Origin of the sequence: Sphaerisporangium dianthi (assembly GCF_042654065.1) — a bacterium.
Lineage (GTDB): Bacteria > Actinomycetota > Actinomycetes > Streptosporangiales > Streptosporangiaceae > Sphaerisporangium > Sphaerisporangium dianthi.
The window spans coordinates 225226-337490 of sequence record NZ_JBHSFP010000002.1; the positions used below are offsets into that span (position 1 = coordinate 225226).

Genomic DNA, 112265 nt, shown 5'->3' on the forward strand with positions numbered 1-112265 from the left:
CCCCCGGCGGCCGGGGGCGCCGAAACCGCCGCCTCGCCGTCGCCGTCGCCGAGCAGGGCGTCGCGCAGCGCGCGGAGGTCGGAGGTGCCCATCTCGACGTCGGCGTCCACGTACACGCGGGGATGGCCGGTGGCCGCCTCGCCGCCCAGGCGCAGCGCCTCACGCTTGGAGGGCACCGGCGTCTCGACCACGCGGACCCCGAAGCCGCGCGCCACCGCGGCGGTGTCGTCGTCGCAGCCGTTGGCGACGACCACCACGTCGAACTCGTCCTGGGACGCCTCCGCCAGCAGGCGGGAAAGAAGCCGGCCGATGACCCTGGCCTCGTTGTGAGCCGGGATGATGACGCTCGCGCTTGGCATAGTTCCGAAGTATCCACCCGTACCGGGAGTCCGTGATGACCGAACCGCGAATAGCGGCCACAGCCGACGTCGATCCGAGCGCCAAGATCGGCACCGGCACCGTGATCTGGCACCTCGCCCAGGTGCGCGAGCACGCCACCCTGGGGGAGGGGTGCATCCTCGGCCGGGGCGCGTACGTCGGGCCGGGCGTCCGCGTCGGCGACCGGGTCAAGCTGCAGAACTACTCGCTGGTCTACGAGCCCGCGGTGCTGGAGGACGGGGTCTTCATCGGCCCGGCCGCCGTGCTCACCAACGACGTCTACCCCCGCTCGACCGACGTCGGCGGCGAGCTGAAGCGCGACGGCGACTGGGCCGCGGAGGGCGTGGTCGTGCGCGCGGGCGCGTCGGTCGGCGCGCGCGCGGTGATCCTCGCCGGGCGCACGATCGGCCGGTACGCGCTGATCGCCGCGGGAGCCGTGGTGATCAGGGACGTCCCCGACTTCGCCCTGGTGGCGGGGAACCCGGCCCGCCGCGTCGGCTGGGTGGGCCGCGCCGGAGTCACCCTGCGCGAGGAGTCCCCCGGCCGCTGGCGCTGCCCGTCCACGGGCGAGACCTACACCGAGGCGGGCGGCCTGCTGACCGGGCCGGGCGAGACCTCCACAGGAACCGGAGGCCCGCCGGCCGGGCCGGGCGGGACCTTCTCCGAGGCGGGCGGCGTGCCGGCCGGGCCGGGAGAGCCGTCGTGAAGGTCGTCGACCTGTCGGGGCGGGCGCGGGCCGCGATCCTCGTGGTCGCGGTCCTGCTGGCCGGCGCGGCCGGCACCGCGTACGTCCTGCGGGCCCGCTCGCAGGCGGTCCGCCCCGCGGCCGCCGCCGTGCCGTCGGCGCGCCCGGCCCCCAGCGCGACCGCGCTGCGCGAGGGCGACCTCATGGCGGTGCGCGCGGGCCCCGCGGCCGACAGCGGCCAGGTGTTCGCGGTCGAGCCCGGCGACGCGGGCGAGCAGCGTCCCACGGGCGTGCACTGCAGGCGCTTCTACGCGGCGGCCGGCACGGGGCTGTGCCTGCGCGTCGCGACCAGCCTGGCGACCCGGTCGGAGGTCATCGTGCTCGACCGCGGCCTGCGCGAGGTGCGCAAGGTGCAGCTGTCCGGCATCCCCAGCAGGGCGAGGGTCTCCGCGAGCGGGCGCATGGCCGCCTGGACGTTCTTCATCACCGGCGACTCCTACGTGAGCGTCGGCTTCTCCACCCGCGCCGGCATCCTGGACACCCGCACCGGCACGCTGGTCAAGAACCTGGAGGAGTTCACGCTCGTCAAGGACGGACGCGTCTACAGGGCGGCCGACCTGAACTACTGGGGTGTCACGTTCGCGGCCGACGACAACCGCTTCTACGCCACGGCGTCGAGCGGGGGCAGGACCTACCTGCTGCAGGGCGACTTCGCGGCGCGCCGGATGCGGGTGCTGCGCGAGAACGCCGAGTGCCCTTCGCTCTCCCCGGACGGCACGCGCGTCGCGTACAAGAAGCGCATGGGCGGCTCCAGCGACCCGTGGCGGCTGTACACGCTGGACCTGCGCTCGGGCCGCGAGACGGCGCTCGCGGAGACCGCGAACATCGACGACCAGGCGGCCTGGCTGGACGACGGCACCGTCATGTACGGCAGGCTGCGGGGGGACAGCTCGGACGTGTGGCGGGTTCCGGCCGACGGGTCGGGGCGGCCCCGGCTGCTGCTCAAGGACGCGTCATCGCCGGTCGCCACGTGAGCCCGCCCGTTACGCGTCCCGGGAGGCGCGAGGATCAGGGTGTGACGGGCTCGCGGGTGTCCTCCCAGGTGTTGTCCGCGAAGCGGTTGCCCTTGCCCTTCGCGTCGAAGTAGGTCACCGGCCCCCAGAAGCCGCCCTTGGGGAACAGGCGCCGGGTGAAGACGTTGCCGACGATGCGGATGCCGGACGCCTTGCCGAACTTCCCCTCCCCGCCGTAGATCGCATAGCCTCCGCCGCCCAGCAGGTTGCGCTCGATGAGCACGTCGTGGGCGCGGCTGAAGTCCTGATAGAGCGAGATGGCGGAGGTCTGGGAGATCTGGTTGAGGATGGTGTTGTGGCGGATCGTCAGACTGAGCCCCTTCTGCGGTGACCCGTTGGCCTGCGGGCCGGTCACGTGGTCGCCGGGGTACTCCTTGAAGTCGTGCATGTAGGAGTCCTCGATGAGCCCGTGGTCGGTGCCCACGGAGTTGGAGACGGTGTGGATGTTCGCCCGCCGCACGGTGATGTCGCCGCCCTGGTTCAGGACGCCCCACTGCGCCTTGACGACCCCGTTGCCGGAGATCTCGCAGTTCTCGATGATCGCGCCGGAGGCGCCCGCCGCCTGGATGACCGACCAGTCGCCCTCGCCGACCACCCGCACGTTGCGCACCGTCACGTTGTCGGCCTTGATGTTGAGCTTCCCGTGCACCTCGAGGTTCTCGACGACGGCGCCGGGCTTGAGCACGGTCACCTCGCCGACCTTCTTCAGCGCGCTGCCCGGCCGCACGCCGGTGGTCGCCGCGGAGGGGAAGCCGCCGGTGACGGCGACGGGGGAGACGGAGGGAGAGGCGGAGGAGGAGGGGCGCAGGTCGGGCTGGAGGGTCTGCCCCGGCACCGGCTCTCGCGCGGTGGCCGCCGAGTCGCCGCCGCACGCCGCGGTGGCGGTGCCGGTGAGCGCGAGGGAGACGGTGAGCAGGGTCAACCGGCGCGGCAGCGAAGAGGACACCGAGAAACTCCAGGTGGTAGGTCTGCGGAACGCTCCACAACGGTTCGCCGGGAGCGTGGTCTGCTCTTACCGATCAGATCTAGATGTTCGTGCTCGCCCCGACGCGCGGCGGGCGAGGCCGCCGCAGCGGGCGTGGTGCGTCCGCCCGGCTCGGCGGTGCGGGCCGGCGCTGGTCGGCGCTCCTGTCACGCGTGGTGAACAGGACGGCCACCGAAGACAGCAGCGTGGTCAGCACGATGCCGGCCATGGCGCGGCCTCTCTGCAGGGACTGCCTCTCGGGCCCCATGACGGAGCCGATGGGCTGCCACTTGATCATCACCTTGCCGCTGGCCCCCGAGGAGGTCTGCAGGCGCTGGAGTTTCTGGGTAAGAAACTGGAGCGCCAGGTTGAGCGTGTCAATCGACTCTTTGGGGTTGTCGGAAAGCGCCTGCAGGTTCGCGTACGGCTGGCCGTAGACCGGAAGTTCCTCGTTGCCCCAGTGGGCGACCTCGAAGTGGAAGGCGGCGGTGCCCCCCATGGCCCGCAGGCGTTCCTTGGTGCTCGGATTGTCGAAGTATCGGGCCGTGGCCAGGGCCATGTAGATGTGGTTGTCGGTGAAGTGGTCGTAGACCTCCCCCTTGAAGTGGTCGGTCTTGGTGATGAACGCGACCGTTACCGAACTCTGGTAAAGAGGTGACCGATATCGGACCCAGAACACCGCGCAGCCGGCGACCAGGAAGATCAGCGCCAGGCAGCAGCACCGCGCAACCACTCGCCTTCGCACCGACACATCGTGGCACAGGCGTACGGGATTTTGGGCCAGGCCTGGTAAAGAAAGCACTCAGGGGAAACACTTGAAGGCGATGACAACGTGCCGGGGCGTTCGGGCGTCTTATCTCGGCGGCTCGGCGGGGTGGGAAATGGCAGACATGGCCGGCCGGGCAGGGGTGAAGGGACACTATGGACCTGCTTGATTCGCTGCGCGCGCTGCTGCGGCGATGGCCCGTGACGCTCGCGTTGCTGGCTGTGACCATCATCGCGACGGTCGGCGCGCTCATAGCGATTCCCTGGCAGTACGAGTCCAAGGCCACCGTGGTCTTCCTGTCGTCCAGGAAAGGCTCCCAGCCGGTCGGCGGCAACCCCTGGCTGGCGTTCGACGCCTCTCTCACGATCACCGCCGAGGTCATCTCGCGCGGCATGAGCGACGAACGCACCCTGCAGAGGCTCAAGGACGAGGGCAAGACGGCCGATTTCACCGTGGGGCTCGCCCAGGACTCGCGCGGCCCGCTGCTCGACATCACCGCCACCGCTGCCGACCCCAAGATCGCCCAGGCCACGATGGAGACGCTCGCCACGCTCAGCCAGCAACGGCTGACCGAGATGCAGCAGAAGTCCGCGATCCTGCCGGACGCCACCATCCGGGCCGAGCTGGTCACCTCCAGCGACAAGGCCGAGCTCACCCCTGAGAAGAAGATCCGGCTCCTGGTGATCATCTTCGCGGGCGGCATGCTGGTGACGATCGGCGTCCCGCTGTTCATCGAGTCGCTCGCGCAGAAGCGGCGGCGGCTCACCCAGCCCGACCATGGGGCCACGAGGGTCGGCCAGCCGCCGATGGCGCCCTCACACCCGGGGCAGCGCGTCCCGCTCTCCGCCGGCGCCGCGCAGCTGCCCGGCGGCGGCGCGCCCCGCGGCAGGCCGTCCGCCTGCTCGCCGCGGCCTTTCGACCCGCCAGAACCCCAGCTCTACGACCGGCGCATCACCTCCTCGCCGTCCTCTCCGGGCAAGCACACGCCCTCGTCGCAGGAACCCCGTGACCCCTGGGCGGGGCAGCAGGACATCGAAGAGGGCTACACCGCCCCCCTGCCGGCCATCAAGCCGCAGGACGACCTGTACGTGTGGACCGAGGACAACGACCGTCCGCGCGGCGCCTCCGCGCCGGGTTCGGCCAAGGCCGGCTCGGCCGGCAACGGGTCGCGTCAGGGTTCGGCGGCCAACGGGTCGCGTCAGGGTTCGGGGTCGCGGTCCTCCTCGGGCGCCGACTCCTCTTCGGGGACGGCGCCACGGCAACGGCCGGGCTCCCGCCCGCGTCCCTCCTCGGGCGACGCCGACGACGAGCCGTACGTCGTGTTCGACCCGACCAGGCCGGGGCGGTGACCAGCACCTCCGAGGCCGCCGCACCCGCCCACCACTCCGCGGGCCGGCCGGTACGCAGGACCAGGCAGCCGAAGACCCGCGTCGACCCGGTGACGATCGTCAGCTTCTTCTTGATCGTCCTGTTCGTGATGCCGGCCCGGTACGTGGTCGGCCCGCTCGGCGGCGCGGGCTCCCCGTCGTCGATGGTGGCCGTGCTGCTGCTGGTGTGGTACCTGCTGTCCGCCCTGTCGCCGCGCTGGACGCCCATCCGGGGCAGGCAGCCGGTGCGCCTGGTCATCGTCTTCATGGCGCTGGCCGTGCTGGCGAGCTACATCGCGGCCGCCACCCGCCCGCTGTCCGCCGACGAGGTGAACGCCGCGGACCTCGGCCTGGTGCTGGTCGCCGGATGGGCCGGCATCGCCCTGGTCACCGCCGACGGCATCAGCACCATGGACCGGCTGGAGACCCTGCGCCAGCGCATCGTGCTGGGCGCGTCGTTCCCGGCGTTCGTCGCGATGGTCCAGTTCTTCACCGGCATCGAGGTCACCCAATATCTGGCGCTGCCCGGCCTCGTCGAGAAGGGCTCCGCCGTGCTGTTCGAGCGCGAGGGCTTCTTCCGGCCGGCCGGCACCGCCACCCACCCCATCGAGCTCGGCGTCGTGCTGGCCGCCGTCCTGCCGCTCGCGCTGCATGGAGCGATCTACTGCCGCATCCCCGAGCAGCGGCGCAAGCGGTGGCTGATGGTCGCCCTGATCGCCGGCGCGCTGCCGATGAGCGTCTCGCGCTCGGCGATCCTCGGCCTGTTCGTCGTCATGGTGGTACTGCTGCCCACCTGGCCGTCGGAGTGGCGGCTGCGCGCGATGCTGATCTTCGGCGCCGCCGCCATCGTGATGCGCGTGCTCATCCCGGGCCTCATCGGCACCGTGCTGAACCTGGTGTCGGTCATCGGGTCGGACGAGAACTCCACCACGCGCACCGGCGACTACGACGCGGTCGTCGAGGCGGTGTCACAACGCCCCCTGTTCGGCCAGGGCTTCGCCACCTACCTGCCGCGTGTCTACCGCGTCATCGACAACCAGTATCTGATGTCCGCGCTGGAGACCGGTCTCGTCGGCCTGGCCGCGCTGGTCGTCTTCCTGCTCGCCGGATGGATGCTCGCCCGCCGGGCGCGCCGCGCCGCGGCCGACGCCGAGACCCGCCACCTCGCCCAGTGCCTCGCGGCCTCCGTCGCCGTCGCGATCTTCGGCTTCGGCACGTTCGACGCCTTCAGCTTCCCCATGATCACGAACGTGATGTTCCTCATCGTCGGCTGCTGCGGCGCCCTCTGGCGGCTCCAGACGCAAACGCCCCACCTCTCGCACGAGCCTCTCGCCTAGCCATGGCGCTCTCCGCCCGGTCTCCGGCCTGCCGGAGCTTCGGCGTCTCGGCGCCTCTCGGAGCCGTGGCATGGCGTCACGCGTCCGCGGCGTCCATGGCCTCCCAGCGCAGCAGGTCTCCCGGCTGGCACTCGAGCACCTCGCAGAGCGCGGCGAGCGTCGCGAAGCGCACCGCCTTGGCGCGGCCGTTCTTGAGCACCGCCAGGTTGGCGGGCGTGATCCCGACGCGCTCGGCGAGTTCGCCCACGGACATCTTCCGCTTGGCCAGCATCACGTCGATGTCGACGGCGATCGGCATCAGATGACCTCTTCCAGCTCGGCCCGCATGCGCGCCGCCTCGATGTCGCGCGCGACGGCCTGGGCGAGCAGCATCCGCAGCACGAGCACGATGAGCGCGACGCCCAGGATGGCCACGCCGATCCCGCCCATGATGACGGTGACGCCCGGGTCGTCCCGCTGGCCGGGCGCGTTGACGGCCGTGACCGCGAACCACACGAGGGCGGCCGCCACGATCGCGCCGATCACGATGTCCACGTACCGGAAGGCGGCGTGGGAGAACACGGTTCCGCGTCGCACCATCGTCACCAGCCGCCATACGCAGACCAGGGTGACCTGGACCGTCACCAGGCCCAGAATCGTGATCACGCGCATGGGGGTCAGCGGGAGCGACCCGTCCTCCGGGTCGGTGGCGAGCGCCCACACCATTCCCGCCTGTACGAGCACGGTGCCGGCGAGCAGCGCCGCGAGCACGACGCGCAGCGCGAGCACGGTCAGTTTTCCCATCAACTTTCCTTCCATCGAGCAACGATGGAAATCTATCGAGAATCGATAGCTCGGGCAAGTGGTCGTACCGGCCGGGAGCCGCCGTCCTGCGAGATGGAGGGTGACCACTCCCGCCTTGCGAACGCTCGCCGGCCCGTCCTCGCGGCGGCGGGCCGGTCAGGGCCGGGGGTAGAGGGCGGCGAGGGCGTGGGCGGTTCCGGTCATCCGCCGGCGGAGTTCGGCGGGTTCGAGGACGGCGACCTCGGCGCCGAGCTGGAGGAACTGGCCGTGGGCGTGGGTGAGGGACTCGATGGGCACGGTGGCGGTGATCCAGCCCTGGTCGTCGGGCGGGCCGGCCGTCCGGTCCACGGCGCCGGCCACGGCCGAGCTCGCCACTTCCGTGAGCCGTTCCCGCCCCGCCGGCGACAGGCGGATGACCGCGTGCCCCTGGATCAGCCGTGCCCGGAAGTCGGTGAGGTGCGCGCGCCAGTGGTCGCCGAGGTCGAAGGTGTCCGGACGGACGAAGGACTCGCCGGTCACCTGGAGGCGGAGGATCTGGTTGACCCGATAGGTCCGCATCGCGCCGTCGCACCGGGCGACGAGATACCACTTCCCGGCCTTGAGGACGAGCCCGTACGGCTCCAAGGTCCGTTCGACCTCGGACGGTTCTGCCCAGCGGCGGTAGAGCACGGTGATGACCCGCCTGTTCCACACGGCCCCCGCCACCTCCGGGAGGTGGGGCACCTGGTCGCCGTCGTGGTACCAGCCGGGCGCGTCGAGGTGGAAGTGTTCACGGATGCGCCGGGCGCCCGCCCGCAGGTCGGGCGGAAGCGCGGCCTCGATCTTGCGCTCCGCGGCGGCGGCCAGCGCTCCGAGGCCCAGCTCGGCGGCCGGTCCCGGCATCCCCGCCAGGAACAGCGCCTCGGCCTCCTGGCCGGTCAGCCCGGTCAGGCGGGTGCGGAACCCGTCCAGCAGCCGGTAGCCGCCCTCGTGGCCCGCCTCGCCGTACAGGGGGATGCCGGCGGTGTGGAGGGAGTCCACGTCGCGGTAGATGGTGCGGACGCTGACCTCCAGTTCGCCGGCCAGTTCCCTGGCGGTCATCCGGCCGCGCGACTGGAGCATGAGCAGGATGGAGAGAAGCCGAGAAGCTCGCACATCCACTGACAATACGTGTCAGTGGACGGGCCGTACGGTCCTCTCATGCCGTTCATCGAGAAGAACATGCGGCCGCTCGCCCCCATCGTCGTGGGCGGCCGTCCGTACAAGCGTTACCACGTCGACCGGCCCGAGCAGCCGATCGAGCCGGAGGTCGAGAAGGCGGCCTACGAGTACCTGCCGCGGCTGGTGCCCGCACCCGCGGCCGGCTCTCCGGCGGGCTGGGTGGTCCTCCACAGGGGCGGGGACACCGGCGCATATCTGCTCGCCTACACCTGGGCCTGGGACAACGTGGTCGAGGTGCGCACCGCCGCGGCCGGCCAGCCCGCCGTGGACTGTCCCGACGAGGACCCGACGCACTTCGTCCCCGAGACGCGGCGCTGGGCCGGATGCGTGTGGGAACTGCCCGTCCTGGAGCACGAGCGGTCGTCGTGGGTCCGGCACATGTTCGTCAATGAAACCCCCGACCTCGACGGCTACCTCGCCGACGTGCGTCCGGAAGGAATGGTGGGACTGTGAACGACTTCGATTTCTATGTCGGCACGTGGAACGTCGCCAACCGCAGGCTCGTGAAGCGGAACGCCGGGTGCACCGAGTGGGAGGAGTTCCCCGGACGGTCCGTGGCACACGGCTTCTGGGGCGGGGCCGGCAACTTCGACGAGATCACGTTCCCGGACAAGGACTTCGACGGCGCGACCGTCCGCCTCTACAACCCGGAAAGCGGCGAGTGGTCGCTCCACTGGGCCAACAGCACGCGCGGCTTGGACCCGGTCCCGGTCGTCGGCCGGTTCGTGGACGGAGTCGGCCGGTTCTACTCCGACGACACCGACGACGGCGTGCCGATCCGGGTCCGCTTCACCTGGTCGGACATCACCCCGGAGACCTGCCGGTGGGAGCAGGCCTTCTCCTACGACGGAGAGCAGACCTGGGAGACCAACTGGATCATGCAGTCCACCAAGGTCTCCTGACCCGAGGCCCGGGCGTGCGCGGGAGGCGTCCGGCGCTTGGAGACCGCGCCTCATCGGGCGGGTAGAGGAGCGGTGTTCGTTCTCGTCTGGTAGGTGAAGGAGGTACGAGGACGAGGAGGAAACCATATGAGCGACGCGATGTGGGCCGGTTCGGTGGCGTTTCCGGGATTTGAGCAGGACGAGCTGGAGGGCTACCTGGCCAGGCCGCTCGACGACCGGCCGCGCGGCGGCGTGGTGGTGATCCACCACCTGCCCGGCTACGACGTCGGGACCAAGGAGATCGTCCGCAAGTTCGCGGCGAACGGGTACGCCGCGGTCTGCCCGAACCTGTACTCGCGGGAGGGCGCCGGGGTCAGCCCGGACGACCAGGCCGCGGCCGCGCGGGCCAAGGGCGGCGTGCCGGACGAGCAGCTCGTCGGCGACGTCGCCGGGGCCGCGGCGTACCTCAACTCCCTGGACGGCGCCAACGGCAAGATCGGCGTGATCGGGTACTGCTCAGGCGGCAGGCAGGCCTTCCTCGCCGCCTGCTCCCTCCGGCTCGACGCCGCCGTGGACTGCTACGGCGCGTTCGTGACGGTTGAGCCGCCTGCGGACTTCCCGCTCAAGGCCGGACCGCTGCTGGCGAAGGCCCCCGACCTGTCGTGCCCGCTGCTGGGGCTGTTCGGGGAGGAGGACTCCTACCCGGCGCCGGAGGAGGTCGGCGTGCTCGGCGCCGAGCTGGACAAGCTCGGCAAGGAGCACGAGTTCCACATCTACCCCGGCGCCGGGCACGCGTTCTTCACCACCGACCGTGCCGCCTACCGTCCCGCCGCCGCGGTCGACGGCTGGAAGAAGATCTTCGAGTTCTACGGCCGCCACCTCGGCGCCTGACAGGAGTCCGGCATGTGCACCTACCTCACCGAGAAGGTCGAGCTCGACGGCGCGGGCAAGGGCGCCACGGGCTGGTTCACGCTCAGCCAGGGCGCCGTCTACGTCGACCACCCCTACCACGCCACCCACGAGCACACGGTGAACATCGACTTCACCAACCCGGCGGAGGGCCCGTCGGCACGGGTGGCCGTCGAGCTCACGGAGGAGTCCGCGCTGGCCCTGGTCGAGGCCATCCAGAAGGCCCTGGCCGCCGCTCCTCCCGGCCTCGCCTCCGCCAAGCGCTAGCGTCACCGGGACTCCGGCGGGGCGCGAGCAGCGTCCCGGGGCACGCCCTCGATCGGACGCGTATCGGGACGCGTATCGGGCGCGCCGGAGTCCCGGTCCCACCCGCACCTGGACCGATCACGGCTCCCGGCGCGGCCGTAGGATGTGCGGCCATGAGCGTTCGCGAGCTTCGCCTGGTCATCACCGCCGAGGACTACGAGGAGGCGCTGCGGTTCTACCGCGACGTGCTGGGCCTGCCCGAGCTCGCCGACTTCTCCTCGCCGGACGGCAGGGTCAGGTTGCTGGACGCGGGCCGGGCGACGCTGGAGATCGTCGACTCCCGGCAGGCGGAGTTCATCGACCGGGTGGAGGTCGGGAGCCGGGTCGCCGGGCCGATCCGGGTGGCCTTCGAGGTGACGGACGCGGCCGGCGCCGCCGACGAGCTCGCCGGCGCCGGAGCGGAGATCGTCGCGCCGCCCACGCGTACGCCGTGGAACTCGCTGAACGCCCGGCTGCGGGGGCCGGCCGGCCTGCAGCTCACCCTGTTCGAGGAACTCGGGGACTGATCACCGGCGAGCGGGCGCCGAGGCCGGGTTCGCCGCCCGCCGCCGGTCCCTGCCGCGTGCTTGGCAGGCGGGGGAAGGCCGGGACGACGATCGTCGTACGCTGGCAATACCGTCCTGCTCCAGGTGGCGGGGTGGCGGTGACATGGGAGGACGGCCGGGGGAGACTGGAATGGACGACGTCGATCTGCTCGTCGTGGGCGGAGGCAAGGGGGGCAAGACCCTCGCGATGGACGCCGCGCGCGGCGGCAGGCGGGTCGCGATGGTCGAGCGGGGCATGATCGGCGGCACGTGCATCAACGTGGCGTGCATCCCGACCAAGTCCCTGGTCACCAGCGCCCGTCTGCTCCAGCGGATCCGCCGCGCCGACGAGGTCGGCGTGCGCGTCGACAAGGCCCAGGCCGACCTGCCCCTGCTGCGCGCCCACAAGGAGGGCGTCGTCGGCGGCATGGTGGACCTCAACCACCGCCAGTTCATCGACAGCGGCATGGACTTCATCCTCGGCACGGCGCGGTTCACCGCCGAACGCACCGTCGAGGTGAACTTGGCGGACGGCGGCCGGCGCGTCCTGCGCGGCGCCGACGTCGTGATCGACACCGGCACCGTCCCGCGCGTCCCCGTCGTCCCCGGCCTGGCCGAGGTGTCCCCGCTGACCAGCGAGACCATCATGGAGCTGGCGCGCATCCCCGACCATCTCGTGGTGATCGGCGGCGGGTACGTCGGGCTGGAGTTCGCCCAGATGTTCGCGAGCTTCGGCAGCGACGTCACCGTCCTGGACCAGAACGCCCGGCTGCTGCCCGGCGAGGACCCGGACGTCTCCGAGGTGCTGACCGGGTTCCTCCGCGAGGACGGCGTCGTGATCCACACCGGCGTCCAGGTCGAGCGGTTCTCGGGCGGGCCAGGGGCGGTGACCGTGCGACTGGCCGACGGCCGGGAGATCGTCGGCTCGGACGTGCTGGTGGCCGCGGGGCGCGAGCCGGTCACCCGCGACCTCGGCCTCGCGGCGGCCGGGGTCGAGGTGGACGACCTCGGGTTCGTCAAGGTGGACGACCGGCTCGCCACCAGCGCCCCGCACACCTGGGCGGTGGGGGACGTCGCCGGGAGCCCGCAGTTCACCCACGTCTCCCTGGACGACTACCGCATCCTCAAGGCCAACCTCGCGGGCGGGGACCGCCGTACGACGGGCCGGCTGGTGCCGTGGAACCTGTTCACCGACCCCGAGCTCGCCCGGGTCGGCCTCACCGAGACCAGGGCCCGCGCGGCCGGGATGGACGTCCGGGTGGCGAAGCTGCCGGTCGCCGCCATCCCGCGGGCGCGCACCATGCGCGACACGCGCGGGCTGTGGAAGGCGATCGTGGACCGCCGGAGCGAGCGCATCCTCGGCGTGGCCCTGCTCGGCCCGGAGTCCTCCGAGGTGCTCACCGTGGTGCAGACGGCCATGCTGGCCGGGCTCCCGTACACCGCGCTCCGCGACGCGATCATCGCCCACCCCACCATGGCCGAGGGCCTCAACGCCCTGTTCGCCTCCTGGACCGACTGACGACCGGGCCACCGGCCGGTCGAGCCGGCGCGGGACCGTGGCCGCACCGGCCCGTCAGCCGTCACAGTTGCCGCAGGACCTTGTCCAGGGCTTCGGCGACCTGCTCCTGCTGGCCGGCGGTGAGGTGAGGGTGCATGGGCAGGGACAGGATCTCGCCCGCGGCCCTCTCGGCCACCGGGAAGTCGCCGGGGCCGTGGCCGAGGTGATGGAACGCCGGCTGCAGGTGCACCGGCACCGGGTAGTGGATCTGCGCCTGCACCCCGGCCTCCTGCAGCCCGGCCAGCACCCGGTCACGCTCGGGCACCCGGATCACGTACAGGTGCCACACGTGCGTGTTGCCCCGCGCGGCGCGCGGCGCCCGCACGCCCTCGATGCCGGACAGCAGCGCCTCGTACCGATCGGCCGCCGCGCGCCGCAGCTCGTTCCACCGGGCCAGGCGCTTGAGCTTGGCCCGCAGCACGACGGCCTGCAGGGTGTCCAGCCGGGAGTTGAAGCCGAGCGTCTCGTGCCGGTACTTCACCTCGCTGCCGTGGCTGGTCAGCAGGCGCACCGCGCGCGCCGTCCCCGGCGAGGACGCCAGCACCGCCCCGGCCTCGCCGTACGCGCCGAGGTTCTTGCCGGGGTAGAAGCTGGTCGCGGCCAGGCCGACCGGGGGGCGCCCGGCCTGCTCCGCGCCCTGCGACTGCGCGGCGTCCTCCACGACGGCGAGTCCGCGGCGCGCGGCGAGCTCGTGCACCGCGGCCATGGGGGCCTGCTGGCCGTACAGGTGGACGGGGATGACGGCCACGGCGTCCGGGCCCGCGGCGGCGGACGCGGACGCGGGGTCCAGCAGCAGATGATCGTCGTCGCAGTCGGCGAGTACGGGGCGCAGGCCGGCCCGGACGACGGCCTCGGCGGTGGCGACGAAGGTGTTGGCGGGCAGCACCACGCCGCCGTCCGCGGGCAGGTCCAGCGCGCGAAGCGCCAGCTCGATGGCGTCGGTGCCGTTGCCCACGCCCACGCAGTGCGGCACGCCCGAGAAGACGGCGTACTCCTCCTCGAACGCCGCGACGTCCGGGCCCTGCACGAAGGCGGTGTTCGCGAGGACCCGGTCGAAGCCCTGGAGCACCTCCTCGGCCACCTCGGCGTGGGCGGCGCGCAAATCGACGAACGGGATCATGTCAGGACTCCACAGGAAGGGACGGAGGGACGGTGACGGTCGCGGGACGCAGGAAGCGGGCGGGCACGCCCGCCCACACCTCGCGGGCGGGGATGTCGCGGGTGACGACCGACCCCATGCCGACCAGGGCATAGGAGCCGATCGTGCGGGTCTCGCGGACGAGCGCCCCCGAGCCGACGTAGGCGCCGGTCTCGACGTGGACGGCCCCGGCCAGCCGCACGCCGGCGGCGAGGGTGGCGAAGTCGCCGACCACGTCGTCGTGGGTGAGGGTCACGTGCGGCATCACGCTCACGTGGGCTCCGACCGTGACCGCGGCGGTCAGCACGGTCTGGGCCAGCACGATCGACCCCGGGCCGATCGAGGACGTGCGGGACACGCTGGCGCTCGGGTGGACGAGCGTGGCGTACCGGTCGGGCGGCAGGCCGAGGCGGGCGACGACGCGCGCGCGGGCGGCGTGGTCGCGGGGGCTTCCGACGCAGACCACGACCCGCGCGTCCTCCCGCCCGGCCGCCTCGCCCGACCCGCCGAGGACGGGGACGCCGTCCACCAGGGCGCCGTGCTTGGCGGGGTCGTCGTCGAGGTGGCCGAGCAGCTCCCAGGTGGGGGAGACCGCGTTGACGGCCTCGACGAGCTGCGCGGTCTCGCGGGCGAAACCGCCCGCTCCGACGATCAGCAACGGCGTCACGCGCGCTCCTCGATGTCGCGGGCGACGGGGACCCCGTGCGGAGTGCCCACGGTCTCCTCAGGAAGGACCGTGCTCTCCTCCGGGACGACCGGGACCTGCCTGATGTCGCGGAGCACCCCGCGCCTGAGGTAGCCGTACAGGCCGGCGACCAGGACGCCCACCGTGCCGGCGGCGGCCAGCACGCCGAGGTCGGAGCCGATGACCCGCCCCGCCAGCACGGCGAAGGCGCCGACGGCGAGGGCGGCGAGCACGGCCGGCCACAGGCTCCGCGCGAGGTCCCCCGGCCGGACGCCGGCTCGGCCGAGCATCCACAGGTAGCCGGGCAGCACGACGGCGACGGCGACGGCGACGAGCGCGATCGCCGCGCCACGAAGGCCGTCCTGTTCGACGCCGAACCACATCGCCGGCACCAGGACGACCAGCCACAGGCCCTGGACGGCGAGCACCGCGCGGGACCGTTCAAGGACGACCAGGTAGTCGTAGACCAGCTCGAAGAAGATGCGCAGCCCGGCCAGCACGCCGAGCCCGGCGAGCGCGACGGCGGCGGGCTCCCACTCGGCCCCGTACACGAACCGGATGATCGCCGGGGCCGCGCCGCTGAGCAGCAGGCACATGGGGAGCGTCAGCCCGACGAGCAGCCCGGCGACCGTGACGAACGAGCGGTTGAGCGTGGGCCGGTCGTGCTGGAGCCGCGCGAACGCGGCGGGCGCGACCGCGCGCACCGGCTGGGAGAACACCGCGACCGGCCACCCGGACAGGTTGACCGCGAGGACGTAGAAGCCGAGCGCGGTGGAGCCGAGGACGTGCCCGACGACGATCTGGTCGGCGTAGCCGACCGCGAAGACCAGCAGGGACGCCCCGGCGAGCGGCAGGCCGAACCTGACCAGCCTGCGGGCCACCTCCCGGTCGAAGCCGAACCGCGGCCGCTGGGGCGCGAAGAAGGTCAGCAGGACGCCGCCCGCGAGCGAGCCGCAGACCCGGCCGACCGCGAGGCTCATCGCCCCCCAGCCGAGCAGGGCGAGCGCGAGGGAGATCAGCGCGCCGAGCCAGTTGTCCACCTGGTCGGCGATCATCTTGCGTCCCTGCATGAACTCGCGCTGCATCAGCGCGGCGGAGGTCGACACCAGGCCGTTGGTGACGACGCTGAGAGCCAGCACCCGTACCGGGCCGGTGGCGGCCGGATTGCCCATCACCGCGGCGAAGGCGGGCGCCGCCGCCATGAACGCGCCGCACACCAGCACGCTGAACGCGGCGGACATCGTCGCCACGGTCGGGACGATGGCGCGCGGATCGCCCGGCCAGCGCACGATGGCCAGGCTCACGCCCAGCTCGTTGATGCTCAGCATGGCGAGCAGCGCGACGAGCGCGACCGCGAACGTGCCGAACTCGGCGGGCCCGAGCACCCGGGCCAGCGTGATCCCGATGGCCAGCGTGCCGAGCCGCGCCGCGATCGTGCTCAGAAGACTCCACCCGAGCGCCCTGCCCGCCTTGGCCCGCAGTGACGGCGCGTCGACGTCCGTCACGCCCGGCCTCGCCCGCTCCGCGCGACGGCGTTGAAGTCGTCGCGGGCCTCGGTGCCGCGGAGGCGGGCGTAGCGGCGGCGGAGCTTGTGGCCGAGCACGCCGGCGGCGGTTCCGACCGCGTCCAGGGCGGCCGGCCGTTCGGTGGCGGCCTGCTCGTAGATCTCCAGCTGGACGCGCGCGGCGCGGTCCAGGCTGAAGCGTTCCACGACCAGGCGCCTGCCGTACTCGCCCAGCTCGTGGCGCAGGCCGGGGCCGGCGTGCAGGCGGCGCAGGATGGACTCAAGGCGCGGCGCGCCCTCCTGCCGGCCCGCGCCGAGGCCGAACCAGCCCTGGCCGAGGAAGGTCTTCTCGCTCTCGGGGGTGAGCAGCTCGAAGAAGCCCAGCTCGCCCTGCACGATGAGCGGCTTGGCGAAGGCCAGCGAGCGCAGCGCCGAGCCGCCCATGGCGAGGCAGACGTCCGCGGCCGCGTACGCGGGGCGGGGGTCGAGGAGCTGGCCGGTCACCACGACGGCGCGGCGCCCGGCGGCGGCGTTGGCGGCGGCGGCGCGCGCCTCCACCTCGGCCCTCGCCGGTCCGTCCCCGACGACGACGAGCCGGAGGTCCAGTTCGTCCGCCAGCCGGCCGATGACGTCGATCGCGGTCAGGACGCCTTCGAGCTTCAGCTCGGCGACCAGGCGGCCCACGACGACGACGTCCAGCGGTCCTTCCGGCAGGTCGAAGGCGCGGCGGAACTCCGCCGCCGGGTGCCCGGGGGCGTTGGCCGCCACGTCGACCGGCGGCTCGATGAGGTGCACGTGCCGGCGTCCGGGCGCGGCCCGCTCCTGGATCTCCCGGGTGCCGACCACCAGGGGCAGCGAGGGCGGCAGGAAGGGGGCGACCGACATCGACATGATCGTGCAGACGGCCGCGGCGGGGCTGCGCAGGCTCGCGTAGAACGCCTCGACCCCCGGCGGCCACTCGTACCCGTGGATCACGTCGATCTCGCGCCGGACGGCCAGGTCGCACAGCATGCGCACGGTGGCGGGGGAGGGCCTGCGCCGCCCGGCGTCGAGCGGCAGGTGCTCGAGGCCGGCGTCGGCGAGGTGCGCGACCAGCGCGCCGGGCTCGCCGATCACGCCGACCTCGTGGCCCAGCCGCTGGACGGCGGCGGCGAGCTCGACGGCGTTGAGCTGGCTGCCGCCGACCTCCATGGCGTGCGGGTACACAAGGATGCGCACGGTCAGGCTCCGGCGGCGGCGAGGACGGCCGCGGCGACCTGGTCCTGTTCGGCCTCGGTCATGGCGTGGAACAGCGGCAGGATCAGCGAGTTGCCGGTGAGCCACTCGGTGTGGGGCAGCTCGGCGGCCGGGACGCCGGCGTAGGCCGGTTCGAGGTGGGCGGCCATGATGCCGCGGCGGGCCGAGACGCCCCGTTCGGCGAGGAAGGTCAGAAGCTCGTTCCTGCTCATCGGGAAGTCCGCGGGCAGGGCGATCCAGAACGACTGGTAGTTGGTCGTGCCGTACTCGGTGTCGCCCGCGGTGGTGAGCCCCGGGATGCCGGCCAGCAGTTCCTGGTAGCGGGCCGCCAGCGCCCGGCGGCGGGCGATGAGCTCGGGGAGCCTGCGCAACTGCACGAGGCCGACCGCCGCCTGCAGGTCGGTCATCCGGTAGTTGTACCCGACCTCGGTGTACTCCTCGGGCGCGGTGGAGCCGCTGGCGTGCCGGTCGGCGGCGCTGACGCTCATGCCGTGCTCGCGCAGCCGCCGCGCGCGGGCCGCCCACTCGGGGTCGTCAGTGGTGATCATGCCGCCCTCGCCGGTCGTGAGCAGCTTGCGCGGGTGGAAGGACCAGGCCGCGATGTTCGCGCCGGCGCCGACGGGCCGGTCGCGGTAGGTGGAGCCGGCGGCGCAGGCGGCGTCCTCGATCAGCGCCACGTCGTCGTGGGCCGCGCGGATGTCGTCGACGTCGGCGGGCACACCCCCCTGGTGCACGATGATCACCGCGCGGGTGCGCGCGGTGCGGGCGGCGTCGATGGTCTTGGCGGTGAGGTTGCCGGTCGCCGGGTCGATGTCGGCGAACACGGGGGTGGCCCCGGCGTACCGCACGACGTTGGCCGTCGCGATGAACGACAGCGAGGGCACGACGACCTCGTCGCCGGGGCCGACGCCCGCGAGCACCAGGGCCAGGTGCAGCGCGGTGGTGCACGAGGAGGCGGCCACCCCGTGGCCGGCCTGGACGCTCGCGGCGTACGCGCGCTCGAACTCGGCCACCCTCGGCCCCTGCGCGACCCAGCCGGAGGCGATGACCTCGCCGACGGCGGCTTGCTCCTCCGGGCCGAACCACGGCCGCATCACCGGGATCATCGACCGGCCACCTCCCTCATCTCAAGACCGAGAAGGCCCGCCAGCAGGCGGACCCTTTGGTTCCAGTCGTGCTGTGCGGCGAACGCCCGCCGCCGCCCGGCGAGCGCGGCCGTGCGCGGGGCGCCGAGTTCGGTCGTCACGGCCGTGGCGAAGTCCGCCGGGGTCCGCGCGACCGGGATCAACGGCCCGGCGGAGAGCCAGGCGGTGGCGGGCAGGTCGGTCGAGACCGCCGCCCGGCCCGCCGCGAGGTACTCCAGCGTCTTCAGCGGGAAGCTGGCCCGGTTGAAGGCGCTGTCGGCGTAGGGCGTGAGGCCGACGTCCATGACGCGCAGGTAGGACGGCAGCTCCTCGTACGGCTTGCGCCCCACCCAGTGGACGTTGGGACGCGCGACCAGCCGCGGCCACCGCTCGGGCTCGTAGTCGCCCGACCGGGGGCCGACGAGCACCAGCGGCGCGCCGGTGGCGGCGACGGCCTCCAGCAGGGCGATGTCGATGCGGGCGTTGATGTGCCCGACGAACCCGGCCACCGGGGTCGCGGCCAGCTCTGCGGGCAGGTCCGCCGGCAGCGGAGCATCATCGATGTCCATATATGCCGACACGTCGCATCCGTTGGGCACCAGCGTCGCCGCCCGCCCGCCGCGGCCGAAACGCTCGGCCAGGTCCAGCGAGACGACCGCGACCGCGTCCGCCCGCGACGTCATGCGCCGCTCGGCCGCCGACAGCCGGGCGGCCGACATCCGGATCAGGGAGGCGCCCGCCACCAGGTCGTCGGTGACGTACCGCACCGTGCGGGCCCCCGGCGCGACGTCCAGCAGATCCGTCGTCCCGGCCACGACCACCGCGGTCACCGGGCCCCCCACCCTGCGGGCGGCGGCGCGCACCGCCCGGCGGGCGAGCGCCGCGGTGACGCGCTCGACGCCCGCGCGGTAGGCGGCGGGCGGGGCCACCGGGCTCAGCCGCCACAGGCCCGCGCGCACCTGCCGCAGCACGTGCCCGGCCTGCCCGGTCTCCGGGTCGCGCAGCCCGGAACGGACCGGCCGCGGCGGGTCGACGTACAGCACGTCGGCGTACGCGCCCAGCCTGTCGGCCATGTGCCGGTCGGTACCGCTCACCCCGTCGTACCGGGTGCCCGCGCCATAGACGAGAAGGTCGTTCACCGGGTCTTCTCTGCGCGCCACCAGGCGACCAGGCGGCGCAGGCCCTCTTCGAGGTCCACCTCGGCCTTCCAGCCGAGCCGCTCGGCCGCGGCGCTCACGTCGGCCAGCCGCCGGGTGACGCCGTTGACCGCGCGGGCCGGGCCGAACTCAAGGCCCAGGTCGCTCGCGTCCATGACGGCCATCAGCGCCTCGGCGAGCCCGCGCAGGCTGGTCTCGGTGGAGGCGGCGATGTTGAAGACCTCGTCGGTGGCGTCGCTCGCCGCGGCCAGCAGGTTGGCGCGCGCGATGTCCTCGGTGTAGACGAAGTCCATGGTCGCCAGGCCGTCGCCGAGGATCAGCGGCGGCTCGCCGGCCTCGATGCGCTCCATCCACCGGATCAGCACCTCGGTGTACAGGCCGTGGATGTCCATGCGGGGCCCGTACACGTTGAAGTAGCGCAGGGCCACGTAGTCCAGGCCGCGCATCGCGTGGAAGCTGCGCAGCAGCCCCTCGTTGAAGGTCTTGGCCGCGCCGTACAGGGTGTCGTTGGCGTAGGGGTGGTGGTCCTCGCGCGTCGGGAACTCGGTGGCCAGGCCGTACACCGACGCCGACGAGGAGGCCACCACCTTGCGCACGCCGGCGTCGGCCGCCGCCTCGACGACCTCGTAGGTGCCGTCGACCAGCACCTCGAGGGCCAGGCGCGGCTCCTCGGCGCACTGGGTGATGCGGATCGCGGCCAGGTGGAACACCAGGTCCATGCCCTGGGTCAGCGAGCGCACGAGCGCGGTGTCGCGGATGTCCCCCTCGACGACGCGCAGCCGGCGGGTGTCCCCGGCCGCGGCCTCGGCGGCCGCCAGGTTGGCGCGGCGTCCCCTGACGAAGTTGTCGAGCACGACCACCTCGCCGGCGCCGGCCGCGAGGAGCTGGTCCACGACGGTCGAGCCGATCGTGCCCGCGCCTCCCGTCACCAGGCAGCGGCTGTTCTCAAGTGCCGAGATCATCGAGAGGTTCCCCCAAGGTCGATTCGTCTGCCGTCATTTTGGATGCTTTGTCCCGCGGCTTCCAGGAGTGCGAGCACACGGAGCCCGGCACGGCCGTCGGTGAGCGGGGCCCTGCCCTCGGCGATGGCGGCCGCGAACTCGCTCATCACGCCCCGCAGCGCCTCCCGCTCGGGCAGGGCGGGTACGACGACGTCACCGGTGCGATAGGAGATCAGGGCGGCACGGCGCTCGTCCTCGCCGGCGGACGCCAGGTCCACTCCCCGGTCGTACACCGAAAGGCGCTGGGCGGGGTTGACGTCGTCCCACACGATCGTGCGCCGGGAGCCGCCGATCACGGTGGTGCGGATCTTGGTCGGGCTGAGCCAGTTGACGTGCACGTGGGCGATGGCCCCCGACGACAGCCACAGGGTCAGGTACGCCAGGCACGGCCTGCCCGCCCCGATCGGGTCGGAGGTGTGCGCGGCCACCGCGACCGGCGTCACCCCCTCGGGGAGCACGAAGTCCAGGATGGACAGGTCGTGCGGCGCCAGGTCCCACAGCACGTCCACGTCCGGCTGCACCAGGCCGAGGTTGATGCGCACCGAGTCGACGAACTGCACCTCGCCCAGCTCGCCCGAGGAGATGAGGTCGCGGATGCGGCGCACCACCGGCGTGTAGCAGAAGGTGTGGTCGAGCATGAGAACCCGCTCGCGCTCGTCGGCCAGGGCCACCAGCTTGGCGCCCTCCTCGTAGGTCGGCGTCAGGGGCTTCTCGACCAGCACGTGCTTGCCGGCGTCCAGGGCGGCGCGCACCAGGTCGAAGTGCGTGCGCGCCGGGGTGGCGATGGCCACGGCCTGGACGGCAGGGTCCCTGAGCACCTCCTCGACCGAGGAGGTGGGCCGCACCGTGGTGTAGCGGCCGAGCACCGCCCTGGCGCGCTCCTCGTCCAGGTCGCACAGCCACTCAAGGCGCAGTTCCGGGGTCGCCATGGCGTTCCGGACCAGGTTCGGGCCCCAGTAGCCGGCACCGATCACGGCAAGGCCGATCGACGTCAACGCGGCTCTCCTCAGGTCGGGGGTCAGGTCTGTCGGTGTTCGATGGTGCGGGTCGGGCGGTCGGTGCGGGTCGTTCGCTTCGGTTTCGGCCGGTGCGTGCCGGTCGGTTCGGTCGGTTCAAGTCGGTCGGTTCGAGCGGTCGGTTCGGTTGGTGCGGATCGGTTCGGTTCGGGTCGGGCGGCCGTGTGCGGTCCGATCGCCGGGAGGTCCTGCGGCGATCGAACCGCACACGGGTGACGGGACTAGCTCGACGGGGTGAACAGCACGTCCACCCAGTAGTTGGCGCCGTTGAAGCTGGCCGACGGGAAGCCCGAGTCGGTCCCGTACCGGTAGACGCCGTTGCCGCCCGCCGGGCCGCCGTTGGCCAGCGCGGTCAGCGGCGAGTTGGCGTACGGCCCGGTGTTGAAGTACGCGCCGTCGCCCGCGTAGTGCCCGGCGGGCGCGTGGTAGGAGGCCACGTACACCTGCCCGGCCACGACGTCGACCGGGGCGGCGAACTGCAGCGTCTGCCACCCCGAGGCCGTCTCGTTGACGAACGTGCCGTTGGCCAGCGGGGTGCCGGTGCCGCTCCACAGGTTGCCGACGTGGGTGCCGGTGTTGCCGGCCCCCTTGTAGAACCGGACGCCGGTGACCTGGCCGTCCATCTCGGCGGTGAACTTCACGCCCACCTCGACGGCGTCCGCGTCCGCGTTCGACGGGTTGGCCGGGAAGGCGTTGCTGGCCCAGATGGAGCACGGGCAGGTCGCCGGCCCGCCGGTGGTGAACGACCACGACGTCGTGGTCATGGCGTTGTCGGCGTCGTCCTCGCCGCCGCTGACCGTGACCGTGTACGTCGTGCTCTGCGCCAGCGGGTCGTCCGGCGTGAAGGTGAGCAGCGTGCGCGCCTCGTTGAGCGCCCGCGTGCCGGCCACCGTCTGGTTGGCGGCGTTCTTGACGGTGATCGTGGCGCTGTTCTCCTGGATGGGCTCGCTGAACGTCGCGGTCACCGCCGTGCCGGTGGCCACGCCCGTGCCGCCGTGGTCGGGCGACTTGAGCGTGATGTACGGCGCGGTGGTGTCGGCCAGCCGGGTGAAGATGACGTCCACCCAGTAGTTGGTCGCCCCCCACGACTGGTCGGGATAGGACCGGGCGCCGTACTTGTAGACGCCGTTGCCGCCGCTGGTGGCGCTGGCGAGCGTGCGCAGCGGCGGCGCGGTCACCGCCGAGGCCAGCCCGTTGGCCGTCCCCGAGTAGTGGCCGTTCGGCGCGTGGTAGGAGGCGACGTAGGTGGTGTCCTTGGTCACCGGCCACGGTGTGCCGAAGTACACCTCCTGCCAGCCCTGCGTCGACTCGTCGGTGAACGTCGCCGTGGTCAGCTCGGCGCCGGTCCCCGACCACAGGGTGCCGGTGTGGGCGCCGGTGTTGCCCGCGCCCTTGTAGAACCGGATGCCCTCGATGAAGCCGTCCGTGGCGGCCTGGAACTTCACGCCGACCTCGACCGAGCCGGAGTCGTTGACGCTCGGCACGTCGGGCACGGTGACGTCCGGCCAGACGGTGCACGGGCACTGCCCGGCCGTCCAGGTCTTCGCCGTGGTGAAGGAGAAGCCGTACGGCTGGGTCATGGTGTTGTTCGCGTCGTCCTTGGCGCCGGACACCTCGACGGTGAACCGCTCGCCGGGGGCCAGCGGCGCGGACGGCACGAAGGTGAGCGTCTTGCGGGCGGCGTCCAGGGACACCGTGCCGGCGACGTTCGCCAGAGTGGCGTCCTTCACCGTGAACGTCGGGGTGCCGGTCTGGACGGGCTCGCCGAAGGTGACCTTCGGCTGCACCCCGGTCGGCACGCTGGACGAGCCGGGCACCGGCGCGGCCGTGGTCACCGCCGGCGGGTAGACGTCGTTGACGGTGAACACCACGTCGACGTAGTAGTTGCCGCCGTTGAACGTCTGGTCGGGGAACCCGGCCCCCGCCCGGTAGACGCCGTTGCCCGCCGTCCCGGAGGCGGCCGGCGCCGTCAGCGGCGCGTTGACCAGCGGCTGATAGCGGAAGAAGTTCGCGTCGGCGGCGTAGTGGCCGTTCGGCGCGTAGTAGGAGGCCACGTACTCGGTGCCGGCCGTGACGAACACCGGCGAGCCGAAGTTGAGCTTCTGCCATCCGCTGGACGTCTCGCCGGAGAAGGTGCCGGTGGCCAGCGGGGTGCCGTCGCTCCCCCACAGAGTGCCGGTGTGGGTGCCGGTGTTGCCTGTGCCCTTGTAGAACTTGACCCCGGTCAGGTAGCCGTTCACCGACGGCTTGAACCGCACGCCGAGTTCCAGCGCGCTGCCGTCGTTCTCGGCCGGGTTGGCCGGGGTGACGGAGGAGGTGAACAGGCTGCACGGGCAGTCGACGGAGACGTTGCGCGACGCCTGCGCGCCGACGTTGCCGCTGTCGTCGGCGGCCCGCACCTTGATGGTCGTGGCGCCGACCCCGGTGACCTTCCACGAGTAGGTCCAACTCGTCCGTCCGGTGGCGGGGTGCCAGGTGGCGCCGCCGTCGGTGGAGACCTCGACGGCGCCGACCTGCCCGCCCACGTCCACGGCGGTGCCGCTGACGGTGACGGTGGAGCCGTTGTTCACGGTGACCCCGGCGGCCGGGGCGGTGATGGCCGCGGTCGGCGCGGTGACGTCGGTCGACTTGAGCGCGGTGCTCAGCCCGGCGGTCAGCGACTTGGGCTGCACGCCCATGTCGGCGAACAGGTTCACCGTCGCCTGCTTGATGCTGAGGTTGGAGTAGTCGTTCTCGTCGTAGCCGTCGTGCTCGGGGTCGAGCCCCCACGACCACTGGACCGTCCCGGCGCCGAACACCAGGGCGCCGCTGGGGGCGCGGTAGAGAGTGAGGCGGTGGGTGGCGCTCTTCTGCGCGACGTTGGTGCCGTAGTCGATGAGCACCTGCTCGGCCACGGAGGTGGTGCTCGACATGGGCACCAGGCCCGCGGGCCGAGAGCCGTTGTCGACGTCCTCGTCCCACTCGTAGCCGACGATGCCGCCGATGTTCATGGACCCGGAGAACTGGCCGCCCACGGGGGTGCCGCGCCAGAACCGCATCTTGCCGTCGGCGGCCGGAACGGTCAGCGGGATCGCCTCGCAGCCGTTGTTGGACGTCGTGCAGTTGACGGTGAACAGCGTGCCGGTCAGCGCGTTCTCGGGTTTGCCGCCGTCGGCGGGCGGGCTGAACCGCGGGTCGCGCCAGGTGCCCGTCCAGACGCCGGCGGCCGGGTCGATCTTGGCGTTGGCGTGGGTCTCCTTGTAGGAGACCATCGTGCGGTAGTTGTTCTCCCAGCGGGTCTTCCAGTAGATCTCGTTGCCGCTGAAGAACGCGAGGTTCACGCCGTTGTCGCGGGCGTTCTCGAACGCGGTGCGTTCTTCGCCCGACCAGTACTCGTCGTGGCCCACCGACAGCAGCGACTTGTGGTTGAGCAGCGTCGCGGGGCTGCGCGCGGCGTCCAGCGACGACATGTAGGACACGTTGTAGCCGTTGGCCTCCAGCCAGCGCACCATCGGGTACTCGTTGGCGAAGACGAAGTCACGGCCCCAGGGGGTGGACTCGCGGGTGTTGAACGGGCGGTTGTAGCTGACCTTCACCGCCCGGCCCGGCGCGGCGATGCTGTCGCCGCGGTAGAGGCTGTTGAGCACCTTGTTCGGGTTGTCCTCGGTGGCGGGGATGTCGCCCCAGGAGTTGTACGCCTGCCAGGTGCTGTCGGAGGTGCGGAACAGCAGGTCGGAGGTGCTCGCGTCGTCCCGGACCACGAAGACGATGTGGGTGTCGTCGTTTGTGTCGGTACGGACCACGTGAGCGAAGTAGATGCCGGAGACGGCCGTGGTGGGAACGGTCCAGCTCGCCACGGTGCCCCAGCCGCAGGCCACTTCGCCGGTGGTGGTGTTCTCCGGGCAGCTCGGCTGGAACCGGGAGACGGAGGTGGTGGCCGGCACGGTGATGACCTTGCGCGCGCCCGAACCCCCGTAGTAACCCATGCGGTAGATGTCCACCTGGAGGTTCAGGGCGGTGGACCTGATCTTGAAGTTGACGGTCTGGCCGAGGTTGACGCTCATCTGGTCGCCGTAGCCCTCGACGGTGCCGTGCGGATTGGTGTCCCATTCCGACCGGTCGTTCCCCGTGAGGCTGTTCTCACAGGTGATCTTGTTGCCGCCCGCGTCACAAGGTCCCATCGCCTGCGCCGGCGCGGCGGGGGTCGAGAGGAGTGCGGCGAGAGTCAACGCTGCTGCTGCGATTGCCGACCTGTGTCGGCGCGCGGCACTGCGCGGTTTCATGAAGCTCCCACGTGATCGAAAGGGTCGTTGCCCCGGTGGTGCTCACGCTGCGGAGCGTGGTCCCGACGAAACGACGTCCGGGTGAGTGGACCGGTTTACGCGGTCGTCCCAACTGCCGTCACATGCGTCTCATCCGTAACATGAGCACCCCTGACACGTGATGTGCGCAGGTGGGCGCGGCCTATCGGGCCTTGAGCGCGATGACCGACTTCACCAGTCCGCCGAGCCGCTCGAAGCGGATCTGCGAGGAAGGGAAGTAGTGCCGCATCTCGGTGATGCTGAGCAACTCCACCTCCATCACGATGTTGCGCGCCGCGTCGCGGTCGGAGGTGGGAGTGTGCACCAGCGGCCAGCGGCGCAGCAGGGACGTGCGCACGGCGATGGGCAGGTACTGGAACCCGGGGAACAGGAAGTGCGGCTCCACGGGGAAGTAGCGGTAGGGCGTCTGGACCCAGTGGCGCTCGGCGAGGCGGTGCACGGAGTCGGCGAACATCTGGCGGCGGAGGTGCCCGCCGACGTGCTCGATGACCGCGTTGGAGAAGACCAGGTCGTACTGGGCGGAAAGGACGGCGGCGGGGAGGTCGCAGGCGTCGGCCACGTCGGCCCGCAGCCAGCCGGGCAGGTCGGTGGGGGGCTTCTCGAGGTTCACCACGTGCACGTGGGCCGGGCGCACCGGAGCGCGCATCCAGGCGCTGGCCGTGCCGCCAAGGTCGATAACCGACATGTCGGACAGGTCGGGGAAGGTCTGCGCGAACCAGTTCCAGCGACGGGCCCGCGCCTTGGCGCCGAGCGAGTCGGGGGCGTCGACGAAACGACTCCGCAGAGCGTTCAGACGGCTCATGGTCTCTCCTTGGCGAGGAGTGCGATGGGGGGGTACGGAGCTGGCCGCCATTGAGTCTGCCGGGATCGGCACGTTCCAACGGGACCGCCCAACTATCGCAGAAGCCGTCCGGGCGCACTGCGCACCGCGGTCATTCGATAGCGCACTGAGATCCGGAGATGCCACTCTTGGCCTCGTGGAACGATTGAAGATCGAAGACACCTACCTGCTCACTCCCGCCGTCCACGAGGACGACAGGGGCGCCTTCCTCGAGTGGTACCGCGCCGACCGGCTGTCCGCGCTCACCGGCCACGAACTGAGGCTCGCCCAGGCCAACTGCTCGGTCTCGCGGCGCGGCGTGCTGCGCGGCGTGCACTTCGCGGACGTGCCGCCGGGGCAGGCCAAGTACGTCACCTGCGTCAGCGGCAGCGTCCTGGACGTGGCCGTGGACATCCGGGTCGGCTCGCCCACCTTCGGCGTGTGGCAGGCCGTCGAGCTCGACGACCGCACCAGGCGCGGCGTCTACATCGGCGAGGGGGTGGGGCACGCCTTCATGGCGCTGAGCGAGCAGGCCACCGTGGTCTACATGTGCTCGGAGGTCTACAACCCCGCCCGCGAGCACGGCATCCACCCGCTGGACCCCGAGCTCGGCATCGCCTGGCCCGCCGGCGTCGAGCCGCTGCTGTCGCCCAAGGACGCCGTGGCGCCCACGCTGGCCGAGGCGCGCGAGAAGGGCCTGCTGCCGCTGTACGAGGACTGCCTGGCGTACTACGCCGAGTCGCGGGCGGCGCGCGAGCCCGCGGCGGAGCGCGGCGCACATTGAGTGATCACGAGGCTACGAGCGGTTTTGGCCATGATGAATCCAGCGATAGTGGTAACGAAATCCCGGTTGCCATGCTGATTTAGCGCTATTGCTGGGATAAAAGGCGGATCTGGTTGTCTCATCGTTTCCCAACCGCAACAATGGCCTCGCACTGAAACAATGATCGGAGCCGGCGTCCGCGAGCGCCGGAGGTGGAGGCTCGTCCAGTGAGCGATTCACGGCACGCGGACAGGCGGCGCGCCCGGCGTCGCCGGCCGTCCCCCGATTCGAGAGCCACCGGGTCGCGCCGGTTCCCCGTCACCGGGTGGGTGACGCTGGTGGCCGCCGCCGCGGTGCTCGGGGCGACCGTGACGGTGGTGATCGTCAACCGCCCGCCCGCGGCCGCCCCGCCCGTCGCGAACGCCGCCCCCGTCTCGGCGGAGGTGACGCTGGAGACCAGCCTGTGGAAGTCGCGCAAGGTCGCGAAGGCCACGGCCCAGGTCGAGCACACGCCGCTCGAACTCGGCACCCGCTTCAAGGCCGCCCGCGACGGCGAGGTCGCCGGCATGCGGTTCTACAAGCCCGCCGCCGAGCGCGGCACGCACCGCGGCAGCCTGTGGGACTCCGAGAAGAAGCTGCTGGCCAAGGTGACCTTCACCGGCGAGAGCGGCAGCGGCTGGCAGCAGGCGATGTTCGACAAGCCCGTGCCGATCGTCGCCGGCCGCGTCTACACCGTGTCGTACCACACGAAGAACGGCGGGTACGTCGCCTCGCCCGGCGTGTTCGACGACCCGGTCCGCTCGGGACCGCTGACCGGCCAGGCCGGCGTGTTCGCCCCCGCGGCCAAGTCGTCCTTCCCCTCGCGGGTGCACTCCAAGCGGGTGAGCTACTGGGTCGACGTCATCTTCCGGCACCGGGAGCGCCGCCACTTCCCCCGTCCGACCGGCCGTCCCACCGGCGACCCGACCGCGGTCCCGACGACGGGCGATCCGAGCGTCACGCCGACCCCCGAGGGCTCGGCGACCCCCACCGGCGGCGTCACCGTCAGCCCCACGGCGACCGGCACGGGCTCCCCGAGTCCTTCCTCGCCGGTCACCTCGACCCCCGAGTCGAGCCCGACGCGCAGCCACAACTCCGACCCCTCCGAGTCGCCGTCGGCGAGCGGCACGCCGAAGCCGTCCGCGAGCCCCACGCCGAAGGCCTCCGGCAGCGGCACGCCGAGGCCGTCGCTGAGCGCGAACCCGACCAACCAGCCCACCAAGGTCCCGAGCGCCACCCCCAAGCCGACCCAGACCCCCACCCCGCCGCCCACCGGTGGTTTCCCCGGGGCCGGTGACACGGGCGTGCCCGCCGGTGTGAGCCTCAAAGAGAGCAAGTCGATCACGATCACCAAGGACGGCACGGTGATCGACGGGCTGGAGATCAGCGGCGAGATCAACGTCCAGGCCGACGACGTGACGATCCGCAACACCCGCCTGGCGGCGGCGCCGGGTGAGTGGGGCATCATCCAGCGCAGCGGGCACAGCGGCCTCACCGTCGAGGACACCGAGATCTTCGGCAACGGCAAGCAGCGCACGCAGTTCGGCATCATCAACCAGGGCGGCGACCTGACCGTGCGGCGGGTCGACATCCACACCATCAGCAACGGGATCCTCACCGAGCAGGGCCTGATCGAGGACTCCTACATCCACGATCCGAAGTACTACTCCGGCGACCACACCGACATGATCATGTGTACGAGCGGGCCGCCGTCCGGGGCCACGCTGGTGATCCGCGGCAACACGGTCATCAACACCCTGGAGCAGACCGGCGCCGTCGCGCTCTTCCAGGACTTCGGCGTGGTCCGCAACGTGACGGTGGAGGGCAACTTCCTGGCCGGCGGCGGCTACACCGTCTACGGCGGCGCAGGGGCCAAGGGCACCTCCTCCAACATCAAGGTCGTCGGCAACGTCTTCAGCAAGGACGTCTGGGCCAAGGGCGGCTACAACGGTCCGGTGGCGTACTGGGACAAGAACGGCGCCGGCAACGAGTGGAAGAACAACGTCTGGGAGGACGGCAAGACCGTCCCCGAGGGCGGCTGACCAAGGCGGCCTGACCGCGCGGGGCTGAGCACGCCCCGCCGGGCGGGCGCGGACGAGCCAAAGAGCGAGGCCCTCCACGCGGATGCGTGGAGGGCCTTCTCGTCGTCGGGCCGCGGTGAGCGGGAGGCTCGCCGTGCCAGGCGGGGCGCGCCGGACCGAGGCGGCCGGCGCGCCGCAGGGTCAGCCGACGCGCCAGGTGTCGCCGCCGCCCAGCAGGTCGCTCAGCGAGCCGGCGCCCTGGTCGGAGACCGCCTCGTGCAACTGCCTGCTCATCAGCGTGTCGTACGCGGGACGGTCGACGGACCGGAAGATGCCGATCGGCACGTGCTCGAACGCCGGCTCGTCCAGCCGGGACAGCGCGAAGGCGGCCGAGGGGTCGGGGTCGTGGGCGTCGTGGACCACGATCTCGGACTCGGGCACGCTCGCGCGCTCGGCGACCTCCAGGCGCCCGTCCGGGCGGCGGCGCACGGCCTTGGAGGCCGACACGATCGGCTGCCCGTGCTCGAGGCGCAGGGTGACGTCGTCGCGCACCTCGGGGTCCTTGAGAGCCTCGAACGCGTTGTCGTTGAAGATGTTGCAGTTCTGGTAGATCTCGACCAGGCTCGTGCCCCGGTGCGCCGCCGCCTCGCGCAGCACCGACTGCAGGTGCTTGCGGTCGGAGTCGAGCGTGCGGGCCACGAAACCGGCCTCAGCGCCGAGCGCGAGCGAGATCGGGTTGAACGGCTTGTCCAGCGAGCCCATCGGCGTCGACTTGGTGATCTTGCCGACCTCGGACGTCGGGGAGTACTGCCCCTTGGTCAGACCGTAGATGCGGTTGTTGAACAGCAGGATGTTCATGTTGACGTTGCGGCGCAGCGCGTGGATCAGGTGGTTGCCGCCGATGGACAGCGCGTCGCCGTCCCCGGTGATCACCCACACCGACAGGTCGGGGCGGGAGGCGGCCAGGCCCGTCGCGATCGCCGGCGCCCGGCCGTGGATCGAGTGGAAGCCGTAGGTGTTCAGGTAGTACGGGAACCGGGACGAGCAGCCGATGCCCGACACGAAGACGATGTTCTCGCGCTTGAGCCCGAGCTCGGGCAGGAAGCTCTGGACCGCGGCCAGGATGGCGTAGTCACCGCACCCGGGGCACCAGCGCACCTCCTGGTCGCTCTTGAAGTCCTTCAGGGTCTGCTTCTCGGTGGCCCGCGGGATGAGGGTGAGTCCGGTGCCACCGACGCCCGGCTCTGTGAAGTGCCCGTCCGTCGCGATATCACTCACTGTCGATCACGTCCTGGATCACTCCGGCGAGCTCTTCCGCCTTGAAGGGAAGGCCGCGCACGCGGTTGTAACTGATGACGTCGACCAGGAAGCGCGCCCGCAGCAGCAGGGCGAGCTGGCCGAGGTTGATCTCGGGCAGGAGCACCTTGTCGTAGGAGCGCAGCACCTCGCCGGTGTTGGCGGGCAGCGGGTTCAGGTGACGGAAGTGCGCCTGGGCGATCTTCCCGCCGGACCTCCGCGCCCGCCGCACGGCCGCCGCGATCGGCCCGTACGTCGAGCCCCAGCCGATGACCAGCACCCGGGCGTCGCCGTCGGGGTCGTCGACCTCGAGGAGCGGGATGTCCTGCGCGATGCCGTCGATCTTGCCCTGGCGGAGCCGGACCATCAGGTCGTGGTTGTGCGGGTCGTAGGAGATGTTCCCGGTGCCGTCGGCCTTCTCGATGCCGCCGATGCGGTGCTCCAGCCCCGGGGTGCCCGGGACGGCCCACGGGCGCGCCAGCGTCTGCGGGTCGCGCTTGAACGGCAGGTAGGTCTCGCCGTCCTCGCCGTTGGGCTCCACGGTGAACTCGACCGACAGGTCGGGCAGCTCGTCTTCCTCGGGCAGCCGCCACGGCTCGGAGCCGTTGGCCAGGTAGCCGTCGGACAGCAGCATGACCGGCGTGCGGTACTTCACGGCGATGCGCGCGGCCTCGATCGCCGCGTCGAAGCAGTCGGACGGGGTCGAGGGCGCCACGATGGGCACCGGCGACTCGCCGTTGCGGCCGTACATCGCCATGAGCAGGTCGGTCTGCTCGGTCTTGGTCGGCATGCCCGTCGAAGGGCCGGCCCGCTGGACGTCCACCACGATCAGCGGAAGCTCGGTGGTGACGGCCAGGCCCACGGTCTCGGCCTTGAGCGCCACGCCGGGACCGGAGGTCGTCGTCACGCCGAGCGCGCCGCCGAACGCCGCGCCGAGCGCCGCGCCGACGCCCGCGATCTCGTCCTCCGCCTGGAAGGTGCGGATGCCGAACCGCTTGTGCTTGGACAGCTCGTGCAGGATGTCGGAGGCCGGCGTGATCGGGTAGGAGCCGAGGAACAGCGGCAGCTTCGCCTGCACCGAGGCCGCGATCAGGCCGTAGGCCAGGGCCTGGTTGCCGGAGATGTTGCGGTAGAGGCCCGGGGCCAGCGTCGCCGGCTTGACCTCGTAGGACACCGAGAACGACTCGGTGGTCTCGCCGAAGTTCCACCCGGCCTGGAAGGCCGCGATGTTGGCCTTGGCGATGTCGGGCTTCTTGGCGAACTTGGTCTCGAGGAACTTGACCGTTCCCTCGGTGGGCCGGTTGTACAGCCAGGACAGCAGCCCGAGGGCGAACATGTTCTTGGCCCGCTCGGCGTCCTTCTTGGAGACGTCGTAGCCCTCGAGCGACTTGACGGTCAGCGAGGTCAGCGGGACGGCGTGCACGCGCCACTCACCGAGCGAGCCGTCGTCCACGGGGCTTGAGGAGTAGCCGACCTTCTGCAGGTTGCGCTTGGTGAACTCGTCGGTGTTGACGATGACGTCGGCGCCACGGGGAAGATCGCCGATGTTGGCCTTCAGGGCCGCGGGGTTCATGGCGACCAGGACGTTGGGGGCGTCACCGGGGGTGAGGATGTCGTGGTCGGCGAAGTGCAGCTGGAAGCTCGACACGCCGGGCAGCGTGCCCGCGGGTGCGCGGATCTCGGCGGGGAAGTTGGGCAGGGTGGAAAGGTCGTTTCCGAACTGCGCGGTCTCCGCCGTGAAACGATCACCGGTCAGCTGCATGCCGTCGCCGGAGTCGCCCGCGAAGCGAATGATCACGCGGTCGAGTTGCTGAACCTGCTTGGTCACAGCTCGGTCCTCCTCGACGCGCCTGGGCGCCGTCGCTCGTGGCACGTATTCATTTCCATGCTAGATCCCTTGGGGCTGCGCGGGCTTCTTTACGCATGCGCGTCGATCAGGGGTGTGACCGTGATCCCCTGGCGACGGCAACGATCTCTCTTCGTGGCGCCGGGGCATGCCGGGACATCGGGGGCGATGTCAGGGAGGCCCGGGCCTGTGCGGCCGATGACTAAGATCGACACGGGGGGTGACCACTGCGGGGAGCGTGGTTACGACCGGAGAAGGCTCCTGGTACACAGCCCCGCGGCCAGCCTGCAAAGGTCAACGTGCAAGCGGGAGTAGAGCACGTATCCGGTCACGGTGCCCAACTATATGTCCCTTCACCCGATGACTCCGAGCGCCTCACCCTCAAGGCGTGCTCTTGACGCCCGGCCGACCGGCGTCGCCCGGGGTGCTTCCTGTGCCGTCGCCGGACCGTGCACGAGTGCGCCGCGGCGGCGGATCGGTCCCGGCGTACACCTGTCCCGGCTCCATGCGGCGCGAGCCGTACAACTCCGGGACCGTCACGAAGGCGTACCCCTCCATCGTCAGCCGCGCCAGCAACTCCCGCAACGCCGGCGCGGTCGCCGTGCCGGTCTCGTGCATCAGGACGATCGATCCCGGCCTGATCCCCTTGGCCGCCCGGCGGACGACGTCGCCGGGATCGGGATCCCTGGCGTCCCCCGTGTCCACGTTCCATCCGACGATTGAAAGGTTCAGCGCGCGCGCCGCGGTGACCACCTTGGCGTCGGTGTCGCCGTACGGCGCCCGCATCAGCCGCGGCGCGCGGCCGGTCGCGACGGCGTCCGCGATCTGGGTGCGGTCGAGCTCGTCGGAGATCCGGTTGACGTCCATGGTGGTCAGGTCGCGGTGCGTCCAGGAGTGGTCGGCGACCAGGTGCCCGGCGGCGGCGATGCCGCGCAGCAGGTCCGGCCGCGCCTGGGCGTTGGGGCCCAAGGTGAAGAAGGTGGCGCGCGCGCCGTAGCGGGCCAGGATGGCCAGCAGCCGGCCGGTCTGCGGGCCGGGGCCGTCGTCGAAGGTCAGCGCCACGCACTTGGTGACGGCGCAGTCGGGCCTGCCCGCCGACCCGCTGCCGCCGCTGGTGCCGCCCCCGCCGCCCTCGCCGCCGGCCTCGTCGTCCCCGGGGGCCGGGGTGAACTCCGGCGGGGGCGAGGCCGACAGGGTCGGCGGGGTCGCGGAGTCCACGGCCCTCATCACCCGGCGGCCGAGGCCGGACAGCAGGGGCAGGGCCTCCTGCTTGGGCAGTGCGACCGCGATGCGCCCCATCCGCGCCGGCGCCACCCGGCCGTCGTCGAACTCGGCCACGAGGTCGCCGTGCGGGTTGAAGTTCAGCGAGTCGAACAGCGTCCGGTCGGGCCGCACCGCGCTCGGGCTGATCTCGGGGCCGAGCGTGCCGAGACGGGCGCGGACGACCGTGGCCAGGGTGTCCATCGCCTCGCGGTCCTTGATCAGGTCGGCCGAGTCGTGGACGCGCCGGTCGGTGTCGTCGTACCAGTAGGTGGTCAGCGAGTTGCGCCAGCGGGAGCCGGTGAGCGTCCCGGCGCGCAGCCGCACGCCGAACACCCCGCCGGACGCGGCCGTCACCTGCCAGCCGATGTTCAGCTCGGCCGCCGAGGTGCCGCCCTGGACGTCGCGGGAGTCCTCGCCGAACCGCCGCACGGCCGCCGAGGTCACCTGCGCAAGCCGCCGGCCGAGGGCGGGGGCGGAGGGCGGCACGGGATACCCGGCGAACACGTGCCGGCTGGAGGAGTCGTCGGAGGTGGTGCGCACGGCCAGGCCGGGGATCGAGGCGGGGTCGACGAAGTTGATCGTCGTGGGCTGTGCGGGCAGGGTGGACGGCTGCTCGTGCGAGGGGAGGAAAAGCGTGATCCCGCAACCGGCGATGGTCGCGATCACGGCCGCGACACCTCCGGTCACGAGCAGACGGGACATGACTGCCACACTAGGCACCGCTAAATACCCATTTACTGGATTTTTCCTAGATGAAAGACTGGCCTTTGACCGCAACGGGTAGCGGGCAGGTGACGGAAAGCGATTTCCTGTCCAGTATTGGCGGGCTTGTGGGATCGCTCCGTGGGTCCGCGGTCCCGGAGGCGGGCAAGTAGGAGGCTGTATGAGCGGATATTTCGGTTCTTACACCGTCGTGGCCCTGCTGATAGCGATCGGCGGCGCCGTGTTCGGCGGCGCGCTGCTCGTCAACCGGCTGCTGCGGCCCGACCGTCCCACACCTGAGAAGCTGATGACCTACGAGTGCGGAGTCGACCCCGTCGGCGAGGGCTGGGCGCAGTCGCAGGTCCGGTACTACGTCTTCACCTACCTGTACGTCGTGTTCGCCGTGGACGCCGTCTTCCTCTTTCCCTGGGCGACCGTCTTCGCCGCGCCCGGCTACGGCATGACCACGCTGGTCGAGATGTTCGTCTTCCTCGCCTTCATCGGCATCGGCATCCTCTACGCCTGGCGCAAGCGCGTGCTCGCCTGGACGTGACAGGGGGAGTGCTCGTCCGAACGTGGGGAGTGCCGGCCGGGACGTGAGGGGCGGCACTCGCCTGGAGGTGACGGAAAGGAGACAATGCCCTTATGGCCGCCAGCGACCTTCCGATGCCGACCGTCGGGCCGGTGTCCCGGCTCGCCCCCAAACCGATGCGCTTCATCCTCAACTGGGGCAGGCGCTATTCCCTGTGGGTGTTCAACTTCGGGCTGGCGTGCTGCGCCATCGAGTTCATCGCCACCTCGATGAGCCGCCACGACTTCATCCGGTTCGGCGTGATCCCGTTCGCCAACGGGCCCAGGCAGGCCGACCTCATGATCGTGTCGGGGACCGTCACCGACAAGATGGCCCCGGCCGTCAAGCGCCTCTACGAGCAGATGCCCGACCCCAAGTACGTCATCTCCTTCGGGGCCTGCTCGAACTCCGGCGGCCCCTACTGGGACTCCTACTGCGTGACCAAGGGCGTGGACCAGATCATCCCGGTCGACGTCTACGTCCCCGGCTGCCCGCCCCGCCCTGAAGCCCTCCTGCACGGCATCATGAAGCTCCAGGAGAAGATCGCCGCCGAGTCGCTGGGCGACCGCTACGCCGCGGTCCGCTCGGACGCCGACCGCTCAGACCCAGGCGGCCTGGACGCGGGCGGTTCGAGCGCGGGCCGCCCAGACGCGGGCGGCAGGGCGTGAAGGCCGCGATCGCGGAGCGGTACGGCGAGCGCGCCGAGGTCTCCGACTCCTTCGGCCGGCTCACCGTGGACGTCGGCCCCGCCGACTGGGTCGACCTGCTGACCTTCGCCCGCGACGCCCTCGGGTGCGCGTTCTTCGACTGGCTGACCGGCGTGGACGACCCGCCGCAGGGCTTCTCGGTGGTCGCCCACCTCTTCGACCCGGTCGAGCACACCCACCTGCTGGCCAGGACCCGCGTGCCGCGCGAGGACCCGCGGCTGCCCACCGCCACGGGCGTCTTCCGTGGCGCCGACTGGCACGAGCGCGAGACCTTCGAGATGTTCGGGGTGATCTTCGAGGGGCATCCTCATCTGGTCCCCCTCCTGCTGCCCGACGGCTTCGAGGGACACCCGCTCCGCAAGGACTTCGTCCTCGCCTCGCGGGTCGCCAAGTCGTGGCCGGGCGCCAAGGAGCCGGGCGAGTCCGGCACGGGCTCGCCCAGCCGCCGCAAGATGGCGCCGCCCGGCGTCCCCGCCGACTGGGGCCCGAACGCGACCGCGCCGCCCCCGGTCCGGGGCCCGCGCGCCGTCCGCCCGCCCTCACCTCAGGAGCCCTCGCCGCCGCCCGACCCGCCTGGGGCGGAGCGGTCGGTCGCGGGCGCGGAACGGCGGGAGGACGGCGATGGCTGAGGTGCTCGACGTCGTGCTGCGCCTCGCGGTGATCGTCATCGCCTTCCTGACCCTGCCGCTGATCGTGGGGCAGACCGAGCACAAGGCCATGGCCCACATGCAGTCGCGCCTCGGCCCCATGTACGCCGGCGGCTTCCACGGCTGGGCGCAGCTGATCGCCGACGGGGTGAAGTTCGTCCAGAAGGAGGACATCATCCCCGCGGCGGCCGACCGCCGGGTGTTCGCCATCGCTCCCGCGGTGGCCCTGGTGCCCTACCTCGTGGTGATGGCCGTCATCCCGGTCGGCCCCGGCCTGTTCGGCGCCGATCTCGACGCCGGGCTGTTCTTCGTGCTCGCCGTGATGGGCGTCGGCGTGCTGGGATCGATCATGGCGGGCTGGTCCTCGGCCAACAAGTACTCGGCGCTCGGCGGCATGCGGGCGGCGGCCCAGCTCATGTCGTACGAGCTCCCCCTGGTGCTCGCGGCCTCCTCGGTCGCGATGGCGGCGGGCACGCTGTCGCTGCCGGGCATCGTTGCGGCCTGGCAGTGGTGGTGGCTGCCGTGGCAGGCCATCGGCGCGGTGGTGTTCTTCGTCGCCGGTCTCGCCGAGCTGCGCAGGCCGCCCTTCGACATGCCGATCGCCGACTCCGAGATCATCATGGGTCCGATGACCGAGTACACCGGCATCCGGTTCGCGCTGTTCATGCTGGCGGAGTACGCCGGCATCGTGGTGCTGTCGGCGCTGACCGCGGTGCTGTTCCTCGGAGGCTGGCAGGGGCCGCTGCTGCCCGGCCCGGTCTGGACGCTGATCAAGATCTTCGCGCTGGCGTTCGTGGTGATCTGGGTGCGCGTCAGCTTCCCGCGGTTCAGGGCCGACCAGCTCCAGAAGCTCGCCTGGATCGGCCTGGTGCCGCTGGCCCTGGTGCAGCTCGCGCTCACCGGCGTCGTCAAGGTGCTCATCACCGGCTGAGCGACGCGTCCCCCGGCGTCCGGCTCAGGGCGGCTCGGCGAGGTCACGCCATGGTCCGATGGCCGCCGGACGCGGCGGCCTAGCGTCCGAAGATCGTGCCGCCGTTGATGTGGAGGATCTGGCCGGTGACGTACCCGGCCTCCGGGGAGGCGAGGTACCTGATGGCCGCCGCCACCTCGGCCGGCGTGCCGGCCTTGCCCACCAGGGTCTGGCCGACGCGCGATCGCACGAACTCCGGCGTCGCCCGGCCGCCGAAGAACTCGGTGTCGGCGACGTACCCGGGGGCGACCGCGTTCACCGTGACCCCGTCGGCTCCGAGGCGCTGGGCCAGCTCGAAGGTGTAGGCGTGCAGGGCGGCCTTGGCGCCTCCGTACGACCCCGGGCCGCGGATCGCGGCGATCGAGGACAGGTGGACGACGCGCCCGCCCGGCCGGCGCAGGTACGGCAGCAGGGCCTCGGTGAGCAGGACCGCCGTGAGCACGTTGGCGTCGAAGTTGCGGCGGTAGCCGTCGGCGATGCCGGCCAGCGTGCCGTCGTCGGCGGAGGCGACGTTCCCGCCCGCGTTGGTGACGACCACGTCGACCGGGCCCTGCATGGCGATCGCCTCGGCGGCCTCCTGGGCCTGCCCAGGATCGGACAGGTCGGCGGCCCTCCAGCTCACGAGGTCGGCGTCGTAGGCCGTGTTCAGCTTGGCCGCGGCCTCCTTCAGCACCTCGGCCCGGCGTCCCAGGATGACGACCTGGGCGCCCTCCCCGGCGAAGACGTCCGCCGTCGCCAGCCCGATGCCGGTGCCTCCACCGGAGACCACCACGCGTCGTTGCTCCATGTCGCACCCCTTTCGCCGCGCCATTAGACCATGTTTCGCGCCATGCCGTTCGCGTCCAAGGGCCTGGCGGGGCCTGCCCTCGCCTGGCCGCACAAGGGCGGTGGGGCCAGGTCTCAGTAGTCCTTCAGGGCGATGGCGTTCGCGGCCTTGTGGATCGGTTCGAGGATCTTGGCGATGACGCGGTCCTTGCCCGGCATGTGCGGCATGACGCGCAGCATCGTCATCTGGAACCTGATCAGCCATCTGCTGCCGAGCACCATGTGCTTGACGTTCTGCGGCCCGAGCTTCTGGTTCTCGTCGGTGTAGTGCCGCATCTCCTTCTCGTAGCGGTCGAACCCGGCTTCGTGGCCGCCGCCCGCGGCGGCGAGCTCGCCCGCCAGGACGTACGCGCCGACGAGGGCGAGGCTCGTGCCCTGGCCCGAAGCCGGGGAGGCGCAGTAGCCGGCGTCGCCGAGCAGCACCACGCGGCCCTTGGACCAGCGGTCCATGTGGACCTGGCTGAGCGTGTCGAAGTAGAAGTCGGGCGCGGCGCTCATCTCGGAGAGCAGCCGGGGAACCTCCCAGGCGTCCTCGGCGTAGGCGCCGGCCAGAATGCTCTGCTGCCGCGCGCGGTCGCGGCGGTCGTACTCCTGCGGCGCCCCGGCGAACAGGAACATGGCCTTGGCGCCGGAGTCCTTGGCCGTGCTGTACATCAGCGTCGTGCGGCCGGGGGAGACGTAGGTCAGCTCCTCGCGGTCGAGGCCGAGGTGGTTCGGGACGCTGAAGATCGACACGTAGTAGCCCAGGTCGCGGATGTAGTCCTCCTCGGGGCCGAAGGCGAGGCGGCGGGTGACGGAGTGCAGGCCGTCGGCTCCCACCACCAGGTCGAACGCGCGGGTCTCACCGGTGTCGAAGGTGACCGACACCCCCTCGGCGGTCTCGGCGACGGCGGCGATGGAGGTGTCGAAGAGGTACTCGGCGTCGTCCTTGGTCAGGTCGTACAGGATGCGGTTGAGGTCGCCGCGGAGGATCTCGGCGTCCTCGTCGGACCGGCCGCCGAAGCTGTCGCCGTCCATGCTCGCCACCCGCCGGCCGGCGGCGTCGACGACCGACCCGCGCCGGACGTCGGTGCGCTCGCGGCGGATCTCGTCCAGGACGCCCATGCGCCGGACCACCTCCAGCGCCGCGCCGCGGATGTCGACCTTGTAGCCGCCCTCCCTGACGGCGGGGGCCCGCTCCACGACCGTGGGCGCGAAGCCGTGACGGCGCAGCCAGTACGCCAGCGCGGTGCCGGCGATGCCGGCGCCGGAGATCAGGATCGTGCGGTCGGTCATGGGGGGCTCCTGTTTCGGTCGTTCCCGCTGGTCGCGGGCTCCCGACGGTCGCGGCCGCCGGGTCCTGGGCGGCCCGGCGCGTCGTCTGATCCGAACGATACATATGTACGAGTCATTTGTGCAATACATATGTACGATACGAATGTCTCATACGTGTGTAGACTCTCGGGCATGGGTAATCGAGAAGATCTCCTGGCGGGCGCCAAGCGCTGCCTGTACGAGAAGGGGTACGCCCGCACGACGGCGCGCGACATCGCCGCGGCGTCCGGCGTGGTGAGCCTCGCGGCGATCGGCTACCACTACGGGTCGAAGGAGGCGCTGCTCAACGAGGCCCTGCGCCAGGCACTCGAAGAATGGGGCGACGACCTCGGCCGCACGCTGGCCGCGCAGGTCGACCCCGCCGCGGCCCCTGAGCAGCGGTTCGAGGCGGCCTGGTCGGCGGTGATCCGGTCGTTCGACGAGAGCCGCCCGCTATGGGCCGTCCAGTTCGAGCTGGTCGCGCACATCGACAGGACGCCGGAGCTGGCCGAGGCCTTCGCCGAGGCAGGGCGGCAGGCCCGCCTGGGCCTGGTCGAGCTGATCGGAGATCTCGGCGCCGGCGCGGACGAGAAGACCGCGGAGAAGATCGGCGCCTTCTACCAGGTCCTGCTCAGCGGCCTGGCCGCGCAGTGGCTGGTGGACGCGCGGGCGGTGCCGTCAGGACGCGACCTGGTCGAGGTGCTCAAGCTCCTCACCGGCGGCCTCCACCCGCACCCCGAGGCCACCGCCTGACCGGCGCCGGGCACGGCCACCGCCTGACCTGCGCCCGGCACGACCACCGCCTGACCGGCGCTGGCCACGACCGTGGCCACGGCCTGACCTGCGCCGGGCGCGACCGTCGCGCGGCCCCGGCGCACCGTCCCGGAGCTAGACCGCGGTGGGCAGCGGGCCGCCGTGGTAGGCGATGGCGTCGCCGAACGCCTGGATCAGGTCCAGCTCGCCGCCGCCCGCCGCGTCCAGGTAGGCGCGGTGCAGGTTGAGCACGAGGCGCTCGGCGTCCGCCCAGCCGGCGAACTCGCCGAGGTCGCACCGCCGGGCGGCCTCCAGCGGCGTCAGCCCGTCCCTGCGCCCGCTCTCGGCGGTGACCTGGACCAGCCGGTAGTACCGCTCATGGGCCGCCAGCACGTCCGGCAGCGTCCGCGCGTCCACCAGGGGGCCGTGCCCCGGGACGAGGTGGTCCGGCTGGAAGGCCGCCATCCAGTCGAGCGACCGCAGCGCGCCCTCCACCGAGCCCATGAACACCAGCGGCGTGAGGCCGTGGAAGACCAGGTCGCCGGAGAACAGCACCCGCTCCTCGGGCAGCCAGGCGACCACGTCGCCCGTGGTGTGCGCGGGGTGCCCGGGGTGGCGCAGTTCCACCCGGCGCGGGCCGGTGAACACCGTCAGCTCCGACCGCAGGGTGATGGTCGGAACCCGGCGGGTCACACCGCCCCAGTCGGGCACCGGCGCCCAGATCGGCGGGCACCCGTCGATGATGGGGTCGGCCAGCAGACCTTCGCGCATCGCCTCGTGCCCGGCGATGACGGTGGAGGCGGGCAGCAGGCTGTTGCCGTAGGAATGGTCGCCGTGCTGGTGGGTGTTGACCGCGACGCGGATCGGGGCGTCCCCGGTCGCCTCGCGGACGGCGTCCAGGAGGCGCCGGGTGCGCTGCTCGGTGGCGCAGGTGTCGATCAGGACGACCCCGTCGTCCCCCGTCACCACCCCGGCGTTGTTGAGCCACCACGTCCCGTCCGGCTGGACCCAGGCCAGCACCCCGGGGACGACCTCGTGCAGGGCGGCCGCGTCGGGCGTCGCGTCGACAGGCTGCTGAGAGATGACCCTCACACCTCTTCCGGTAGGCAGACAGGCGGAAACGCGGTCGGACGGCACACGCCGGACAGCGCGGACGCGAATCTACCGCCTCCGCCGGCGGCGCCTCCCGGCGGCCGTCCGCCGCGGCGTCAGTGCACGATGGCGAGCATCACGTCGGAGGCGGTGGGGCGGTTCTCCGGGCGCTTGTCCAGGCACGTGCCGACCACCTGGGCCAGCGAGTCGGGCAGCGCGGACAGGTCGGGCTGCTTGGTGAAGATGCGGTTGAACACCGCGGCGATGTTGTCCTCCCCGAAGGCCGGACGTCCGGTCGCGGCGAACACCATCGTCGCCGCCCAGCTGAAGATGTCGGACTCCGGCCCCACGCGCTCGCCCGACACCTGCTCCGGCGACATGTACGCCGGAGTGCCCAGCACGCCGCTGGAGGTCGCGGTGGCGTTGTCCAGCACGCGGGCGATGCCGAAGTCGACCACGCGAGGCCCGTCCGAGCCGATCAGGATGTTGCTCGGCTTGAAGTCGCGATGGACGATGCCGGCCCGGTGGATCGCGGCGAGGGCGCCGGAGGTGCCCAGCGCGAGCCGCACCAGGCCGTCGTGGCCGCGCGGCCCCCGCTCGCGGACCAGTTGCTCCAGCGACGCGCCCTCGACGTACTCGCTCACGATGAACAGCCGGTCGTCGGCGACGTCGGCGTCGATCACGCGGGCGGTGGAGAACGGCGCGACGCGCCTCGCGGCCTCGACCTCGCGGAGGAAGCGCTGGTGGGCGCCGGACTCCGCGGCCAGCCGCGCGTGCAGGACCTTGATCGCCACCCGGGTGCCGTCGGGCGTCTCACCGAGGTACACCGCACCCTGGCCACCCTGGCCGAGGCTGCCGATCAGCCGGTACGGGCCGATGTGGTCGGGCTCCCCGGCGGGCAGCGGCCCCGGCGACTGCGTGGGAAGCGTCGAGGCGCCGCGCGGGCCGCCAGAGCCCGGCGTGGCCGAGGCGCTCGGCGTCCCGGGAGCGGTGGACGCGCCGGTGTCGAGGGCCGCGGTCCGGGCGTGCGCGGGCGGGTTCGTGGTCACCGGAGGGGCGGGCATCCGCAGGGTGGCCGGGCGCTGGTCCTGCGGGTGCTGCTGCCGCAGGCCCTGCTCCTGGTATCGCGGCAGGCCGTGGGGCTGGGCCTGCGGTTGGGGCTGCGCCAGGCCCTGGCCTTGGGAGTGGTGCTGGGCCTGCGGCTGGGGCTGAGGCCGGGACTGGGGCTGGGCCTGCGGTTGGGAGTGGTGCTGGGGCTGCGGCTGGGGCCGCTGTTGCTGGTACTGCGGCCGGCCTTGAGGCTGCTGCTGCCGGGGATCCTGCGCCGGGTGCCGGTGCGGGGCGGAGCCGGGCTGGTAGGGGTTGTCGGGGCGGCGCTGACCGGGCGGCTGGTTCCGCGGCGGGTACGGGGCGCGAGCGGGGTGCTGGGGGTAGGGCCCGGAGGGCGGGCGGTGGTCCCGCGGCGGCGGGAAGTACGGCGCGGCGCCGGCGCCCCTCGGGGCGAACACCGTGGAGCGGATGACCAGAGAGTGGATGAGCCCGCCGATCCAGTTCGTGAACAGCCCGGCGACGATGAGAAGGGCCGCCCAGCCCGGATATTCCTGGGCGCCGTCGTAGGCGGCGATGAGCACGAACATGACGAAAAGGCCGAGCAGGTACAGCGACGCCACCACCGCGATCACCGGATCACGTTTGCGGTAGGCCGCATAGCCCATGGTGAAGGGCGTCGCGAACCCGCAGGTGAACAAGGGAGCCAGTGCCCACACGACGCTGATCGCGGTGCTGGACTGAGAGGGCCTGGCTGGTTGCATATCGCGAAGATTACGGGGATAGACGGGGTTATGCATGGTTTTACCGGCAGGGTGACAGTGCCGATTCTCGTCATCATCGCCCGCCGGATCGAGGCCGCGGACGGCCGGGAGCCGGTCGGCGCGACCAGAGAGCCGGACGGCGGCCAGGGAGCCGGACGGAGAGCCGGTGGGGGCGGACGGGAGCCGGTCAGGGAAGGTAGATGGTCATCTCCACGAGTTCGGAGGTGAGGCGGGGCGGCAGGTCCACGGCGATGGACATGTCCTCCGCCGAGACGAAGCCGCCGACGTTCGCCCGCACTTCGACGACCCGCGCGGCCAGCTCAGGCGTCATGCCCGGCAGGCCGGCGATCACCGCCGCGGGTACGTGGTTGACGTCGATCAGCCCGCCGTCGTCGTACTGCCGGGGCAGGTCGGGCCGCCCGATGCGCAGCTCGCGGGCCAGCGCCGGGTCGCGCTCCACCATCTCGCGGGCCTGCTGCCGCAGCTCGCGGCGGTACTGGACGAAGGCCACGGCCTGGTCGTTCGGGGTGTCGGTGCGCTCGAAGACCTTCCTGCGGATGATCAGCGAGTGGATCGTGCCGCCGAGCCAGCTGCCGACCGACCCCATGAACGCGAGGGCCTCCAGGGCGTCGGAGCCGTCAGCGGCCAAGCCGACCACGACGGCGACCATGCCGATGGCGTAGATCGCCGCGGAGAGCGCCAGCATCGTGCTGCGCAGCCTCGCCGCCGCGAAGGCCATGGTGAACGGCGTGGCGGCGCCGCACGTCAGCAACGGCGCGATGGCCCACAAGATGCTCGCCGCGCTGGCGCCCGATGGCGCCGGAGGCGGGACGCGAGGAGGGAACGGTGGCTGGGAGAGGTGGTGGCCGTGCGGGCCGGCGGGCCCCGGTCCGCCGTACGGGCCGGGGGGCGCCGGGCGGGTGTAGGGAGCAAGGCCGTGCTGGTCGGGGTGGGGCGGCAGGTACGGGCCGCCGCCCGGCCCCGGATTCGGCGGGGCGTACGGGGGGCGTCCTTGCTCCGGCCGGGCTCGCCGCCCCTGCGCGTGCCCTTGACCGGGTGCCTGCGCGGGGCGGGCACCGCCCTGTTCCTGCCAGGACTGTCCCTCTTCGTGGTGCGGGCGTCCCTGCTCCTGCCACGACCGGCCCTCGTCGGGATACGGTCGTCCCTGTCCCTGCGGGGGCCGCCCTTGACCCGGCTGCTCCGGCAACGGCCTGCCCGTCTGGCGGGGCCGTGGGGCCGTGGGGCCGTTCGGGTCGATCTGGTGGGGTCGTGGCACCGTCGGCCCGCTCTGATCGCCAGGCTGGGGGGAAGAGCCTCCCGGTGGCCCCGATCCTGGGCCCCCGTGGCCGTTGGTGGGGTGCATAACGCGAACAATACGGCCTTCCCTAGGCTCTCGCATCGGCCACAAGGACCACTTGCCACGGTGGATAAGTCCCCCGAAACCGTGATGATTGTGGAAAACCAGGAGATGGCTGGGGCCTGTGCATTCACGGCGGGCCCTATGTGCGCCATGATGTTGAACCGTGGCTCGTATACCAGGAGAAGGGCTGGCGAAGGGTCTGGCCGTCACCTTCCGCCACATGCTGAACAGGGCGGACACGCGGCAGTACCCCGAGGTGCATCCCGATCTGCCCGCGCGCAGTCGCGGGGTCATCGCCCTGGTCGAAGAGAACTGCACGGTCTGCATGCTCTGCGCCAGAGAGTGCCCCGACTGGTGCATCTACATCGACTCCCACAAGGAGACCGCGCCGGCCCCCGAGGGCGGGCGTCCGCGGGCCCACAACGTCCTCGACCGCTTCGCGATCGACTTCTCGCTGTGCATGTACTGCGGCATCTGCATCGAGGTGTGCCCGTTCGACGCGCTGTTCTGGTCGCCCGAGTTCGAGTACGCCGAGTACGACATCCGCAACCTCCTCCACGAGAAGGACAGGCTCGGCGAGTGGGTGGAGACGGTGCCGATCCCGCCCGCGCACGACCCGAACGCCGAACCGCCCAAGGAGGTCGCCGCCGCCTCGCGCGGCGCCACCCGTCCCACCAGGGAACGCGCGGCGCCGCGCCGCGCCGGCGAGGCCGCCCCCGGCGCCGTCCAGCCGCCCGGCGCCGCTTCGCCCGGTGCCGCACCCGAACCCGGCGCCACGGCGGGCCCGGCGGAACCGGAACGGACGTCGCACGCCGCCGTACGGGCCATCCGGCCTCCGGGCGCGCTGCCCAAGAAGCCCGTCCCCCCGCCAGAACCGCCGCCAGGGCGGGAGCGAGAGTCGAAGCCGGAGGCAGGGCCGAAGCAGGGACCGGAGTCGCCAACGGATGCGGGGCCGAAGCAGGGGGCCGAGTCACCGACGGAGTCACGGCCGGAGTCCGGGACGGTGGAGGAGTCGTGACGTTCGCGTCGCCCGGGCTGTGGCCGCCCACAGGGCAGGAGATCGTCTTCCTTCTGCTCGGCGTGGTCGCGGCAGGGGCGGCGCTGCTCGTCGTCACCACGCGCCAGATCGTGCACGCCGCCCTGTGGCTGGTCGTCTCGTTCGGCGCGCTCGCCGGGTGCTATCTGATGCTCACCGCCGAGTTCGTGGCCTGGGTGCAGGTGCTCATCTACGTCGGCGCGGTCGTCGTGCTGCTCCTGTTCGGCATCATGCTGACCCGCGCGCCGATCGGCCCCTCCACGGACCTGGACTCGGGGAACAAGATGGTGGCCGCGGTGGTCGCCGTGGCGACGGCGGGGGTGCTGGTCACCACCGTGATCGACGGCTTCGGCACCGCTTACGCCCCGCTGCGGCCGGGCGAGGGCGGAGCGGAACCGCTCGGGGCCAGCATCTTCCGCACGTGGGTGCTGCCGTTCGAGGCGCTGTCGGTGCTGCTGCTCGCCGCGCTGATCGGCGCGATCGTGCTCTCCCGTACCGACATCGGCGGAAAGGACTGACGTGCACGTCGTCTATCCCGTCGTGCTCGCCGCGCTTCTGTTCTCCATCGGCGTGTACGGCGTGCTGGCCCGGCGCAACACGATCCTCGTTCTCATGTCGGTGGAGCTGATGCTCAACGCCGTCAACCTGAACCTCGTCACCTTCGACGTCTGGCTCAGGGACGCCCTGCACAGCGGGCAGGTGCTCACCCTTTTCGTCATCGTGATCGCCGCCGCCGAGCTGGGCGTCGGGCTGGCGATCGTCCTGGCGGTGTTCCGCAACCGGCGGACGATCGAGATCGACCGCCTCCGCGACCTCGCCGACCCGGAACCGGACCCAGGCCCGCCCCCCGGACCGGGTCCCGGCCCGGACCTCGGACCGGATCCCAGCCTGGACCCCGGGCCGGACCCCGGCCCGGACCTCGGACCGGACCCCGGGCCGGGAGCCGCCCCAGGATCCGGAGCCGTGCGGGCCCGAGGCGGTGCGGCGTGAACGCCCTCCCCGTGCCGGCGGCCCTGGTCGTGCTGCTGCCCTTCATCGGAGCCGTCGCCGGCCTGCTGGGCACCCGCCTGACCCGCCGGGGCGGGCCCCCGGGCACGGTGGACCGGGCGGTGTACCGCAGGGCGGCGTGGTTCGCCGTCGCCCCGACGGCGCTCGCCGCCGTGCTGGCGGTCTGGGTCCTGGTGGTGTACCTCGGCGAGCTGCCGCGCGGTTTCGCCTCCTACGCGCCGCCCGAGGCCGGCGTCCGGCAGCCCGCCGGCGCCGTCGAGAGCACCCTGTCGATCATCGACACCGGCACGGTCCCGATCACCATCGGCCTGCGCGTCGACGAACTCGCCGCGCTCATCGCGGTGCTGGTGGCGTGCGTGGCGCTCGCCGTGCAGGTGTACTCCGCCGGGTACATGCGCGAAGAGCCGCGCTACCCTTCCTACAGCGCGTTCATCAGCCTGTTCACCAGCGCCATGCTGCTCGTCGTCTACGCGGGGGACCTGCTGGTCCTCTACGTGGGCTGGGAGGTCATGGGCCTGTGCTCCTACCTGCTGATCGGCCACTGGTGGGAGGACCGCGCGAACTCGCGGGCGGCCGTGAAGGCGTTCCTCGTCACGCGCATAGGCGACGTCGGCTTCCTGTTCGGCCTGTTCACCCTGGGCATGGCGGCGGGGAGCTTCCGCGTCTCGGTGGTCCTGGACCGGGTGCCGCAGATGTCCACCGGCACGCTGGTCGCCGCGACGCTGCTCCTGCTGTTCGGCGTGGCGGGCAAGAGCGCCCAGGTCCCGCTGCACACCTGGCTGCCGGACGCGATGGCGGGCCCCACGCCGATCAGCGCCCTCATCCACGCCGCCACGATGGTCGCGGCCGGCATCTTCGTCGTCGCGCGGCTGTACCCCGCCTTCCTCGGCGCCCGGCCGTCGCTCGACCTGCTCGCCGTCATGGCCGCCCTCGGGATGCTCGGCGCCGCGCTGGCCGCCCTGGCACAGGACGACCTCAAACGGGTGCTCGCCTACTCGACGATCAGCCAGCTCGCGTACATGGCCGGCGCCCTGGCCGCGGGGTCGGACCAGGCCGCGATCTTCCACCTGGTCACGCACGGCGCGTTCAAGGCGCTGCTGTTCCTCGGCGCGGGCGCGGTGATCCACGCCGTCGGCTCCAACCTGATGAGCGACATGGGCGGGCTGCGGCGGTCCATGACGATCACCTTCCCGGCCATGACCATCGGGTTCGCCGCCCTCATGGGGCTGCCTCCCGCCAGCGGCTTCTTCAGCAAGGACGCCGTGCTCTCGGCCGTCGAGCACGCGGTGGCCGAGGCGGGGCCGCTGACCGACGCCGCCGCGTGGCTGCTGTACGCCTGCGCCCTGCTGACCGTCGCGGTGACCGGCGCGTACGCGACCCGCGCGTGGCTTCGCACCTTCTTCGGCGCGAGCCGCGTGCGCCACGTCCCGCTGCCCGAGCCGGAGCCGGGGGTCGCGCACGTCTGGGACGGCCGCGAGGCGCCGGCGTCGATGCTGTGGCCGATCGGGCTGCTCGCCGTCCCGGCTCTGCTGCTCGGATTCACCGGGGTGGGACTGGTCGAGTGGTCCTCCGCGGTGGTCAGCCTGGTCGTGTCGCTGCTCGGCGCGGGCATCGTCTACGCGTCCTGGCGCGCCGACCCGGCGGCCGACCCGGCCCGCGTGCTCGGGCCGCTGCGAGGTCCGTGCGAGCGGGCCTTCTCCGTCGACGCGGCGTACCACCGGGTGTTCGTCGCCCCGGTCCTGTGGCTGGCGAAGGTCGTCGCGCGCGCGGACGACACGGTCGTGGACGGGGCGGTGCGCGGCTCGGGAACGGCGGCGGTCGGGCTCGCGGGCCTGCTGCGGCGCGGACAGACCGGGAACGCGCAGCTGTACCTGACGGGCGTCCTCGCCGGCGTCCTGATCCTCGTCATCGGAGCGGTGGTGCTGGGATGAGCCCGAGCAGGACGTACCCGGCCCGGCCAGACGCCACAGACGCGGCGGCGGCGGTGGTGCCGGCATGAGCGCGGTCCTGATCGGGATCCTCGCCGTTCCCCTGCTGGGCGCATCGCTCCTCGTGCTGTTCCCCGGTCCCGCGCGGTGGCCCTGGTACGGCGCGGCGGTCTCCGGCGCGACGCTGGCGCTCGCCCTGGTGCCTGCCGTGCGCTTCGACTACGCGCGGGCCGCGCGGCCGCAGTTCGAGGTCGACGTCCCCTGGATCCCCGGCCTGGACCTGCGCTTCCACCTCGGGATCGACGGCATCTCGCTGCCGCTGGTCGTGCTCACCGCGCTGCTGACCTTCCTCTGCTTCGTGTACCTGGTGCGCCACCAGCCGGAACAGGGCCGTCCCCGGTCGCTCACCATCACGCTGCTGGTGCTCGAAGTCGGCATGATCGGGACGTTCCTCGCGCTCGACCTGCTGCTCTTCTTCGTGTTCTTCGAGATCGTGCTCGTCCCGATGTACTTCGTCATCGCCGTGTGGGGCGGCGCCGGACGCCGGGCGGCGGCGCTGAAGTTCATCCTGTACACGCTGCTCGGCTCGGCCGTGCTGCTCCTCGGCCTGCTGCTGGTCTGGGCGCACACCGGCACGCTGGACATGGTCAGGCTCGCCCTGGGGCACGGCGCGGGCATGTCGCGGGCGGTGCAGATCGTGGCGTTCCTCGCCATCGGCCTCGGCCTGGCGGTCAAGGCGCCGATGTGGCCACTGCACACCTGGCTGCCCGCCGCGCACACCGAGGCCCCGACCGTCGGGTCGGTGCTGCTCGCGGGCGTGCTGCTGAAGATGGGCACGTACGGCTTCGCCCGCATCGCCGTGCCCGTGCTGCCCGAGGGGGCCGCCGTCCTCGCCCCGTGGCTCGGCGCGTTCGCCGTCGTGGGCATCGTGTACGGCTCGCTGGCCTGCCTCGCCCAGCGCGACCTCAAACGCATGATCGCCTACTCGTCCGTCGGCCACATGGGGTTCGTGCTGCTCGGCCTGGCGACGCTGACCCCGGTCGGCATGAACGCGGCCCTGTTCGGCAACGTCGCGCACGGCCTGATCACCGGCCTGCTGTTCTTCGTCGCCGGAGGGATCAAGGAGCGGTACGGCACGGCCGACATCTCCCGGCTCGGCGGCGGAATGCTGACCCGTCTGCCGTACGTGGGGTCGCTGCTGACCTTCGCCTGCGTGGCCTCGCTCGGCCTGCCGGGCCTGGCCGGGTTCTGGGGGGAGATGCTCGCGCTGCTCGGGGCCTTCCAGCCCGCGCAGGGGTTGTCCCGTCCGCTGTTCCTGACGTTCATGGCCGTCGGCGGCCTGGGCACCGTGCTCACCGCGGCGTACTTCCTGCGCATGCTCTCCCGCGTGACCCACGGCCGCCCGCCGGAAGGCGAACCGTCACCCGCCGAGCCTTCGGCGGAGGCTCCACACGCCGAAGCCGTGCCGGGCGCGCCACATGCGGAGCCCGTGCCAGGGACGCCACCTGGCGCGCCCGCGCCCGAGCCGGCGTGGAGCGGCGCGGGCACGCGGCAGGCGGTGCCGCGCGACGTCAGCCCGTACGAGCTGGCCGCCTGGACGCCGCTGGTCGTCCTGACCGTGCTGCTGGGGCTGTGGCCCAAGGCGCTGCTGGCCGTCACCGACCCGGCGGTCCAGGCGTTCCTGGGGGCACGATGATCCAGTCCATCGACTACGCGGCCATCGCGCCGCCGCTGATCCTGGCGCTCATGGCCGGGGCGGTGCTGCTGCTCGACGCGTTCCTGCCCCGCACCGGCCGTACGCGCACGGCGCTCGGCCTCCTCACGCTGGCGGGCGTGCTCGGCGCGCTGGTGGCGGTCGTCGCGCAGGCCGTGCGAGGCAAGCGTCTCGGCACCTTCTGCGCGCCGGACCTGGGAGGCCACGAGGGCGGGGCCGCCTGCTCGTTCGTGGTCGACGACATCACCCTCGTCTTCGGCGCCGTCGTGCTCGCCGCCGCGGTCGTCGTCGTACTGCTGTCCATGGCGCAGCTCGCCGACCGCACGATCCCGCCCGGCGAGTGGTACTTCCTCCTGCTGTGCACGTTCACCGGCGCGGTCACGCTGCCGGCGTCCCGCGACCTCATCATGCTGGTCGTCGCGCTGGAGCTGGTGTCGCTGCCGGTCTTCGCGCTGGCCGCGCTCAAGCGGTACGACGCGCGCGGCTCGGAGGCCGCGCTGAAGCTCTTCCTCGTCTCGGTGATCTCCACGGCCGTGATGCTGTTCGGCGTGTCGCTGCTGTACGGCCTGACCGGGGCGGTCCACCTCGAACGCATCGGCGCGCGGCTCCCCGTCTCGCCCTCGGCTTTCCCCCACCTGTTCGACGCCGCCGCCGCGGAGGCCTCCGGCTTGACGGTCGCCGGGCCGGCGGGCACGCCGGGCCAGGCGCCGGCCGGGGTGCTGACCGTGGCGGTCGTGCTGGTGCTCGCCGGGTTCGCGTTCAAGGTCGCGGCGGTGCCCTTCCACTTCTGGGCCGGCGACGTCTACCAGGGCGCGCCGGTGCCCGTGGCCGCGCTGCTGTCGGTGATCTCCAAGGCCGCCGGGTTCGCCGGGCTGATCCTCGTGCTCACCACCGCGCTCGCGGGGCAGGCCGGGCTGTGGGCGCCGATCGTGGCGATCCTCGCCGCGCTCACCATGACCGTCGGAAACCTGCTGGCCCTGCGGCAACGCCACGTCGTGCGGCTGCTGGCGTGGTCGTCGGTCGCCCAGTCCGGGTACATCCTGGCCCCGCTGAGCGTGGCCGGGAAGTCGGCCGTGTCGGCGTCCATCGCCTATATCGCCATCTACGCGGCCATGAACATCGGCGCGTTCGCCGTGGTGATGGCGGTCAGCCGGACGGCGGAGCGCAACGAGCTGGAGGACTACCGCGGCCTGGCCTTCCGCGCCCCGGTGCCGGCGCTCGCGCTCGGGTTCTTCCTGATCTGCCTGGCGGGCCTCCCGCCGGGGCTCGCGGGGATGTTCGCCAAGATCGTGGTGTTCCGCGAGATCGTCCAGGGTGGCGGAGGCTGGCTGGCCGTCGTCATGGCCGTCAACACGGTGATCGGGCTCTACTACTACATCAGCTGGACCGCCAGGCTGTTCCTGCCCGCGGAGGCCGCCGGCCCGGCGCCCGGGGCGCCCGCCCGCGGCGCTCTGTCCCCCGCGGTGACGATCGCGCTCGCGCTCGGCCTCGCGGCCTCGGTGGCCTTCTCGGTCGCCCCCCAGTTGGTGTTCTCCATAGCGGGTTAAGACCGGCCGGCTCATCGCCCGGGGCGGGCGCGCCCGCGCGGCCGTTGGGCGAACGCGGCCGGTGCGCGGCGGCGGCGGCCGGCCGCTGGTCTTCTCGCAGCGTGCCGACGCTTCGCGTACGCCGTTCCCTGGCCATGGATGGGAACGATGGGGCAGGTCGCGAACGTTGCCAGTTATGAGCGCAGCGTTCCGAGAGGGGGAAGCGTGCACAACAACGGCCTGCGTACCGCAGTCCTCATGGGCGCCCTATCCGCTCTCATCCTGATCGCCGGATCATGGCTGGGGGGCGGCCGTGGTGTGCAGGTCGCCGTCCTCCTCGCCCTGTCGGCCAACGCGGTCGCCTACTTCTTCTCCGACCGCATCGCCCTGTCGGCCATGCGGGCCCGCCCGGTCAGCGAGGTCGAGGAGCCCGGCCTCTACCGCATCGTCCGCGAACTGTCGACCGACGCCCGTCAGCCCATGCCGCGCCTCTACCTCTCGCCGACGGTGCACCCGAACGCCTTCGCCACCGGCAGGAACCCGCGGAACGCCTCCATCTGCCTCACCTACGGCACCATGCGGCTGCTGAACGAGCGAGAACTCAGGGGCGTGCTCGCCCACGAACTCTCCCACGTGTACAACCGCGACATCCTGATCTCTTCGGTGGCCGCGGCGCTGGCCACGATCATCACGTACTGCAGCTACATCGCCGTCTTCTTCGGCGGCTCGGCGGACGACGACGACGGGCCGGGCTTCATCGGCGCGCTGCTCATGATGATCCTCGGCCCGGTCGCCGCCGGCATGATCCAGATGGCGATCTCCCGGTCCAGGGAGTTCCAGGCCGACGAGTCCGGCGCCATGCTCACCGGCGACCCGCTGGGGCTGGCCTCGGCGCTGCGCAAGATCGAGCTGGGCGGGCGCGAGCTGCCCCTCCCTGAGGAGAGCCGGCTGACCTCCGCGTCCCACCTCATGATCGCCAACCCGTTCCGCGGAGCCGGGGTGGGCAGACTGTTCTCCACCCACCCTTCCACCGCCGCCCGGGTCGCCCGCCTGGAACGCATGGCCGGCTACCGCCGCTGACCCGCGGCCGCCCCCTACCGGAAACCCCCCGGACGGGCGACCGCCGTCACCGCGCGGAACCTCTAGGCGGGCGACCGCCGTACCGCACGGGACCTCGATACGGGCGATCACCCTCACCCTGCGGAAACGCCATGCGGGCGGTCGCGGTCACGCGCGGGCGATCACCGTCACATTCCGGGGATCGCCAGGCGAGCGATGTGGCCGCGCACCCAGTACGAAGCGATCTGCCGGACCTCGCCCGTGCGCACGTCCACCGCGTAGGTGGTCACGCCGACCCGGGCAGGCGCGTCCGCGTCCGCAGGCGCCCCCGTGGCGTCCGCGTCCTCAGGCGCCCCCGTGGAGGGTGCGTCCGCAGGCGCTCCCGCGGAGGGTGCGGCCGTCCCGCCCACCAGCACCTCGTACTCGCCCGCCCAGACCATCGGCCCCGAGGGCAGGAAACCCTCAGGAGCGCCGCGGAGCAGGACCGATGACAGGACCTCGCCGCTCGCCGCGTCGAAGGTGGTGATCTCCTCGGCCGGGCGGCGGGGAGCCTCCCCGGACCTCCCGGGCGCGGCCCGGGGGTTCTCGACGCCGCCTCCGGTGAACGTCGCGACGGTCCGGCCGTCGCCGGCCAGCGCCCCCGTCCACCGGGTCAGCTTCTCGGGAAGCCTGGCCTGGGAGGGCTCGCCCGCCAGGGGGGTGACCATGATCTGGTCGATGTTCAACGTGCTCAGCAGGTCGCCGTCGTCGGACACGTTCCTCGGCCACCAGCCCGCGGTCATCGGCCTCGACGCGCCTTCGGCGGTGTCGAAGAGCACCCCGGGCTTCTCGGGCCCGCTGCTCACCGCCGCGTATCTGCCGCTCGGGGACAGGACGACCGTCCCGCCCCACTTCACCAGCGAGCTCCGCGTCAACTTCCGCGGCACGGGCCATGTTCGCCCGCTCTCCAGGTCACGGACGACGAACGCCTCGTCCTTCTCGCTGTAGTACGCGATGCGCCGCCCGTCCTGGCTGACCGTGAGCGGAGCGGCGTTGTTCGCCGGGCTCTGCGAGGTCTGCTCGGTGTACACGCCGACGGCGTCCGGAAGCTCGTAGGTGTTCCCGTCCCGGGTGACGACCCGCCAATGGGCGCACTGGGGGGCGAGCGTCGAGGCGTCGAAGCCGGGCTTCCATCCGAGCCCGCACCAGTCGAGATAGGCGAAGCGGACGGGGCCGACGCCGCGGGCCGGAAGCACGCCGGAGACGCTGATGCCGCCGTCGAAGACGCTGCTGCCGGTGGTGCTCCCACTGCCCGGGCCGCGGTACACGTCGAATCCCGCCACGCCGCCGCTCGTCACCAGTGCCGCTCCGCCCCCTCCGACGACCAGCACCACCGCCGCCACGGAGGCGAGCGTCCTGGAACGCCGCCGGCGCGCCGCGCCGATCGTGCGCTCGGCCAGGTCGACGGGCGGCGCCTCCTGGGCGATCGCGTCGAGAACGTCATGGAACCGGGTCATCGGGTCACCTCCTGGTGGACGGGGTCGGCGTCGGAGAGCAGTCCGGCCAGTTCGGGCGCCTGGGCGCGAAGCCGGTCGAGGGCGTGGCTGGTCTGGCTCTTCACCGTTCCGGTCGAGCAGCCGAGCAACTCGGCGGTCTCCTGGACGCTGCGGTCCTCGTAGAAGCGCAGCACGATCACGGCACGCTGCCGGGGCGCCAGCCTGCCCAGCGCGTGCCGCAGCGCGATGCGATGCAGGGCGTCGTTCTCACCGCCGGTCCGGCCCGCGTCGGGCGGACGGGCCGACGACAGTTCGGCGTGCCACCGCCGCTGCCGCCTCCACGAGACGAACTCGTTGATCAGGCAGCGGCGGGTGTACGCCTCGGGATTGCCCTCTCGGGCCAGCTTCGCCCAGTGCCGGAAGACCTTGGTGAAGGCCGTCTGGAGCAGATCCTCGGCGAGATGCGCGTCCCCGGTGAGCAGGTACGCCGTGCGCATCAGTGCCTGCTGCCGGGCGTTCACGAACTCGCGGAAGCCCTCATATCGGTCCATGCACTCTCCTCTCACCCGTCACGAACGAGGTTGAGGGTGCGGTGGGTTGGCTCCCGTCACAAGAACGCGGGGACGCACACCGGTCGATCTAGGAGCGGTCGTGCGCGGGGTCGGTCTCGTCGGCTTCGAGCGCGGGAAGGCCGTCGATGCTCTGCCGGTTGTGCTTGGCGCGGTAGGCGCGCTTCTGCTGGACGTCCTTGCGCTCTCCCCATTCGTCGAGCAGCGTGCGGTCCTCGTCGAAGGTCATGCGCGGCACGGCGTAGCCGCAGGAGTCGGAGATGCGGTCGCACTCCACGACGATGACCGATCGTACGCCCGGATGCGGCCCGAAGTGCTTGAGCAACCCGTCGAAGTCCGGGTCGCCGGCGGTGACGACGCGGCCCTGGCCGAACAGGCGCACGATCTTCGGCGGGCCGGCGAACGCGGCGAACATGATGGTGATCCGCCCGTTGTCGCGGAGGTGGGCGATGGTCTCCACTCCGCTGCCGTCGAGGTCGAGATAGGCGACGGTGGTGTCGTCCAAGACGGCGAAGGTGTCGGCATATCCCTTGGGGGACACGTTGACGTGCCCGCCGCGTTCGGGCGCCGTCGCGACGAAATAGACCGGCTGCTCGGAGATGAACTCGCGCAGCCGGTCATTCAGGGTGTCGTAAACCTTGCCCATTTGCCCTCCTAAGATCCGATATATCGGACCTTCCCGGAGGGCGTCTCGATCATTCCCCGGGCAGCCACCAGGTGTAGATGCCGCCGCGTACCGCGAACGAGTCGATCTTCTTCAGGTGGCCGTTGGACGGATCGACCGTGCTCGCCGTCGCCCGCTTGATCGAGCCCTCGTCGTCGGACAGCAGCCGCCAGATCGTCAGCTTCCCGGCGGTGTCCCAGTCGAGCCGGTAGAGCGTATCGCGGGAGGAGAGGTCCAGGCCGACGGCAGGAGAGACCGCGTCGGTGGACAGGTCGTACTGCCGCAGGCGCGGCTCGCCGGACGTCGGGACGATCACGACGGCCACGGTGACCCCGTCGTCCGCGAGCGCGATGGGCGAGTTGTTCGACACGACCTGCGGCACCTCCCGGCTCTCGCCCGCCTCGCCGTCGGTGTCGTACACCGTCAACTCGGTCGTGTTGTCCTCGGTGGCGTGGGACACCAGGAGGTGCCGTCCGTCAGGGCTGAAGCCCTGGAAGGTGTCCGAGCCCGGCAGCCTGGCGATCTCGCCGGACGCGAGGTGCACGACGAGCGTCGGAAGCCTGCCGGCGGCGTCCCCGTAGTCGACCACGACGATGTCGCCGTCGGGAGACAGCGTGGCGGCCACGGCGCTCATGTCGAGGCCCTTGGGCGTCTTGGCCGCGGCGCCGGGAAGGCTGTGGCTGCGGCCGCTGGGCACGTCCTTCCACACCAGCTTGCGGTCGGACTTGCGGAAGTACACCACCCGCGAGCCGTCGCCGCTGACCGCGAAGGGCGCGCTGGACTCCTTGTCCACCTTGCCGTTCGCTTTGCGCGGATAGACGGTGGCCTCGGGCACCCTCACGGTCTTCCCGTCGCGCAGGGTCAGCGCCCAGGGGCCGCAAGGGACGGCGAAATCGCCCTTGTCGCAGCTCGCCACCCAGGCATATCTCACCGCCTTGCCCTTCGTCGCGGCTCCGGACGAGGTGGCGGCGGAGGCGGCTCCCGTAAACGCCTCCGCCGGGACCGCTGCGAGGGTGGTGGCCGTGGCCATGGCCGCCATCGACAGCAGGGTCAATGTGCGTGTCCGCTTCATGCGTGATCCTTTCGTCACCCTCAATAGATGCAGGTAAGGGACGAAAAGTTGAGTCACGATTCGGCGTCGCCCGGCTCTCACCGAGCGATCACAAAGGTAGCGGCAACCCGTGTCGGGTATCAATCGATATATGTCGGTTTATGTCGATGCGCTATGTCCAATAAAGGGCGAGCGCGTAATTCCCCCACCGGCTGCCTTCCGTGCACCGCCGCCCCCACACGCGATGGGACGACACAACGATGATGAGCGGTCTCGTCAGTTTCGTGATCCCGGCCGACTTCGTGTCGTCACGAGTCACTCTGACCCATGAGGAGCTGGTCTGCGGATACAGGAAGGGGTGGCTTACGCCGATGGCGGTGGCGGAGCTCGTAGAAGGCTCCTCCCTGGCCCTGTCCGGACTGCCGGCAGAGGACGAGCTGTCGTGTCTCCTGCCCAGCGAGATCGCGGAGCGGGTGACCGCCGCCGTTGAGGCCGAGGACGTCGACTGCCAGGATCCGGAGCCGAACAAGGTCTGGGCGTACCTGGCGCTAGCGCGGCTCCACGAACGCCGCGACACCGTGTCCGGTTTCTTCCAGGTCATCGAAATGATCTGGTCGGACCACGAATACCCGCAGGAGATGTCAGGCTTCATCTACTACATGCCCCCGCCTCCCGGTGGCGAGTACGGAGAGCCGGCCATGCTGGGCCGGCTTGAGGCGTACCTGTTCGAGCAGGCCCAGCACTACAGAACGCGAGGCGGCCCCCAGCCGGAGCGCGACCGCCCGCCCCTCGATCGCTGACAGGGTGAGGGCCGGCAGTGATCCGTCCCTCTGTCATCGCCTCACTGCGACGAACGGTGTAGGACGCGATCCATATGTACCAGCGCGAAGGAGCGGCCCGAGGAACAGGAGAGGACACCAGCTCTGGCTGACGGCGCGCGAGGGGTGGCCCGAGGCACAGGCGAAGACGCCCGCCCTGACGGACGGCGCGCTCGGCCGTGTGCCCCGGATGTGCCCCCCGGGAGGCCCAGCCCAGCGAGTCTGCAGGTCAGAGCCCTTGCGAAGCGGCTGACTAGCGGTAGTTGGTGAACTGCAGGGCGATGTCGAGCTCCTTGCCCTTCAGCAGGGAGATGACGTCCTGCAGCTCGTCCTTCTTCTTCGAGCTGACCCGGAGCTCATCCCCTTGGATCTGTGCCTTCACGCCCTTGGGGCCCTCATCCCGAATGATCTTCGAGATCTTCTTGGCATGCTCCTGGTCGATGCCCTCCTTGAGGGCGATGGCCAGTTGGTACTCCTTGCCGGACAGCTTCGGCTCGCCCGCATCGAGCACCTTCAGGGACAGGCCCCGCTTGATGATCTTCTCCTTGAACACGTCAAGGACGGCGTTCGCGCGTTCCTCGCTGTTGGCCTTGATCTGGATGTTGTCCTGACCCGACCATGCGATGCCCGCGCCCGTGCCCTTGAAGTCGAAGCGGTGCCCGACTTCCTTGACCGTCTGGTTCAGCGCGTTGTCGACCTCCTGCCGGTCGATCTTGCTCACCACGTCGAAACTGCTGTCGGCCATCGGTATAGGTGTCCTCTCTCGTCCCTCCGACCCTAGCGACCCTGGACGGGTCCCGTGCGGACCAGGGCACGGACGGCCGTTGTCACAGCCGCCCCGGAAGTCCGCTATTCTTCTACCTGTCGCCGCGAGAGCGAAGACACGGCAGGTTGCCCGAGTGGCCAAAGGGAGCGGTCTGTAAAACCGTCGGCTCAGCCTACGCAAGTTCGAACCTTGCACCTGCCACACAAGCCCAAAGAGGCCCGTCACCAGCACGAACCCGGTGACGGGCCTCTTGCTGTCCGTCCGGCTGTTCATGGTCGTCAACGGCGCGCTACGGGGGCTCGCGTCGTATCCGCGTCGCAGTCAGTCGGTCCTTGCGGCCCGCCTCAGAGCGGCGCTTGGTGGGTGTCCTTAGACACCTCAGATCGTGTGTCGCAGCTCCAGATGCGGGGCCGCAAGCTGAGCGCCTGACCCAGTCTTGCCGCTGTGGGCGGGTCACGCTCCAGTACCGGCCTCCACTAGACATGGGCAGAGGGGTCGACCACGGGCCTGTGCGTTCTGGGATGAGTAACGACGGCCACATACGGAACTTGGTATTGACTGGGGAAGTCGAGAGTTGGGGAGAAAGCTATTTTGATCATAAGAGCGTTGGTCTAAAGCCTGGAGAGCAAGCGGTTTTTCAGGTTCGGGCGATCACTCGTAAGTTCAATTGTGAGTTTCGTGTCGTACTCCTAGTGCTGGACGGAAGTCGGGTGATCCGCCAGTCAATTGACGACCATGGTGAACCATTCAGGGTGTGTGCTGCCATACCGAGGCTCAGTGATGTATGGTTTCCGCAATTTCAGGCGCTATATGTCGGAGGGCCCAACAACGGCAAAAATAAGGATGGTAGGTTCGCGCGGCGCAATCCCAAAACATGGAGTGGTGACTAGATCTCGCGTTTCATGTTACGGTGGAGACGGTCAGCCCTTTTCCCACACTTAGCGGTCGGGCCGTACTCGTCCAGTGCTCCTCGGACAGTTTCAGGGTCTGTCATCTCTGCAAGCCCCACGGCATTCGGGACGGCTTGGCAGGGAAGGGTCCAGCGGCAAGGTTGAGTCGCGGGTACGCTCGCGGGATCATGGTCGCCATGCCAGAGTTCATCGATCCAACGGCAGGGTTGCGGAAGTCGTTTCTAGCAGCGATGGCTGAGTTTCGGGCCGACCGTGACTACCCGGTTCCTTGGTTCGTCGACGATGTTGATCCGCAAGCTCTGGCAGACGCATGGGGCCTTGAGGCATATGTCGCGCGTGTGCTCGGTGAGCGGACCCAAACGGGCTCACGAAGCGGGTTCGTGCCGATGACCACGCTGTGGTGGGTCGACGGCGAGCAATTTCTGGGCAGACTGGCCATCCGTCATCGGCTCACCCCGGCGTTAATGGAGATCGGTGGTCATATCGGTTATGACGTGCGCCCCAGCGCACGTCGTCAGGGGCACGCGACGGCGATGCTCGCGGCGGCGCTGCCGATCGCACGATTGTTGGGCATCTCTCGGGCGCTGGTGATGTGTGACCGGACGAATACCGCTTCGCAGCGGGTTATCGAAGCCAACGGTGGCGAGCTTCTCGACATCACCGCGCAGAAGCGTCGCTATTGGGTGCCCACGACGGAAGGGAGCACGGGTTCAGGTAGCCGCTGAGCGCGAGGCGTAGTTGCACTGCTCCTTTTCATCCTCTTGCGGCCTGCGCGACGCGGTGATTCTGGAGGACGGCGATGGCCTTGCACAGGTGGCGATCATCTTCGGCTGACCGCCGTCGGAGGATCAGGTTCAACGCCCGGGCCCCCAGGTCGGTTGACAGGCCGCCCACCACCGCCGGCGCTGTCCATTGACGCTGGTTCTGGTCATGCGGACGTCTCTGTTGGGCGGCTTCTCGCTTCTATGTCTTCGGCTCTATGGGACCTCTGGTCGGTCTTTCGGTCCTGTTACCGAAGGGGCGTTTTCTCTTGTGGCAGCCTGCTAACGATTTACAGACGGATTCTTCGGCGACGGAGTTGGGCGAACAAGTGCTGGTCGGTGGGGCGCCGGGGACTATGAGGAGCCTCTGCACCTTTCTGTGGAGATTCGTATGGAGCCAGCGATGGCCGTACACGAAGAATCTGATACTGTACGCCGCTCCCGCCTGTAAGGAGTCGAATCCGACCCGCGTCTCACAGGAGAGCGTTTCATCGCTTATGTAGTCGTTCTCCTCCAGGTAGTAGGAGAGTGGAAGCAGAAGTCTGAGCCCCGACTCGCCGGTCAGGTCGCCAGGTAGGTCGAAGTTCTCGAAATCTATGGCGCAGCACGCGAAACGCTTATCGCCGGCGCGCGATACAAGAGAATTGAAGGTGGTGATCGGGTTTTCTTTCTCGGGCCCGATGAGGAGAAACGCTTTGGCGAGTTTCTTGGGCCGATAGGTCTCGCTGGTGAGAGACGTCAGTATGATGGCCGCATCGTCACGGATTTCGACGAGTAACTCCATCCTGACATAGGATTTGCGGGCGGTCCGCAGGCCTCCGAAGATGCTGATCAACGAAATGGTGAGAGCCAGGTAGGCCGCGAGAACTTCGAAGTTCATATGTCTCCAATAAATTCGTCCGTCGCGACCGGACTTACCGGGAATCCCTTGCGCTCCTTCATCGCTAGGCTGAGGGCTCCGCCCCACGTCCCTGCTGGCCTCGTCGATGGAGGTCAGGACGGGCCGCAGTCGGGGTGGGTGAGTGCGAGGTCCATGGGGTGGTCGCAGCGGGAGCACGGGGAGGGAGTCGTCAGAGAACGGCTGCAAATAGCGTCCGCAGAGAGCGCAAACCAGATTTGCCGCTCGTCTCATAGATCGACTGATCGTTGATGGGCACCACTTTCCTCGTAGGTGATCTCGTACTGGAAAAGGTGTGCCACAGATCATGAAACGTGGTGTCTGGCTTGAGCCTGGCTGCCGTGATCGCAGTCTTCCAGATGTCAGCGTTGAAGTAGTAGCGTCGCATCATGATCCTTGCAGCGATGGGCTCGCCAGGGGCGATAGATGCACCAACGCCGACAGGGCTTTGTAAATCGTCGGCTCAGCCCACCCAGGTTCGAACCCTGAACCTGCTGCTCCATGACTCCGCCGCCTGAGGGGCTCGGTCGAAGCCGGTCGCCGGACGAGCGTCGGGACCGTCGGGCGTGGCGAGGAAGAGCCTCATCCGTTGCTTTCGGGAAGGTCGCCGCGTTCGGCTTTGAGTGCTCTCAGTGGTGGCACGGGATCACTTGGTTCGCGGACACCGCTGCCGTCGTCAGGGTCGTGACGTATCCACACCGTCACGGGCTCCCACCGTGCTACACGAGTACCCGGGCGCGGCTCCTGCGCTACCACGACCCCGTTCATCACGGGATGCGGACTGTCGGGATCCGGTCCCTGTAAGAGCACCCCAGCATCGTGGCCGGCCAACCAGGCGTTCAAGGCTTGCTGACCACGGAAATCCGGAACGATCACATCATCGGTCAAACGCCGTCACCACGTCGATGCTACGCCTGGCAAGCCGTTCATGCCGCACGTCCGCCAAGGAGATCGATTGCCGGGCGAGTGGCTCGGGCGGGACGGTTGAGGGGGCGGAGGCCGGGCGACTCGCCGCTTTTATGCGGGCCGGTCAGATCACCGCGCGGGCGGGTACGTTCATCCTGCTCACTGTCTCCACCATTGGCGAGGTCCTGTCATGCGAGCCATCACCGTCCGAGATCGCGCCGCTGGTGTGGCCGGGCTCGCCCTGACGGAACAGCCGCATCCCCACGCGGCCGAGAACGACGTCATCGTGCGGGTGCATGCGGCCGGGTTCACCCGCGGAGAGCTCGACTGGCCGGGAACGTGGTCCGACCGTGCGGGACGCGACCGGACGCCGAGCGTGCCCGGGCATGAGATGTCCGGTGTCGTCACCGGGCTGGGCTACGGAACCACGGGCCTGACCGTCGGCCAGCGGGTCTTCGGGCTGACCGACTGGGCCCGTAACGGCACGCTGGCCGAGTATGTGGCGGTGGAGGCACGTAACCTCGCGCCGCTGCCGGCGGACGTCGACCACATCGTGGCCGCCGCGCTACCCATCTCAGGGCTGACCGCGTGGCAAGGCCTGTTCGACCACGGCCGCCTCGCCGCCGGCCGGACCGTGCTGATCCACGGTGCCGCGGGCGGCGTCGGCGCGCTCGCGGTGCAACTCGCACGCGAGGCGGGAGCGCGAGTGATCGGCACCGGCCGGGGCGCCGCCAGGGACACGGCGCTCGGGCTCGGCGTGGACGCCTTCCTGGACCTGCAGGCCGATTCTCTGGAGGATGCCGGTCAGGTCGACGTGGTGTTCGACGTGATCGGCGGCGACATCCAGGAGCGCTCGGCCGCGCTGGTGCGCCCCGGTGGCACGCTCGTCACCATCGTCTCGCCACCCACGGTCCGGCCCCGTGACGGGCACGCGATCTTCTTCGTCGTCGAACCCGACCGCGCTCGGCTCGCGGACCTGGCTCAGCGGGTCCGGGACGGACGGCTCCGGCCGATCATCGGGGAGGTATGGACGCTCGCCGAAGCGCCCTCCGCGTTCGCTCAGCCCACCCCTGGCAAGACGATCATCCGGGTCGTGGAAGACGCCGTTGCCAAGTCTTGAATTCGCCATGAGGTAGCCCTCGAACTGCCTGGGCACCGTACTCGAACAACGCTGATCCGCTCTATTTACACCATTTGCGGCGAACCGCCTGTCGTTGTGTCGAGTAGTGCGGCGCATCGGAGGAGCGCGTCCTCGGGAGGAAGCCGGGACGCCTTCGTCGCCCTCTGGGCCAGAACGTCCAGGCAGGACAGGAGAGAGCTCATGATGCGAGTACGGTTCGCCGGTGGCCTTCTGGCTGCCGGCGTGCTGGCTTCAGCGGCCACCGCATGCGCTCCCGCGGCAGAGCGCGCGAGCGGCAACGGACCGGTCGCCGATGTCGCGCCGGTTGCCGCCACGGTCACGCAGCCACCGTCCGACAGGCTGACGCTTCTGCTGGAACAAGCGCTGCCCAACGTCAAGGGCAAGACGTTCACCTCGGCGGTCGTGGACTTCCCGCCGAGTGCACGCGCGGTGCCGCATCGGCATGGCGAGGCTTTCGTCTACGCCTACGTCCTCGAGGGCGCGGTGCGCAGCCAACTCGGCGGCGAGCCGGTGCGTACCTACCAGCGAGGCGAGGACTGGATCGAGCCGCCGTGCGCCGAGCATGTGCTCGCGGAGAACCCCAGCCGGACAGAGCCGGCGAAGCTGCTGGTCATTTTCGTCTCGAACACGGGGGACAAGATCAAGATCGATCAGCCGTCGGATCAGGTCAGTTCGCCCAGCGGCGCCGGCGCGGGCGGTGCCGCATGTCGCGCGCCCGGGTGAGCGGAGCGGGCCTCAGCCTCAGAGCCGGAACGTTTGTGCCACGCGTCCGGCCAGGTCGTCCTCCGTCATCGTGGTGTCGATCTCGATGGCGCTCAGCTGGAGACGTCGCGCTTCCGTGCGCAGACGTTCCGTGAAGAACCCGTCACGGGCGAGAAGGTTGCGCAGTGCTCTTTCCGGATCGCTGGTCTTGCGGGCGATCTCCCATAGTGAGCCCCGACTGCCGAAGGCGGCCCGGCGGAAGCCGGGCGTCGGCAGAAGCCAGACGGCCTGACCAGGCGTGGCGAGCAGAGGCTTCACGAGATGCGGCAACAGCCGGAAGCCTTCGACGATCACACCAGGCTCCCTCGGAAGGCGGAGGAGGTCTTCGACGATCAGGCCGAAGCCTTCACCCCGGTACCAGTGGAACGTCTCGAGCATGATTTCCGGAGATCGATTCACCCACCGCTCGTCCATGTCCATCGCCGCGAACTCGTGCAGGAACGGGGAATCTTCCGGCGAGCTCCGGCCGGCGTGATCCGACATCACGTCGTCGGTGGCGTAGAGGCGCAGACCGTGCCGTTCGGCTATGTGGCGAGCGATGGTCGACTTGCCGGCGCCGGTCCCGCCACCGATCCAGTAGACGTGCCGGAGTCGGTTGCGCAGCGCCGCGGTGTCCGCGGTCTCTTCGTGCTGGTCAGGTCGCATTGTCCAGGTCCATTGCCAGGTCGCGCCTTTCAACCGCATGGCGTGGTCGGGTCAGACCTGGCGGCGGCGACGGCGGATGTAGGTGGACAGGGATTGGACGGCGTTGGGGGCGCAGGCCGCGGCGAGGCCGACGACGATGCCGGAAAGGAACAGCATGCGCTGCGCGATCGCTTCGCCGTTGACGTCAACGTAGCTGGCCCGGACCCGCAGGGTGGCGAGGTCGCCTTCGCTCCTCCAGCTGAAGCCGGGCGTGTTGCCCGCTTCAACGGGCTCGACGCTGAGGTAGTCGACCCGGAGTGGCGCCTCGTCGAGGAGCAGAACCATTGTCGTGTGCCGCTTGAAGTCGGTGAAGTCACACGCGCTGGAGATGCGGTCCCACTCGGCGAAGGTCAGGGCGGACAGATCCCCGTTGTGGGTGGCGGCGGCCAGCCCCGTGCAGCGCATCTGGGAACCGACCTCCGGAGACGCGAACGCGATCCGCGAGTTCTCGGCGCTGATCGGCGGTATGCGCATCTCGCCGGAGAGGCGGCGGGACTCGTCCAGGAGGACGAGCTGGCGGTCGCCGAGCTCGATCGATTCGAGGTCCGAGTTACCGATGTGGGGGCGGTCGATGCGGGCGCCGCCGCGGAACTCAAGGATGACCGGGAACGGTTTCGCCCGCGCGGTGTCCCAGTAGAGCGTCAGGGACTGCGTCCATCTCTCCTGGTGGCCGGGCTCTTGAGATTTCTCGTAGGAGACGTTGAGCGAGGAGTTGGTGAGCTTCGCCTCCCGCGGGAGGTAGATCGTGACGTCGCTGTCGAACCCGTAGTCCGGGCGCAGGTGCGGGGACAACGGTGCGCCGGGTCGTCCCGCGTCGAACAGGGCCCAGGCCAGCGTGCACAGCAGCACCGCCGCTACGAGGAGCAGGGTGCCGGCCACAGGGAATCTCGCCTGCTGTTCCCGCCGCTGTTCGGCCGGCGGCCTCAAGTGGGCTGCCGGGGGACGCGGCCCGGGTGCGGGGGATGGCGGGGGCTGCCTCGTCGGTGTCCGGCTCGTCATCCGGCGCAGTATCGCCCGGGCCGTGGAGATCAGCAGTACCGCCGCGACGAGGGGGAGGCGGCGGCTCGACGGGGGCTGGGAGCGCCGCCCGGGAGGCGGCTTCGGGTGGGGGGCCGGGGTGCCTGGCCGGGGTGGGGGCACGTGGTGCGGTGGGGTCTCCCGCATTGGCGCTCGTCTCGTCATCGGGTGCGGTGTCAGCCGGTCGGCATCAGGAGCCCGCACCCGTCCGGCATGATCGCGTTGGTCACCTGCTGAGTTGACGTGCCGATGTTCGAGGTCACGGTGACCTGCAAGGGGTATTGCGGGACACAGTGGTAACTGCCGTCGTCCAGGCGTTTCAGGCGGAACAGCGGTCCCAAGCGCTCCGACAGGTTGTCGTCGGTTTTCAATGGGACGTCTCGATCATCGGCGGTGAGTGTGAGGTACTGGTGGAAGCGGACCAGCACGGTGCTCCCTGGTTCGAGTTCGAATGGCGGCCGTCGCGTCGCCGAAGGCGTTTGGGAGAGAACTGCCGCATTGTCCTGGTAGATGTCGACCTGGCGCGTCCCTCTGGCCGTCTTCAGTGCTAACAATGCGCCTTTTTCATCACGGTTCGCAGGAAATTTAGTGATGATATCGAGCACGCAGATTTTGCTCTTGGTGAGGTTCGCGATCGAGTAAACGGGTTTCCACTCGATCTCAGGTGCGCCACCGCCGTCCGGAGGGTTCACGATGGCCAGCGCCATGGTCAGGTCGAACTTCCCGCTGATGCCGATGCCGTCCGTCGATGATCTGTTGCCGTCGCCGGCCTCGTCGCAGGCCGTGTCCGGCGCTACGGGGGAGGCGGCGCAACCCGTCGTGGCGAGAACGAGGGCGGCGAGAAGACTCCACGCGCTGAATCTGGGATGGGTGATCCCACGCTGACGCACGCTGCCTCCGAGGAGCATGATCGTCGGTTTGGCTCCCGCCAAGGGGGGCGATATTCAATTCAGTAGCTTAAATCGGTTCGGCGCTCTCCGTGCGTCGTGGTCGATGTCCAGGCCGAATTCATCGGGTTCAGGGTGTCCGATATTGGGTGGATGGCACCGCTTTGTTGCGCGGGATGAAGAGGTGGCGCTTATGCCGCGGCGGGCCTACGCCTCGGCCCAGACGCCCAGCTCGTTTCCGCTCGGGTCGGTGAAATGGAAGCGGCGTCCGCCGGGGAACTCGTACGGGCCGCTCACCACCTTGCCGCCCGCGTTGTTCACGGCTTCCACAGATCGGTCTAGGTCGGTGGAATAGAGCAGCACGAGCGGGCCGCCCGTCCGTACCTGCTGGTCGGTGCGGAAGCCGCCGACCTCGGGCGCGGCATCCCCCTGCGGGCTCTGGACGCCGGCGTACTCGGGCCCGTAGTCGTTGAACCGCCAGCCGAACGCCTCGGTGTAGAAGCGCTTGGCCTGCTCAAGATCGGTGACCGTGAGCTCGACGTAGTCGATGGCGTGGTGGCGATGCTGAGATGGCTGAGTCATGGCCGCATTATGTGGCCCGAGTACGACACTGAAGAAGCTGACGGGCCGTAGGTGGGCAGGCTCATGCTTCGACCCCGGCTACGGCGTGCCGGGGTCCCGCGGGTCGATCATGAGGTCTTCTGGGCGGGGGAGTGGGGCCGGTTCGCCCTCGACGGCGTAGATCTCCAGGCAGGAGAGGCGGCCGTTCTCGACGAAGAGCAGTACGCCGTCGAGCCTGCCTCGCACGGTGGCGGTGATCAGGACACCGTCCTCGACCGGGGCGGCGACCGTGTGAGGTCCGAGTGTCACGTCGAGATCGACCGTCGCGCATCCGCACTTGCAGTGGCGGGTCACGACCGCCGAAGAGACCTGGGTACGAAGTTCCTCCACGCCGGGGAGGTCCTCCTGGAGGAGGGTCAGGATCACGGCCTGTTCCGCGGCGGACAGGGGACGTTCGACGGTGGGCACCTTGCCAAGGTAGCGAGCCCGGTGCGGCTCTGGGCTCAGTTCCGTTCGGGCACGGCCATCTCGCCGAGGGGGGACCGGTCGTCCTGCGGGGGGCGTGGCGCTGACGATGCGAGGTGTCTCGGCGAGGCGGGACGGGAGGGTCTGCGGCGCCTTGCCGAAGTGCTCCGGGCGGGAGGTTGGCCGCCGCGCCAGGTGGGGTCTTTCGGCTCTGCGGTCGCGGCCGGGGTGATGACAGGCTGCGAAGTGTCCGGTCGCGGCGCGCACCGCGATGCGGGGTCTGCTGTTCGACGAGCGTGAAGGGCTGGTCGTGGATCGACATGGGTAGCACGACGGACCCGGTGATCGTGGCCTCGGCGCCGGGTGGGCCGGTGAGCGAGGTGGCCCGCGCCGCCGCGCTGCCTGCGCCGAAGGTGCTTGCGGACCGCGGTGTGACGGCCGAGGTGGGGCTGTCGCAGGCGGAGGTGGCGCGGCGGCGGGCTCGATACGGCCCGAACACGGTCTCCTCGCATCGGGCGCGATGGCTGCCGGTGCTGTGGCACCAGTCGCGGTCCCCGCTGCTCGGGCTGCTGCTGGCCGCCGTCGTCGTCTCCTACCTGGTCGGCGAGCGCAGCGACGCCGTCATCATCGGGCTGATCATCGCGGGGTCGGTCGGGCTCGGCTTCGTCAACGAGTACCGGGCCGAGAGGGCGGCCGAGGCGCTGCATTCGCAGATCCGCCACCAGACGGAGGTCGTGCGCGATGGCGCGGCGGCCAGGGTGGACGTCACCGGCCTGGTGCCTGGTGACCTGGTACGACTCAGGTTGGGGGACATCGTCCCGGCCGACCTGCGCCTGTTCCAGGTCGACGGCCTGGCGTGCGACGAGTCGGTGCTGACCGGCGAGTCGTCGGCGGTGGACAAGTCCACCGCCGCCGTTCCCGGGGAGGCGGCGCTGGCGGAGCTGTCCGGCTGTGCGCTGATGGGCACGGTGGTCCACGCCGGCGGCGGCAGCGGGGTGGTGGTGGCCACAGGGAGCGGCACGGAGTTCGGCAAGATCGCCGCCGGGCTGGGTACCCGTCAGCTGGAGACGCAGTTCCAGGTCGGGCTGCGGCGCTTCTCGATGCTGCTGGTGTACGTGGCCGCCACGCTGACCACGTCGATCTTCTTGATCAACGTGGTGCTGCACAAGCCGATCATCGACGCGCTGCTCTTCTCACTGGCGATCGCGGTCGGCATCACCCCGCAGTTGCTGCCGGCGGTGGTCTCCACCAGCCTGGCGGCGGGGGCGCGCCGGATGAGCCGCCGCAAGGTGCTGGTCAAACGCCTGGTGTGCATCGAGGACCTCGGCGATGTCGAGGTGCTGTTCACCGACAAGACCGGCACCCTCACCCGCGGCCGCATCGACTACCTGCGCGCCGTCCCGGCCGCCTTCGAGAACGGCGCCGCCTCCGCGACCGCCGCCGTGTTGCGACTGGGGCTGCTCTGCACGGAAGGGGCGGTCTCCGGCGGTCAGGTGGGGGGCGGCAACCCGCTGGACCAGGCGTTGTGGGACGCTCCGGACGCGGCGGGGCAGCGGGACGCGATCGCCGGGTGCACGCGCCTTGGCGTGCTGCCCTTCGACCACCAGCGGCGCATGGTGTCGGTCCTGGTCGGCGACACGGCAGGTCATCGGCTGCTGATCACCAAGGGGGCGCCGGAAAGCGTCCTGGAGCGTTGCGTCCAGGTGCCGCCGCGGGCACGCCAGGCGCTGGAGGAGGAGTTCGCCGCGGGCAACAGAGTGGTCGCCGTGGCCACCCGGCCCGCCGCCGACGTCTCCGACCTCGATCTGGACGACGAGCGCGGCCTGAGCCTGGCGGGACTGCTGGTGTTCGCCGACCCGCCCAAGCCGGAGGCGGCGACGGCGCTGGCCCGGCTGTCCAATCTGGGCATCGCGGTCAAGGTCGTCACCGGGGACAATCCGGCGGTCGCCGTCAGGGTCTGCCAGGACCTGGGGCTGGGCGGCGGCGGGGTGCTGACCGGCGCCGAACTGGATGCCCTGGACGACGAGGGCCTGCGGGCGGTCATCGCGACCACCACGGTCTTCGCGCGGGTCACCCCTGAGCACAAGGCCCGCATCGTGCACGTCCAGCGGAGCGGCGGAGCCGGGGTCGCCTTCCTGGGCGACGGCGTCAACGACGCTCTCGCCCTGCACGCGGCCGACGTGGGCATCTCGGTGGACTCGGCCACCGATATCGCCAAGGACGCCGCCGATGTGATCCTGCTGGAGAAGGACCTCGGCGTGCTCGCCGACGGCGTCGCCGAGGGGCGGCGCATCTTCGCCAACACCATCAAGTACGTGCTGATGGGCACTTCGAGCAACTTCGGCAACATGGCGTCCGCCGCGGGCGCGTCGCTGTTCTTGACGTTCCTGCCGATGCTGCCCTCGCAGATTCTGCTCAACAACCTGCTGTACGACACCAGCCAGCTGGCCATCCCCACCGACAACGCCGACGAGGAGCAGCTACGGCGTCCCTCGCACTGGGACATCTCCTTCATCCGCCGCTTCATGATCTGTTTCGGTCCGCTCAGTTCGGTGTTCGACTTCGCGACCTTCGCGGTCATGCTGGGGGTCTTCCACGCCGGTCCGGCCCAGTTCCGGTCGGGCTGGTTCGTCGAATCCCTGGCCACGCAGACGTTGGTGATCTTCGCGATCCGTACCCGCCGCGTCCCGTTCTTCCGCAGCCGCCCCAGTCTGCCGTTGGCGCTGGCCGCCATCGGGGTCGTCGTCGTGGGCGCGCTGCTTCCGGCCACGCCGCCGGCGCACGCGCTCGGCTTCCAGCCGCTTCCGGGTGCCTTCTTCGCGGCGCTGGCCGCGATGGTCGCGGTGTACCTGGTCCTGATCGAGATCGGCAAGCGGTTCTTCTACGGCGCGATTCCCGTCACTCTTCCCATGCCGCCGCGCTACGGCGCCCATCGCCACCTCAGGCGCCGGAGCGCCCGCTTCAGCACCGCGCGACGCCGACGCGGCGGCCGCGACGCCGTCGCGCGGGCTTCGCGGCGCGACGGCAGCGTCAGCGGCCGGGTGGGGTGAGACCGCGGGCATCGCTCCGGTGAGGCCGGGGCCGCTCCCTTCGCGTATCGGGTTCGGCCGGGACGGCCGCCCAATCGTTGCCGCTTCGCCATCAAGCATCGGCTTGTGACCCGCGTGACTGATGGGAAGATTGCGAATCTCTGAGAAAAGATGTGGAGTTTCCGGACAAGATGGTGTCGGAGTTCCCGAGAAGTTGCGCGGCAAGGATGCAGAGCAGAGAGGTTCGGCATGGACGGCGACGGCCACCCGAGATCCCACGACGAGGATCCTCTCCCGCACGTCGATCCTTTGGACATCGAGGGGAGCGGCAGGCCTGGCCGTCCGGGCGGTGATGTGCTGTCCGACGCATGGACGCCCGGACATGAACCAGCCCTGGCCCAGGGCGACGGCACGGGCGGCGCAGGCGGCTCAGATGGTTCGGATGGTTCGGACGACTCGCCTGATCTCGTCCGGGCGGACCACGAACGGGCCGAGCAGTTCCGCTGGTCCGACGGCCGCGAAGGAACCGACGGCCGTGAAGGATACGAGAGCCTCGAGGAATTCGACTATCTCTACCGCCGCGAGGACCACGAGGCGTCCCACGATCACGAGCGGCCGGAAGGCCAGGCGAGGTCGGACGACGACGACTGGGCCACCGACGGGGGAGGGGAGCGCGGCTTCCTCGGTTCCGGCTGGACCGGCGACCACGACGCGGAGGAGAAGGGCAGCAAGAACAAGCAGCTCATCTTCGCCATGGCCGCGATCGTCGTGCTCGCTGTCGCGGGCGGCTGGATCGTGTCGACGTCGGCCGGTTCCACGCCGCAGGCGGAGTGCTCGCGCCCGGGGAACTGCGCCTCGGTCGAGCGGCCGGACCCCGGGCTGACCGCCGGTCCCAGCCTCGACGCCCCGACCGCCGGCCCCTCCGCCGAGCCTGGCGAGACGACGGCGCCCGGCGAGACTCCCACGCCCACGGCCTCGAAGGTGAGAGAGCCTCGCCAGCCCTCCCCCCGGCCGACGCCGACGCGCACCCGCGTCCATTCCCCGCGGCCGTCGCCGGGACCCAGCAGCCGCCCGCAACGGTCGCAGGACCCGCGGATCGAGGACGAGCCCGAGCCCTCCCCGACGCCGCCGCCGACCACGCAGGCGCCGCCACCGCCACCACCGGCTCCGAGCCCGACGGAGACCGGGAACGGCGGCTTGCTCGACTGGATCTTCTGAGCGTCCGGCCGGCCGCCCTCAAGGCGTGACGGCCGGTCGGCCGCCGGTCAGTGGCGGCGGGCGTGGATCAGCAGCCAGTCACGGTGGGTGGAGCGGCGGGAGTGGCCGGCCACGCTGAAGCCGGCCTCGGTCAGCAGCGCGCCGAGCGGCTCGATCCGGTGCGAGACGAACCAGCGGCGCAGGCTCTGCTCGTACGACACGTTCTCCCACCCCTCGCCGTCGCCTTCGGCGACACTGAGCGTCAGCTCCCCGCCTGGACGCAGCACCCTGCCGAACTCGCCGAGCACGACCGGCACCTCAGGCCGGGGGATGTGCAGCAGCGCGGCCACACACCACACCGCGTCGAGTGAGCGCGTCGCCACCGGCAGCGCGCGCATGTCGGCCTGGACGAGGCCGGGCCCGCCGCCGGCGGCGGTGAGCATCTTCCGGGACAGGTCGAATCCGGCGACCCGGAAACCACGCTCACGCAGCAGCCGGGTGTGATGTCCGGGGCCGCAGCCGATGTCCGCGACGCGTGCTCCGGCAGGAAGCGATGCGCGAAGGCGATCGATCTCGGCCGTGACCCACTCCGGGGACGAACTCCACCGTCGCGCGTACTCCGGCGCGATGAGGTCGTATGTGGCGCGGGTGGTGGCGGCGTGGTCGGTCATGTGAGGGTCAGCCGCCTGCCTGAGGGCGCCGGCGGAGTGTCCTGTCGGCCAGGGCGGGCGGGACGTAGTAGCTGTCGGCCCGGTTCAGGTCGGTGCCCGGGGGGACGATCTCGTCGATCCGGTCCAGTACGTCATCGCTCAGCACCGTGTCCGCGCCGGCCAGCAGGTCTTCCAGCTGCTCCATGGTCCGCGGCCCGATGATGACCGAGGTGACGGCGGGGTGGGCCAGGACGAACCCGACGGCCATGTGCGGCAGCGACAGGCCGGCCTCCGCCGCGAGTTTCGACAGCTCGCCGACCGCCTTGAGCTTGAGCGTGTTCTCGGGCAGCGACGGGTCGAACTTGTGCCGCTCGACGGCCGCGCGGCCGGTGCCCGTCAGGTCGATGTCGGTCGCCTGCGTGTACCGGCCCGACAGCCAGCCCGCCGACAGCGGGCCCCAGGTCAGCACGCCCATCCCGTACTTCTGCGTGGTCGGCAGCACCGCGGCCTCCACGCTGCGCGCCAGGATGGAATACGGGGGCTGCTCGGTGCGGAAGCGGACGTGGCCGCGCCGCTCGGAGACCCACTGCGCCTCGACGATCTGTTCCGCGGGGAAGGTGGAGCTGCCGACGGCCCGTACCTTGCCCGCCCGGACCAGGTCGGTGAGCGCGGAAAGGGTCTCGTCGATGTCCGTGGCCGGGTCGGGGCGATGGATCTGGTACAGGTCGATGTGGTCGGTGCCGAGGCGGCGCAGACTGTTCTCGACCTCGCGGACGAGCCAGCGCCGGGAGTTCCCGCCGTGGTTGGCGTCCGGGCCCATCGAGCCGTGCGCCTTGGTCGCGAGGACGACGTCGTCGCGGCGGCCCTTGAGCGCCTTGCCGACGATCTCCTCCGACTCGCCCTGCGAATAGATGTCGGCGGTGTCGACGAAGTTGATTCCGGCGTCGAGGGCGCGATGGATGATGCGCACGCCCTCGTCGTGGTCCTTGTTGGCGAGCGCGCCGAACATCATCGCGCCGAGCGCGTACTGGCTGACAGAGATGCCCGTGCCGCCGAGGATCCTGCGCTTCATGCGGTGTCGCCTCCTGCGGATGGTTTCGTGGATACGGCCCACTCTCCGATCCGTGCCCGGCTCGCCACAAGGCCGGGCCTAACCTGGGTCTGGCAGAACCCCCCAGATCGGCCGCAGACGCATAATGGCGAGCATGGGCTATGCCGAGAACGAGATCACGCCGTTTCTCAAGGCGCGGCGGGCCGCGCTGGACGCCGCCGCGCTGGGCCTGCCCGATGGGATCGCCCGGCGGCGGGTACGCGGCCTGCGTCGCGAGGAGGTCGCCCAGCTTGCCGGGGTCAGCGTCGACTACTACACCCGCATCGAGCAGGGGCGCGCACGCGCCGTCTCCGACGCGGTGGTCGACGCGATCGCCGGCGCGTTGCGGCTGACGTCCGACGAGCACACGTTCCTGCGCAACATCACCCTGGCCCGGCGGCGGCCCGACGCCGCCGCCGACGCCGCCGCCTGCGACGTGGGCAGTGGTCCTCGGCCGCGGGTACGGCCGCAGATCCGGCAGCTGCTCGACGCGATGGACGACACCGTCCCCGCACTCGTCTACGGCCCGGGCACGGACCTGCTGGCCTGGAACGAGATCGCCCGCCGGGTCTGGTTCGACTTCGACGCCCTGCCGGAGGCGGAGCTCAACGGCGCCCGGCTGATCTTTCTGCATCCCGATGCCAAGGCGCTGCATCTCGACTGGGAGCGGGAGGCGGAGGACGCCGTGGCCAGCCTCCGGGCGCACATCGGGCGCCGTCAGGACGAACCCCGGGCGCAGCGCGTCATCTGTGATCTTCGAGGCCAGAGCGAGGAGTTCCGGCGCCTCTGGGAGGCGCACGCGGTGCGGGAGCGAAGCCAGGGCACGAAGCGCGTCCTCAACCCGCAGGTGGGCGAGTTGGAGCTGACGTACGAGGCGTTCTCGTTGCCGAACGATCCGGGGCAGCGCCTGTGCACGTACACGGCGCCGAAGGGGTCGGAGACGGAGAAGCGGCTGCGGGCTCTGGCGGACCGCGTCGGGGCCGGCGCCTTCTGAAACCCTGCGCCGGCCCGAGCGACGAACAGACGGGTGATCTCAGCCGCCTGGGTGAGCGCGGTCCACCCTCCCCTTCGGGAGGGTGGGCCGTGGTCATCGGACGATCTGCAGGAGGGCCTGGGTCCGGGCCGCCGGAGGTTCGGCGAGGCGCTGAAGCCGCCTGCCGGAGGCGTCGAGGACGACGAGGGTGTTGTGCCTGGGGCCCGCCACGCGGACGACGAGGCGGCCGTCCGGCAGGTAGAGAGCGCCGATGAGGCGCCCGCGGACCGGAATGGGGACCTTCCTGCCGATGGTCGTGTCGACGATCGTCGGCCGGAACTCCGTGGGCCAGGCCCCGTCGCCGCCGGGGTCGGCGGGGGACAGCGCGTGTATCACGACCTTCTCGCCGTGCGGGGAGAGGCTCTGCACGTGGTTGGCGAGTTTGACGCCCTTGACCTTGACGGACCTGCGGGTGCGCAGGTCGAGGCGGACGACGCCCTCGGTGGTGCCGGTGTATCCGGCCAGGTGGCGGCCGTCGCCCGACCAGGCGAGGTGGCAGACGCCGGTGGTGGTGCCGGCCTTGCGGTCGCCCGTGCCGTCGGCGTTGGCGATGACGATCGGCCGGGCGTCGGTGTCGCCGGCGGACGGGAACGCCACCTTCGTGGAGTCGGGGGACCAGATCGGGGTGAGGCAGGGAGCGCCCATGCCCGCCCCCTTGGCGATGGTGGTGACCTTGCCGGCCGCGCTCACCTGGACCTGGCCGCGCGGGGTGATCCAGGTGACCTTCTCGCCGTCGGGGGAGGCGGAGAACTGGCCCGGTTCCGGCGCGACCCCCAGCCGGGTGAATCCCTTGCGGGGCTGGTAGCGGGTCACGATGTACCCGCGGTCGTAGCGCGCGTAGACCGCGACGCCCGCGAGCGGCCTGGGTGCGGCGGCCGGCGCCGCCCCCAGGGCGGCCGGCACCACCCCCGGGGCCGCGAGCGTCACCGCCGAGGCGGCGAGGGTGACCGCCGAGGCGTGTGCCGGCGGGGCCGGATGGGCCGAGGTGAGCAGGCCGGCGGAGCCGGCGGTCATGGGGGTGAGCAGGGCGGTGCCGAGGATGGCGCCGAGCGGCATATGGCGGTTCATGGGGTCCTTATCGTCGTCGTGCCTTGTTCGACGCTCTCGCACCCTGTTCAGTTCGCTCCGAACGCTCGGAAGTGATGTGGAAGACCGGGAAGCGCGCGGCTATCCGCTCGAACTGGTCCAGCGGCGCTCGCCGGTCCACGGGGAAGTGCGGCCGGGCGCCCGGGGCGCAGTCCAGGTAGCGGCGCAGGATGGGGGCGCGGAGGTTCGCGTCGACTTCCTCCAGGCGCACCGTCTCGCGGTCGCGGTGCCGCAGGACGGCCCGCCCGCCGGCCGCGCGTACGTTGCGCACCCAGTTGGCCTCCTCGCCGAGCATCGAGACCAGATATCGCTCGCCCTGGTGGTCGGCGACGGCGACAGGGAGCGAGATCAGCCGGCCGGTGCGCCGGCCGGGCACCTCCAGCGTCATCCAGTTGCGCGGGGCGAGTATCCCGCTCGAGAAGTGGAGCACGGAGACGTGGTTCATCGCCCTGGCCAGCAGATTCGGCCGTCCGTCCCGGTACATCCACCTCTTCACCCGGTAGAGCCGGCCCTTGAAGCCTTTGTAGTCCGTAGGCTCTTCGAACCGTTCGGAGCCTTGTGTCGTTTCCATGTGCGCAAGCCCTTTCTCTGTGCCGGCGGACGCCATGACGGCTCGCGCCGTGACATCGGATTCGTGCGGCGGCTCAAGGCGGGAGCGGGCGGACGGTGGTGCGCAGCGGTTCGACGGTCAGGTCGCGCCGCCCGGCGCCGGTGCGGGCCATGGGACCATGCTTTTGCTTGAGACATCCTGTTCCAAGTGCCGAAGGGCACTTCCCGCCCGCCGTCCGAGGGCGAAGCGCCTCTCCGGCCATGTCGCCGCAGGACGGCCTCGCGGGCGGGACCGGTGGAAGAAAACCAGATGCCGAGCCGCGCCGCTTTGGCGAGGATCGGCGCATGCCTGAACCATGGATGATCGACGAGCTGGCCTACGCGGGGCCCGAGCACCTGGACCCGGCGTTCGTCGCCGCTTACGACCGCAAGCAGGGGTATCCCGACCCGGCCGCGGACCTGGCCGTCTTCGAGGAGCACGGGGTGGGCGAGGACGCCGTCGTTCTCGATCTCGCCGCGGGCACCGGGCAGTTCACTCTGGCCGCCGCGCGGCGGTTCCGGCGGGTGGTGGCGGTCGACGTCTCTGTCGCGATGCAGGACGCGCTGCGCGCGCGTGCGGCGAGCGCCGGGCTGTCCAACATCGAGTTCGTCCGGGCGGGATTCCTGACCTACGAGCACGCCGGCCCGCCGGTCGACGCGGTGTACACCAGGAACGCGCTCCACCAGCTGCCCGACTTCTTCAAGGCGATCGCGCTGGACCGCGTCGCGGGCCTGCTGCGGCCGGGCGGCGTGCTGCGCCTGCACGATCTGATCTACGACTTCCTGCCGGCCGAGGCGGGGCAGGTCTTCGGCCGCTGGTTCGCGGGCGCGGTCTCGGACCCGGCGGAGGGGTACACCGCCGAGGAGTACGCCGAGCACGTGCGCACGGAGTTCAGCACTTTCCGCTGGCTGCTCGAACCCATGATCGCCGCCGCGGGCCTGGAGATCGTGGACAGCGCCTTCAACGCGAGGGCGTACGGCGCCTACACCTGCGTCAAGTAGCCCGAACGGACCCGCGGGCATCCCCGTCCGTCCGCACGTCTTCGCGCGTGCCCGCGCGGGGCTCGGCGGACGGCCGGGCGGGAAGAGTTGAAGACCGGGGTGGTTGCTGATTGGTTGGGAGTGGAGGGGCCGCCGGAGCACCCCGGGTCCGTGGGCCTCGGTGCCATGGTCGTCGGCACGTAGGGGACGTTGGCCGTTCCTTAACCACGATGTCCGCGTCAGGGGAGGAACCGTTCAGGTCCAGGGGCTTGGGTCCACTATGTCAACAGGCCATGCGAATGGAAAAGGTGCTTTCATGACCTCCTCGATGTCTCGCCACGAGGCGACCGGTGGTGACATGTCCGACGGCGACGTGTCGGCCCGCGGCCTCTCCCGTCGTGACCTGTTCCGCGCCGGAGCGGTGGGCGGTCTGGGCATCGCCATCGCCGGCAGCCTTGAGTCGATCACCGGCCCGGCCGCCTTCGCGCAGACCGGCGCCCAGGGCGCGAGCGGTTACGGCGCCGTCGTCGCCGACCCGGCCGGCCTGCTGGCTCTTCCCCGCGGCTTCTCGTACAAGATTGTCGCGCAGGCCGGCAAGACCCTGCTGGAGACCGGCGAGCCGACCCCGAGCGACGCCGACGGCACCGGTTGCTTCCGCACGCCCCACGGCTTCGTCCTGGTCAACAACCACGAGATCGGCGGCGACGAGCCCTACGGCGTGCCGGCCTTGCCGGGTCTGACCTACGACCCGGGCGCGCACGGCGGCACGACCAACATCGAGGTCGACAAGCACGGCGACCGTGTCCGCGAGTACGTCAGCGTGGCCGGCACGCACAACAACTGCGCGGGCGGCATCACCCCGTGGGGCACCTGGCTCACCTGCGAGGAGACCGAGCAGCGCGCGGGCGGGGCGTTCCAGAAGGACCACGGTTACGTGTTCGAGGTGGACCCCTTCGACCGCGACGCCAACAAGGACCCGGTCCCGCTGAAGTACCTCGGCCGGTACTCGCACGAGGCCGTCGCCGTGAACCCGCGCAACTCCGAGATCTACCTCACCGAGGACGCGAGCGGTCCGAACGGGCTCTACTACCGCTGGACCCCGCCGCGCGACTTCCGCGCCCGCAAGGGCGCGCTGCGCGCGCTGGCGCTGGGACAGGGCGGCGACACCGCGGGCAGGCTGGAGGCGCTGAGCGCCTACAAGGGCGGCAAGCACGTCAAGGACCTGTCCGAGGCCACCCAGCCCGGCACGAAGTACAAGGTCAAGTGGGTCGAGGTCCCCGACCGCGACGCCAAGACCGTCTCGGTGCGCAAGCAGTTCACCGAGGACCAGGTCACCCGCAGCCGAAAGCTTGAGGGCGCCTGGTGGGCCGACGGCGGCGCCTACTTCGTCGCCAGCTTCGCGCGCACCGACGACGGCAGCGTCAACGAGCACGACGGCCAGGTCTGGTTCTACGACCCCGAGTCCGAGACGATCACGCTGAAGACCATCTTCGGAGTGAACCCCGACCCCGAGAAGGACACCGACTACGACGGGCCGGACAACATCACCGTCTCGCCGTACGGCGGCGTCATCCTCGCCGAGGACGGCGAGGGCGTCTCGCACCTGGTCGGCGTCACCAAGCAGGGCACGCCGTACCCGATGGCCCGCAACGAGCTCAACGACAGCGAGTTCACCGGCCCGACGTTCAGCCAGGACGGCAAGATCCTGTTCGCGAACATCCAGTCGCCGGGCTACGTGTTCGCCATCACCGGCCCGTGGCGCCGTCCGTCCGACGGCGGTCACGACCACGGCCACGACCACGGTCACGACCACCACTGATCGTCGCCGCCGGCTGACCGGCCGGCCCGCGCGCTGACACGGCGCCGTCTTCGCCCTCCGGGGCGGGGGCGGCGCCGTTTCGCGTCCCGGGGGGACGGGGCGTCTGTGCGCCGGAGGACGAGGTAGGTGTCCTCGCGTTCCGGGGGGCGGGGCGTCTGCGCGTCTCGGGAGGGCGAGGGGCGTCACGTGAGGGGCCGGCTCGCGGAAGGACGCACCCTCGCAGGCCGGGTCAGCGGAGCCCGGGAGGAAGGACCCGGCCGACAAGGGAGTCCCTGGTGGGAATAGGTCGAACCTCAAGAAAGGTTGCCTAGGGCAATGATTTATATTTGCCTCAGGCAACTAGATGAGGGAAGGGGCATGGCGCCGATCTCCCCGGTCTCCGTACCCGGCTTCGCGCTGGGCTCGGCCGCCGTCCGCGCCCGGCCCGGCCGCCGCATCGCACGCTTCGGGCGGCTCGGAACACGCTCCGGCCGGCTCATACAGTGAAAGGACTTCGATGACCACCGCAGTACCGGCCGAGACGCGGGAGGCGGCCCCGGACCCGGCCGAACCCATGTCCCACAGGCAGATCCTGGAGGCCCTGTCGGGCCTCTTGCTCGGCCTTTTCGTGGCGATCCTGTCGTCCACGGTCGTGTCGAACGCGCTGCCCACGATCATCGCCGATCTGCACGCGGACGAGAACACCTACACCTGGGTGATCACCGCGACGCTGCTCGCCACCACGGTCTCCACTCCCATCTGGGGCAAGCTGGCCGACCTGATGAGCAAGAAGGTCCTGGTACAGCTCGCCCTGCTGATCTACGTCATCGGGTCGGCGATCGCGGGCGTCTCGCAGAACCCCGGCATGCTGATCGGCGCCCGCGTGATCCAGGGACTCGGCGTCGGCGGCCTCACCGCCCTCGTCCAGGTGATCATGGCCGCGATCATCGCGCCGCGCGAGCGCGGCCGTTACTCCGGCTACCTGGGCGCGGTCTTCGCCCTGGCCACCATCGGCGGGCCGCTCATCGGCGGCGTGATCGTGGACACCTCCTGGCTCGGCTGGCGCTGGTGCTTCTACGTCGGCGTGCCCTTCGCCCTCATCGCCCTGCTCGTCCTGCAGAAGACCCTGCGCATCCCCGTGCACAGGCGCTCCGCCAAGATCGACTGGCCGGGCGCGGTGCTGATCACCGCCGCGGTCTCGCTGCTGCTGGTGTGGATCTCCTTCGCCGGGCACGACTTCGACTGGGTGTCGTGGCAGACCGGCGCGATGGTGGGCGGCGCGGTGGTGCTGGCCCTGCTCTTCCTGCTCGTGGAGTCCAGGGCCGCCGAGCCCGTCGTCCCCCTGTGGCTGTTCCGCAACGCCGCCATCAGCCTCGCCGTGATCGCCAGCCTGCTGGTCGGCGTCGCCATGTTCGGCGCGACGACCTTCCTCAGCCAGTACTTCCAGCTCGCGCGCGGCGAGACGCCGACGATGGCGGGCGTCATGACGCTGCCCATGATCTTCGGCCTGGCGGTGTCCTCGACCGTCGTCGGCCAGATCATCAGCCGCACCGGCCGATGGAAGATCTTCCTGGTCATCGGCGGGGTCTCCCTCACCGCCGGTGTCGCGCTGATGGGCATGCTGCGGTTCGACACCGACTACCGGCTGATGGCCCTGTACATGTTCCTCATCGGCGTCGGCCTCGGCATGACCATGCAGAACCTCGTCCTGTCGGTGCAGAACCAGGTCCGGCCGCAGGAGCTGGGCGCGGCCAGCTCGGTCGTCGCCTTCTTCCGCACGCTCGGCGGCGCGATCGGCGTCGGCGCCCTCGGGGCGGTGCTCGGCCACCGGGTCATCGACTACCTGGCCGAGGGCTTCGGCAAGCTCGGCATCCACGGCGGCACGGTGAGCGAGGGCGCCGTCCCACGGCTGTCGGAGCTGCCCGCCCCGGTGCGGGCGGTGGTCGAGGAGGCCTACGGGCACGGCGTCGGCGACCTGTTCCTGTACGCGGCGCCGTTCGCGCTGCTGGCGCTCATCGCCGTCCTGTTCATCAAGGAGATCCCGCTGCGCACCGCCAGCGGCGAGGAACTGCGGGCCGGCGCGACCGCACAGCCCGACGGCGCTCCCGCGGGAACGGGACCCGGCCGCCACGCCCAGCGGAGCACCGAGGCGGCGGCCATGGCGAGCACGTCGGCGAGCACGTCGGCGAGCACGATGCCGGGCACGACGGCGGGCATGCCGGCGAGTACGACGGCGGGCACGTTCGCGGACATGCCGGCGGGCACATCGGTGGCCAGGTCGGCGGTCACCTCGGGGGCCACGGCCACCGCGGCCTTCCCCGGCGCCGGGATCGGCGCCGAGCCGCAGGAGGGCAGCGGCATCCGCGGGGTCATCCGCGGCGGCGACGGCTCCCCGGTGGGCCAGGCGACGCTCACCCTGATCGACCTGCGCGGTCACCAGCTCGGCCGGGCCGTCACGCAGGCCGACGGCGCGTACAGCCTGTGGGTTCCCGGTCCGGGCAGTTACGTCCTGATCGCCTCCGCCGGCGAGCACGACCCGCAGGTGGCCACGCTGGCCGTCGGGGAGCGGCCGCTGGACTTCGACCTGGCGCTCGCCGGGTCGGGACGCCTCGCCGGCACGGTCCGCGACCTGGAGGGCGTCCCCGTGCCGCGGGCCATGGTCGTCGTCGCCGACGTGCGCGGCGAGGTCGTCACCACCGGCATCACCGGGCAGGACGGCGGCTTCGGCTTCGCCGGGGTCGTCGCGGGCGACTACACCCTCGCGGTCAGCGCCGAGGGGTACCGCCCGGCGGCGGTGCCGGTCGCGGTCGGCGCCGGCCAGACCGGGCAGGACGTGGTGCTCCTGCACGGCGCCCAGGTCAGGGGCACGGTCCGCGCGAAGAACGACGGCCGGCCGCTCGCCGACGCCCGCGTCACGTTGCTCGACGCGGCGGGGAACGTGGTCGGCTCCGCCACCACCGGGCAGGACGGCGAGTACGCCTTCGCCGACCTGACCGGCGGCCAGTACACCGTCATCGCCACCGGGTACCCGCCCACGGCGAGCACGGTGGACCTCAACGGGCAGGGCGAGGACCCGCACGACGTGTGGCTCGGTCACCCCGAATGAGCGGCGAGCGGAACACCGTCCGGCCAGGTGCCGCCGCCGGCGTCACGGGGCCGCGCGGCCTGCGCGCCGTGGTCACCGGCAAGGACGGATGGGCGGTGCGGCACGCCGTGGTCACCGTGACCGACATGTCGGGTCATCAGGTGGTCCGTGCTGAGGTGGACGCGGACGGCGCGGTGGCCACGGCGCCGCTGCCCTCCGGCGTCCACACCGTGGTTGTCACCGCGGTCGGATACACGCCGGCCGCCATGACGGCCATCGCGACCGCGTCGGGCGCCGCCGACCTGGGCGTCATCGTGCTCGCCCGCCAAGGCGGCGTGGAACTGCCGCCGCCCGGGCTGTGGACGATCGACCCCGCCCACTCCAAGGTCGCCGCGACCGCGCAGCACCTCGGACTGTCCAGCGTGCAGGGCAGGTTCTCGGAGTTCGCCGGGCGCATCCAGATCAGGGCGACGGCCGAGGCGTCCGCGGTCGTCGCCGAGATCGACGCGGCGTCGATCGACACCGGCAACCGGATGCGCGACGACCACCTGCGGTCGGCCGACTTCCTGCACGTCGCGGCGCACCCGACGGTCTCCTTCCGCAGCACCGGGCTGTCCGCCGCGGGCCCGGACCGCTGGACGCTGCACGGCGCGCTCACCCTCGCGGGCGTCACCCGTCCCGTCGACCTCGCGCTCTCCTACCTCGGCACGAGCCCCGACCTGTGGGGCGGCCTGCGCGCCGCCTTCCACGCGGTCACCGAGCTGCGCCGGGAGGACTTCGCGATGAACTACAACCAGGTGGTGCAGGCCGGCATCGCGCTGATAGGAGCGACGCTGAAGGTGGAGCTCGACATCCAGGCGGTACGGGACAATGGATCTCCGGACGGCGCCATGGACTGAAGCGCCGGCAGGCGCGGAGAACGGGCGTCCGGACGACGCGTGGAAGCGCCCGCGCCATGCGCGGGATGGACGCACGGCCGGCGCGTGGAACGGGCGTCCGGACGCCGGGCGGCGACGACGAGGGGAGGCGGGTCGAGGTGACGACGGACGCACAGGTGGCGGTGCCTGTCGAGCAGCACGAGGCGTACTGCGCGCTGGAGCGCCAGCTCGGCCTGCTGTTCCGGCGGTCCAGGGCGCTGTCCGCCGAGGTGGGCCGCGAGGTGCACCCCGAGCTTGAGCCCGGCGCCTACAGCATCCTCGTGCGCATCGACGAGGCCGCCCCGGCCCGGCCGAGCGACCTCGCCGCCTACTTCGGCGTCGGCAAGGCGACGATCAGCCGCCAGCTGAAGGTGCTGGAGGAGCTCGGCCTGGTCGGACGCCAGCCGGACCCGCTGGACGGCCGCGCCCAGCTGCTCGCCCTCACCGAGGAGGGCCAGGCCAGGCTCGACAGGGCCAGGGTGGCCCGCCAGCGGCGCTTCTACGCCCTGCTCGGCGCCTGGCCGCAGGACGACGTGAAGCTGCTGGCCGACATGCTGGCCCGCTTCAACGTCCTCACCGCCGCCGACACCGGCCAGGCCTGACGGCACGGGCGCCCACCGCCCGCCCTCTCGCCTCCACGCCGCGGAACGCCGCCGCGGTCATTTCGAGGGGAGGGAGAGGGCGGTGTCCCTGCCGGGGGCGTAGACGGTGATGCCCTGGGGGAGGGCCTTCAGCTTCTCGATCTCGGCGCAGGTGCCGCAGCGGTTGTAGCCGTCCTGGCGTGCCTTGTTCGCGTCGGCCTGGGCGCGCGCCTGGGCGACGGAGGCCTGGGCCTCGGCGACCCCCGCGAAGGCCGCCTGGGCGCGGTCCACCGACGCCTGCACCTGTGGCGGGAGGGTGATCCTGACCAGGTTGAAGCGCAGGTCGATCAGGAAGTCGGCGCCCAGCATGCGGCGCAGGTCGTCGGCGAGGGTGCTGTTGACGGCGTTCTGGACCTTGACCAGCGCGGCGTTGTTGTCCCGCGGCGTGAGTTCGACGACCTTGCGCGCCGCGCCGCTCTCCACGAAGGCGCAGGAGGAGACGAGCTCGGCGCAGCGGAAGACCCCGATCTGGCTGCGCAGGGCGTTGTCCACGACGGGCCTGATGGCCTGGCCGAAGAAGCCCGACCAGCCTTCCTCGCCGTCGTAGGGGTAGCGCATCTCGTTGTCCTGACCGCGGAACCTGCGGGTGCCGAACTTGTCGTCGAACAGCCTCAGGGTCTGGTGGTCGAGGTTGAGGGTGAAGTACAGGGTGCCCTCGATGCCCATGTTGACGCCGTCGCTGCTGGGCACGGTCACGACGTCGACGCCGAGCAGTGTGCTGCGCTTGGGGTCGGAGGTGATGGTGTAGAAGCGCTGCTGGGCGGGATACCTGTGCACCTCGGACCACCAGCCGGTCCAGGTGAGGCTCGACGCCGGGTCGATCACCTCGCGCACCCGGTTGTCGTCGAGGGGGCCGCCGTCGCGGACGACCGCCACCTCCCCGCCGCTGGTGCTCTCGTAACCGCTGAGCAGGCCGATCACGCTGACGATGGCGACGATGACGGCCACCACCGCCGCCAGGGACGCCAGAACGGCACGCACGGACATGAGTGGCCTCCAAGGTTGAGTCGCTCTGGTCGGGGGGGTGGCGCTCGTACGGAGTACCTCAAATGTAAGTATTGTTGAACAACTCCACAAGTCTCTTTTAGTCTTTTCGCGCGGATGAGCCAGAGGGCCGACGATGTGGCGGTGTCCGTGGGGCGAGCGCCGAATCCAGCTCACGACTATCGCGGCCGTTGGGGCTTCTGGCGGCGATCGCCGCCGCGAGTCGCACCTTGCTTGTGAGTTCCCGGTCGGCCACTGACAACGCGCGCCACTTGATCTGCCACGTGCGAGTGTCGCTCTTGCCGACGGCCGCCGAGTTCGCCGGATTCGTTCCCATTGGCTCCGGACCAGGTCGGGGACCTGCTGGCGAACTATGGCTGGGTGGAGTGCGAGCAGGTCGGCGCCGCCGAATATCAGGCCCGCTACCTGGAGCCGGCGGGCCGTGAGCTGCCGGTGTTCGGCCTCGAACGCTTCGTCTACGCCGAGAAGCCGTAGCCGCGTTCAGTCCGCGGCGAGGAATTCACGGATCTTCGCGGCGACGCGCGGATAGTCGGGGCCGAACCAGATCATGTGACTGTCGGCACGGCTGTCCACCAGTTCGGCGTTCGGCATCGCCGCGGTCAGGGACTCGGCGTGGGCGAAGGACACCGACCGGTCGTGACGGGTGGCGATGACCAGCGCGGGCTGGCCGACCTGCGCGGCGCAGTCCGGAACGGGGAGCATGTCGGCGACAAAGCCGTGACCCGAGCGCATCACGGTGAACAGTCCGGCCAGCGTCGCCCGCTCGGCGATGGACAAGCCCGCCAGCACCTGGTGCGCGGGAAGGACTGACAGGTCACGTAGCAGCAGGCGCAGTCCCAGGGACGGTGCGACCCGGACCAACGACCGCATGATCGCCCAAGTGCCGGCCTCCACCCGGGCGTTGAACACCACCCGGCCGCCCAGCCGGGTCAGCGGGTCGGGCCAGGGCAGGAATCCGACCGCGCTTTGCAGGATGACGCGCTCGACCAGTCGCGGGTGGCGGGCTGCCATGGTCAGCGCCGTGCGCCCGCCGGCCGAGACGCCCACGGCCGCGGCGAGGCGTTCGATGCCCAACGTCTGGCACAGCTGGGCGGTGGCGTCGGCGAAGCCGGCCGGCGTGGTGCCAGTGGTCAGCGGCGTACGCCCGTAACCGGGACGCGAGGGCGCTAGCACCTGGAAACCGGCGTCGGCGAAGACCTCCTCACCCAGCGCCAGTCCCGCCCGCGTGTGACCGCCATGGAACACCACGACCGTCCTGGGACCGTCGCCCTCCAGCCGGTATTCCACCGGGCCCGCCGGCAGGCGCGCGACGACGGTGGCGCGCTCGGAGAAGACTGCGCGGGCAGTGGACACCATGGCACCTCATTTTGTGAAGGGGATGGCGACCTCGTCACGGAACCGTCGGTAGGTCAGATGGCAGGTCAGGTGTGCCGGCGCAGCAGGAGCATCGCCGCGTCGTCCAGCAGGGGACCACCCACATGGTCGAGCAGGTCAGCGCGCAGTTCGTCGAGAGCGGCCTGCGGGTCGGCGCCCACCAGCACCTTCGCTCTTTCCGACAGCGGGTAAAAGGCTCTCGATTCGTCGCGAGCCTCGATCACGCCGTCGGTGTAAAGCAGGATCTGGTCACCCTCCTGGAACGGTATGCGGTGCGGCTCGGGCTTGCCGGAGCCGAGCGCCACCAACCCGAGCGGAGGGCATTCCGTCTCGGGCTCGGCGAAGACGGTGCTTCCGCTGCGGCGCATCACCAGGGGAGGGGGATGGCCGAAGTTGAGCAAGGAGATCTCACCGACATGGACTTCGGCGATGATCGCGGTGACGAACCTCTCGCCGCCCAGATGCCGCGTGAGGCTGTTCTCCAGGCGGTGCCCCACACCGGACAGGTCCGGTTCATCGTAGGCGGCCTCACGGAACGCGCCGAGCACCCAGGCTGCAGTTTCCACGGCCCCCAGCCCTTTGCCCTGGACGTCGCCGATGAGCAGTCGGACGCCGCGCGGGGTGGTGACGACCTCGTAAAGGTCGCCGCCGATCTGCGCCTCCGCCGCCGCGGAGGTGTAGGACAGTGCGATGCGAAGGTCGCCGGCTCGGCGGGGCACAGGGCGCAGGAGTACGCGTTGGGCCGCTTCCGCCACCAGGCGTACGTTGGCGAGTTCGCGCTCGCGCCGGATGCGGAGGTGGCTGGCCAAGGCGCTGGCACCGGTGACGCCGATGACGGCCGCGATGGTGAGATTGTTCTGCGGAGTGAGCAGAAGCCCGTTGTAGTGCGCCAGAGGCAGACAGACCGCCAGCGCGACCACGCCCACGGCCAGAGTGCGCCGCACGCTTCCCGACACCGAGGCGAACGTGGGGCCCAGGGTCAGCAACGGCAGGAAACCCAGCCGAGGACCGGCCAGCAGGTCGACGCACGCAACGGCGGCGATGGCGACGAAAGGCAGTGATCTCAGCACTGTCTGCGATTTGGTGTGGACGTGTGTCGCCAGAGCGTTCAGAGCGAACCTCCCTCTCTCGCAAAGCTATCGGCAGACCATGGCGGAGCGCTATCACTGAGCGCGTCCAGATTGGTGGTCGGCCTGGCCTGAGCCGCCTGCCGGAGAAGGGAAAGAACCAACGACGGGATACCCGCGGGTGCCGGACGGGAGGAAGTGATCGTTCAGCGGGGCTTGGCGGCGACGGTCCATCGGTCGGTGACGAGGCAGATCATTCCGCGAGCGCTCGGCCATGCGAGTCGTGTGAATGCGGCAGGTCCGACAGCGCCGCGCCTACCTGGTCGTGGCCGCTCCCTGCCCCCTCCGGACCTCTCCGATCCGCCGGTCCGAGCGTCAGCTGGACGAGGGCAGGTCCTTGGAGCGGGTCCTGCCGGGCCGCCATGGCCGGCGGCCCTCCAGCTCCACCTCGAGCGCCACGCTCAAGAAGGTTCTCACCAGCACGATCAGCGCAAGGACGCCGACCCCGGCGAAGGTAGGCGACACGGCAACCGTGCGGATGATGTCGCCCGCCACGAGGAACTCCAGGCCGAGCAGGATCGCCCGCCCGAGTCCCTGGCGATACCACCGGTAGATCTGAACGAACGATTCTCAACGTCGGCGATGGTAAGCGTGAGCGGCCCGGCCAGCTCTGGGCGAGGGACGACCGCGGGGGCGCGGGATTATCAGTACTAGGTGTCCTGATACAGGTCAGGGATGTCGTCGCGGTCGGTGGTCTCGGCCTGGTGGATGCGCCGGTAGACCTCGGCGCGCAGCCGCAGGATCACCGCGGCCACTGCGGCGGCGACCACCGAACCGGTCAGGACGGCGACCCTGACCCGGGCGTCGGCGTCGCTGCTCGCACCGAAGGCCAGCTCGCCGATCAGCAGGGATACGGTGAAACCGACCCCGGCAAGGATCGACAGCCCAGCCATGTCGATCCAGGCCAGGCCCTCGTCCAGGGTGGCGCGGCTGAAACGGGCCACCGACCAGGTCGCGGCCATGATGCCGATCGGCTTGCCGGCCAGTAGGCCGATCACGACGCCCACCGCGATCGGGTCGCTCAGCGAGCGCGCCAGCCCGCTGAACCCGCCGAAGCTCACGCCGGTGGAGAAGAAGGCGAAGACGGGGACGGCGATGCCGGCGGAGATGGGCCGCAGGCGGTGCTCGAGGTGTTCCGCCAGACCTGGGCCGGCCTCAGGTCCACCGGCCTGCCTGCTGCGCAGTACCGGCACGGTCAGTGCCAGCAGCACCCCCGCCACGGTGGCGTGCATGCCGGAGGCATGCACCAGCGCCCAGCAGGTGAAGGCGAACGGCAGCAGCAGCCACCACGAGCGCACCCTGCGCTGGACCAGTACGGCGAAGGCCGCCAGCGGCACCAGGGATCCCAGCAGGGGCAGCACTGACAGGTGGGTGGTGTAGAAGGTGGCGATGATGACGATCGCGATGAGGTCGTCCACCACCGCCAAGGTCAGCAGGAACGTGCGCAGCGCCGCGGGTAGGTGCCGGCCGACCACCGCGAGCACGGCCAGGGCGAAGGCGATGTCGGTCGCGGTGGGGATCGCCCATCCGCGCGGCGCGTCGACGCCGGCGACCGCCAGGTACAGCAGAGCGGGGACGATCACTCCGCCGAACGCGGCCGCCACCGGCACCACTGCCCGCCGAGCTTCGCGCAGGTCACCGGCGACGAACTCCCGTTTGAGCTCCAGCCCGGCGACGAAGAAGAAGATTGCCAGCAGTCCGTCGGCGGCCCAGGTGGCCAAATCCAGATTCAGATGCAACGCGGCCGGGCCGAGGCGGAACGTGCGCAGATCCGCGTACGCCTGGGACCATGGCGAGTTGGCCCACACCAGCGCCACGATCGCGCTGGCCAGCAGCAGGGCTCCGCCGATGGTCTCCTTGCGCAGGATGCCGGTGATCCGCCGCACTTCGGGCCAGGTGCCTCTAGCGAGCAGACGGGGGGCGCGGTGGTCGGTGGTGCCGGGCATGGAACTCCGTCCTGCAGCAGAGTCGAACCGATCACATGCCGACCAGACTTCCCGGCGCACCTGTCATCAACATATCAAGACCGCAGTGACGAGTCGTGTGGCGGACGGAACAGTGAAGGGGCCGCCGGCCACGCGGTGCGGTCCCGGGGTGTGCTTGGAACGGGGCCGTGATCACTGACCGGCTCGACTCTCCGGACACCCCTGCGGCAGCGGAAGCGAGACGGTCGATCAGGATGTTCACATCGATGCCCGCCCGTGCGACGACTTCGCGCGCGCTGATCATGTCGGCTCCATGCGGTCAGGTTGCGGAGGCTTCCAGCGGGGCGCGGTCCTTCGGGTTGAGCGCGAGGAAGGTCACCCCGGCCAGGGCGCCGCCCGCCAGGTCGGCCAGGAGCCAGATCCAGATCTTGGACCAGGCGAACAGTCCCATGGAGGCGGCGCCGACGGCGACCGCCGGGTTGAAGGCCCCGCCGGAGATGCCGCCGACCGCGAATGCGCCGGCTGCCACGGTGAATCCGATGGCCAGGCCGTAGAAGCTGTTGCCTGGATGGTCCCTGCTGGTGGCCGCGTTCAGCACCACATAGGCGAGCGCGAACGTGAACAGCGCCTCGGCCAGCAGCGCGACCCCCAACTCTCGCCCTGAGGGCGATAGCGTCGGCACGCTGCCGGGATTGACGATGTAGGAAGCGGTGAGCGCGGCGAGAACGCCGCCGGCCAGTTGGGCGATCCAGTACGGGACGGCGTCGGTCAGGCTGATCCGGCCGCGGAGCAGCACGGCCAAGGTCACGGCGGGGTTGTAGTGGGCCCCGGAGATGTGTCCTCCGGCGTACACCATGACCATCAGGATGGCTCCGATGGCCACGGGCGCCAGGGGCGCCTTCGTCAGAACCGTGGCGCCGACCGTGAAGACCAGGAATAACGTTCCGATGAACTCCGTGATGTAGCTGCGCATGGACTGTCCTGTCGGTTAGTGGACCGAGACTGATCACGCACCGCGGCAGCGCATCTAGATCGTGGCATGAGCCTCGGCCTCAGGAGATTGCGAGCTCCTTACGGGCGCTTACGGCTTGTTACGGCTTGCCGTGCCGGAAATCAGGGCCTTGCAAGTTCCCCGCCGAGTACGCCCTTGCCAACAAGATCGTCCACCCGCGCGCCGTCTACGTCCGAGAGGAGCGGATCCTCGCCGAGCTGGACCCCGTGGCTCTGGAAGATCTTCTAGCCCGCGAACCTGCGGCGAACGATTGCGACCTTGCTCGACGCCCCGAATGGCGAGATCGACCGCGTCGCCGTCGAGACCGCCAAGCGAACGATCGCCAGATGAGCCCGCGCCTCGTCTGCGAACCCTCGGAGAGGATCCGTCGTAGTCGAGGCCAGGCCCAGCATGTACCAAAGTGCGTGTCCGTGGAGGGCGTGGGCGCGGCGCTCCTGGTGGAGGAGCCGTCCGCCGGTGCCGGCGCGTCCGCCGGTGACGGTGGTGGCAGAGCGAATGGCGATACTGCGCGCGCCCAATGGTGATCAGGAATACTCTGTGCCGCTATGGAGACGCGCTGGGTCGGGCCGGACGGATACGAGATCACCGCCGCGACGCGCGGCGGGCACCAGGTGCTCCGCCTGCGGCGGCACGGTGAGTACGTCACCGACTGCTCCACCGTCGATGAGCTGCGCCGATATCTCGACCTCGCCGACCTGTGCGAAGTGATCACTCTGCCGTTCGGCGCCGCTTCGGCGCGCACCCGCACCGAAGCCCTGCGGTAGCGCCGGCCACCCCCTGCGGGGGTGTGCTCCTATGGGCGTTCTGATTCGCGTCGGCCGCTGGGGCCGTGTATGGTTACACCTGTCCGCAGCGCGGAGCGGTAACGCGAAACGCGGCGAGGCCGGCCCCTTTAGCTCAGTCGGCAGAGCGTCTCCATGGTAAGGAGAAGGTCTACGGTTCGATTCCGTAAAGGGGCTCGACAGCGTAATCGCCCTCTCTCGGATATCCGGGTGGGGCTTTTCGCTTGTGGATACCACTGCTCGGCGGTCGCCTGAAAATAGGGGAAGTGCGGGGGTCCCGTGATCAGGCATACTGGGAGCACTTGGTCCAGATCGGGCAGGCGACTGGCGTGCGCGATCGTCATACGGGTCGGGTATCCTTTCGTGGCCGGTCCAGTTCGCCGGTCCTGAGGCGGAGTAGCTCAGTCAGGCAGAGCAAGCGGCTCATAATCGCTGTGTCGCCGGTTCAAGTCCGGCCTCCGCTACTACCCTGCCGGGTCCCCTGTCATAGGTGACCGGGTTCGGGTTGTCCATGTGTCCCAAACGTAGAAAGGCACTCCCACGTGGCTGCCACCGACGTTAGGCCGAAGATCACGCTGGCCTGCCAGGAGTGCAAGCACCGCAACTACATCACGCGGAAGAACCGGCGCAATGACCCGGACCGGCTTGAGCTGAAGAAGTACTGCCCCAACTGCAAGTGCCACCGCGCGCATCGCGAGACCCGCTAGGGCCGCACCGTCCGCCGCGCCGCAAGGCCGCGGCGGACGTCGCCGTACGCCAAGCGGACGGCGTCAGGGCACGGTGAAGCGTGAAGGCGGGACGCCTTTGCGGCACTCAGGCACCATCACGCGCGACCGGCGTCCTCGGCGAGGACGCCGGTTTGTCGCGTCCGGAAACACCTCGCCGCTATCGGGCGATCACTTTCCCGCGTGCCTGATCCGCCTTGACGGAGCCCGGACCCGGCCTCGCCCGGGTCCGCGTCCGGCCCTGCGCTGGATCCGCGACGGTCGAAGGTTGTTCTGTTACGGTCGGGCCAGCGCGATGTCCATCCGCGATCCCTCGGCGGGAGCCCGGCCAACGTCCATGGGCACCGCCTTCGTCAGCTCCGCGCGCTTGTCGAAAGGGTAATGGCACGATGGCTTTGAACCGAGATTTCGTCGGACGGACATATCCGGCGGCCGGCTCCTACGAGGTAGGCCGCGTCAAGATCAGGGAATTCGCGGCCGCCGTCGGCGACCCGAACCCGATCTACCGCGACCCCGAGGCCGCGAAGGCCGCGGGCCACCCCGACGTCGTCGCCCCGCCGACCTTTCCCATCGTGTTCACCCTCTCGGGCGCCGGAGAGGCCCTCGCCGACCCCGAGCTCGGCCTCGACTTCGGCATGGTGGTCCACGGCGAACAGCGCTTCGAGTACACCCGCCCGATCTACGCCGGCGACGAGCTGCTGTGCACCTCCACCATCTCCGAGATCCGCAGCGTCGGCCGCAACGAGCTGCTCACGGTGACCAGCGAGGTGACGACCGTCCAGGGCGAGCCGGTGTGCAGGACCTACAACACCCTGATCGAGCGCGGAGGGGCGGCGTAACCGATGACGGCGACCGTTAAGTACGACGAGGTCGAGGCCGGCCTGCAGATCCCGGCCGTCGACTACCCTGTCCACCGCGTCAACCTGGTGATGTACGCCGGGGCTTCGGGCGACTTCAACCCCATCCACTGGAACGAGCGGCACGCCAAGGCCGTCGGCCTGCCGGACGTGATCGCGCACGGCATGTTCACGATGGCCGAGGCCGGCCGCTTCGTCACCGACTGGACCGGCGACCCCGGCGCGCTCGTCGACTTCGGTGTCCGCTTCTCGTCCATGGTGGTCGTCCCGGACAATGACGAGGGCGCCGTGATCACGGTGAGCGGCGTCGTCGAGGAGAAGCTGGACGACAACCGCGTGGTGGTGGCGCTCACGGCCAAGTCCGGGGACTCCCGCGTCCTGTCCAGGGCCCGTGCGACGGTGCGCCTCGCCTGAGGCGGGTGAGGCCGAACCGGCACTCCACCCGGGACGGCCCTGAATGCTTCCGCGCCATGTGGGTAATGGGGCGAGCGTGACAGAGCCACCGAACCACGTACATGGACTCGCGGAGCAGCGGGCGAAGGCACGGGCCGAGCGCGACTTCGCCGCGGCCGACGCCCTGCGGCAGGAGATCGAGGACGCGGGCTGGCTGGTCCGGGACGCGGCCGGTGGTTTCGAGCTGACGCCGCGGCCGCCGTTCAAGGTCTGGCCCACGGTCGCGTCGATCCCCGTGCCCGCCCCGGAGGACGGCCGTCCCGCCGCCACCTCCGAGCGCGAGCCCGCCGCCGGCCGGGACGGCGAGCCCACGGCCACCCGCCAGGGCGAGCGCACCGCGAAGGCCGAGGGCGAGGCCACCGTCGCCCCTGAGGGCGAGCCCGCCGCCACCCGTCAGGGCGAGCGCACCGCCACCCGCGACGGCGAGCCCGCCGCCGGCCGTCAGAGCGAGCCCCTCGGCAGCCGCGAGGGCGAGCCGCCGGCCGGCGGTGGGGAGCCGGCGGTGCGAACCGCGGTGGAGGCCCGGCACCTCGGCACGCGCGAGAGCGGGTCCGACGACGCGGCCGAGACCCTCGGCGTGGACGACGACGTCGAGGCCGGGGCCGAGGCCCGGGTCGGCGACGAGACGGGCACCCACGCGGAGAACGTGCTCGAGTCGCAGGTGCTGTGGGACGCGACACTCGCGACGTCCCGGCTGGACAGGGCGATCAGTCCTGCGCCGGACGCGCAGGACGACGCGCCCGCGCAGGAGCACGCCGATACACGGCCCCAGGCGGATGCGCAGGGCCATGCGGGGACGCGGCGCCAGGCGGATGCGCAGGACCACGCGGGGACGACCGACCGCGCGAGGGCCGCCTCGGGCACGGTCACCGTGGCGCTGCTGGTGGACGGCAGTCCGTCCGACCTGCGTGAATGCGTGGACGCGCTCATCGACCACACCGACGCGAAGATCCTCGCGCTCGACCTCGGGAACGTCGAGGGGGCCGGGGTCGCGCTGCACGAGCTGGCCGGGCGGCATCCCGAGCGCATCGAGGCGTGGCACGTCGCCGAGACCCCGCACTGGCGCGGCGGACCGGCCGGGTGGGGCGAGAGCCGCAACAAGCTGCTCGCGCTCGACTCCGGGGACGTGCACGTCGTCATGGAGACCTCCACCGTCCTCGACGGCGACGCGATCGCCCCGCTGGCCGCGGCGCTCGACGGCGACGTCGTGGCCGCCGGATGGAAGGGCGTGGACCCCGACGAGGGCGGCCTCGACTGGCACGAGGCGGGTCCGGGCGAGGTGCGCGGGCTCCTCGGCTACCTGTTCGCCGTCCGGCGTGACCAGGCCCTGGCGGCGGGCGGCTTCCCGGAGAAGGCGCGTTACTACCGCAACGCCGACCTGGAGTTCTCGCTGACGCTGCCCGGCACGCTGGTCGTGCCGGACGAGCGGCTCCCGGTCCACCAGGAGCGGCACCGCGGCTACCACGACGTCGACCCCGACTACCGCGACCGCGAGTCCCGCCGCACCTACGACCGGGTGCTGCGCCTGCTCCGCTCCGGCGCCGACCGCTGAGACGCCGGGCCGGATCCGGGGAGCCGGACGGGCGTTAGGCTGATGGCCGGCGCGCGGCCCTCGCGTGCCGCTTCGCATGTTCTCGAGGAAGACGCATGGCTGACCGAGTGGCCGGGGTGCGGCTCGCGCCGTTCACCACGTTGAGAGTGGGCGGCGCCGCCCGCGCCTTCGCGGAGGCGTCCAGCGCCGAGGAGCTCGTCGAGCTGGTGTCCGCCGCCGACCGCGCCGGTGAGCCCGTGCTGATCCTCGGCGGGGGCAGCAACCTGGTCATCTCCGACGAGGGCTTCGACGGGCTGGTGGTGCGGGTCGGGTCGCGCGGGGTCGACGTCCGCGACGAGGGGAGCCGCGTCGTGGTGACCGCGCAGTCCGGCGAAGACTGGGACGCGCTGGTCACCCGCGCCGTCGCCGAGGGCTGGTCGGGTGTCGAGTGCCTGTCCGGCGTCCCCGGGCTGGTCGGCTCCACCCCGATCCAGAACGTGGGCGCGTACGGGCAGGACGTCTCGCAGACCGTCACCGGCGTGCGCGTCTACGACCGGCGGTCGGGCGAGCTGCTGGACCTCGGGGCGGACGAGTGCGGTTTCGCCTACCGGCACAGCTCCTTCAAAGCGGACCTGTCCCGCTATGTCGTGCTTTCCGTGACGTATGAGCTGGACAGGTCCGACAAGTCCGGGCCGATCGCCTACAAGGAGCTCGCGGCGAGGCTCGGCGTCGGCATCGGCGACCGGGTCACCCTGCACGAGGCCCGCCACGCCGTGATGGAGCTGCGCAAGGGCAAGGGCATGGTGCTCGACGCGGCCGACCCCGACACCTGCAGCGCCGGCTCGTTCTTCACCAACCCCGTCCTTTCCGCGGCGCAGGCGGCCGAGCTTTCACGCAGGGCTCCCGGCCACCCCCGGTGGGACATGCCCGGCGGCGCGGTCAAGGTGCCGGCCGCCTGGCTCATCGAGCACGCGGGCTTCGCCAAGGGCTACCGCCGGGGCCCCGCGCGCATCTCCACCAAGCACACGCTCGCCCTGACCAACCCCGGCGGGCACGCGGTGACCGGCTTCCCGTCCGACCCTGAGGAGATCGCCCTCGGCGGCCCCGCGCGGCCGTCCGGCGACTCCGCCACGGCGGCCGACCTGCTGGCCCTCGCCAGGGAGGTCAGAGATGGCGTCGAGGCCACGTTCGGCGTCACACTGGTGAACGAGCCGGTGCTGGTGGGCCTCTCCCTCTGACCACCGTCGGCTCCCTCTGGCCGCCGTCGGCGCACACGCGCCGGTGCGCGCCGTACGGCCGGGGCACCGGTCAGAGAGTAAGGGCCTCGGCGAGCAGCAGAATGCCGAAGACGGCGAAGGCGGCGGCGGCTCCGTAGCGGATGACCTTCTCGGGGAGGTGCTTGCCGAGCATCCGGCCGGCCACGATGGCCAGCGCGTCGGCGGCCACCATGCCGACCGTCGAGCCGACCCAGGTCCCGAACCATCCGTGCTGGGTGGCCAGCGTGATGGTGGCGAGCATGGTCTTGTCGCCGAGCTCGCTGAGGAAGAACGCCACGGTGACGGCGACCAGCGCGTTGCGGGTCGTGCGCTCGGCCTTGCGCGACTCCTCGTCGCTCAGCTCGTCGCCGCGCAGCGTCCACAGCGCGAAGCCGAGGAACGCCAGGCCCGCCACGACGGCGATGGCCTTCGTGGGCAGCGCGTCTCCGATGAGGCCGCCGAGGCCGACGCTCAGCAGGTGGACGACGGCGGTCGCCAGGGTGATGCCGGCCAGCACCGGCCACGGTTTGAAACGGGTGGCGAACGTCATGGCCATGAGCTGGCTCTTGTCGCCCAGCTCGGCCACGAAGATGACGCCGAGACTGATCCAGAACGCTTCCAACGAGGGGTCGCCCTTCTATCTTTCGCGACCGGGCGGAAGCGGCGCCACCGGAGTTCGGGGAAGACGGCTTCGGCCCGGCCGCGCACGTGCACGGCAACGGGCCGAAGGTCTCGTCCGCCTCGGCGAGCCGAGGCCCGCGCGACCGGGCTTACGCCAGCATGTCGACCACGCGGTTAGGGACTACTCCCCTTCGGTGTTTCGCCCACATACTAGCCGATCGCCGACGGTGGCCGATCGCGCACGTCGGACAGCTGCCGGAACGGCGCCGCGCGGGGAGGGCCGGCTGGAACGGCGCGGGCCGGCGGGGGCGTGGGTCAGGTGAACGGGCGTGGGTCAGGTGAACAGGGAGAGGCGGTGCGCCGCGGCGGCGGCCTCGCCGCGGGTGGAGACGCACAGCTTGGCCAGGATGTTGGAGACGTGCACGCTGACCGTCTTGGCCGAGATGAACAGCTCGCCGGCGATGTCGCGGTTGGAGCGGCCGAGCGCGACCAGCCGGAGCACCTCCAGCTCGCGCGGCGTCAGGTCGGGGGCGCTGGAGGCGTCCGCGCCGGCCGGAGCCGGGCCCGCGGTGACCGTGACCCCGACGCGGCGGGCGAGCGCCTCGATCTCGCCGAGCAGCGGCCGGGCGCGCAGATCGGCGGCGAGGGCGCGGGCCTCGAGCAGCCGTGCCGCCGCCCCGTCGCGGTCACCGGCCTTGGCGCGGGCCGCGGCGGCCTGGGTGAGGGACCGGGCACGCGGGTAAGGGCGGCCGAGCCGCTGCCAGGCGGCGGCCGCCGCGTCGTGGTCGCCGGTGAACATCAGCCCGAACGCGTCGGCCACCGGGCCGTCGGACTTCATGGTCGTGAAGAGCACCTGGGCGCGGTCCCACACCTCCCGTGCCCGCTCGGGGTGCGCCGCGGCGGCGATCTCGCAGGTCAGCCGGGCCTGCGCCATGAACTGCCAGCCGAGCATCGCCTTGTTGGAGTGCGGCATGTCGCCGACCAGCAGCATCTCTTCGACGTCGTTGAGGGCCGCGGCCGGCCGGCCGCGCAGCAGATGGAGCTCGATGCGCAGGCGCAGGTTGGTCATCCACTCTTGGGCGTACTCTTCGCGTTCGCTCTGCAGGGCGCCGACCTCGGCGAGGGCCTGCTCCAGCAGCTCGACCTCGCCGCGCCCGGCGCCGAGCTGGCCCCGCATGCGCCGCAGATGACCGCGGATCTTCGGAATCGGGTCCAGGGCCAGGGCCTGCTCGATGACCTCGATCGCCTCGTCCCAGCGGCCGAGCGCCTCCAGGGCCTCCGCCCGGTTGTTGGCGATGAAGGCCCCGTTCACGCGGTAGCGGCCGTACTTGCGGGCCAGCGCGTCGCCCTCCAGCGCCAGGGCCACGGCCTCCTCGGAGCGGCCGAGGTTGTTCAGGGCGTCTATCTTGTTGCCGATGGAGCGCAGGACGATGCGCTGGTTGCCGAGCTCGACGGCCGCCTCCATGGCCCGCTCGTTGGCGTCGAGCGCGCCCAGAAGGTCGCCGGCCAGCGATTGGCCGATGGCGAGGTTGGCGAGCAGGTCGGCCTCCATGCAGGCGTCGCCGAGGTCGCGCGCGATCCGCAGGGCCTCCTCGGTGAGCCGGGAGCCCTCGTCGGTCTCGTTGCTGAACATCAGGAACGAGCCGAGCCGCGACAGGACCTGGGCGCGGGCGGCGCTCGGCGCGGGCACGAGCCGCTCGGCGTAGCGGAGGTCGGGCAGCGCGCCCCGCCGGCCCCGGTCGATGGTGAGCTGCGCCCGGCGCACGAGAAGGTAGGCGACCCGTTCGGGCTCGGCCGCCTCGTCCAGCCCGGCGAGGGCGCCCTTGACGAACTTCAGGCCCCGCTCGGTCTCACCGCTGATGACGGCGGCCTCCGAGGCCCGCTCGAGGATGCCGACGTGGTCGACGCCGATGCGTTCGGCGGCGTCCGGCACGCGGTCCCACAGGGACAGCACGCGCTCCAGCAGCTGCATCTGCTCGGTGTAGGCGAAGGCGTCGGCGGCCTTGCCCGCGGCCTCCCACGCGGAGATGAGCGCCCAGAGATGGTCGCGCGCGGAGTACCAGTGGTGGGCGACCTCGATGGCGGCGCGGCCGGGCGGGACGAGCTTGCGGTCGCGGTCGATCTCTTCGGCGAAGCGCGCGTGGACGCGGTTGTGCTCGCCCGGGAGCATCTCCTCGTGCACGGCCTCGCGGATCAGGGCGTGCCGGAAGACGTACGCCCGCCCGTCCACCTGCATGACGTTGCCCGCGATCGCGGGCCTCAGGGCGTTCTCCAGGTCGATGTCGGACAGGCCGGTGACCGCGGCCAGCAGCTCGTGGCCGATGCGGTTGCCGCCGGCGGAGGCGACGCGCAGCACGCGCTGGCTCTCTTCGGGCAGCCGTTCGACCGAGCCGATGATCAGATCTTGCAGGGACTCGGGGACGCTGCCGCAGTCGTCGCCGCGCTCCATCAGCGCCTCGACGAACAGCGGGATGCCCTCGCTGCGCTGATAGACCTTGCGGACGATCGCGGCCTCGGCGGCGTCGCCCCGGATCCCGGCGATCTGCGCGGCGACCTCGCTTTCGCTGAGCCGGGGCAGGTCGACGCGCGCCACCCCTTCGACGCGCGCGAGCTCGGCGAGCACCGGGCGCAGCGGATGCTGGCGGTGCAGCTCGTCCGAGCGGAACGTCATGATCATCAGGATCGGGGCCGTCCTGAGATTGCGGCTGAGGAAGGCGATCAGGTCGCGGCTGGACCGGTCGGCCCAGTGGATGTCCTCGATGACCAGGATGACCGGCCGGCGCTCGGCCAGCCGTTCGAGCAGGGTGAGGATCTGCTCGAACAGCCTGGCCCGGCCGGTCTCGGTCTCACGCTCGCCGCTGGGCTCGCCGAACTCGGGGAGCAGGCGGGCCAGATCGCGGGCGGCGCCGTCGGGGAGCAGGGCGGCCACCTCGGCGGCCCCCATCTCTCTGACGAGCTGGCGCAGGGCGGCGGTGAACGGCGCGTAGGCCAGGCCCTCGGTGGACAGCTCGACGCACCCGCCGGCCAGGACGTGCGCGCCGGACTGGGCGGCCTCCTCGGTGAAGCGGAACACCAGCCGTGTCTTTCCCCCGCCTGCCTCGCCCCCGAGGAGGACGGCGGACGCGGCCTGCTTGCGCGCCTGCTCGAAAGCATCGGAGAAAGTGCGCAGCTCGGCTTCCCGTCCCACGAAGACGGGGCTCACCATCCGGCCCACCATGTCTGCCAGCATGTCATGCCCACTAGCGTCTTTCGTACTGTTTTTCGGTCTGGGCGAACGGGACGGAGCGCCCTGGCCCTTACGGCGGCCGTGGCGCCCCGCGTCCTTACGGAGGCTGTGACGCCATGCGTCCTTACGGCGGCTGTGACGCCCGGCCGGGAGGGAGGTCCCGGCCGGGCATCGTGAACGAGGGTCTCAGCCGCGAGCTCCGCGAGCTCCGCGAGCGGGACCACGGGGTTCGCCCTTCCGGCTCGCCGCCGGCCCGTGACCGGACCCGCGGCACGCCGGGGAGGGCGTGACCGAGGGCGATCACGAGGTGCGCAGCTTGCCGAAGGCGGCGCGCAGGCGGTGCTGCGAGCCATGGGCCTGCGCCTTGCGGCCGGAGGCCGCCTGGCGGGCGCGGCGCTGCTCGCCGGCCTCGGCGTGCAACTCGGCCACTCGGCTGATGATGAGCTGGTAGTGGAGCTCGGGAGCCATGTCGGCTTCTCCTTTTGATGTCGTCTTCTCTGACCTCTCTAGAATCCGGCTAAGGCGGCCTCCCTCACATCGGGCGGATGCCCTATCTCCTCGCGATCTTCGGGCCCAGGACCGCCTAAGGTCCTTCGCACCGCCTTAGGCGGCGTAGGCAGGACCGCGGGCGACCTGTGAGTACGTGCCGCGGGCGCGCTCGGCCGGTGGGTCCGGTTTGGAACAATCAGGCCGGTCGGCGATGCTGGTGAGGTGTCAACACTGATGACCTCGCCCACGGAGATCGCGTCGTCGAACGCGTCCCTGAAGGCATTCCTGCACGGCCTGCCCGGCGTCGATCGTGTGGGTGCCGATCAGCGCGCCGCGATGCTGAGCACCCGTTCCATCAAGACGACGGCCAAGGCCCGAGCCATCGACCTGGCGATCTCCATGGTCGACCTGACCACACTGGAAGGGGCCGACACCCCCGGCAAGGTGCGCGCGATGTGCGCCAAGGCCGTGCGGCCCGATCCCGCCGACCCCTCCGTTCCCAAGGTCGCCGCCGTCTGCGTGTACCCCGACCTGGTCCCCCAGGCCGTGGACGCGCTCGGCCGGTCCGGCGTGAAGGTGGCCAGCGTGGCCACCGCCTTCCCCAGCGGCAGATCGTCCCTCGGCGTCAAGGTGGAGGAGACCAGGCAGGCGGTCGAGGCCGGCGCCGACGAGATCGACATGGTGATCGACCGCGGCGCGTTCCTGTCCGGCGACTACCGCAAGGTGTACGACGAGATCGTCGCGATCAAGGCGGCCTGCGCCCGCGGCGAGGGCGGCGTCTCCGGCGACGCCCACCTGAAGGTCATCCTGGAGACCGGGGAGCTCGCGACCTACGACAACGTGCGCCGGGCCTCCTGGCTGGCGATGCTGGCCGGCGCCGACTTCATCAAGACCTCCACGGGCAAGGTCTCCCCGGCCGCGACCCTCCCCGTCACGCTGGTGATGCTGGAGGCCGTGCGCGACTTCCGCGCCCGCACCGGGCGAGTGGTGGGCGTCAAGCCGGCGGGCGGCATCCGCACCACCAAGGACGCGATCAAGTACCTGGTGCTGGTCAACGAGACCGCCGGGGACGACTGGCTGGACCCGGACCTGTTCAGGCTCGGCGCGTCCAGCCTGCTCAACGACCTGCTGATGCAGCGCCAGAAGATGGCCACCGGTCGCTACGCCGGCCCCGACTACTTCACCCTCGACTGAGGCGGCCTCATGTTCGAATACGCACCGGCGCCCGAGTCGCGCGACATCGTCGACATCCGGCCGTCCTACGGCCTGTTCATCAACGGGGAATGGGTCGACTCCCTGGGCGATGAACGGGACAAGACCGTCAACCCGGCGAGCGAAGAGGTGCTCTCCGAGTTCACCCTGGCCACCGACGCCGACGTCGACCGTGCCGTCTCCGCGGCGCGCAAGGCGTACGAGTCGGTCTGGGGACGGCTCCCCGGCCGCGAGCGCGCCAAGTACCTCTTCCGCATCGCCCGCATCATCCAAGAGCGGGCCCGCGAGCTGGCCGTGCTGGAGTCCCTGGACAACGGCAAGCCGATCCGCGAGGCGCGCGACGTCGACCTTCCGCTGGTCGCGGCGCACTTCTTCTACTACGCCGGCTGGGCCGACAAGCTGTCCCACGCCGGCTTCGCCCGCAGGGCGGCGGACGGCGGCGGCTGGGCCGACCCGCGTCCGCTCGGGGTCGCCGCCCAGGTCATCCCGTGGAACTTCCCGCTGCTCATGCTGGCCTGGAAGATCGCGCCCGCGCTGGCCTGCGGGAACACCGTCGTGCTCAAGCCGGCCGAGACGACGCCGCTCACCGCGCTGGCCTTCGCCGAGATCTGCCGCCAGGCCGACCTGCCGCCCGGCGTGGTCAACATCGTGACCGGGGCGGGGGCCACCGGGCAGGCGCTCGTCTCCCACCCGGACGTGAACAAGGTCGCCTTCACCGGATCCACCGAGGTCGGCCGCCAGATCGCCCGCTCGGTCGCCGGGACGGGCAAGAAGCTGACGCTGGAGCTCGGCGGGAAGGCCGCCAACATCGTCTTCGACGACGCCGCGCTCGACCAGGCCGTCGAGGGCATCGTCAACGGCATCTTCTTCAACCAGGGGCACGTCTGCTGCGCGGGCTCGCGGCTGCTGGTCCAGGAGTCGATCGAGGAAGAGCTGCTGGACGCCCTCAAGCGACGCCTGGGCACCCTGCGGCTCGGCGACCCGCTGGACAAGAACACCGACATCGGCGCGATCAACTCGGCGGCGCAGCTCGAAAAGATCAGGTCGCTGAGCGAGGCGGGGGAGCAGGAGGGCGCCGGACGCTGGTCCCCGCCCTGCGCGATCCCCGACAAGGGCTTCTGGTTCCCGCCGACGCTGTTCACCGGCGTCGCCCAGTCGCACCGCATCGCCCGCGAAGAGATCTTCGGCCCGGTGCTGTCGGTCCTGACCTTCCGTACCCCCGCCGAGGCGGTCGAGAAGGCCAACAACACCCCCTTCGGCCTGTCCGCGGGTGTGTGGACCGAGAAGGGCTCGCGCATCCTGTGGATGGCCGACAAGCTCCGCGCCGGCGTCGTGTGGGCCAACACCTTCAACCGCTTCGACCCGGCGTCGCCGTTCGGCGGCTACAAGGAGTCCGGCTACGGCCGCGAGGGCGGGCGGCACGGATTGGAGGCGTACCTCGATGTCTGAACCCTGTGAGCACCGGCGGGCGCCCCGCCGTGCCAGGCGCGCGCAGATCACCCACGGGCACGCCCACGCCCGCGCCGGCCGTATCACCACGACCGCCCGCCAGGGCTGGTTCGCCCACCGCTGCGGGGTGAGCCGCTGCCGCCAGGTGCCCCTGCTGGTGCGGCTCGCGCCGGAAGAGATCACCTGGAGAGGCGATGACTGAGCCGGGCAGGCTCGCCGTGCGCAAGACGTACAAGCTGTACATCGGCGGGGCTTTCCCGCGTTCGGAGAGCGGAAGGTCCTACGCGGTGACCTCCTCCAAGGGCGACTTCCTCGCCAACGCCGCGCTTGCCTCGCGCAAGGACGCCCGCGACGCGGTCGTCTCCGCCCGCAAGGCGTTCCCCGGCTGGTCCGGCGCCACGCCGTACAACCGCGGCCAGATCCTCTACCGCGTCGCCGAGATGATGGAGGGACGCCGGGCGCAGTTCGTCGACGAGGTCACCGCGGCCGACGGGGTGTCGGCGCGCAAGGCCGGCGAGCTGGTCGACGCCGCCGTCGACCGGCTGGTCTGGTACGCGGGCTGGTCGGACAAGATCGGGGCCGTCCAGGGGTCGGCGAACCCGGTCGCCGGGCCGTACTTCAACCTGTCGTCCTCCGAGCCGACCGGCGTGGTGGCGGTCGTGGCGCCGCCGGAGGGGCCGCTGCTCGGCCTGATCTCGGTCATCGCACCGGTGATCGTCACGGGCAACACCTGCGTGGTCGTGGCCTCCGAGCGCGCGCCCCTGCCGGCGATCACGCTGGCCGAGGTGCTGGCCACCTCCGACCTGCCGGGCGGGGTGGTCAACCTGCTGACCGGCAGGCTCGCCGACCTGGCGCCGTGGCTGGCGTCCCACATGGACGTCAACGCGGTGGACCTGACCGGCTGCCCGGAGGAACTGGCGGTGTCCTGCGAGCAGGGCGCGGCCGAGAACCTCAAGCGGGTGCTGCGCCCGACGGGCAAGACCGACTGGCTCGCCGACCCGGGCACCGGCCGCATGACGGCCTTCCTGGAGACCAAGACGGTCTGGCACCCCGTCGGAATCTGACAGGCGACGGCAGGCACGGACGGCCCTGGCCCGTCGGGGCCGTCGCATCAGAGGACGGCCGGGCCGGCACGCGTCCTGAGCGGATGCCGGCCGGCTGAGACCTCTACGGGGGCGGGACGCCAGTGCGTCCCGCCCCCGCTCAGCCGGTGGACCTGGTCGCCGCCTCCTCGCGCGGCGCGAGGTGCTCACCCGCGTCCTCGCGGTCAGAAGGGCTTGGTGGGCAGGTACTTGCCGTCCAAGGTGATGACGGCGCGCTCGCCGCCTTCGGGGTCGGCGACCTTCTTCACGTCCAGCTTGAAGTTGATGGCGCTGATGATGCCGTCGCCGAACTGCTCGTGGACCAGTGCCTTGAGGGTGGTGCCGTAGACCTGGAGCATCTCGTGGAAGCGGTAGATCGTGGGGTCGGCCGGGACGCCGCCGGCGATCGAGCCGCGCATCGGGACGGTCTGCAGCAGCATCGCGGCGTCTTGGTCCAGACCCAGCAGTTCGGCGACGGCCGTGGCGGACCTCTCCGGCAGGGGGTGCTGGCCGAGGACGGCGGCGGTGGTGAAGGCCACCGACAGGCCGGAGGCGTCGGCGATCTGCTGCCAGGTGAGGTTCTTACGGGTCTTGGCCTCGACCGCGGCCACGGCGAGCGCCTGACGGGCGGCGGGGTCGATCTGAGCGTGCACCATGATCGGTACTCCTTGTCTTTCGTGCGCCGATTCGCGGGACGTCGAGGCGGCGGCTCTGTGGTGATCCCGGCCGCGGACGGCGAACCGGAACCGAGTCGGGGGGAGCGCTCGGGTCAGGCCACGAACGCGGTCTCGGAGCCGGTCGCGTCGAGTTCCTCGACGCCGCCGGTGCCGATGTCGTAGACCCAGCCGCGCAAGGCGACGGTGTTCTCGCGGAGGGCACGGGCGACCGACGGGTGAGTGGCGAGGTTCGCCAGCTGCGCGAGCACGTTGTGGCGCACCAGTGCCGCGACGTCGCCGGAGGCGGTGGCGGCGCGGGCCCGCGAGGCGTTCGCGTGCCGCAGCCAGCCGGCGATCGACGGAGTGGCGCTGAGGTCGTGGCCGTGGGCGAGGGCGGTCATCGCGCCGCACGCGGAGTGCCCGCAGACGATGATCTCGGAGACGCCCAGCACGGCGACGGCGTACTCGATGCTGGCCGCGACCCCGTCATCGCCGGGAGCGCACGCGGGGACCAGGTTGCCGGCCGTGCGGACGACGAACAGCTCGCCCGGCTCGCAGCCGGTGATCAGCTCAGGCACGACGCGGGCGTCGGAGCAGCCGATGAACAGCGTGTGCGGCGAGTGGTGCGTGGCCAGGCGGGCGAACAGCTCGGCCTTGGCGGGGAAGACGTCCTGCTGAAAACGCGCGACGCCCTCGGCGAGATCATGCATGAGGCGCTCCTTCAACCTGGGTGACGCCCTCCACTATGCGTGACCTGGTCCTATAGTGTCCAAGACGCATCGGACATGATCGCCATTGCTGTCGTCTATAGTTTCTCCATGCCCGTGGAGCTGCGTCACCTGCGCTATCTGCTCGCCGTGGCCGAGCACGGCAACTTCACCCGTGCCGCGGAAGACCTGCACATCTCCCAGCCGACCCTGTCCCAGCAGATCAGACAGCTCGAACGAGCGCTGGGAGCGCGGCTGCTGGACCGCACCGGCCGTGCCGTACGGCTCACCGACGCCGGCGAGGCCTACCTCGGCCACGCCCGGCACGCGCTACGCGACCTGGCCGCCGCGGAACGCGCCGTCCACGACGTCCAGGACCTCTCGCGGGGCCACCTGCGCCTGGGCGTCACCCCGACCTTCACCGCCTACCTCGTCGGCCCGCTCACCGCCCGGTTCCACGCCCGCCATCCCGGCATCACCCTGACGGTGGCGGAGACGACCCAGGACCGCGTCGAGTCGGCCCTGCTCGCCGACGATCTCGACCTCGGCATCGCCTTCGACGGTCCTCACCTGCCCGGCGTCACCGCCACGCCGCTGTTCACCGAGACCCTCGGCCTCGTGGCCGCCGCCCGCCACGCCGAAACGGCCCGCCAGGAGCCCGTGCGGGTTCAGGATCTGAACGAGCGGCGGCTCGTCCTGCTCAGCAGCGACTTCGCCACGCGCGCCCACATCGACGCCTACTTGACCCGCCATCGCGTCAGCCCCCGCATCGCGGTCGAGGCCAACTCCATCCAGGCCATCACCGAGATCGTCCAGCGCACCTCCCTGGCGACCGTCCTGCCCGACGCCATCACCCACGATCACCCGCACCTCGGCCCCATCCCCCTCGACCCGCCCCTGCCCGCCCGCACCGTCGCCCTCCTGCGGCGCGACGGCGCCTACCACGGCGCCGCCGGCCAGGCCTTCGCCCGCCTCACCCACGACCTCGTCCACACCCGCGGCTACACCCCGCCCCCGTGACCTGCCGCAGGGCCTGCGCCCAAGAACCTGCGCGCCGCGTGGCACTCCCACGACGGGGCTGCCGGTCAGGGCCACGGCCGGTCCTGTGCCGGTCGCGGGATCTCGCGTCAGGCGGGGCCGCGGGGGTTGGTGCGGCGGGTGGGGGTGGCGGTGCGGGGGTCCTCCGGCCAGGGGTGCCGGGGGTAGCGGCCGCGCAGTTCGGCGCGGACGGAGCGGTAGCCCTCCTGCCAGAAGGAGGCGAGATCCGCGGTGACGGCGGCCGGCCTGCCCGCCGGGGACAGCAGGTGGACCACCAGCGGGACCCCGGCCACGCGCGGCGCCGCATCCCAGCCGAAAAGCTCCTGCAGCTTGGCGGCCAGCACCGGCTGGTCCCCCGAGTAGTCGACGCGCACCCGTGACCCGCTCGGCACGGTGATCCGTTCGGGGGCGACCTCGTCGAGCCGCAGATGCCACGGCAGCAGCCGCTTCAGCGCCGCCGCCATGTCGACCCGTGCCAGGTCGGAGCGGCGGCGCAGCCGCGGCAGGTCGAGCCAGGAGGGCGCCGTCTCGACGAGGGCGGCGTCGGAGACGTCCGGCCAGGCCCCGCCGAGAACCCGGTGGCAGAACGCCATGCGGTCGCGCAGCGTCACGGCCTCCGGCGTCCAGCGGAGCAGGGAGAGCCCTTCGGCGCGCAGGCCGGACATGATCGCCTCGCTGACGTCGGCGTCCGGCAGCGGGGCGGAGGCGAGTTCGATCGCACCGAGGCGCTCGACCCGGCGGGCCACCACGTCGCCCTCCCAGCGGATCTCCTCCTCGACCTGGTGGAACGGCACGGCGGCCTGTCTCGCGACGTCCTCGTCGATCACCACGGCCTGCCGCACCCGCGCGGAGGCGGAGCCGGTCGGCCGGTCGGCGACCGCGACGGCCAGCCACTCGGCCGAGGCGAGCCGGGAGTCGCGGGACAGCTCCGCGGCCGTTCCCGACACCATGAGATAGCCGCCGGAGCGGCGGCGCGCCACCCGCTCGGGGTAGGCCAGGGCCACCACGAGCCCGGCCACCGCGTCGTCGCCCGCCCCGCCGTCGCCCGGGGTGCCGCGTCCGGCGGACTGGGCGGCCTGGGTGAGGCGGCGGGTCTCCCTGCGCCAGGCGGGGGACCCGCCGCGCCGGGCCTCCCGCCACACCGCCACCAGGTCGTCGGACGCCGATCGGGGAAGGTCCTCCGACAGCAGCGCGACCACCTCGGCGGCCCGGGGCGGCCCGTCGAGCAGCGCGCGGGCGAGCCGGGGGTGGACGCCGACCGCGGCCATCCGGCGGCCACGCTCGGTGACGCGCCCGTCCGCCAGCGCGCCGAGCGCCCGCAGCGTGCGCAGGGCGACGGCCATGGACGCGGCGGGCGGCGGGTCGAGCAGCGCGAGCCCGGAGGCGTCCGGCGTCCCCCAGCAGGCCGCCTGGAGCGCGAACGCCGTCAGGTCGGCCAGGGCGATCTCGGGCTGGGCCTGGTCGGGGAGCCGGCCGTGCTCGGCCTCGGTCCAGCACCGGTAGACGGTGCCCGGCGCCTCCCGTCCCGCGCGCCCGGCCCGCTGCTCGGCGGAGGCGCGGGAGACCCGCACGGTGGTGAGCGAGCCGAGACCGCGGCCGTGGTCGGTGCGCGGCTCGCGGGCGAGCCCCGAGTCCACCACCACCCGCACCCCGGGAACGGTCAGGCTGGACTCGGCCACCGACGTCGCGAGGATCACCCGCCGGCGCGGCCCGGCCGACAGCACCGCGTCGAGCCCTTCGGCCCTGCCGTGCGCCTGCAGGACGTCGACCTCGCCGGGCAGGCCGGCGAGCGCCGCCGCCACCCGGCCGATCTCGCCGACGCCGGGAAGGAAGCACAGCACGTCGCCCTCGCGTTCGGCGAGGGCCAGCCGGACGACCCCGGCCACGTGGGAGAGCAGCGCGGGGTCGACGCGCATGCCGTGCGGAGGGGCGACCGGGCGCGGCGGCGGGGCCCACACCACCCGCACGGCGTGCGTCGTGCCCGAGGCGCGCACGACGGGCGCCTCCGCGAGCAGCCGGGACCAGGGCGCGGTGTCGGCGGTCGCGGAGGCGGCGAGGAGCCACAGGTCAGGCCGCAGGGTCGCCCGGACGTCGAGCAGGAACGCCAGCGCGGTGTCGGCGTCGAGATGGCGCTCGTGGCACTCGTCGACCAGCACGGCGTCGACCCCGTCCAGCTCCGGATCGCGCTGGAGCCGCTGGAGCAGCACGCCCGTCGTCATGACCTGGACCCGCCGGCCGGGCCGGTGCTCGCCGCGCACGGTGAACCCGACCTCCTCGCCGACCCGCGAGCCGAGCAGCCAAGCCATGCGCCTGGCCGCCGCCCGGGTCGCGATGCGCCTCGGCTCGGCCACGATCACCCGCCGCGGCGGGCCGCCGGAGCGCAGGCCGGCCAGTTCCAGCGGCACCAGGGTCGTCTTGCCGGTGCCCGGCGGCGCGGCCAGCACGGCGCCGCCGGTCCCCTCCAGCGCCGCGCGCAGCTCCGGAAGCACGTGGCGGACGGGGAGGTCTCCGGCGCGCGACTCGTCGACGGTCATGTACCGAGCTTGCCGCAACCGGCCGGGCGACGGGCGAGCAGGTGGCCGCGGCCGCCGGGGGGACGGCCGCGGTGGCGGTCCACCGCCTCGCCTGTTACCGGGCCGTGCCGGTGGTGAGGCGGTCCGCCCACGTGGCGCCGATCATGACGTGGGCCGCCGGGCGGCGGCGGGGGTCAGCGGGCCTGGAGCGCGTCGAGGGCGACGGCCATCGCGATGATCAGCCGCCGGTCCAGCCGGGGGTCCTGGACGTCCACGATGTACCGGTCGCGCAGGCCGTACTTGCGGTCCACCGAGAAGGCGATCTGCGCTCCGGCGCCGAAGTCGAAGTGGTAGGGCAGCCACGACAGCGAGTCGACGAACCGCCGCAGGATGCTGACCAGCACGTTGCGCTCTTGACCGGTGAACGTCGGCATGCCGGGCTGCTGGAAGTGCCACGTGGAGCGCAGCAGCGACGCGCCGAACTCTTTGCGGAAGAAGCCGATGGGCTGGCCGGCATGGTCCAAGACGTCGTACCCGCTGCCCAGGTCGAGCACCTTGCGGGCCTTGAACCCGGCGAGGACGAACTGGCGCGACTCGTCGGTGTACAGGGTGACCTGCTCTTTGAACGCCAGGCGCTTCTGCTCGGCGAAGGCGACCATCGGCCCCTCGGAGCCGTCCGGCTGCTCAATGTGGACCACATAGCGGTTCACCATCATGGTGATCTTCTGCCGGACGATCAGGCGGCGCTGGGCCTGCAGGGTGGGGAGGTCCACGTTGTTCTCCATAGTCAGGGGATTGCCACCCTAAGGCTTCCCGGCCTTGTGAAGACGTGCGTGGCCCCCTGGTGACGAATGTCGGTTCCGGAACGGGGCAGGAGTGTCGTTCGTTGGTCAAGACAAAGGAACGGGGGAGGAGTCTTATGTACAGATCGAGAAGACACAAGATGATCGCCGGCGTCTGCGGAGGCATCGCCGACAAGTGGGGCTGGCCGCCCACCATGGTGCGCCTGCTCTTCGTCCTGTCGTGCATCCTGCCAGGCCCGCAGTTCATCATCTACCTCATCATGTGGGCCTTCGTGCCGAAGGCTCCCGCGGCGTACGACACGGCGTCCTACCGGCACTGACGCCGCCCGAGGCCCGTCGGCCCCCGGGCCCGCGGCCGGCGCGCGCCGGCCGCGCGGACGGGGGGCGGCCCGCGGCCTGACACCGGCGAATGTCGTCCTTTCGTAGGACGTATGCTCGGGAGCGTGAGCGAACGAAGCGTACGTGCGCGGCCGCTGGCCCTGATCCAGGACGACCTGGTCGACTACGAGCAGGCCATGGACCGCATGAACGAGATGGTCGCCGCGCGGCAGCGCGACGAGTCGCCGGACACGCTGTGGCTGCTCAGCCACCCGCAGGTGTACACGGCCACCAAGCGCACCGCCGCCGAGCACCTGCCCGACCCTTCGTACGGCATCCCGGTCGTCCTCACCGGCCGGGGCGGCCAGCTGACCTACCACGGGCCCGGGCAGCTCGTCGGCTACCTGGTCGTCCGGCTCCGCCCGGACGAGGGCGTCGTGGACTACGTCCGCGAGGTGGAGCTGCGCATGGTGGAGGCGCTGGAGAAGCTCGGCCTCGCGGCCGAGCGCCGCGAGACCCCGCCGGGGTCCGAGCTGCTCACCGGCGTGTGGACGCGCGAGACCGGCCGCAAGATCGTCTCGATCGGCATGCGGGCCGGCCGTGGAGTCACCAGCCACGGCTTCGCGCTGAACGTGGACGGCGACCTCGACCCGTGGCACCACGCCATCCCGTGCGGCATGCCCGATGTGGACATGACCTCGCTGGCCCGCGAGCTGCCCGAGCGCCCGTCCGCCGAGCACGTCCGCCGGGTGGTCGCCGAGGCGTACGAGGCGTCCGCCTCCTGAAAGGCCGCGCCGGCGGCGACGGGCCCGCGCTCCGCGATGCGGGGCGCGGGCCGTGCCGGTGCGCGGGACGAAGCGCGCGGGACGAGGCGCTCGGTGCGCGGGCCGTCCGGGCGCGCGCCTGGATCAGCTGACGGGCTCGTCCAGCGGAAGCTCGTCGACGTTGCGGCGAGGCCCGGTGAACCAGTGCTTCGCCGACAGGTTCCACCACAGGGCGATGCCGAGCAGCACGGCGCCGACGGCGATCGGCGCGTAGTTGACCGACGTCCAGGTGAAGTCCGCGGACCCCGGCACGCCGGCGGGGCTCACCGGCAGGATGAAGTACACCGAGATGATCGCGATCTCGATCACCGCGATCCAGCCGAGCACCTTGTACTTGCCGCCCAGCGTCCACGGCCCGGGCCGGAAGGCGGCGCCCATGCGCAGCCGCAGCCAGATCGGGATGAGGAAGGCCAGGTAGAGGCCGATCACCGCGATCGACACCACGGCCAGGAAGGCCACGGGGGTGGTGGTCCCGGAAGGGGCGTACAGGGCCGGCAGCGTGATCAGCAGGGCCACGACGCAGCCGGCGATGATCGCGTTGACCGGCGTCCTGTTGCGGTCGACGCGCGACCACAGCCGCCAGCCGGGGACGGCGCCGTCCCGGGAGAACGCGTAGGTCATGCGGGACATCGAGGTCACGCAGCTCATGCCGCAGAAGAACTGGCCGATCGTCGAGATGCCGAAGATCACCGTGGCCAGGCCCGGCGTCAGCGACGAGGTGAAGATCGCGCCGACGAATCCCGCCTCCTTGTTGACGGCGTCGACGTCGGTGGCCGCGAACAGGAAGGCCAGCAGCAGGATCCATCCGCCGATGGCCGAGTAGAAGATCGACTTCCACAGGCCCTTCGCGGCGGACGTGGCCGCGCCGTGCGTCTCCTCCGAGACGTGGGCGCACGCGTCGAAGCCGGTGATCGTGTACTGCGTCAGCAGGAAGCCCAGCGGCAGCACGTACAGCCAGAACGTCGGCCCCGAGGCGCCGGAGCCGAAGCCGGAGTTGTTGAACCGCTCGAACAGGAAGCCGACGCTCTGGTGGTCGGACGGCCCGAAGATCAGGATCAGCACGACCGCGGCGGCGCCGAACACGTGCCACCACACCGAGATGTTCTGCAGCAGCGAGATCAGCCGGTGGCTGAAGATGTTGATGAGCGCGTGCAGCACCAGGACGATCGCGAACAGCAGGAACGTCTGGTGTAGCGCGTTGCCGTTCGCCCAGCTCTCGCTGAACCGTCCGATGGTGATGTTCAGGAAGGTCGCGCAGCCGTAGTCCACCGAGGCGGTGACCGCGATGAGGCCGATCAGGTTGAGCCAGCCGGTGAACCATCCGTGGACGGGTCTGCCGAGTTTGGCGGCCCACCAGTAGATGCCGCCGGCCGTCGGGTAGGCCGAGACCAGCTCGGACATGCAGAAGCCGATGATGAGGATGAACGCCGAGATCAGCGGCCAGCCGATGGAGATGGCGATCGGCCCGCCGTTGTTCCACGCCTGGCTGAAGGTGGTGAAGCATCCGGCCAGGATGGAGATGATCGAGAAGGAGATCGCGAAGTTGGAGAAGCCGCTCCAGCTTCGCGAGAGCTCCTGCTTGTAACCGAGTTCGGCGAGGCGTTTGGCGTCGTCGTCGAGGATGGGCTGGGCCATTCAGGCCTCCTTGCGTGGCGCGGGTGGTGCCGTGATGCGATGCGGGGGGTGTGCGAAGGGCGAGAGGGCTGCCAGGAGGATGGGCGGGATCAGTCGGCCGGCGGGTCCTGCGCCGCGGTGGCGCTTCCCGGGGGTGGGGCGCCGGCGGAGCGGTGGGCCGGCGGGTCGCCGGCGGGGGGATGGGTCGGTGAGGGATGCGCGGGCGGCGGGGCGGGCGGCGGCACCGCGCCTCCCGCCGGGCGTGGCCCGCCTCGGACGTCGTCGATGAGCC

Annotated in this window: 104 protein-coding genes, 3 tRNA genes and 2 pseudogenes (2 of these 109 only partly in view); 53 read left to right on the forward strand and 56 right to left on the reverse strand. The window is 71.2% G+C overall.

What is annotated here, in order from left to right; all coding sequences use genetic code 11:
- Nucleotides 1–359, reverse strand: partial view of a glycosyltransferase gene (locus tag ACFO60_RS04085; protein ID WP_380837044.1) — the 5' end (the start) only. It extends 577 nt beyond the left edge of the window; the window shows 359 of its 936 coding nt (coding positions 1–359); it begins with the start codon at nucleotides 357–359; its stop codon lies beyond the left edge, outside the window.
- Between the two features lie 35 nt (nucleotides 360–394).
- On the opposite strand from ACFO60_RS04085, the gene ACFO60_RS04090 reads away from it, so the two are divergent.
- Complete coding sequence (locus ACFO60_RS04090; RefSeq protein ID WP_380837047.1) at nucleotides 395–1084, forward strand: acyltransferase; 690 nt, start codon at nucleotides 395–397, stop codon at nucleotides 1082–1084.
- Nucleotides 1081–2097 carry a TolB family protein gene (locus ACFO60_RS04095; RefSeq protein WP_380837050.1) on the forward strand — a complete coding sequence of 339 codons (1017 nt, stop codon included), beginning with the start codon at nucleotides 1081–1083 and terminating at the stop codon, nucleotides 2095–2097. The genes ACFO60_RS04090 and ACFO60_RS04095 overlap by 4 nt, the downstream gene beginning before the upstream one ends.
- 34 nt (nucleotides 2098–2131) lie before the next feature.
- Here ACFO60_RS04095 and ACFO60_RS04100 read toward each other — a convergent pair whose 3' ends face one another.
- Together ACFO60_RS04100 and ACFO60_RS04105 are read right to left on the reverse strand one after the other, a co-directional pair.
- Nucleotides 2132–3082, reverse strand: coding sequence for a hypothetical protein (locus ACFO60_RS04100; protein WP_380837053.1), 951 nt, complete (start codon nucleotides 3080–3082; stop codon nucleotides 2132–2134).
- 79 nt (nucleotides 3083–3161) lie between these two features.
- Nucleotides 3162–3845 carry a hypothetical protein gene (locus tag ACFO60_RS04105; protein ID WP_380837056.1) on the reverse strand — a complete coding sequence of 228 codons (684 nt, stop codon included), beginning with the start codon at nucleotides 3843–3845 and terminating at the stop codon, nucleotides 3162–3164.
- Nucleotides 3846–4021: 176 nt separating this feature from the next.
- Between ACFO60_RS04105 and ACFO60_RS04110 the strand changes: the two genes are divergently transcribed.
- Nucleotides 4022–5215: a YveK family protein gene (locus tag ACFO60_RS04110; RefSeq protein ID WP_380837059.1), complete on the forward strand. Its 1194-nt coding sequence runs from the start codon at nucleotides 4022–4024 to the stop codon at nucleotides 5213–5215.
- Nucleotides 5212–6570, forward strand: a complete 1359-nt coding sequence (locus ACFO60_RS04115) for an O-antigen ligase family protein (protein WP_380837062.1) — start codon at nucleotides 5212–5214, stop codon at nucleotides 6568–6570. The genes ACFO60_RS04110 and ACFO60_RS04115 overlap by 4 nt, the downstream gene beginning before the upstream one ends.
- Before the next feature lie 76 nt (nucleotides 6571–6646).
- Here the strand turns inward: ACFO60_RS04115 and ACFO60_RS04120 are convergent, their stop codons facing one another.
- The 3 genes from ACFO60_RS04120 to ACFO60_RS04130 form a co-directional block, all read right to left on the reverse strand.
- Complete coding sequence (locus tag ACFO60_RS04120; RefSeq protein ID WP_380837065.1) at nucleotides 6647–6868, reverse strand: helix-turn-helix domain-containing protein; 222 nt, start codon at nucleotides 6866–6868, stop codon at nucleotides 6647–6649.
- On the reverse strand, nucleotides 6868–7353 hold the full coding sequence (locus ACFO60_RS04125; protein WP_380837068.1) for a DUF2975 domain-containing protein: 486 nt from the start codon (nucleotides 7351–7353) through the stop codon (nucleotides 6868–6870). Before ACFO60_RS04125 ends, ACFO60_RS04120 begins: the two co-directional genes overlap by 1 nt.
- 156 nt (nucleotides 7354–7509) lie before the next feature.
- Complete coding sequence (locus ACFO60_RS04130) at nucleotides 7510–8487, reverse strand: helix-turn-helix transcriptional regulator (protein WP_380837071.1); 978 nt, start codon at nucleotides 8485–8487, stop codon at nucleotides 7510–7512.
- 45 nt (nucleotides 8488–8532) lie between these two features.
- Between ACFO60_RS04130 and ACFO60_RS04135 the strand changes: the two genes are divergently transcribed.
- The 6 genes from ACFO60_RS04135 (at nucleotide 8533) to ACFO60_RS04160 (ending at nucleotide 12692) form a co-directional block, all read left to right on the forward strand.
- On the forward strand, nucleotides 8533–9006 hold the full coding sequence (locus ACFO60_RS04135) for a hypothetical protein (protein ID WP_380837073.1): 474 nt from the start codon (nucleotides 8533–8535) through the stop codon (nucleotides 9004–9006).
- A complete protein-coding gene (locus ACFO60_RS04140; RefSeq protein WP_380837076.1) occupies nucleotides 9003–9455 on the forward strand; it encodes a hypothetical protein in 453 nt (150 codons plus the stop codon). Before ACFO60_RS04135 ends, ACFO60_RS04140 begins: the two co-directional genes overlap by 4 nt.
- Before the next feature lie 126 nt (nucleotides 9456–9581).
- Nucleotides 9582–10325 (forward strand): dienelactone hydrolase family protein, encoded by a 744-nt coding sequence (locus tag ACFO60_RS04145; protein ID WP_380837078.1) that lies wholly within the window; start codon nucleotides 9582–9584, stop codon nucleotides 10323–10325.
- A gap of 12 nt (nucleotides 10326–10337) precedes the next feature.
- The gene (locus ACFO60_RS04150; RefSeq protein WP_380837081.1) at nucleotides 10338–10610 is read left to right on the forward strand and encodes a DUF6295 family protein; all 273 of its coding nucleotides are present in this window, start codon (nucleotides 10338–10340) and stop codon (nucleotides 10608–10610) included.
- 152 nt (nucleotides 10611–10762) lie between these two features.
- The gene (locus ACFO60_RS04155) at nucleotides 10763–11155 is read left to right on the forward strand and encodes a VOC family protein (protein ID WP_380837083.1); all 393 of its coding nucleotides are present in this window, start codon (nucleotides 10763–10765) and stop codon (nucleotides 11153–11155) included.
- A 169-nt stretch (nucleotides 11156–11324) separates the two neighbouring features.
- Nucleotides 11325–12692 carry a dihydrolipoyl dehydrogenase family protein gene (locus ACFO60_RS04160; RefSeq protein WP_380837086.1) on the forward strand — a complete coding sequence of 456 codons (1368 nt, stop codon included), beginning with the start codon at nucleotides 11325–11327 and terminating at the stop codon, nucleotides 12690–12692.
- Between the two features lie 61 nt (nucleotides 12693–12753).
- Here the strand turns inward: ACFO60_RS04160 and ACFO60_RS04165 are convergent, their stop codons facing one another.
- The 10 genes from ACFO60_RS04165 to ACFO60_RS04210 all read right to left on the reverse strand — a co-directional run bounded on the left by ACFO60_RS04165 (nucleotide 12754) and on the right by ACFO60_RS04210 (nucleotide 26695).
- Nucleotides 12754–13851: a DegT/DnrJ/EryC1/StrS family aminotransferase gene (locus ACFO60_RS04165; RefSeq protein ID WP_380837088.1), complete on the reverse strand. Its 1098-nt coding sequence runs from the start codon at nucleotides 13849–13851 to the stop codon at nucleotides 12754–12756.
- A gap of 1 nt (nucleotide 13852) precedes the next feature.
- Nucleotides 13853–14536, reverse strand: coding sequence for an acetyltransferase (locus tag ACFO60_RS04170; RefSeq protein WP_380837091.1), 684 nt, complete (start codon nucleotides 14534–14536; stop codon nucleotides 13853–13855).
- Nucleotides 14533–16059: an oligosaccharide flippase family protein gene (locus ACFO60_RS04175; RefSeq protein WP_380837093.1), complete on the reverse strand. Its 1527-nt coding sequence runs from the start codon at nucleotides 16057–16059 to the stop codon at nucleotides 14533–14535. The genes ACFO60_RS04170 and ACFO60_RS04175 overlap by 4 nt, the downstream gene beginning before the upstream one ends.
- Nucleotides 16056–17276: a glycosyltransferase gene (locus ACFO60_RS04180; RefSeq protein ID WP_380837095.1), complete on the reverse strand. Its 1221-nt coding sequence runs from the start codon at nucleotides 17274–17276 to the stop codon at nucleotides 16056–16058. Before ACFO60_RS04180 ends, ACFO60_RS04175 begins: the two co-directional genes overlap by 4 nt.
- Nucleotides 17277–17278: 2 nt before the next feature.
- Nucleotides 17279–18400, reverse strand: coding sequence for a DegT/DnrJ/EryC1/StrS family aminotransferase (locus tag ACFO60_RS04185; protein ID WP_380837097.1), 1122 nt, complete (start codon nucleotides 18398–18400; stop codon nucleotides 17279–17281).
- On the reverse strand, nucleotides 18397–19557 hold the full coding sequence (locus ACFO60_RS04190) for a glycosyltransferase (RefSeq protein WP_380837099.1): 1161 nt from the start codon (nucleotides 19555–19557) through the stop codon (nucleotides 18397–18399). Before ACFO60_RS04190 ends, ACFO60_RS04185 begins: the two co-directional genes overlap by 4 nt.
- Nucleotides 19554–20537 carry an NAD-dependent epimerase/dehydratase family protein gene (locus tag ACFO60_RS04195; RefSeq protein ID WP_380837101.1) on the reverse strand — a complete coding sequence of 328 codons (984 nt, stop codon included), beginning with the start codon at nucleotides 20535–20537 and terminating at the stop codon, nucleotides 19554–19556. Before ACFO60_RS04195 ends, ACFO60_RS04190 begins: the two co-directional genes overlap by 4 nt.
- On the reverse strand, nucleotides 20534–21571 hold the full coding sequence (locus tag ACFO60_RS04200; RefSeq protein WP_380837104.1) for a Gfo/Idh/MocA family protein: 1038 nt from the start codon (nucleotides 21569–21571) through the stop codon (nucleotides 20534–20536). The genes ACFO60_RS04195 and ACFO60_RS04200 overlap by 4 nt, the downstream gene beginning before the upstream one ends.
- A 242-nt stretch (nucleotides 21572–21813) precedes the next feature.
- Nucleotides 21814–25752 (reverse strand): DUF4082 domain-containing protein, encoded by a 3939-nt coding sequence (locus tag ACFO60_RS04205; RefSeq protein WP_380837107.1) that lies wholly within the window; start codon nucleotides 25750–25752, stop codon nucleotides 21814–21816.
- A 283-nt stretch (nucleotides 25753–26035) separates the two neighbouring features.
- Entirely contained in the window at nucleotides 26036–26695 is a 660-nt protein-coding gene (locus ACFO60_RS04210; RefSeq protein ID WP_380837109.1) for a class I SAM-dependent methyltransferase, read from the reverse strand.
- A gap of 175 nt (nucleotides 26696–26870) precedes the next feature.
- On the opposite strand from ACFO60_RS04210, the gene rfbC reads away from it, so the two are divergent.
- Entirely contained in the window at nucleotides 26871–27497 is a 627-nt protein-coding gene (gene rfbC, locus ACFO60_RS04215; protein WP_380837111.1) for a dTDP-4-dehydrorhamnose 3,5-epimerase, read from the forward strand.
- 206 nt (nucleotides 27498–27703) lie between these two features.
- A complete protein-coding gene (locus tag ACFO60_RS04220; protein WP_380837114.1) occupies nucleotides 27704–29557 on the forward strand; it encodes a DUF4082 domain-containing protein in 1854 nt (617 codons plus the stop codon).
- Nucleotides 29558–29737: 180 nt separating this feature from the next.
- Here the strand turns inward: ACFO60_RS04220 and ACFO60_RS04225 are convergent, their stop codons facing one another.
- From ACFO60_RS04225 to ACFO60_RS04240, 4 genes are all read right to left on the reverse strand, one after another.
- Entirely contained in the window at nucleotides 29738–30814 is a 1077-nt protein-coding gene (locus ACFO60_RS04225; protein WP_380837117.1) for a 2-oxoacid:ferredoxin oxidoreductase subunit beta, read from the reverse strand.
- A complete protein-coding gene (locus ACFO60_RS04230; RefSeq protein WP_380837120.1) occupies nucleotides 30807–32660 on the reverse strand; it encodes a 2-oxoacid:acceptor oxidoreductase subunit alpha in 1854 nt (617 codons plus the stop codon). The genes ACFO60_RS04225 and ACFO60_RS04230 overlap by 8 nt, the downstream gene beginning before the upstream one ends.
- Nucleotides 32661–32920: 260 nt before the next feature.
- The gene (locus ACFO60_RS04235) at nucleotides 32921–33010 is read right to left on the reverse strand and encodes a putative leader peptide (protein ID WP_380837122.1); all 90 of its coding nucleotides are present in this window, start codon (nucleotides 33008–33010) and stop codon (nucleotides 32921–32923) included.
- Nucleotides 33011–33059: 49 nt separating this feature from the next.
- On the reverse strand, nucleotides 33060–34643 hold the full coding sequence (locus tag ACFO60_RS04240; RefSeq protein ID WP_380837124.1) for a polysaccharide deacetylase family protein: 1584 nt from the start codon (nucleotides 34641–34643) through the stop codon (nucleotides 33060–33062).
- Between the two features lie 181 nt (nucleotides 34644–34824).
- Between ACFO60_RS04240 and ACFO60_RS04245 the strand changes: the two genes are divergently transcribed.
- The 4 genes from ACFO60_RS04245 to nuoH all read left to right on the forward strand — a co-directional run bounded on the left by ACFO60_RS04245 (nucleotide 34825) and on the right by nuoH (nucleotide 37499).
- The gene (locus tag ACFO60_RS04245) at nucleotides 34825–35196 is read left to right on the forward strand and encodes an NADH-quinone oxidoreductase subunit A (RefSeq protein ID WP_380837126.1); all 372 of its coding nucleotides are present in this window, start codon (nucleotides 34825–34827) and stop codon (nucleotides 35194–35196) included.
- A 92-nt stretch (nucleotides 35197–35288) separates the two neighbouring features.
- Nucleotides 35289–35882 carry an NADH-quinone oxidoreductase subunit B gene (locus tag ACFO60_RS04250; protein ID WP_465269872.1) on the forward strand — a complete coding sequence of 198 codons (594 nt, stop codon included), beginning with the start codon at nucleotides 35289–35291 and terminating at the stop codon, nucleotides 35880–35882.
- Complete coding sequence (locus ACFO60_RS04255; protein WP_380837129.1) at nucleotides 35879–36550, forward strand: NADH-quinone oxidoreductase subunit C; 672 nt, start codon at nucleotides 35879–35881, stop codon at nucleotides 36548–36550. Before ACFO60_RS04250 ends, ACFO60_RS04255 begins: the two co-directional genes overlap by 4 nt.
- On the forward strand, nucleotides 36543–37499 hold the full coding sequence (nuoH, locus tag ACFO60_RS04260) for an NADH-quinone oxidoreductase subunit NuoH (protein ID WP_380837132.1): 957 nt from the start codon (nucleotides 36543–36545) through the stop codon (nucleotides 37497–37499). The genes ACFO60_RS04255 and nuoH overlap by 8 nt, the downstream gene beginning before the upstream one ends.
- Before the next feature lie 79 nt (nucleotides 37500–37578).
- On the opposite strand, the gene ACFO60_RS04265 is transcribed toward nuoH, so the two are convergent.
- Nucleotides 37579–38325: an SDR family NAD(P)-dependent oxidoreductase gene (locus tag ACFO60_RS04265; protein WP_380837135.1), complete on the reverse strand. Its 747-nt coding sequence runs from the start codon at nucleotides 38323–38325 to the stop codon at nucleotides 37579–37581.
- Between the two features lie 113 nt (nucleotides 38326–38438).
- Nucleotides 38439–39638 carry an FAD-dependent monooxygenase gene (locus tag ACFO60_RS04270; protein WP_380837137.1) on the reverse strand — a complete coding sequence of 400 codons (1200 nt, stop codon included), beginning with the start codon at nucleotides 39636–39638 and terminating at the stop codon, nucleotides 38439–38441.
- 171 nt (nucleotides 39639–39809) lie between these two features.
- On the opposite strand from ACFO60_RS04270, the gene ACFO60_RS04275 reads away from it, so the two are divergent.
- A complete protein-coding gene (locus tag ACFO60_RS04275) occupies nucleotides 39810–40409 on the forward strand; it encodes a TetR/AcrR family transcriptional regulator (RefSeq protein ID WP_380837139.1) in 600 nt (199 codons plus the stop codon).
- Nucleotides 40410–40544: 135 nt separating this feature from the next.
- Here ACFO60_RS04275 and ACFO60_RS04280 read toward each other — a convergent pair whose 3' ends face one another.
- From ACFO60_RS04280 to ACFO60_RS04290, 3 genes are all read right to left on the reverse strand, one after another.
- Complete coding sequence (locus ACFO60_RS04280) at nucleotides 40545–41501, reverse strand: MBL fold metallo-hydrolase (RefSeq protein WP_380837142.1); 957 nt, start codon at nucleotides 41499–41501, stop codon at nucleotides 40545–40547.
- Between the two features lie 116 nt (nucleotides 41502–41617).
- Nucleotides 41618–43312, reverse strand: coding sequence for a serine/threonine-protein kinase (locus tag ACFO60_RS04285; RefSeq protein WP_380837144.1), 1695 nt, complete (start codon nucleotides 43310–43312; stop codon nucleotides 41618–41620).
- A gap of 187 nt (nucleotides 43313–43499) precedes the next feature.
- Nucleotides 43500–44102 (reverse strand): ComEA family DNA-binding protein, encoded by a 603-nt coding sequence (locus ACFO60_RS04290; protein WP_380837147.1) that lies wholly within the window; start codon nucleotides 44100–44102, stop codon nucleotides 43500–43502.
- A 733-nt stretch (nucleotides 44103–44835) separates the two neighbouring features.
- On the opposite strand from ACFO60_RS04290, the gene ACFO60_RS04295 reads away from it, so the two are divergent.
- The 7 genes and pseudogenes from ACFO60_RS04295 to htpX all read left to right on the forward strand — a co-directional run bounded on the left by ACFO60_RS04295 (nucleotide 44836) and on the right by htpX (nucleotide 52964).
- Nucleotides 44836–45690 carry a NuoI/complex I 23 kDa subunit family protein gene (locus tag ACFO60_RS04295; protein WP_380837150.1) on the forward strand — a complete coding sequence of 285 codons (855 nt, stop codon included), beginning with the start codon at nucleotides 44836–44838 and terminating at the stop codon, nucleotides 45688–45690.
- Complete coding sequence (locus tag ACFO60_RS04300) at nucleotides 45687–46226, forward strand: NADH-quinone oxidoreductase subunit J family protein (RefSeq protein WP_380837153.1); 540 nt, start codon at nucleotides 45687–45689, stop codon at nucleotides 46224–46226. Before ACFO60_RS04295 ends, ACFO60_RS04300 begins: the two co-directional genes overlap by 4 nt.
- 1 nt (nucleotide 46227) lies before the next feature.
- Nucleotides 46228–46536 (forward strand): annotated as a pseudogene (gene nuoK / locus ACFO60_RS04305) (NADH-quinone oxidoreductase subunit NuoK); the annotation flags it as partial.
- Nucleotides 46537–46694: 158 nt separating this feature from the next.
- Complete coding sequence (locus ACFO60_RS04310; protein ID WP_380837156.1) at nucleotides 46695–48647, forward strand: NADH-quinone oxidoreductase subunit 5 family protein; 1953 nt, start codon at nucleotides 46695–46697, stop codon at nucleotides 48645–48647.
- A gap of 64 nt (nucleotides 48648–48711) precedes the next feature.
- Nucleotides 48712–50340: a complex I subunit 4 family protein gene (locus tag ACFO60_RS04315; protein ID WP_380837159.1), complete on the forward strand. Its 1629-nt coding sequence runs from the start codon at nucleotides 48712–48714 to the stop codon at nucleotides 50338–50340.
- On the forward strand, nucleotides 50337–51905 hold the full coding sequence (locus ACFO60_RS04320) for an NADH-quinone oxidoreductase subunit N (RefSeq protein ID WP_380837162.1): 1569 nt from the start codon (nucleotides 50337–50339) through the stop codon (nucleotides 51903–51905). The genes ACFO60_RS04315 and ACFO60_RS04320 overlap by 4 nt, the downstream gene beginning before the upstream one ends.
- Before the next feature lie 204 nt (nucleotides 51906–52109).
- A complete protein-coding gene (gene htpX, locus ACFO60_RS04325) occupies nucleotides 52110–52964 on the forward strand; it encodes a zinc metalloprotease HtpX (RefSeq protein ID WP_380837165.1) in 855 nt (284 codons plus the stop codon).
- Nucleotides 52965–53131: 167 nt separating this feature from the next.
- Here htpX and ACFO60_RS04330 read toward each other — a convergent pair whose 3' ends face one another.
- From ACFO60_RS04330 to ACFO60_RS04345, 4 genes are all read right to left on the reverse strand, one after another.
- Nucleotides 53132–54439, reverse strand: coding sequence for a TolB-like translocation protein (locus ACFO60_RS04330; RefSeq protein ID WP_380837168.1), 1308 nt, complete (start codon nucleotides 54437–54439; stop codon nucleotides 53132–53134).
- Nucleotides 54436–54969 (reverse strand): SigE family RNA polymerase sigma factor, encoded by a 534-nt coding sequence (locus ACFO60_RS04335; protein ID WP_380837171.1) that lies wholly within the window; start codon nucleotides 54967–54969, stop codon nucleotides 54436–54438. Before ACFO60_RS04335 ends, ACFO60_RS04330 begins: the two co-directional genes overlap by 4 nt.
- An 88-nt stretch (nucleotides 54970–55057) precedes the next feature.
- Nucleotides 55058–55633, reverse strand: a complete 576-nt coding sequence (locus ACFO60_RS04340) for a pyridoxamine 5'-phosphate oxidase family protein (RefSeq protein WP_380837174.1) — start codon at nucleotides 55631–55633, stop codon at nucleotides 55058–55060.
- A gap of 49 nt (nucleotides 55634–55682) precedes the next feature.
- Complete coding sequence (locus ACFO60_RS04345) at nucleotides 55683–56723, reverse strand: hypothetical protein (RefSeq protein WP_380837176.1); 1041 nt, start codon at nucleotides 56721–56723, stop codon at nucleotides 55683–55685.
- 242 nt (nucleotides 56724–56965) lie between these two features.
- Here ACFO60_RS04345 and ACFO60_RS04350 point away from each other — a divergent pair, with 242 nt between their 5' ends.
- The gene (locus ACFO60_RS04350; RefSeq protein WP_380837179.1) at nucleotides 56966–57502 is read left to right on the forward strand and encodes a DUF2247 family protein; all 537 of its coding nucleotides are present in this window, start codon (nucleotides 56966–56968) and stop codon (nucleotides 57500–57502) included.
- Nucleotides 57503–57773: 271 nt separating this feature from the next.
- On the opposite strand, the gene ACFO60_RS04355 is transcribed toward ACFO60_RS04350, so the two are convergent.
- Nucleotides 57774–58265 carry a YajQ family cyclic di-GMP-binding protein gene (locus tag ACFO60_RS04355; protein ID WP_380837181.1) on the reverse strand — a complete coding sequence of 164 codons (492 nt, stop codon included), beginning with the start codon at nucleotides 58263–58265 and terminating at the stop codon, nucleotides 57774–57776.
- A gap of 140 nt (nucleotides 58266–58405) precedes the next feature.
- Here ACFO60_RS04355 and ACFO60_RS04360 point away from each other — a divergent pair.
- A tRNA-Tyr gene (locus ACFO60_RS04360) sits at nucleotides 58406–58487 on the forward strand.
- Between the two features lie 886 nt (nucleotides 58488–59373).
- Nucleotides 59374–59922: a GNAT family N-acetyltransferase gene (locus ACFO60_RS04365; protein WP_380837184.1), complete on the forward strand. Its 549-nt coding sequence runs from the start codon at nucleotides 59374–59376 to the stop codon at nucleotides 59920–59922.
- A gap of 238 nt (nucleotides 59923–60160) precedes the next feature.
- Here ACFO60_RS04365 and ACFO60_RS04370 read toward each other — a convergent pair whose 3' ends face one another.
- Nucleotides 60161–60838: a hypothetical protein gene (locus ACFO60_RS04370; RefSeq protein ID WP_380837187.1), complete on the reverse strand. Its 678-nt coding sequence runs from the start codon at nucleotides 60836–60838 to the stop codon at nucleotides 60161–60163.
- Nucleotides 60839–61438: 600 nt separating this feature from the next.
- Nucleotides 61439–61732, reverse strand: a complete 294-nt coding sequence (locus ACFO60_RS04375) for a PASTA domain-containing protein (RefSeq protein ID WP_380838081.1) — start codon at nucleotides 61730–61732, stop codon at nucleotides 61439–61441.
- 220 nt (nucleotides 61733–61952) lie between these two features.
- Here ACFO60_RS04375 and ACFO60_RS04380 point away from each other — a divergent pair, with 220 nt between their 5' ends.
- Nucleotides 61953–62882: an NADP-dependent oxidoreductase gene (locus ACFO60_RS04380; protein ID WP_380837190.1), complete on the forward strand. Its 930-nt coding sequence runs from the start codon at nucleotides 61953–61955 to the stop codon at nucleotides 62880–62882.
- 201 nt (nucleotides 62883–63083) lie between these two features.
- Nucleotides 63084–63626 carry a cupin domain-containing protein gene (locus tag ACFO60_RS04385; RefSeq protein ID WP_380837193.1) on the forward strand — a complete coding sequence of 181 codons (543 nt, stop codon included), beginning with the start codon at nucleotides 63084–63086 and terminating at the stop codon, nucleotides 63624–63626.
- Between the two features lie 18 nt (nucleotides 63627–63644).
- Here ACFO60_RS04385 and ACFO60_RS04390 read toward each other — a convergent pair whose 3' ends face one another.
- From ACFO60_RS04390 to ACFO60_RS04410, 5 genes are all read right to left on the reverse strand, one after another.
- The gene (locus tag ACFO60_RS04390; RefSeq protein WP_380837195.1) at nucleotides 63645–64349 is read right to left on the reverse strand and encodes a hypothetical protein; all 705 of its coding nucleotides are present in this window, start codon (nucleotides 64347–64349) and stop codon (nucleotides 63645–63647) included.
- A 12-nt stretch (nucleotides 64350–64361) separates the two neighbouring features.
- Nucleotides 64362–65228 carry a hypothetical protein gene (locus ACFO60_RS04395; protein WP_380837198.1) on the reverse strand — a complete coding sequence of 289 codons (867 nt, stop codon included), beginning with the start codon at nucleotides 65226–65228 and terminating at the stop codon, nucleotides 64362–64364.
- Between the two features lie 314 nt (nucleotides 65229–65542).
- On the reverse strand, nucleotides 65543–66256 hold the full coding sequence (locus ACFO60_RS04400) for a hypothetical protein (protein WP_380837201.1): 714 nt from the start codon (nucleotides 66254–66256) through the stop codon (nucleotides 65543–65545).
- Nucleotides 66257–66460: 204 nt separating this feature from the next.
- Nucleotides 66461–66835, reverse strand: a complete 375-nt coding sequence (locus ACFO60_RS04405) for a VOC family protein (RefSeq protein WP_380837204.1) — start codon at nucleotides 66833–66835, stop codon at nucleotides 66461–66463.
- Nucleotides 66836–66913: 78 nt separating this feature from the next.
- Nucleotides 66914–67282 carry a hypothetical protein gene (locus ACFO60_RS04410; protein ID WP_380837207.1) on the reverse strand — a complete coding sequence of 123 codons (369 nt, stop codon included), beginning with the start codon at nucleotides 67280–67282 and terminating at the stop codon, nucleotides 66914–66916.
- Nucleotides 67283–67599: 317 nt separating this feature from the next.
- Between ACFO60_RS04410 and mgtA the strand changes: the two genes are divergently transcribed.
- Nucleotides 67600–70329, forward strand: a complete 2730-nt coding sequence (gene mgtA / locus ACFO60_RS04415) for a magnesium-translocating P-type ATPase (protein ID WP_380837210.1) — start codon at nucleotides 67600–67602, stop codon at nucleotides 70327–70329.
- 228 nt (nucleotides 70330–70557) lie between these two features.
- Nucleotides 70558–71526, forward strand: coding sequence for a hypothetical protein (locus tag ACFO60_RS04420; RefSeq protein WP_380837213.1), 969 nt, complete (start codon nucleotides 70558–70560; stop codon nucleotides 71524–71526).
- Between the two features lie 47 nt (nucleotides 71527–71573).
- Here the strand turns inward: ACFO60_RS04420 and ACFO60_RS04425 are convergent, their stop codons facing one another.
- Nucleotides 71574–72176 (reverse strand): class I SAM-dependent DNA methyltransferase, encoded by a 603-nt coding sequence (locus ACFO60_RS04425; RefSeq protein WP_380837216.1) that lies wholly within the window; start codon nucleotides 72174–72176, stop codon nucleotides 71574–71576.
- A 7-nt stretch (nucleotides 72177–72183) separates the two neighbouring features.
- On the reverse strand, nucleotides 72184–73227 hold the full coding sequence (locus ACFO60_RS04430) for an aldo/keto reductase (RefSeq protein WP_380837218.1): 1044 nt from the start codon (nucleotides 73225–73227) through the stop codon (nucleotides 72184–72186).
- Between the two features lie 133 nt (nucleotides 73228–73360).
- Here ACFO60_RS04430 and ACFO60_RS04435 point away from each other — a divergent pair, with 133 nt between their 5' ends.
- Nucleotides 73361–74239, forward strand: coding sequence for a helix-turn-helix domain-containing protein (locus ACFO60_RS04435; RefSeq protein WP_380837221.1), 879 nt, complete (start codon nucleotides 73361–73363; stop codon nucleotides 74237–74239).
- A gap of 93 nt (nucleotides 74240–74332) precedes the next feature.
- Here the strand turns inward: ACFO60_RS04435 and ACFO60_RS04440 are convergent, their stop codons facing one another.
- Together ACFO60_RS04440 and ACFO60_RS04445 are read right to left on the reverse strand one after the other, a co-directional pair.
- Entirely contained in the window at nucleotides 74333–75346 is a 1014-nt protein-coding gene (locus ACFO60_RS04440; RefSeq protein WP_380837224.1) for a TolB family protein, read from the reverse strand.
- Nucleotides 75347–75353: 7 nt separating this feature from the next.
- Nucleotides 75354–75935, reverse strand: a complete 582-nt coding sequence (locus ACFO60_RS04445) for a nitroreductase/quinone reductase family protein (RefSeq protein ID WP_380837226.1) — start codon at nucleotides 75933–75935, stop codon at nucleotides 75354–75356.
- Between the two features lie 323 nt (nucleotides 75936–76258).
- Here ACFO60_RS04445 and ACFO60_RS04450 point away from each other — a divergent pair, with 323 nt between their 5' ends.
- The 5 genes from ACFO60_RS04450 (at nucleotide 76259) to ACFO60_RS04470 (ending at nucleotide 83335) form a co-directional block, all read left to right on the forward strand.
- Nucleotides 76259–76954 carry a class I SAM-dependent methyltransferase gene (locus ACFO60_RS04450; RefSeq protein ID WP_380837229.1) on the forward strand — a complete coding sequence of 232 codons (696 nt, stop codon included), beginning with the start codon at nucleotides 76259–76261 and terminating at the stop codon, nucleotides 76952–76954.
- A gap of 295 nt (nucleotides 76955–77249) precedes the next feature.
- The gene (locus tag ACFO60_RS04455) at nucleotides 77250–78752 is read left to right on the forward strand and encodes an alkaline phosphatase PhoX (RefSeq protein WP_380837231.1); all 1503 of its coding nucleotides are present in this window, start codon (nucleotides 77250–77252) and stop codon (nucleotides 78750–78752) included.
- A gap of 496 nt (nucleotides 78753–79248) precedes the next feature.
- Nucleotides 79249–81837 (forward strand): MFS transporter, encoded by a 2589-nt coding sequence (locus ACFO60_RS04460; protein WP_380837234.1) that lies wholly within the window; start codon nucleotides 79249–79251, stop codon nucleotides 81835–81837.
- Nucleotides 81834–82715, forward strand: a complete 882-nt coding sequence (locus tag ACFO60_RS04465) for a YceI family protein (RefSeq protein WP_380837237.1) — start codon at nucleotides 81834–81836, stop codon at nucleotides 82713–82715. The genes ACFO60_RS04460 and ACFO60_RS04465 overlap by 4 nt, the downstream gene beginning before the upstream one ends.
- Nucleotides 82716–82780: 65 nt before the next feature.
- On the forward strand, nucleotides 82781–83335 hold the full coding sequence (locus ACFO60_RS04470; protein ID WP_380837240.1) for a MarR family winged helix-turn-helix transcriptional regulator: 555 nt from the start codon (nucleotides 82781–82783) through the stop codon (nucleotides 83333–83335).
- A 57-nt stretch (nucleotides 83336–83392) separates the two neighbouring features.
- On the opposite strand, the gene ACFO60_RS04475 is transcribed toward ACFO60_RS04470, so the two are convergent.
- Complete coding sequence (locus tag ACFO60_RS04475) at nucleotides 83393–84361, reverse strand: SPFH domain-containing protein (RefSeq protein WP_380837243.1); 969 nt, start codon at nucleotides 84359–84361, stop codon at nucleotides 83393–83395.
- A gap of 333 nt (nucleotides 84362–84694) precedes the next feature.
- Here ACFO60_RS04475 and ACFO60_RS04480 point away from each other — a divergent pair, with 333 nt between their 5' ends.
- Nucleotides 84695–84853: a hypothetical protein gene (locus ACFO60_RS04480; RefSeq protein ID WP_380837246.1), complete on the forward strand. Its 159-nt coding sequence runs from the start codon at nucleotides 84695–84697 to the stop codon at nucleotides 84851–84853.
- 6 nt (nucleotides 84854–84859) lie between these two features.
- On the opposite strand, the gene ACFO60_RS04485 is transcribed toward ACFO60_RS04480, so the two are convergent.
- From ACFO60_RS04485 to ACFO60_RS04505, 5 genes and pseudogenes are all read right to left on the reverse strand, one after another.
- Nucleotides 84860–85735 (reverse strand): alpha/beta fold hydrolase, encoded by an 876-nt coding sequence (locus ACFO60_RS04485; RefSeq protein WP_380837248.1) that lies wholly within the window; start codon nucleotides 85733–85735, stop codon nucleotides 84860–84862.
- Nucleotides 85736–85800: 65 nt separating this feature from the next.
- Nucleotides 85801–86823: a PP2C family protein-serine/threonine phosphatase gene (locus ACFO60_RS04490; protein WP_380837251.1), complete on the reverse strand. Its 1023-nt coding sequence runs from the start codon at nucleotides 86821–86823 to the stop codon at nucleotides 85801–85803.
- A gap of 372 nt (nucleotides 86824–87195) precedes the next feature.
- A pseudogene (locus ACFO60_RS04495) lies at nucleotides 87196–87432 on the reverse strand (DUF1622 domain-containing protein); the annotation flags it as partial.
- 98 nt (nucleotides 87433–87530) lie between these two features.
- On the reverse strand, nucleotides 87531–88826 hold the full coding sequence (nhaA, locus tag ACFO60_RS04500; protein WP_380837254.1) for a Na+/H+ antiporter NhaA: 1296 nt from the start codon (nucleotides 88824–88826) through the stop codon (nucleotides 87531–87533).
- 298 nt (nucleotides 88827–89124) lie between these two features.
- Nucleotides 89125–89778 carry an MIP/aquaporin family protein gene (locus tag ACFO60_RS04505; RefSeq protein ID WP_380837257.1) on the reverse strand — a complete coding sequence of 218 codons (654 nt, stop codon included), beginning with the start codon at nucleotides 89776–89778 and terminating at the stop codon, nucleotides 89125–89127.
- A 584-nt stretch (nucleotides 89779–90362) separates the two neighbouring features.
- On the opposite strand from ACFO60_RS04505, the gene ACFO60_RS04510 reads away from it, so the two are divergent.
- The 8 genes from ACFO60_RS04510 (at nucleotide 90363) to ACFO60_RS04545 (ending at nucleotide 95403) form a co-directional block, all read left to right on the forward strand.
- Entirely contained in the window at nucleotides 90363–90581 is a 219-nt protein-coding gene (locus ACFO60_RS04510) for a transposase (RefSeq protein WP_380837260.1), read from the forward strand.
- A 122-nt stretch (nucleotides 90582–90703) separates the two neighbouring features.
- Nucleotides 90704–90776 (forward strand) — tRNA-Thr (locus ACFO60_RS04515).
- A 213-nt stretch (nucleotides 90777–90989) separates the two neighbouring features.
- A tRNA-Met gene (locus tag ACFO60_RS04520) sits at nucleotides 90990–91063 on the forward strand.
- 78 nt (nucleotides 91064–91141) lie between these two features.
- Nucleotides 91142–91306 carry a 50S ribosomal protein L33 gene (gene rpmG, locus ACFO60_RS04525; protein WP_184608557.1) on the forward strand — a complete coding sequence of 55 codons (165 nt, stop codon included), beginning with the start codon at nucleotides 91142–91144 and terminating at the stop codon, nucleotides 91304–91306.
- Nucleotides 91307–91713: 407 nt separating this feature from the next.
- Nucleotides 91714–92163: a MaoC family dehydratase N-terminal domain-containing protein gene (locus ACFO60_RS04530; RefSeq protein ID WP_380837263.1), complete on the forward strand. Its 450-nt coding sequence runs from the start codon at nucleotides 91714–91716 to the stop codon at nucleotides 92161–92163.
- Between the two features lie 3 nt (nucleotides 92164–92166).
- Nucleotides 92167–92595, forward strand: coding sequence for a MaoC family dehydratase (locus tag ACFO60_RS04535; RefSeq protein ID WP_380837266.1), 429 nt, complete (start codon nucleotides 92167–92169; stop codon nucleotides 92593–92595).
- 76 nt (nucleotides 92596–92671) lie between these two features.
- Nucleotides 92672–94186 (forward strand): CysS/YqeB C-terminal domain-containing protein, encoded by a 1515-nt coding sequence (locus tag ACFO60_RS04540; RefSeq protein WP_380837269.1) that lies wholly within the window; start codon nucleotides 92672–92674, stop codon nucleotides 94184–94186.
- Nucleotides 94187–94281: 95 nt separating this feature from the next.
- Entirely contained in the window at nucleotides 94282–95403 is a 1122-nt protein-coding gene (locus ACFO60_RS04545; RefSeq protein ID WP_380837272.1) for a UDP-N-acetylmuramate dehydrogenase, read from the forward strand.
- A gap of 70 nt (nucleotides 95404–95473) precedes the next feature.
- On the opposite strand, the gene ACFO60_RS04550 is transcribed toward ACFO60_RS04545, so the two are convergent.
- The 3 genes from ACFO60_RS04550 to ACFO60_RS04560 all read right to left on the reverse strand — a co-directional run bounded on the left by ACFO60_RS04550 (nucleotide 95474) and on the right by ACFO60_RS04560 (nucleotide 99736).
- Entirely contained in the window at nucleotides 95474–96043 is a 570-nt protein-coding gene (locus tag ACFO60_RS04550; RefSeq protein WP_380837275.1) for a TMEM165/GDT1 family protein, read from the reverse strand.
- Nucleotides 96044–96376: 333 nt separating this feature from the next.
- A complete protein-coding gene (locus tag ACFO60_RS04555; RefSeq protein ID WP_380837278.1) occupies nucleotides 96377–99247 on the reverse strand; it encodes a helix-turn-helix transcriptional regulator in 2871 nt (956 codons plus the stop codon).
- A gap of 321 nt (nucleotides 99248–99568) precedes the next feature.
- The gene (locus tag ACFO60_RS04560; protein ID WP_380837281.1) at nucleotides 99569–99736 is read right to left on the reverse strand and encodes a hypothetical protein; all 168 of its coding nucleotides are present in this window, start codon (nucleotides 99734–99736) and stop codon (nucleotides 99569–99571) included.
- A 255-nt stretch (nucleotides 99737–99991) separates the two neighbouring features.
- Between ACFO60_RS04560 and deoC the strand changes: the two genes are divergently transcribed.
- From deoC to ACFO60_RS04580, 4 genes are read left to right on the forward strand one after another with little or no spacing between them, the layout of a single operon-like run.
- Nucleotides 99992–100951 carry a deoxyribose-phosphate aldolase gene (deoC, locus tag ACFO60_RS04565; RefSeq protein ID WP_380837284.1) on the forward strand — a complete coding sequence of 320 codons (960 nt, stop codon included), beginning with the start codon at nucleotides 99992–99994 and terminating at the stop codon, nucleotides 100949–100951.
- A 9-nt stretch (nucleotides 100952–100960) separates the two neighbouring features.
- Nucleotides 100961–102418, forward strand: a complete 1458-nt coding sequence (locus ACFO60_RS04570) for an aldehyde dehydrogenase family protein (protein WP_380837286.1) — start codon at nucleotides 100961–100963, stop codon at nucleotides 102416–102418.
- Nucleotides 102411–102620, forward strand: a complete 210-nt coding sequence (locus ACFO60_RS04575) for a hypothetical protein (RefSeq protein WP_380837289.1) — start codon at nucleotides 102411–102413, stop codon at nucleotides 102618–102620. Before ACFO60_RS04570 ends, ACFO60_RS04575 begins: the two co-directional genes overlap by 8 nt.
- Complete coding sequence (locus ACFO60_RS04580; RefSeq protein WP_380837292.1) at nucleotides 102613–103482, forward strand: aldehyde dehydrogenase family protein; 870 nt, start codon at nucleotides 102613–102615, stop codon at nucleotides 103480–103482. The genes ACFO60_RS04575 and ACFO60_RS04580 overlap by 8 nt, the downstream gene beginning before the upstream one ends.
- A 203-nt stretch (nucleotides 103483–103685) precedes the next feature.
- Here ACFO60_RS04580 and cynS read toward each other — a convergent pair whose 3' ends face one another.
- Both cynS and ACFO60_RS04590 read right to left on the reverse strand, forming a co-directional pair.
- Nucleotides 103686–104156 carry a cyanase gene (cynS, locus tag ACFO60_RS04585; RefSeq protein WP_380837295.1) on the reverse strand — a complete coding sequence of 157 codons (471 nt, stop codon included), beginning with the start codon at nucleotides 104154–104156 and terminating at the stop codon, nucleotides 103686–103688.
- Nucleotides 104157–104269: 113 nt separating this feature from the next.
- Nucleotides 104270–104866, reverse strand: a complete 597-nt coding sequence (locus tag ACFO60_RS04590) for a carbonic anhydrase (RefSeq protein ID WP_380837298.1) — start codon at nucleotides 104864–104866, stop codon at nucleotides 104270–104272.
- 75 nt (nucleotides 104867–104941) lie between these two features.
- Between ACFO60_RS04590 and cynR the strand changes: the two genes are divergently transcribed.
- On the forward strand, nucleotides 104942–105883 hold the full coding sequence (gene cynR, locus ACFO60_RS04595; protein WP_380837301.1) for a transcriptional regulator CynR: 942 nt from the start codon (nucleotides 104942–104944) through the stop codon (nucleotides 105881–105883).
- Between the two features lie 107 nt (nucleotides 105884–105990).
- Here cynR and hrpB read toward each other — a convergent pair whose 3' ends face one another.
- Complete coding sequence (hrpB, locus tag ACFO60_RS04600; protein ID WP_380837304.1) at nucleotides 105991–108435, reverse strand: ATP-dependent helicase HrpB; 2445 nt, start codon at nucleotides 108433–108435, stop codon at nucleotides 105991–105993.
- A gap of 173 nt (nucleotides 108436–108608) precedes the next feature.
- Entirely contained in the window at nucleotides 108609–109187 is a 579-nt protein-coding gene (locus tag ACFO60_RS04605) for an LURP-one-related family protein (protein ID WP_380837307.1), read from the reverse strand.
- Nucleotides 109188–109333: 146 nt separating this feature from the next.
- Between ACFO60_RS04605 and ACFO60_RS04610 the strand changes: the two genes are divergently transcribed.
- Together ACFO60_RS04610 and lipB are read left to right on the forward strand one after the other, a co-directional pair.
- Complete coding sequence (locus ACFO60_RS04610; RefSeq protein WP_380837310.1) at nucleotides 109334–109537, forward strand: PspC domain-containing protein; 204 nt, start codon at nucleotides 109334–109336, stop codon at nucleotides 109535–109537.
- 123 nt (nucleotides 109538–109660) lie between these two features.
- Nucleotides 109661–110320 carry a lipoyl(octanoyl) transferase LipB gene (gene lipB, locus ACFO60_RS04615; protein WP_380837313.1) on the forward strand — a complete coding sequence of 220 codons (660 nt, stop codon included), beginning with the start codon at nucleotides 109661–109663 and terminating at the stop codon, nucleotides 110318–110320.
- Nucleotides 110321–110443: 123 nt separating this feature from the next.
- On the opposite strand, the gene ACFO60_RS04620 is transcribed toward lipB, so the two are convergent.
- Both ACFO60_RS04620 and ACFO60_RS04625 read right to left on the reverse strand, forming a co-directional pair.
- Complete coding sequence (locus ACFO60_RS04620) at nucleotides 110444–111994, reverse strand: amino acid permease (protein ID WP_380837316.1); 1551 nt, start codon at nucleotides 111992–111994, stop codon at nucleotides 110444–110446.
- An 89-nt stretch (nucleotides 111995–112083) separates the two neighbouring features.
- A protein-coding gene (locus ACFO60_RS04625; RefSeq protein ID WP_380837319.1) for a phosphotransferase crosses the window boundary here: on the reverse strand, nucleotides 112084–112265 show its 3' end. 886 nt of this gene lie beyond the right edge of the window; the window shows 182 of its 1068 coding nt (coding positions 887–1068); the start codon falls outside the window, past its right edge; the stop codon is at nucleotides 112084–112086.

Bases quoted from the DNA above. Each gene is read 5' to 3' on its own strand.
- mgtA (WP_380837210.1), top strand. From the start codon at position 67,600: ATGGGTAGCACGACGGACCCGGTGATCGTGGCCTCGGCGCCGGGTGGG.
- ACFO60_RS04590 (WP_380837298.1), bottom strand. From the start codon at position 104,866: ATGCATGATCTCGCCGAGGGCGTCGCGCGTTTTCAGCAGGACGTCTTC.
- ACFO60_RS04320 (WP_380837162.1), top strand. From the start codon at position 50,337: ATGATCCAGTCCATCGACTACGCGGCCATCGCGCCGCCGCTGATCCTG.
- ACFO60_RS04195 (WP_380837101.1), bottom strand. From the start codon at position 20,537: ATGATCTCGGCACTTGAGAACAGCCGCTGCCTGGTGACGGGAGGCGCG.
- ACFO60_RS04275 (WP_380837139.1), top strand. From the start codon at position 39,810: ATGGGTAATCGAGAAGATCTCCTGGCGGGCGCCAAGCGCTGCCTGTAC.
- ACFO60_RS04445 (WP_380837226.1), bottom strand. From the start codon at position 75,935: ATGGAAACGACACAAGGCTCCGAACGGTTCGAAGAGCCTACGGACTAC.
- hrpB (WP_380837304.1), bottom strand. From the start codon at position 108,435: ATGACCGTCGACGAGTCGCGCGCCGGAGACCTCCCCGTCCGCCACGTG.
- ACFO60_RS04135 (WP_380837073.1), top strand. From the start codon at position 8,533: ATGCCGTTCATCGAGAAGAACATGCGGCCGCTCGCCCCCATCGTCGTG.
- ACFO60_RS04420 (WP_380837213.1), top strand. From the start codon at position 70,558: ATGGACGGCGACGGCCACCCGAGATCCCACGACGAGGATCCTCTCCCG.
- ACFO60_RS04350 (WP_380837179.1), top strand. From the start codon at position 56,966: ATGAGCGGTCTCGTCAGTTTCGTGATCCCGGCCGACTTCGTGTCGTCA.
- ACFO60_RS04365 (WP_380837184.1), top strand. From the start codon at position 59,374: ATGCCAGAGTTCATCGATCCAACGGCAGGGTTGCGGAAGTCGTTTCTA.
- ACFO60_RS04090 (WP_380837047.1), top strand. From the start codon at position 395: ATGACCGAACCGCGAATAGCGGCCACAGCCGACGTCGATCCGAGCGCC.
- cynR (WP_380837301.1), top strand. From the start codon at position 104,942: ATGATCGCCATTGCTGTCGTCTATAGTTTCTCCATGCCCGTGGAGCTG.
- ACFO60_RS04440 (WP_380837224.1), bottom strand. From the start codon at position 75,346: ATGAACCGCCATATGCCGCTCGGCGCCATCCTCGGCACCGCCCTGCTC.
- ACFO60_RS04270 (WP_380837137.1), bottom strand. From the start codon at position 39,638: ATGACCGACCGCACGATCCTGATCTCCGGCGCCGGCATCGCCGGCACC.
- ACFO60_RS04580 (WP_380837292.1), top strand. From the start codon at position 102,613: ATGACTGAGCCGGGCAGGCTCGCCGTGCGCAAGACGTACAAGCTGTAC.
- cynS (WP_380837295.1), bottom strand. From the start codon at position 104,156: ATGGTGCACGCTCAGATCGACCCCGCCGCCCGTCAGGCGCTCGCCGTG.
- ACFO60_RS04470 (WP_380837240.1), top strand. From the start codon at position 82,781: ATGGACGCACGGCCGGCGCGTGGAACGGGCGTCCGGACGCCGGGCGGC.
- ACFO60_RS04210 (WP_380837109.1), bottom strand. From the start codon at position 26,695: ATGAGCCGTCTGAACGCTCTGCGGAGTCGTTTCGTCGACGCCCCCGAC.
- ACFO60_RS04485 (WP_380837248.1), bottom strand. From the start codon at position 85,735: ATGGTGTCCACTGCCCGCGCAGTCTTCTCCGAGCGCGCCACCGTCGTC.
- ACFO60_RS04435 (WP_380837221.1), top strand. From the start codon at position 73,361: ATGGGCTATGCCGAGAACGAGATCACGCCGTTTCTCAAGGCGCGGCGG.
- ACFO60_RS04205 (WP_380837107.1), bottom strand. From the start codon at position 25,752: ATGGGACCTTGTGACGCGGGCGGCAACAAGATCACCTGTGAGAACAGC.
- ACFO60_RS04330 (WP_380837168.1), bottom strand. From the start codon at position 54,439: ATGACCCGGTTCCATGACGTTCTCGACGCGATCGCCCAGGAGGCGCCG.
- ACFO60_RS04355 (WP_380837181.1), bottom strand. From the start codon at position 58,265: ATGGCCGACAGCAGTTTCGACGTGGTGAGCAAGATCGACCGGCAGGAG.
- ACFO60_RS04345 (WP_380837176.1), bottom strand. From the start codon at position 56,723: ATGAAGCGGACACGCACATTGACCCTGCTGTCGATGGCGGCCATGGCC.
- ACFO60_RS04575 (WP_380837289.1), top strand. From the start codon at position 102,411: ATGTCTGAACCCTGTGAGCACCGGCGGGCGCCCCGCCGTGCCAGGCGC.
- ACFO60_RS04455 (WP_380837231.1), top strand. From the start codon at position 77,250: ATGACCTCCTCGATGTCTCGCCACGAGGCGACCGGTGGTGACATGTCC.
- ACFO60_RS04265 (WP_380837135.1), bottom strand. From the start codon at position 38,325: ATGGAGCAACGACGCGTGGTGGTCTCCGGTGGAGGCACCGGCATCGGG.
- ACFO60_RS04145 (WP_380837078.1), top strand. From the start codon at position 9,582: ATGAGCGACGCGATGTGGGCCGGTTCGGTGGCGTTTCCGGGATTTGAG.
- ACFO60_RS04125 (WP_380837068.1), bottom strand. From the start codon at position 7,353: ATGGGAAAACTGACCGTGCTCGCGCTGCGCGTCGTGCTCGCGGCGCTG.
- ACFO60_RS04450 (WP_380837229.1), top strand. From the start codon at position 76,259: ATGCCTGAACCATGGATGATCGACGAGCTGGCCTACGCGGGGCCCGAG.
- ACFO60_RS04610 (WP_380837310.1), top strand. From the start codon at position 109,334: ATGTACAGATCGAGAAGACACAAGATGATCGCCGGCGTCTGCGGAGGC.
- nuoH (WP_380837132.1), top strand. From the start codon at position 36,543: ATGGCTGAGGTGCTCGACGTCGTGCTGCGCCTCGCGGTGATCGTCATC.
- ACFO60_RS04405 (WP_380837204.1), bottom strand. From the start codon at position 66,835: ATGACTCAGCCATCTCAGCATCGCCACCACGCCATCGACTACGTCGAG.
- ACFO60_RS04555 (WP_380837278.1), bottom strand. From the start codon at position 99,247: ATGGTGAGCCCCGTCTTCGTGGGACGGGAAGCCGAGCTGCGCACTTTC.
- ACFO60_RS04535 (WP_380837266.1), top strand. From the start codon at position 92,167: ATGACGGCGACCGTTAAGTACGACGAGGTCGAGGCCGGCCTGCAGATC.
- ACFO60_RS04430 (WP_380837218.1), bottom strand. From the start codon at position 73,227: ATGAAGCGCAGGATCCTCGGCGGCACGGGCATCTCTGTCAGCCAGTAC.
- ACFO60_RS04185 (WP_380837097.1), bottom strand. From the start codon at position 18,400: ATGATCCCGGTGATGCGGCCGTGGTTCGGCCCGGAGGAGCAAGCCGCC.
- ACFO60_RS04340 (WP_380837174.1), bottom strand. From the start codon at position 55,633: ATGGGCAAGGTTTACGACACCCTGAATGACCGGCTGCGCGAGTTCATC.
- ACFO60_RS04560 (WP_380837281.1), bottom strand. From the start codon at position 99,736: ATGGCTCCCGAGCTCCACTACCAGCTCATCATCAGCCGAGTGGCCGAG.
- ACFO60_RS04530 (WP_380837263.1), top strand. From the start codon at position 91,714: ATGGCTTTGAACCGAGATTTCGTCGGACGGACATATCCGGCGGCCGGC.
- ACFO60_RS04460 (WP_380837234.1), top strand. From the start codon at position 79,249: ATGACCACCGCAGTACCGGCCGAGACGCGGGAGGCGGCCCCGGACCCG.
- nhaA (WP_380837254.1), bottom strand. From the start codon at position 88,826: ATGCCCGGCACCACCGACCACCGCGCCCCCCGTCTGCTCGCTAGAGGC.
- ACFO60_RS04120 (WP_380837065.1), bottom strand. From the start codon at position 6,868: ATGCCGATCGCCGTCGACATCGACGTGATGCTGGCCAAGCGGAAGATG.
- ACFO60_RS04315 (WP_380837159.1), top strand. From the start codon at position 48,712: ATGAGCGCGGTCCTGATCGGGATCCTCGCCGTTCCCCTGCTGGGCGCA.
- ACFO60_RS04110 (WP_380837059.1), top strand. From the start codon at position 4,022: ATGGACCTGCTTGATTCGCTGCGCGCGCTGCTGCGGCGATGGCCCGTG.
- ACFO60_RS04570 (WP_380837286.1), top strand. From the start codon at position 100,961: ATGTTCGAATACGCACCGGCGCCCGAGTCGCGCGACATCGTCGACATC.
- deoC (WP_380837284.1), top strand. From the start codon at position 99,992: ATGACCTCGCCCACGGAGATCGCGTCGTCGAACGCGTCCCTGAAGGCA.
- ACFO60_RS04245 (WP_380837126.1), top strand. From the start codon at position 34,825: ATGAGCGGATATTTCGGTTCTTACACCGTCGTGGCCCTGCTGATAGCG.
- ACFO60_RS04385 (WP_380837193.1), top strand. From the start codon at position 63,084: ATGATGCGAGTACGGTTCGCCGGTGGCCTTCTGGCTGCCGGCGTGCTG.
- ACFO60_RS04335 (WP_380837171.1), bottom strand. From the start codon at position 54,969: ATGGACCGATATGAGGGCTTCCGCGAGTTCGTGAACGCCCGGCAGCAG.
- ACFO60_RS04505 (WP_380837257.1), bottom strand. From the start codon at position 89,778: ATGCGCAGCTACATCACGGAGTTCATCGGAACGTTATTCCTGGTCTTC.
- ACFO60_RS04150 (WP_380837081.1), top strand. From the start codon at position 10,338: ATGTGCACCTACCTCACCGAGAAGGTCGAGCTCGACGGCGCGGGCAAG.
- ACFO60_RS04620 (WP_380837316.1), bottom strand. From the start codon at position 111,994: ATGGCCCAGCCCATCCTCGACGACGACGCCAAACGCCTCGCCGAACTC.
- ACFO60_RS04390 (WP_380837195.1), bottom strand. From the start codon at position 64,349: ATGCGGTTGAAAGGCGCGACCTGGCAATGGACCTGGACAATGCGACCT.
- ACFO60_RS04165 (WP_380837088.1), bottom strand. From the start codon at position 13,851: ATGATCCCGTTCGTCGATTTGCGCGCCGCCCACGCCGAGGTGGCCGAG.
- ACFO60_RS04475 (WP_380837243.1), bottom strand. From the start codon at position 84,361: ATGTCCGTGCGTGCCGTTCTGGCGTCCCTGGCGGCGGTGGTGGCCGTC.
- ACFO60_RS04465 (WP_380837237.1), top strand. From the start codon at position 81,834: ATGAGCGGCGAGCGGAACACCGTCCGGCCAGGTGCCGCCGCCGGCGTC.
- ACFO60_RS04380 (WP_380837190.1), top strand. From the start codon at position 61,953: ATGCGAGCCATCACCGTCCGAGATCGCGCCGCTGGTGTGGCCGGGCTC.
- ACFO60_RS04425 (WP_380837216.1), bottom strand. From the start codon at position 72,176: ATGACCGACCACGCCGCCACCACCCGCGCCACATACGACCTCATCGCG.
- ACFO60_RS04240 (WP_380837124.1), bottom strand. From the start codon at position 34,643: ATGTCCCGTCTGCTCGTGACCGGAGGTGTCGCGGCCGTGATCGCGACC.
- ACFO60_RS04250 (WP_465269872.1), top strand. From the start codon at position 35,289: ATGGCCGCCAGCGACCTTCCGATGCCGACCGTCGGGCCGGTGTCCCGG.
- ACFO60_RS04285 (WP_380837144.1), bottom strand. From the start codon at position 43,312: ATGCAACCAGCCAGGCCCTCTCAGTCCAGCACCGCGATCAGCGTCGTG.
- ACFO60_RS04155 (WP_380837083.1), top strand. From the start codon at position 10,763: ATGAGCGTTCGCGAGCTTCGCCTGGTCATCACCGCCGAGGACTACGAG.
- ACFO60_RS04370 (WP_380837187.1), bottom strand. From the start codon at position 60,838: ATGAACTTCGAAGTTCTCGCGGCCTACCTGGCTCTCACCATTTCGTTG.
- ACFO60_RS04545 (WP_380837272.1), top strand. From the start codon at position 94,282: ATGGCTGACCGAGTGGCCGGGGTGCGGCTCGCGCCGTTCACCACGTTG.
- ACFO60_RS04160 (WP_380837086.1), top strand. From the start codon at position 11,325: ATGGACGACGTCGATCTGCTCGTCGTGGGCGGAGGCAAGGGGGGCAAG.
- ACFO60_RS04510 (WP_380837260.1), top strand. From the start codon at position 90,363: ATGGAGACGCGCTGGGTCGGGCCGGACGGATACGAGATCACCGCCGCG.